At 61.9% G+C, this 111,172-nt stretch carries 121 protein-coding genes and 4 tRNA genes (2 of these 125 only partly in view); 74 read left to right on the top strand and 51 right to left on the bottom strand.

Features of this window, described 5'->3' with window-relative positions; genetic code table 11:
• Positions 1-353, top strand: the end of a protein-coding gene (locus K3174_RS00245; protein ID WP_221554842.1) for a molybdopterin molybdotransferase MoeA. Its footprint begins 826 nt before the window's first position; 353 of the gene's 1,179 nt are visible here — the last part of the coding sequence; its start codon lies beyond the left edge, outside the window; its stop codon occupies positions 351-353.
• 2 nt (positions 354-355) lie between these two features.
• Here the strand turns inward: K3174_RS00245 and K3174_RS00250 are convergent, their stop codons facing one another.
• The 3 genes from K3174_RS00250 to yghU form a co-directional block, all read right to left on the bottom strand.
• A complete protein-coding gene (locus tag K3174_RS00250; RefSeq protein ID WP_221554843.1) occupies positions 356-1,861 on the bottom strand; it encodes an acetyl-CoA acetyltransferase in 1,506 nt (501 codons plus the stop codon).
• A gap of 66 nt (positions 1,862-1,927) precedes the next feature.
• A tRNA-Gln gene (locus tag K3174_RS00255) sits at positions 1,928-2,002 on the bottom strand.
• Between the two features lie 211 nt (positions 2,003-2,213).
• Complete coding sequence (gene yghU / locus K3174_RS00260) at positions 2,214-3,065, bottom strand: glutathione-dependent disulfide-bond oxidoreductase (protein ID WP_221554844.1); 852 nt, start codon at positions 3,063-3,065, stop codon at positions 2,214-2,216.
• 93 nt (positions 3,066-3,158) lie between these two features.
• Between yghU and K3174_RS00265 the strand changes: the two genes are divergently transcribed.
• The 4 genes from K3174_RS00265 to K3174_RS00280 all read left to right on the top strand — a co-directional run bounded on the left by K3174_RS00265 (position 3,159) and on the right by K3174_RS00280 (position 8,552).
• Positions 3,159-4,160 (top strand): DNA topoisomerase IB, encoded by a 1,002-nt coding sequence (locus K3174_RS00265; RefSeq protein WP_221554845.1) that lies wholly within the window; start codon positions 3,159-3,161, stop codon positions 4,158-4,160.
• A gap of 138 nt (positions 4,161-4,298) precedes the next feature.
• The gene (locus K3174_RS00270) at positions 4,299-5,315 is read left to right on the top strand and encodes a sensor histidine kinase (protein WP_221554846.1); all 1,017 of its coding nucleotides are present in this window, start codon (positions 4,299-4,301) and stop codon (positions 5,313-5,315) included.
• Positions 5,316-5,592: 277 nt separating this feature from the next.
• Positions 5,593-7,662 carry an NAD(+) synthase gene (locus K3174_RS00275; protein ID WP_221555374.1) on the top strand — a complete coding sequence of 690 codons (2,070 nt, stop codon included), beginning with the start codon at positions 5,593-5,595 and terminating at the stop codon, positions 7,660-7,662.
• Positions 7,663-7,688: 26 nt separating this feature from the next.
• Positions 7,689-8,552 carry a DMT family transporter gene (locus K3174_RS00280; protein WP_247711786.1) on the top strand — a complete coding sequence of 288 codons (864 nt, stop codon included), beginning with the start codon at positions 7,689-7,691 and terminating at the stop codon, positions 8,550-8,552.
• On the opposite strand, the gene K3174_RS00285 is transcribed toward K3174_RS00280, so the two are convergent.
• On the bottom strand, positions 8,553-9,635 hold the full coding sequence (locus tag K3174_RS00285) for a branched-chain amino acid aminotransferase (RefSeq protein ID WP_221554848.1): 1,083 nt from the start codon (positions 9,633-9,635) through the stop codon (positions 8,553-8,555).
• 442 nt (positions 9,636-10,077) lie between these two features.
• The gene (locus tag K3174_RS16760) at positions 10,078-10,413 is read right to left on the bottom strand and encodes a hypothetical protein (protein ID WP_247711787.1); all 336 of its coding nucleotides are present in this window, start codon (positions 10,411-10,413) and stop codon (positions 10,078-10,080) included.
• 259 nt (positions 10,414-10,672) lie between these two features.
• On the opposite strand from K3174_RS16760, the gene K3174_RS00295 reads away from it, so the two are divergent.
• From K3174_RS00295 to K3174_RS00350, 12 genes are all read left to right on the top strand, one after another.
• The gene (locus K3174_RS00295) at positions 10,673-11,410 is read left to right on the top strand and encodes a TlyA family RNA methyltransferase (protein WP_221554850.1); all 738 of its coding nucleotides are present in this window, start codon (positions 10,673-10,675) and stop codon (positions 11,408-11,410) included.
• Between the two features lie 55 nt (positions 11,411-11,465).
• A complete protein-coding gene (locus tag K3174_RS00300) occupies positions 11,466-12,998 on the top strand; it encodes an acyl-CoA carboxylase subunit beta (protein ID WP_221554851.1) in 1,533 nt (510 codons plus the stop codon).
• A gap of 10 nt (positions 12,999-13,008) precedes the next feature.
• Complete coding sequence (locus tag K3174_RS00305) at positions 13,009-13,377, top strand: Rap1a/Tai family immunity protein (RefSeq protein ID WP_221554852.1); 369 nt, start codon at positions 13,009-13,011, stop codon at positions 13,375-13,377.
• Positions 13,378-13,554: 177 nt separating this feature from the next.
• Positions 13,555-13,851 (top strand): hypothetical protein, encoded by a 297-nt coding sequence (locus tag K3174_RS00310; protein WP_221554853.1) that lies wholly within the window; start codon positions 13,555-13,557, stop codon positions 13,849-13,851.
• A complete protein-coding gene (locus K3174_RS00315; protein WP_221554854.1) occupies positions 13,848-14,069 on the top strand; it encodes a hypothetical protein in 222 nt (73 codons plus the stop codon). The genes K3174_RS00310 and K3174_RS00315 overlap by 4 nt, the downstream gene beginning before the upstream one ends.
• A complete protein-coding gene (mce, locus tag K3174_RS00320) occupies positions 14,066-14,515 on the top strand; it encodes a methylmalonyl-CoA epimerase (RefSeq protein ID WP_221554855.1) in 450 nt (149 codons plus the stop codon). Before K3174_RS00315 ends, mce begins: the two co-directional genes overlap by 4 nt.
• 91 nt (positions 14,516-14,606) lie before the next feature.
• The gene (locus K3174_RS00325) at positions 14,607-15,392 is read left to right on the top strand and encodes an enoyl-CoA hydratase-related protein (protein ID WP_221554856.1); all 786 of its coding nucleotides are present in this window, start codon (positions 14,607-14,609) and stop codon (positions 15,390-15,392) included.
• An 82-nt stretch (positions 15,393-15,474) separates the two neighbouring features.
• Positions 15,475-17,631 (top strand): methylmalonyl-CoA mutase, encoded by a 2,157-nt coding sequence (scpA, locus tag K3174_RS00330; RefSeq protein WP_221554857.1) that lies wholly within the window; start codon positions 15,475-15,477, stop codon positions 17,629-17,631.
• Between the two features lie 357 nt (positions 17,632-17,988).
• The gene (gene bioB / locus K3174_RS00335) at positions 17,989-18,999 is read left to right on the top strand and encodes a biotin synthase BioB (RefSeq protein ID WP_221554858.1); all 1,011 of its coding nucleotides are present in this window, start codon (positions 17,989-17,991) and stop codon (positions 18,997-18,999) included.
• Entirely contained in the window at positions 18,996-19,466 is a 471-nt protein-coding gene (locus K3174_RS00340) for a DUF6998 domain-containing protein (RefSeq protein WP_221554859.1), read from the top strand. The genes bioB and K3174_RS00340 overlap by 4 nt, the downstream gene beginning before the upstream one ends.
• Positions 19,466-21,532, top strand: a complete 2,067-nt coding sequence (locus K3174_RS00345) for an acetyl-CoA carboxylase biotin carboxylase subunit (RefSeq protein WP_221554860.1) — start codon at positions 19,466-19,468, stop codon at positions 21,530-21,532. Before K3174_RS00340 ends, K3174_RS00345 begins: the two co-directional genes overlap by 1 nt.
• A gap of 180 nt (positions 21,533-21,712) precedes the next feature.
• Positions 21,713-21,970, top strand: a complete 258-nt coding sequence (locus K3174_RS00350) for a hypothetical protein (RefSeq protein ID WP_221554861.1) — start codon at positions 21,713-21,715, stop codon at positions 21,968-21,970.
• Here the strand turns inward: K3174_RS00350 and K3174_RS00355 are convergent.
• The 5 genes from K3174_RS00355 to K3174_RS00375 form a co-directional block, all read right to left on the bottom strand.
• The gene (locus K3174_RS00355) at positions 21,967-22,437 is read right to left on the bottom strand and encodes a GNAT family N-acetyltransferase (RefSeq protein WP_247711788.1); all 471 of its coding nucleotides are present in this window, start codon (positions 22,435-22,437) and stop codon (positions 21,967-21,969) included. The genes K3174_RS00350 and K3174_RS00355 overlap by 4 nt on opposite strands.
• Entirely contained in the window at positions 22,434-23,204 is a 771-nt protein-coding gene (locus K3174_RS00360) for a cyclase family protein (protein ID WP_221554862.1), read from the bottom strand. The genes K3174_RS00355 and K3174_RS00360 overlap by 4 nt, the downstream gene beginning before the upstream one ends.
• Positions 23,201-24,601, bottom strand: a complete 1,401-nt coding sequence (locus K3174_RS00365; RefSeq protein WP_221554863.1) for a peptide MFS transporter — start codon at positions 24,599-24,601, stop codon at positions 23,201-23,203. Before K3174_RS00365 ends, K3174_RS00360 begins: the two co-directional genes overlap by 4 nt.
• Before the next feature lie 117 nt (positions 24,602-24,718).
• A complete protein-coding gene (gene aroB / locus K3174_RS00370) occupies positions 24,719-25,828 on the bottom strand; it encodes a 3-dehydroquinate synthase (RefSeq protein ID WP_221554864.1) in 1,110 nt (369 codons plus the stop codon).
• A complete protein-coding gene (locus K3174_RS00375) occupies positions 25,819-26,385 on the bottom strand; it encodes a shikimate kinase (RefSeq protein ID WP_221554865.1) in 567 nt (188 codons plus the stop codon). The genes aroB and K3174_RS00375 overlap by 10 nt, the downstream gene beginning before the upstream one ends.
• A gap of 75 nt (positions 26,386-26,460) precedes the next feature.
• On the opposite strand from K3174_RS00375, the gene K3174_RS16935 reads away from it, so the two are divergent.
• From K3174_RS16935 to K3174_RS00395, 5 genes are all read left to right on the top strand, one after another.
• On the top strand, positions 26,461-26,595 hold the full coding sequence (locus tag K3174_RS16935) for a hypothetical protein (protein ID WP_282099649.1): 135 nt from the start codon (positions 26,461-26,463) through the stop codon (positions 26,593-26,595).
• On the top strand, positions 26,592-28,433 hold the full coding sequence (locus tag K3174_RS00380; RefSeq protein ID WP_221554866.1) for a hypothetical protein: 1,842 nt from the start codon (positions 26,592-26,594) through the stop codon (positions 28,431-28,433). Before K3174_RS16935 ends, K3174_RS00380 begins: the two co-directional genes overlap by 4 nt.
• Before the next feature lies 1 nt (position 28,434).
• The gene (locus K3174_RS00385; RefSeq protein WP_221554867.1) at positions 28,435-29,313 is read left to right on the top strand and encodes a tyrosine recombinase; all 879 of its coding nucleotides are present in this window, start codon (positions 28,435-28,437) and stop codon (positions 29,311-29,313) included.
• Between the two features lie 9 nt (positions 29,314-29,322).
• A complete protein-coding gene (locus K3174_RS00390; RefSeq protein ID WP_221554868.1) occupies positions 29,323-30,267 on the top strand; it encodes an acetyl-CoA carboxylase carboxyltransferase subunit alpha in 945 nt (314 codons plus the stop codon).
• Positions 30,268-30,393: 126 nt separating this feature from the next.
• Positions 30,394-31,872 (top strand): M48 family metalloprotease, encoded by a 1,479-nt coding sequence (locus tag K3174_RS00395; RefSeq protein ID WP_221554869.1) that lies wholly within the window; start codon positions 30,394-30,396, stop codon positions 31,870-31,872.
• An 80-nt stretch (positions 31,873-31,952) separates the two neighbouring features.
• On the opposite strand, the gene K3174_RS00400 is transcribed toward K3174_RS00395, so the two are convergent.
• Both K3174_RS00400 and K3174_RS00405 read right to left on the bottom strand, forming a co-directional pair.
• The gene (locus tag K3174_RS00400) at positions 31,953-32,123 is read right to left on the bottom strand and encodes a Flp family type IVb pilin (RefSeq protein WP_221554870.1); all 171 of its coding nucleotides are present in this window, start codon (positions 32,121-32,123) and stop codon (positions 31,953-31,955) included.
• A 122-nt stretch (positions 32,124-32,245) separates the two neighbouring features.
• Complete coding sequence (locus K3174_RS00405) at positions 32,246-32,425, bottom strand: Flp family type IVb pilin (RefSeq protein ID WP_221554871.1); 180 nt, start codon at positions 32,423-32,425, stop codon at positions 32,246-32,248.
• 89 nt (positions 32,426-32,514) lie between these two features.
• Here K3174_RS00405 and K3174_RS00410 point away from each other — a divergent pair, with 89 nt between their 5' ends.
• Positions 32,515-32,931: a (deoxy)nucleoside triphosphate pyrophosphohydrolase gene (locus K3174_RS00410; RefSeq protein WP_221554872.1), complete on the top strand. Its 417-nt coding sequence runs from the start codon at positions 32,515-32,517 to the stop codon at positions 32,929-32,931.
• A 50-nt stretch (positions 32,932-32,981) separates the two neighbouring features.
• A tRNA-Arg gene (locus K3174_RS00415) sits at positions 32,982-33,058 on the top strand.
• 268 nt (positions 33,059-33,326) lie between these two features.
• On the opposite strand, the gene K3174_RS00420 is transcribed toward K3174_RS00415, so the two are convergent.
• Together K3174_RS00420 and cpdR are read right to left on the bottom strand one after the other, a co-directional pair.
• Positions 33,327-33,401: transfer RNA gene (locus K3174_RS00420), tRNA-Val, on the bottom strand.
• Positions 33,402-33,483: 82 nt separating this feature from the next.
• Positions 33,484-33,873 (bottom strand): cell cycle two-component system response regulator CpdR, encoded by a 390-nt coding sequence (gene cpdR, locus K3174_RS00425; RefSeq protein WP_221554873.1) that lies wholly within the window; start codon positions 33,871-33,873, stop codon positions 33,484-33,486.
• A 143-nt stretch (positions 33,874-34,016) separates the two neighbouring features.
• Between cpdR and K3174_RS00430 the strand changes: the two genes are divergently transcribed.
• Positions 34,017-34,967, top strand: a complete 951-nt coding sequence (locus tag K3174_RS00430) for an N-formylglutamate amidohydrolase (RefSeq protein WP_221554874.1) — start codon at positions 34,017-34,019, stop codon at positions 34,965-34,967.
• Positions 34,968-35,180: 213 nt separating this feature from the next.
• Here K3174_RS00430 and K3174_RS00435 read toward each other — a convergent pair whose 3' ends face one another.
• From K3174_RS00435 to K3174_RS00455, 5 genes are all read right to left on the bottom strand, one after another.
• Entirely contained in the window at positions 35,181-35,993 is an 813-nt protein-coding gene (locus K3174_RS00435; RefSeq protein WP_221554875.1) for a class I mannose-6-phosphate isomerase, read from the bottom strand.
• Positions 35,990-37,027, bottom strand: a complete 1,038-nt coding sequence (locus K3174_RS00440) for a mannose-1-phosphate guanylyltransferase (protein WP_221554876.1) — start codon at positions 37,025-37,027, stop codon at positions 35,990-35,992. Before K3174_RS00440 ends, K3174_RS00435 begins: the two co-directional genes overlap by 4 nt.
• 23 nt (positions 37,028-37,050) lie before the next feature.
• A complete protein-coding gene (locus tag K3174_RS00445) occupies positions 37,051-38,061 on the bottom strand; it encodes a M48 family metalloprotease (protein WP_221554877.1) in 1,011 nt (336 codons plus the stop codon).
• A gap of 103 nt (positions 38,062-38,164) precedes the next feature.
• Positions 38,165-38,953, bottom strand: a complete 789-nt coding sequence (locus K3174_RS00450; protein ID WP_221554878.1) for a SapC family protein — start codon at positions 38,951-38,953, stop codon at positions 38,165-38,167.
• Positions 38,954-39,016: 63 nt separating this feature from the next.
• Complete coding sequence (locus K3174_RS00455) at positions 39,017-40,465, bottom strand: FAD-binding oxidoreductase (RefSeq protein WP_221554879.1); 1,449 nt, start codon at positions 40,463-40,465, stop codon at positions 39,017-39,019.
• A gap of 155 nt (positions 40,466-40,620) precedes the next feature.
• Here K3174_RS00455 and K3174_RS00460 point away from each other — a divergent pair, with 155 nt between their 5' ends.
• The 3 genes from K3174_RS00460 to K3174_RS00470 all read left to right on the top strand — a co-directional run bounded on the left by K3174_RS00460 (position 40,621) and on the right by K3174_RS00470 (position 43,514).
• Positions 40,621-41,190, top strand: a complete 570-nt coding sequence (locus K3174_RS00460; RefSeq protein WP_221554880.1) for a hypothetical protein — start codon at positions 40,621-40,623, stop codon at positions 41,188-41,190.
• A gap of 118 nt (positions 41,191-41,308) precedes the next feature.
• On the top strand, positions 41,309-42,646 hold the full coding sequence (locus K3174_RS00465) for a DEAD/DEAH box helicase (protein WP_221554881.1): 1,338 nt from the start codon (positions 41,309-41,311) through the stop codon (positions 42,644-42,646).
• Positions 42,647-42,689: 43 nt separating this feature from the next.
• On the top strand, positions 42,690-43,514 hold the full coding sequence (locus tag K3174_RS00470) for a sterol desaturase family protein (RefSeq protein WP_221554882.1): 825 nt from the start codon (positions 42,690-42,692) through the stop codon (positions 43,512-43,514).
• On the opposite strand, the gene K3174_RS00475 is transcribed toward K3174_RS00470, so the two are convergent.
• The gene (locus tag K3174_RS00475; protein ID WP_221554883.1) at positions 43,511-45,823 is read right to left on the bottom strand and encodes an ATP-dependent helicase; all 2,313 of its coding nucleotides are present in this window, start codon (positions 45,821-45,823) and stop codon (positions 43,511-43,513) included. The two genes, K3174_RS00470 and K3174_RS00475, sit on opposite strands and share 4 nt — an antisense overlap.
• A 122-nt stretch (positions 45,824-45,945) precedes the next feature.
• Between K3174_RS00475 and K3174_RS00480 the strand changes: the two genes are divergently transcribed.
• Entirely contained in the window at positions 45,946-46,569 is a 624-nt protein-coding gene (locus K3174_RS00480) for a hypothetical protein (protein WP_221554884.1), read from the top strand.
• A gap of 301 nt (positions 46,570-46,870) precedes the next feature.
• Positions 46,871-47,329: a hypothetical protein gene (locus K3174_RS00485; RefSeq protein ID WP_221554885.1), complete on the top strand. Its 459-nt coding sequence runs from the start codon at positions 46,871-46,873 to the stop codon at positions 47,327-47,329.
• An 11-nt stretch (positions 47,330-47,340) separates the two neighbouring features.
• On the opposite strand, the gene rsmD is transcribed toward K3174_RS00485, so the two are convergent.
• From rsmD to K3174_RS00500, 3 genes are all read right to left on the bottom strand, one after another.
• On the bottom strand, positions 47,341-47,886 hold the full coding sequence (gene rsmD / locus K3174_RS00490; RefSeq protein WP_221554886.1) for a 16S rRNA (guanine(966)-N(2))-methyltransferase RsmD: 546 nt from the start codon (positions 47,884-47,886) through the stop codon (positions 47,341-47,343).
• Positions 47,883-48,647 (bottom strand): pseudouridine synthase, encoded by a 765-nt coding sequence (locus K3174_RS00495; protein ID WP_221554887.1) that lies wholly within the window; start codon positions 48,645-48,647, stop codon positions 47,883-47,885. Before K3174_RS00495 ends, rsmD begins: the two co-directional genes overlap by 4 nt.
• A gap of 76 nt (positions 48,648-48,723) precedes the next feature.
• On the bottom strand, positions 48,724-49,887 hold the full coding sequence (locus tag K3174_RS00500; protein ID WP_221554888.1) for an aromatic ring-hydroxylating oxygenase subunit alpha: 1,164 nt from the start codon (positions 49,885-49,887) through the stop codon (positions 48,724-48,726).
• Between the two features lie 71 nt (positions 49,888-49,958).
• Between K3174_RS00500 and K3174_RS00505 the strand changes: the two genes are divergently transcribed.
• A complete protein-coding gene (locus K3174_RS00505) occupies positions 49,959-51,683 on the top strand; it encodes an AmpG family muropeptide MFS transporter (RefSeq protein ID WP_221554889.1) in 1,725 nt (574 codons plus the stop codon).
• Here K3174_RS00505 and K3174_RS00510 read toward each other — a convergent pair whose 3' ends face one another.
• From K3174_RS00510 to radC, 12 genes are all read right to left on the bottom strand, one after another.
• Positions 51,684-52,982, bottom strand: a complete 1,299-nt coding sequence (locus K3174_RS00510; protein WP_221554890.1) for a bifunctional folylpolyglutamate synthase/dihydrofolate synthase — start codon at positions 52,980-52,982, stop codon at positions 51,684-51,686. It lies immediately after the preceding gene.
• Between the two features lie 8 nt (positions 52,983-52,990).
• Complete coding sequence (accD, locus tag K3174_RS00515; RefSeq protein ID WP_221554891.1) at positions 52,991-53,839, bottom strand: acetyl-CoA carboxylase, carboxyltransferase subunit beta; 849 nt, start codon at positions 53,837-53,839, stop codon at positions 52,991-52,993.
• A 61-nt stretch (positions 53,840-53,900) separates the two neighbouring features.
• Complete coding sequence (trpA, locus tag K3174_RS00520) at positions 53,901-54,689, bottom strand: tryptophan synthase subunit alpha (protein ID WP_221554892.1); 789 nt, start codon at positions 54,687-54,689, stop codon at positions 53,901-53,903.
• A gap of 201 nt (positions 54,690-54,890) precedes the next feature.
• A complete protein-coding gene (locus K3174_RS00525; RefSeq protein WP_221554893.1) occupies positions 54,891-55,247 on the bottom strand; it encodes a hypothetical protein in 357 nt (118 codons plus the stop codon).
• A 182-nt stretch (positions 55,248-55,429) separates the two neighbouring features.
• Entirely contained in the window at positions 55,430-55,675 is a 246-nt protein-coding gene (locus K3174_RS00530; protein ID WP_221554894.1) for a hypothetical protein, read from the bottom strand.
• Positions 55,672-56,889 (bottom strand): tryptophan synthase subunit beta, encoded by a 1,218-nt coding sequence (trpB, locus tag K3174_RS00535; RefSeq protein WP_221554895.1) that lies wholly within the window; start codon positions 56,887-56,889, stop codon positions 55,672-55,674. Before trpB ends, K3174_RS00530 begins: the two co-directional genes overlap by 4 nt.
• Positions 56,890-56,964: 75 nt before the next feature.
• Positions 56,965-57,609, bottom strand: a complete 645-nt coding sequence (locus K3174_RS00540; RefSeq protein WP_221554896.1) for a phosphoribosylanthranilate isomerase — start codon at positions 57,607-57,609, stop codon at positions 56,965-56,967.
• An 11-nt stretch (positions 57,610-57,620) separates the two neighbouring features.
• A complete protein-coding gene (locus K3174_RS00545) occupies positions 57,621-58,130 on the bottom strand; it encodes a GNAT family N-acetyltransferase (protein ID WP_247711790.1) in 510 nt (169 codons plus the stop codon).
• Positions 58,127-58,801 (bottom strand): orotidine-5'-phosphate decarboxylase, encoded by a 675-nt coding sequence (gene pyrF / locus K3174_RS00550; protein WP_221554897.1) that lies wholly within the window; start codon positions 58,799-58,801, stop codon positions 58,127-58,129. Before pyrF ends, K3174_RS00545 begins: the two co-directional genes overlap by 4 nt.
• A complete protein-coding gene (locus tag K3174_RS00555) occupies positions 58,801-59,151 on the bottom strand; it encodes a DUF1049 domain-containing protein (protein ID WP_221554898.1) in 351 nt (116 codons plus the stop codon). The genes pyrF and K3174_RS00555 overlap by 1 nt, the downstream gene beginning before the upstream one ends.
• A gap of 56 nt (positions 59,152-59,207) precedes the next feature.
• Positions 59,208-60,518: an adenylosuccinate lyase gene (purB, locus tag K3174_RS00560; protein WP_221555377.1), complete on the bottom strand. Its 1,311-nt coding sequence runs from the start codon at positions 60,516-60,518 to the stop codon at positions 59,208-59,210.
• Between the two features lie 125 nt (positions 60,519-60,643).
• Positions 60,644-61,324 (bottom strand): RadC family protein, encoded by a 681-nt coding sequence (gene radC, locus K3174_RS00565; protein ID WP_345719548.1) that lies wholly within the window; start codon positions 61,322-61,324, stop codon positions 60,644-60,646.
• Between the two features lie 89 nt (positions 61,325-61,413).
• Between radC and K3174_RS00570 the strand changes: the two genes are divergently transcribed.
• The 8 genes from K3174_RS00570 (at position 61,414) to K3174_RS00605 (ending at position 67,998) form a co-directional block, all read left to right on the top strand.
• Complete coding sequence (locus tag K3174_RS00570; protein WP_247711791.1) at positions 61,414-64,641, top strand: intermembrane phospholipid transport protein YdbH family protein; 3,228 nt, start codon at positions 61,414-61,416, stop codon at positions 64,639-64,641.
• 5 nt (positions 64,642-64,646) lie between these two features.
• The gene (locus tag K3174_RS00575; RefSeq protein WP_247711792.1) at positions 64,647-64,841 is read left to right on the top strand and encodes a YnbE family lipoprotein; all 195 of its coding nucleotides are present in this window, start codon (positions 64,647-64,649) and stop codon (positions 64,839-64,841) included.
• A gap of 8 nt (positions 64,842-64,849) precedes the next feature.
• Positions 64,850-65,242, top strand: a complete 393-nt coding sequence (locus tag K3174_RS00580; RefSeq protein ID WP_221554900.1) for a YdbL family probable chaperone protein — start codon at positions 64,850-64,852, stop codon at positions 65,240-65,242.
• 188 nt (positions 65,243-65,430) lie between these two features.
• The gene (locus K3174_RS00585; protein WP_221554901.1) at positions 65,431-65,751 is read left to right on the top strand and encodes an AtpZ/AtpI family protein; all 321 of its coding nucleotides are present in this window, start codon (positions 65,431-65,433) and stop codon (positions 65,749-65,751) included.
• A gap of 54 nt (positions 65,752-65,805) precedes the next feature.
• Positions 65,806-66,594 (top strand): F0F1 ATP synthase subunit A, encoded by a 789-nt coding sequence (locus K3174_RS00590; protein WP_345719549.1) that lies wholly within the window; start codon positions 65,806-65,808, stop codon positions 66,592-66,594.
• Positions 66,595-66,631: 37 nt separating this feature from the next.
• Complete coding sequence (locus K3174_RS00595; protein WP_006832363.1) at positions 66,632-66,859, top strand: F0F1 ATP synthase subunit C; 228 nt, start codon at positions 66,632-66,634, stop codon at positions 66,857-66,859.
• Positions 66,860-66,938: 79 nt separating this feature from the next.
• On the top strand, positions 66,939-67,433 hold the full coding sequence (locus K3174_RS00600; protein ID WP_221554902.1) for a F0F1 ATP synthase subunit B family protein: 495 nt from the start codon (positions 66,939-66,941) through the stop codon (positions 67,431-67,433).
• On the top strand, positions 67,426-67,998 hold the full coding sequence (locus K3174_RS00605) for a F0F1 ATP synthase subunit B family protein (protein ID WP_221554903.1): 573 nt from the start codon (positions 67,426-67,428) through the stop codon (positions 67,996-67,998). The genes K3174_RS00600 and K3174_RS00605 overlap by 8 nt, the downstream gene beginning before the upstream one ends.
• A 56-nt stretch (positions 67,999-68,054) precedes the next feature.
• On the opposite strand, the gene K3174_RS00610 is transcribed toward K3174_RS00605, so the two are convergent.
• From K3174_RS00610 to aroA, 9 genes are all read right to left on the bottom strand, one after another.
• A complete protein-coding gene (locus tag K3174_RS00610) occupies positions 68,055-69,020 on the bottom strand; it encodes an NADPH:quinone oxidoreductase family protein (RefSeq protein ID WP_221554904.1) in 966 nt (321 codons plus the stop codon).
• Between the two features lies 1 nt (position 69,021).
• A complete protein-coding gene (locus tag K3174_RS00615; protein ID WP_345719550.1) occupies positions 69,022-69,348 on the bottom strand; it encodes a DOPA 4,5-dioxygenase family protein in 327 nt (108 codons plus the stop codon).
• Between the two features lie 2 nt (positions 69,349-69,350).
• Positions 69,351-70,106, bottom strand: a complete 756-nt coding sequence (gene gloB, locus K3174_RS00620; protein ID WP_221554905.1) for a hydroxyacylglutathione hydrolase — start codon at positions 70,104-70,106, stop codon at positions 69,351-69,353.
• A gap of 199 nt (positions 70,107-70,305) precedes the next feature.
• Positions 70,306-72,009, bottom strand: a complete 1,704-nt coding sequence (gene rpsA / locus K3174_RS00625; protein ID WP_221554906.1) for a 30S ribosomal protein S1 — start codon at positions 72,007-72,009, stop codon at positions 70,306-70,308.
• A gap of 389 nt (positions 72,010-72,398) precedes the next feature.
• On the bottom strand, positions 72,399-72,794 hold the full coding sequence (locus tag K3174_RS16765; protein ID WP_247711793.1) for a GNAT family N-acetyltransferase: 396 nt from the start codon (positions 72,792-72,794) through the stop codon (positions 72,399-72,401).
• Positions 72,795-73,358, bottom strand: coding sequence for a MarR family winged helix-turn-helix transcriptional regulator (locus K3174_RS16770; RefSeq protein WP_247711794.1), 564 nt, complete (start codon positions 73,356-73,358; stop codon positions 72,795-72,797). It abuts the gene before it with no gap.
• A gap of 60 nt (positions 73,359-73,418) precedes the next feature.
• Positions 73,419-74,039, bottom strand: a complete 621-nt coding sequence (locus K3174_RS00635) for a (d)CMP kinase (protein WP_221554907.1) — start codon at positions 74,037-74,039, stop codon at positions 73,419-73,421.
• Positions 74,036-74,293, bottom strand: a complete 258-nt coding sequence (locus K3174_RS00640) for a CBU_0592 family membrane protein (protein WP_345719551.1) — start codon at positions 74,291-74,293, stop codon at positions 74,036-74,038. Before K3174_RS00640 ends, K3174_RS00635 begins: the two co-directional genes overlap by 4 nt.
• Positions 74,290-75,645: a 3-phosphoshikimate 1-carboxyvinyltransferase gene (gene aroA, locus K3174_RS00645; protein ID WP_221554908.1), complete on the bottom strand. Its 1,356-nt coding sequence runs from the start codon at positions 75,643-75,645 to the stop codon at positions 74,290-74,292. Before aroA ends, K3174_RS00640 begins: the two co-directional genes overlap by 4 nt.
• 117 nt (positions 75,646-75,762) lie before the next feature.
• Between aroA and K3174_RS00650 the strand changes: the two genes are divergently transcribed.
• The 28 genes from K3174_RS00650 to K3174_RS00785 all read left to right on the top strand — a co-directional run bounded on the left by K3174_RS00650 (position 75,763) and on the right by K3174_RS00785 (position 98,218).
• Complete coding sequence (locus K3174_RS00650) at positions 75,763-76,107, top strand: TIGR02300 family protein (protein WP_221554909.1); 345 nt, start codon at positions 75,763-75,765, stop codon at positions 76,105-76,107.
• 90 nt (positions 76,108-76,197) lie between these two features.
• A tRNA-Ala gene (locus tag K3174_RS00655) sits at positions 76,198-76,273 on the top strand.
• A 222-nt stretch (positions 76,274-76,495) separates the two neighbouring features.
• On the top strand, positions 76,496-77,980 hold the full coding sequence (ffh, locus tag K3174_RS00660; RefSeq protein ID WP_221554910.1) for a signal recognition particle protein: 1,485 nt from the start codon (positions 76,496-76,498) through the stop codon (positions 77,978-77,980).
• A gap of 34 nt (positions 77,981-78,014) precedes the next feature.
• Positions 78,015-78,506 (top strand): 30S ribosomal protein S16, encoded by a 492-nt coding sequence (gene rpsP, locus K3174_RS00665; protein ID WP_221554911.1) that lies wholly within the window; start codon positions 78,015-78,017, stop codon positions 78,504-78,506.
• 9 nt (positions 78,507-78,515) lie between these two features.
• Positions 78,516-79,004: a ribosome maturation factor RimM gene (gene rimM, locus K3174_RS00670; protein WP_221554912.1), complete on the top strand. Its 489-nt coding sequence runs from the start codon at positions 78,516-78,518 to the stop codon at positions 79,002-79,004.
• Positions 79,005-79,010: 6 nt separating this feature from the next.
• A complete protein-coding gene (locus K3174_RS00675) occupies positions 79,011-79,565 on the top strand; it encodes a glycine-rich domain-containing protein (RefSeq protein ID WP_221554913.1) in 555 nt (184 codons plus the stop codon).
• Positions 79,565-80,395, top strand: coding sequence for a TIGR04222 domain-containing membrane protein (locus tag K3174_RS00680; protein WP_221554914.1), 831 nt, complete (start codon positions 79,565-79,567; stop codon positions 80,393-80,395). Before K3174_RS00675 ends, K3174_RS00680 begins: the two co-directional genes overlap by 1 nt.
• Before the next feature lie 22 nt (positions 80,396-80,417).
• Positions 80,418-81,371, top strand: coding sequence for a carbon-nitrogen hydrolase family protein (locus tag K3174_RS00685; RefSeq protein ID WP_221554915.1), 954 nt, complete (start codon positions 80,418-80,420; stop codon positions 81,369-81,371).
• A 114-nt stretch (positions 81,372-81,485) separates the two neighbouring features.
• A complete protein-coding gene (locus K3174_RS00690) occupies positions 81,486-81,686 on the top strand; it encodes a hypothetical protein (protein WP_221554916.1) in 201 nt (66 codons plus the stop codon).
• Entirely contained in the window at positions 81,683-82,537 is an 855-nt protein-coding gene (gene trmD, locus K3174_RS00695; protein ID WP_221554917.1) for a tRNA (guanosine(37)-N1)-methyltransferase TrmD, read from the top strand. The genes K3174_RS00690 and trmD overlap by 4 nt, the downstream gene beginning before the upstream one ends.
• A gap of 13 nt (positions 82,538-82,550) precedes the next feature.
• The gene (gene rplS / locus K3174_RS00700; RefSeq protein ID WP_247711795.1) at positions 82,551-82,919 is read left to right on the top strand and encodes a 50S ribosomal protein L19; all 369 of its coding nucleotides are present in this window, start codon (positions 82,551-82,553) and stop codon (positions 82,917-82,919) included.
• Positions 82,920-83,237: 318 nt separating this feature from the next.
• Positions 83,238-85,466: a S9 family peptidase gene (locus tag K3174_RS00705; protein WP_221554918.1), complete on the top strand. Its 2,229-nt coding sequence runs from the start codon at positions 83,238-83,240 to the stop codon at positions 85,464-85,466.
• Positions 85,463-86,650: an APC family permease gene (locus tag K3174_RS00710; protein ID WP_221554919.1), complete on the top strand. Its 1,188-nt coding sequence runs from the start codon at positions 85,463-85,465 to the stop codon at positions 86,648-86,650. Before K3174_RS00705 ends, K3174_RS00710 begins: the two co-directional genes overlap by 4 nt.
• 85 nt (positions 86,651-86,735) lie before the next feature.
• Positions 86,736-87,761, top strand: a complete 1,026-nt coding sequence (locus K3174_RS00715; protein WP_221554920.1) for an aspartate-semialdehyde dehydrogenase — start codon at positions 86,736-86,738, stop codon at positions 87,759-87,761.
• Positions 87,758-88,312 carry a hypothetical protein gene (locus K3174_RS00720; RefSeq protein WP_221554921.1) on the top strand — a complete coding sequence of 185 codons (555 nt, stop codon included), beginning with the start codon at positions 87,758-87,760 and terminating at the stop codon, positions 88,310-88,312. Before K3174_RS00715 ends, K3174_RS00720 begins: the two co-directional genes overlap by 4 nt.
• Before the next feature lie 25 nt (positions 88,313-88,337).
• The gene (locus tag K3174_RS00725) at positions 88,338-88,985 is read left to right on the top strand and encodes a 2-hydroxychromene-2-carboxylate isomerase (protein WP_221554922.1); all 648 of its coding nucleotides are present in this window, start codon (positions 88,338-88,340) and stop codon (positions 88,983-88,985) included.
• Entirely contained in the window at positions 88,982-89,437 is a 456-nt protein-coding gene (locus K3174_RS00730) for a GFA family protein (RefSeq protein ID WP_221554923.1), read from the top strand. Before K3174_RS00725 ends, K3174_RS00730 begins: the two co-directional genes overlap by 4 nt.
• A complete protein-coding gene (locus K3174_RS00735) occupies positions 89,434-89,877 on the top strand; it encodes a GFA family protein (protein ID WP_221554924.1) in 444 nt (147 codons plus the stop codon). Before K3174_RS00730 ends, K3174_RS00735 begins: the two co-directional genes overlap by 4 nt.
• Positions 89,874-90,629: an alpha/beta fold hydrolase gene (locus K3174_RS00740; protein ID WP_221554925.1), complete on the top strand. Its 756-nt coding sequence runs from the start codon at positions 89,874-89,876 to the stop codon at positions 90,627-90,629. Before K3174_RS00735 ends, K3174_RS00740 begins: the two co-directional genes overlap by 4 nt.
• Before the next feature lie 72 nt (positions 90,630-90,701).
• Positions 90,702-92,546 carry a M2 family metallopeptidase gene (locus K3174_RS00745; RefSeq protein ID WP_221554926.1) on the top strand — a complete coding sequence of 615 codons (1,845 nt, stop codon included), beginning with the start codon at positions 90,702-90,704 and terminating at the stop codon, positions 92,544-92,546.
• Positions 92,540-93,556, top strand: coding sequence for a beta-propeller fold lactonase family protein (locus K3174_RS00750; RefSeq protein ID WP_345719552.1), 1,017 nt, complete (start codon positions 92,540-92,542; stop codon positions 93,554-93,556). The genes K3174_RS00745 and K3174_RS00750 overlap by 7 nt, the downstream gene beginning before the upstream one ends.
• Positions 93,553-94,017, top strand: coding sequence for an ATP-dependent zinc protease family protein (locus K3174_RS00755; RefSeq protein WP_221554928.1), 465 nt, complete (start codon positions 93,553-93,555; stop codon positions 94,015-94,017). Before K3174_RS00750 ends, K3174_RS00755 begins: the two co-directional genes overlap by 4 nt.
• Positions 94,014-94,919, top strand: coding sequence for a 30S ribosomal protein S6--L-glutamate ligase (gene rimK / locus K3174_RS00760; RefSeq protein WP_221554929.1), 906 nt, complete (start codon positions 94,014-94,016; stop codon positions 94,917-94,919). Before K3174_RS00755 ends, rimK begins: the two co-directional genes overlap by 4 nt.
• A 67-nt stretch (positions 94,920-94,986) precedes the next feature.
• Positions 94,987-95,754, top strand: a complete 768-nt coding sequence (locus tag K3174_RS00765) for an SIMPL domain-containing protein (protein WP_221554930.1) — start codon at positions 94,987-94,989, stop codon at positions 95,752-95,754.
• A 155-nt stretch (positions 95,755-95,909) separates the two neighbouring features.
• Positions 95,910-96,308 carry a thioredoxin family protein gene (locus tag K3174_RS00770; protein WP_221554931.1) on the top strand — a complete coding sequence of 133 codons (399 nt, stop codon included), beginning with the start codon at positions 95,910-95,912 and terminating at the stop codon, positions 96,306-96,308.
• Between the two features lie 10 nt (positions 96,309-96,318).
• The gene (locus tag K3174_RS00775; protein ID WP_221554932.1) at positions 96,319-97,041 is read left to right on the top strand and encodes a cytochrome c biogenesis CcdA family protein; all 723 of its coding nucleotides are present in this window, start codon (positions 96,319-96,321) and stop codon (positions 97,039-97,041) included.
• Complete coding sequence (locus K3174_RS00780; RefSeq protein ID WP_221554933.1) at positions 97,042-97,566, top strand: sigma-70 family RNA polymerase sigma factor; 525 nt, start codon at positions 97,042-97,044, stop codon at positions 97,564-97,566. It abuts the gene before it with no gap.
• Positions 97,567-97,570: 4 nt separating this feature from the next.
• The gene (locus tag K3174_RS00785) at positions 97,571-98,218 is read left to right on the top strand and encodes an NrsF family protein (protein ID WP_221554934.1); all 648 of its coding nucleotides are present in this window, start codon (positions 97,571-97,573) and stop codon (positions 98,216-98,218) included.
• A 16-nt stretch (positions 98,219-98,234) separates the two neighbouring features.
• On the opposite strand, the gene K3174_RS00790 is transcribed toward K3174_RS00785, so the two are convergent.
• The 5 genes from K3174_RS00790 to rpsF all read right to left on the bottom strand — a co-directional run bounded on the left by K3174_RS00790 (position 98,235) and on the right by rpsF (position 101,835).
• Positions 98,235-99,008, bottom strand: coding sequence for an SDR family NAD(P)-dependent oxidoreductase (locus K3174_RS00790; RefSeq protein WP_221554935.1), 774 nt, complete (start codon positions 99,006-99,008; stop codon positions 98,235-98,237).
• Positions 99,009-99,034: 26 nt separating this feature from the next.
• Positions 99,035-100,519 (bottom strand): AMP nucleosidase, encoded by a 1,485-nt coding sequence (locus K3174_RS00795; protein ID WP_345719553.1) that lies wholly within the window; start codon positions 100,517-100,519, stop codon positions 99,035-99,037.
• Positions 100,520-100,607: 88 nt separating this feature from the next.
• Entirely contained in the window at positions 100,608-101,234 is a 627-nt protein-coding gene (rplI, locus tag K3174_RS00800) for a 50S ribosomal protein L9 (RefSeq protein WP_221554937.1), read from the bottom strand.
• Between the two features lie 11 nt (positions 101,235-101,245).
• Complete coding sequence (rpsR, locus tag K3174_RS00805) at positions 101,246-101,470, bottom strand: 30S ribosomal protein S18 (RefSeq protein ID WP_086436027.1); 225 nt, start codon at positions 101,468-101,470, stop codon at positions 101,246-101,248.
• Entirely contained in the window at positions 101,470-101,835 is a 366-nt protein-coding gene (gene rpsF, locus K3174_RS00810; RefSeq protein ID WP_221554938.1) for a 30S ribosomal protein S6, read from the bottom strand. The genes rpsR and rpsF overlap by 1 nt, the downstream gene beginning before the upstream one ends.
• 451 nt (positions 101,836-102,286) lie before the next feature.
• Between rpsF and K3174_RS00815 the strand changes: the two genes are divergently transcribed.
• Positions 102,287-103,225 carry a DUF808 domain-containing protein gene (locus K3174_RS00815; RefSeq protein ID WP_221554939.1) on the top strand — a complete coding sequence of 313 codons (939 nt, stop codon included), beginning with the start codon at positions 102,287-102,289 and terminating at the stop codon, positions 103,223-103,225.
• A gap of 97 nt (positions 103,226-103,322) precedes the next feature.
• On the opposite strand, the gene K3174_RS00820 is transcribed toward K3174_RS00815, so the two are convergent.
• Complete coding sequence (locus K3174_RS00820; protein WP_221554940.1) at positions 103,323-104,750, bottom strand: glutamate ligase domain-containing protein; 1,428 nt, start codon at positions 104,748-104,750, stop codon at positions 103,323-103,325.
• Positions 104,751-104,804: 54 nt separating this feature from the next.
• Between K3174_RS00820 and K3174_RS00825 the strand changes: the two genes are divergently transcribed.
• The 6 genes from K3174_RS00825 to K3174_RS00850 all read left to right on the top strand — a co-directional run bounded on the left by K3174_RS00825 (position 104,805) and on the right by K3174_RS00850 (position 110,212).
• On the top strand, positions 104,805-105,629 hold the full coding sequence (locus K3174_RS00825; RefSeq protein WP_221554941.1) for an LD-carboxypeptidase: 825 nt from the start codon (positions 104,805-104,807) through the stop codon (positions 105,627-105,629).
• Positions 105,630-105,651: 22 nt separating this feature from the next.
• Positions 105,652-106,587, top strand: a complete 936-nt coding sequence (gene fabD / locus K3174_RS00830; protein ID WP_221554942.1) for an ACP S-malonyltransferase — start codon at positions 105,652-105,654, stop codon at positions 106,585-106,587.
• A gap of 149 nt (positions 106,588-106,736) precedes the next feature.
• Positions 106,737-107,009, top strand: a complete 273-nt coding sequence (locus tag K3174_RS00835) for a GxxExxY protein (protein WP_425594411.1) — start codon at positions 106,737-106,739, stop codon at positions 107,007-107,009.
• Between the two features lie 53 nt (positions 107,010-107,062).
• The gene (gene fabG / locus K3174_RS00840) at positions 107,063-107,815 is read left to right on the top strand and encodes a 3-oxoacyl-[acyl-carrier-protein] reductase (RefSeq protein WP_221554943.1); all 753 of its coding nucleotides are present in this window, start codon (positions 107,063-107,065) and stop codon (positions 107,813-107,815) included.
• 146 nt (positions 107,816-107,961) lie between these two features.
• The gene (gene dnaN / locus K3174_RS00845; RefSeq protein WP_221554944.1) at positions 107,962-109,086 is read left to right on the top strand and encodes a DNA polymerase III subunit beta; all 1,125 of its coding nucleotides are present in this window, start codon (positions 107,962-107,964) and stop codon (positions 109,084-109,086) included.
• Positions 109,087-109,141: 55 nt separating this feature from the next.
• Positions 109,142-110,212, top strand: a complete 1,071-nt coding sequence (locus tag K3174_RS00850) for a DUF2855 family protein (protein WP_221554945.1) — start codon at positions 109,142-109,144, stop codon at positions 110,210-110,212.
• Here K3174_RS00850 and K3174_RS00855 read toward each other — a convergent pair.
• On the bottom strand, positions 110,209-111,172 hold the 3' portion of the coding sequence (locus K3174_RS00855) for a zinc-dependent alcohol dehydrogenase family protein (RefSeq protein ID WP_221554946.1). The gene runs 47 nt beyond the window's last position; the window shows 964 of its 1,011 coding nt (coding positions 48-1,011); its start codon lies beyond the right edge, outside the window; the stop codon is at positions 110,209-110,211. The genes K3174_RS00850 and K3174_RS00855 overlap by 4 nt on opposite strands.

The raw sequence follows: 111,172 nt of genomic DNA on the forward strand, positions 1-111,172 counted from the left end.
GTAAGCCGGTCTGGCTTGGCAGGGCCGCGGAAAAGCTGGTGCTGGGACTTCCGGGAAATCCGACGTCCGCCATGGTGACGGCCCGATTGTTCCTCCGTCCAATTCTGGCGATGATGCAGGGCGGAGAGGGTAGCCACTCCTGGCGCAGAATGGCGCTGACCGGAGATATCCCTGCAACCGGCGAACGGGAGACATTCGCCAGAGCCGCATGGGAAGAAGATGGGTTGCGCCCGCTGAGCAATCAGGACAGCGGCGTGCAGGGCGGTCTCGCACGTGCAGAATGGCTGATCAGATGTCCGCCGGGTCGGAACGCTCTCTCAGCCGGCTCGCTCGTGCCGGCAATCCAGTTCTGATCTCAGCTGCGGTGCCAGATCGCGAGCCCTTCGCCCTCCCGCCCGATTGTGCCGCTCGTGCCGACGGGTTCTTCCTGTCCGTCGCTCAGAAATGCGATCGTCGCGATGTCGTCGGCGGGGACGTTAGCCAAAGTCCGTGAGCCATCGGATGTTCGCGCCACGATCACGCCCGACTTGGGCGAACCGTCGCGGTCATAGTGAACGGTGTAGCTTTCGATGCTTGCCGGCCCGAGATAGCCCTCATCGAGTGCAGGCACATCGCCGCGCCGCCCGTCGGCTTCGGCCTGATAGTCGAAGTCCTGCGGGAACGTTGCCCCGGTAGGTGTTCCGGACAACAGGATGGTGTGATTGTGGGTGGCATAGCCGCCATTGGCGAAGAGCAGTCCCTTGTCCCCCGTCCCCCGCAGCTTCTCGACCATCGCGACGACGGCGTGGCTCATATAGTTGCCGATCGGACCGCCCCCGAATGTCAGTCCGCCGAACACGGTCACCGGCCTGTCGAGTGGCCAGCCGAGCACCCGGCGGGCCATCTTGGGTACGCAAGGAAAACAGCTGTAAAGTTCGACATGTGCAAGATCGTCCGCGACGACTGAGTTCAGCGCCATCGTGCGCTCGATCGAAGTGGCGAGGCTTGGCGACGCATCGTAACGGTCGCGGGCGAGGAAGTTGCCGCTTTCATGCGCAGCGGCGCCGTATCCCAGGTAAACCAGCCGATCATCGGCGATGCCGCGTCGGTGGGCCTCGGCCAGCGAGGTCAGGATGAAGCCCGCACCCTGATTGACCGAGGAATTCGCGACCTGGAGCTTGGTATAGGGGAAGGCGATCGGCCGATTGCTGTCGGTGGGCGTGATGACGTCCGCAGCGCTCACCTGTTGCCGGATCCACGCACCTTCGCTACCTGCCGCAACCTCGCTCATTCCGGCCCAGATTGTGCCACTCTCGTCCTGCCCCTCGGCGAGCGACTGGCCATAGGCCGCGCGTCCGGCGTTCTCGTAGAGCGGGTAGACGTCGGTGGGGACGACCAGGCCGTAGCTCTGGGCGTAACCTGTGCGGGCACGATGGCTCGCATCGCGCAAGGCGTTCGGCGTCTCGCCGTCATTGCGGTTCTTCAGCGCTGCGAGCTGACCCGCCGTGCGCAGGGCCTCGCCGCCGGTCACGGCGCAGATCCTTGCCTCTCCGCTCGCGATACGGTTTGCCGCTTCGTGCAGGAGCAGGATCGGGCTGTCGCCATTGGGCAGGGCGGTTTGCATGCGATAGTCCGGATCGATGCTCAAGGCTTCGGCGACTTTGCCGTCGACGGGGTTGAGTTGGGGCCACGCCAGCTGCGCCACCATGGCAAGCGAATCGCAATCGGCGATCAAGCCCCCGCCCGCGTCGGAATCCGCCCGACGCAGCGCGTCTGCCATCAGGGCTACCGGATCGAGGCCGTCGGCGGGGCTTTCCGGCCGATCGTTGATTTGTCCGACACCGACGATGACGGGAATGTATTCGGGATCCTGGTCGCGCACGCTTGCTCTCCTCCTGCCGTCATGACTAGCAAGCAGGTTTCAAGCTGCAACCGGAAGGTGAGGGGATGGCTGGGGTGGCAGGGATCGAACCTGCGAATGTCGGTACCAAAAACCGATGCCTTACCACTTGGCTACACCCCAGCAGGTGCGCGCCCCTATAGCGCTTCGCGCGCGGAAGGGAAGGGGGTGGCGGCAGTTTGCATGCGTCCATCCGCAAGTTCGCCCGCGCCATCCTCGATCTTCACGGATTACCGGACGACTGGGTCGAAGTTCGTGAAGCAACCGCTCTGCCGCCACGCCGGCAACGGGAAAGCGGCTCGTCCTTCGGGCAATCGGTTTGCGGCTGTGCGGATCAGAACGTCTTGCCTTCGAAATCGCTCGCAGAATGACGTTCCAGCAACTGTTCGTCTTCCTCGCCCCAGGCCTTGTTGACGATCCGTCCGCGGCGGACCGCCGGGCGTTCGCCGATCTGCTTGGCCCAGCGTTCGACGTGGGTATATTCATGGATCGACAGGAAGGTGCGGGCTTCGCCATATATGCCCCCCACCACGAAGGGCGAAAGCCAAGGCCAGGTCGCGATATCGGCGATCGTATAATCCTTACCGCCGAGGTATTCGCTTTGTGCCAACCGCTGGTCGGCGACGTCGAACAGCCGTTTGGTTTCCATCGCATAGCGGTTGATGGGATATTCGTACTTCTCGGGCGCATAGGCGTAGAAGTGACCGAAGCCGCCACCTATGAAGGGGGCGCTGCCGACCTGCCAGAACAGCCAGCTCAACACTTCCGCACGTGTGTGATCGGTCGGCAGGAACGCGCCGAACATTTCGGCAAGGTGCATGAGGATCGCGCCGCTTTCGAAAACCCGGACCGGCTCCTGTCCGCTGCGGTCGAGCAGGGTGGGGATCTTGGAATTGGGGTTCAGGTCGACGAAGCCAGAACCGAACTGACCGCCTTCTGAAATGTCGACCGTCCACGCATCGTATTCCGCGCCGGCATGTCCGGCTTCGAGCAGTTCTTCGAACATGACCGACGCTTTTACTCCATTGGGAGTTGCGAGCGAGTAGAGCTGGAAATCGTGCTCGCCGACGGGGAGCTCCTTAGTCTCGCGAGCTCCTGCCGTGGGGCGGTTGATACTGGCGAAGCGTCCGCCGTTCTCGGCATCGAAGGCCCAGACTTCGGGCGGGGTGTAGATAGGGTCGGACAAGTGCGTTCTCCTCTGACGGGACGACTAAGGCAGCCTTCCATTCGCCGCAAGGTGGGGAACCGGCCCGCCGGTCCCACTGTTCTTCCCTTCGTTATGACGAAGCTCATCTATGTCGACGACGACCTGCCCGGGATCACGCGCAAGGGCTCCGGTAAGGGATGGGCCTATTACGATCCCAAAGGCAAACTGATCACCGACCCGGAAGAGAGAAACCGGCTGAACGCCATAGCGTTGCCGCCAGCCTACAGCGACGCCTGGTTCTGCCCCGCACCCAATGGCCATATTCTGGCAACCGGGATCGATGCGAAAGGGCGTAAGCAATATCGATACCATCCCGGCTTCCGCATGGAACGCGAAGGTGAGAAATTCGATAATTGCGTCACTTTCGGCAGTCTCCTTCCCTTGGTGCGCAAACGTGTCGAACAGAATCTGCGCGGTCGCAATCTCACTCGCGAACGCGCCGTGGCAAGCGTTGTTCGCCTGCTGGATCTGGGGGCGGTGCGCGTCGGAAACGAAGGTTATGCGAAGGCGAGCAAGAGTTTCGGCGCGACCACGCTCCGCAAACGTCATGCACAGCTAACGGGCAAGACCCTGAGGCTGAGCTACCGAGGCAAGGGCGGGAAGCTGCGCGAGGTTACGCTGTCCGACGGCAGTCTGGCCCGGATGGTCCGCAAGATGCAGGACCTGCCGGGCCAGCATCTGTTCAAGTATATCGACGATCGCGATGAACTGCATGCCGTGGGATCGAGCGATGTGAACGAATACCTGCGCGAGACTATGGGGCAGGATTTCACAGCCAAGAATTTTCGGACCTGGCATGCCAGCGTAAAGGCGCTGTCCTGCCTGCGGGAAGGCGAAGGGAAGCTGCCGATGAAGGTGGTGCTCCAATGCGTTGCCGATCACCTCGGCAACACCCCCGCGGTGACTCGAAAAAGCTACATTCATCCGGCCGTTTTCGGTCTGCTGGAAGATCAAATGCGCTGGCGAGAGGAACTGCGCCTGCCGCGTGCAACGCGCTGGCTGACACGTGAGGAGCGGGGGCTGATCGATCTCCTGCAGGACAGTCCCAGCGCCAGCAGTCTTCTCGCCGCCTGAGCGGACTATTCCGGAATCGTTTCATGATTTCGGTCGTTTGCGCTAAGGGGGCAAAAGCGATGGTGCGGAGCCATCGATGGTTCGCTTTTGCATTGGGGTCGTTTGCGGGCATTCATACTCCGCCGGAGGGTTGAGGTTATGTACCGCCTCGCCAGTTTCGATGTCAGCCGGCAGTTCGTTACCCGGCGGGGGAAGCTGATTGCCCAGATAACTTTCGGTGCGCTCTGCAGTGTATCGATGATCGGGTTGCGTACCCTGTTCGACATTTGGGCTCCGCTTTCCGGGCCTTTCGCGCTGATCTACCCCACCATTCTTCTGGCGACTCTATATGGCCACTGGATAGCAGGCCTCGCGGCGTTCGGCGTGACCTTTGCGTGGGCATGGTTTTTCGTACTGCCGATGCCCTCTTCGTTCTTTTTCTCCGATCCCACCGATCCGCCACGCGTGGTTCTCAATGCGATTTGCGCGTTGATCGTTCTGATTTTCGCCGAGGCTTTCCGCCGCGCAGCGCATACGACGATGAATGAGATTAGCGAGCGGGCCGATCGCCGGCTTACCTTGCTTGCGGATCTGGAACACCGGACCAAGAACAATTTCGCGCTGGTTGCGAGCATGCTGGAACTGCAAAAGCGGCGCATCCCGCAGCGGGAACTGCACGCACCGCTGGATGATGCCGTCGGCCGGGTGAGAACCTTTGCCGATGCCTACACGGCACTGGCGCTGGAACAGTCCGACGACCCCAGCGTCGAAATGAAGCCCTATCTGGATTACCTGCTCAATCGCGTCGAAGCGTCCAGTCTTCCGCCTTCGGTCAGGCTCTTCCGCGAGATCGACATCGCGACGCTCAGTCGCAAAGAAGCCGTCGCCATCGGCCTCTATCTCAACGAAGCGGTTTCCAACGCCTGCAAATATGCATTCCCCAACGATCGCAGCGGAACGATCGCCGTGTTCTTCCATGTTCGTGAAGGCGCATGGCGGTTCACCATCGAGGATGACGGCATCGGTGATGACGCTGTGTCTAGTCCGGGCGGCGGGCTGGGTAGTCAGCTTCTCATGGCCTTTGCCGCTCAGGCCGAAGCTACGCACCACGCGGGGCCCGTTCTGAACGGCTATCGTACGGAAATGCGCAAGGCGCATTTCGCGGAGCTTGCCTAAAGTAGCCTAAAAGGATACCGCGCCGGTTATGCATCTGGCCGGTGTCAAGATTCGGCAATGGCGCGAAGCCCAGAATCCGCCGCTCAGCGCCGACGAGTTCGGTGCACGCTACGGCATGCCCGGTCCTTGGCCCAGCAGGACCGTCTACGGCTGGGAATCGAAGGGAAAGATCGCCCGTGCCTCGGTCCAGAAGCGCCTTGCGGAACTGGGCATTTGCGAACCCGCGGACTGGCTCGAACCCGCTCCGGCAGCATCCGACAAGAAAGGTTCCGCCACTATGAGCGGCAGCGATACCCATGCCTTCTACGATCTGCACACCCATGGCTTTGTACGGGTCGCCACGAGTACGCCGAAGGTGCGTACAGCCGATATCGCCTATAATGCAGAGGGCATTATCGAGCAGGCGCGCATGGCCGATGCGCAACATGTGGATTTGCTCGTTTATCCCGAGCTGTCCTTGTCTTCCTACGCGCTCGACGATCTGCATTTGCAATCGGCCCTGCTCGATGGAGTGGAGGCGCAGGTCGATGTGATCGTCGAGGCGTCGTGCGAACTGTCGCCGGTACTCGTTTTCGGAGCGCCGCTGCGGCGCAATGGACGTATCTACAATTGTGCGCTGGTCGTAACCCGGGGCGAGTTGCTCGGCGTGATACCCAAGAGCTACCTGCCGAATTACCGCGAATATTACGAGAAGCGCTGGTTCGCCCATGGCCGCGAATGCGTCGGGCTGACTATCCGCTGCGGCGAGCGCGAGGTGCCTTTCGGCACCGACCTGATTTTCTCGGCCGGCAACTTGCCGGGTTTCATTTTCGGGATCGAAATCTGCGAGGACTTCTGGTCGCCCAATCCTCCGGGCACCATGGCGGCGCTGGCGGGGGCGACGATTCTCCTCAACCTCTCTGCCTCGAACATCACCATCGGCAAGTCGGACGAGCGCCATTTGCTCAGCCGGGCGAGTTCGAGCCGTTCGATCTGTGCTTATGCCTATTCCGCCAGCGGCCATGGCGAAAGCACCACCGATCTTGCCTGGGACGGGCAGGGGATGATCTACGAGCTTGGCGACCTGCTGGTGGAGAGCGTGCGATTCGATCTCGACCCGGAGCTGTGCGTGGCCGATGTGGATACCCGGCGCATTCTGTCCGAACGCATGCGCATGCAAACCTTCAACGATGCGGCCGAGGCCGCGGATCGTCCCGAAGACAGGTATCGCCGGGTGACGTTCGAGCATGCGGTAACGCGCGCCGATATCGGCCTCAGGCGCCCCGTGCGTCGCTTCCCCTTCGTGCCGAATCGCGCGCACAAGCTGGACGAGGATTGCTACGAGGCGTTCAACATTCAGGTCGATGCGCTGATGCGGAGAATCCGGGCGACCGGTCCCGCATGCCTTGTGATCGGGATCTCGGGCGGGCTCGATAGCACGCATGCGCTGATAGTCGCGGCCAAGGCGATGGACCGGCTCGGCCGCCCGCGTACCGATATTCGCGGATATACCATGCCGGGCTTCGCAACCTCGGACGGCACCAGGTCCAATGCATGGCGGTTGATGGAAGCTTTCGGTATTACCGCCGGGGAAATCGACATCAGGCCCACCGCAACCATGATGCTCCAGAATATCGGTCATCCCTTTGGCGAGGGGCAGCCGGTCTACGACACGACGTTCGAGAACGTCCAGGCGGGTCTGCGTACCGATTACCTCTTCCGCCTGGCCGGTCGACATGGCGGGTGGGTTATTGGGACAGGCGATCTCAGCGAATTGGCGCTTGGCTGGTGCACCTATGGCGTGGGGGATCACATGAGCCATTATGGCGTCAATGCCGGCGTGCCCAAGACGCTGATCCAGTATCTCATCGGCTGGACCACGCAGACGAGCCAGTTCGACGAGGGCGTCGATGCTGTGCTCGCCGATATTCTCGATACGGAGATCAGCCCCGAACTGGTTCCCGCGGGCGAAGACGGGCAGATCCAGAGCACGCAGTCGATCATCGGACCGTACGAGCTGAACGACTTTTTCCTCCACCATATCATCCGCTGGGGACAAAAGCCGAGCCATGTGGCGTTCCTTGCATGGCACTCATGGAAGGACGCAAAATCAGGACTTTGGCCGATTGACTTCCCGGAAGATGCGAAAAACGAATACGATCTCGCCACCATCGCCCGGTGGCTGGAGAACTTCCTCAAGCGTTTCTTCGGCTTCAGCCAGTTCAAACGCAGCGCCTTGCCGAACGGGCCGAAAGTTTCTGCCGGCGGCGCGCTGAGCCCGCGCGGCGACTGGCGCGCGCCGAGCGATGCGGTGGCCGATACGTGGCTCGCCGAACTGGCCCATGCTCTCCCGCCGCTGGACGATTAGCAATGTCCGCACGCGCGATTTTAGTGATGATGCTGTGCAACATCGTCTGGGCTCTGAATGTCGTCGTCAGCAAACTCGCCATTGCCGATTTCGGTGCGCCGCCGCTGTTCTACGCCCTTCTGCGCTCGGTGATTGTCGCGGTGGTGCTGATTTCGCTGTTGCGCCCGCTACCGGCAAAACTTTGGCAGGTGCTTCTTGTCGGCCTCGCCATCAGCGGCGGGAGCTTTGCGCTGCTCTTCATGGGTCTTGAGACGGCAAGCCCATCGGCGGCGGGAGTAGTGAGTCTGACCGGCGCTCCGATGACTGTGCTGTTTGCAATCTTCTTCCTGGGCGAGCGCGTACGATGGCGGCGCGGGCTCGGCATCGGGCTGGCTTTCGGCGGAGTGCTGTTCGCCATGGCCGGCGACAGCCAGATGGAAACGAGCACCGGTCTGTTGCTCATATTTGTGTCGGCGGTGGTCGGTGCGCTGGGATCGGTGTTCGTCAAGCGGCTCGAAATATCTTCTATCAGATTGCAGGCTTGGGCGGCCGTTTCATCGGTGGCGGTGCTGTGGCCGCTGACCGCCGCGATGGAGGTGGGCCAGGTTTCGGCGCTTGAATCGGCGCCGTGGGAGATTGCAGCTTGCCTGTTCTTCGCATCGATCGTCGTATCGGTCGGCGCACATACCGCCTACTACCGCCTGCTACAGGAGCACGACGCCAATCTGCTGGTACCTCTCACGCTATTCACGCCGATCTTTACCATCCTGTTCGGAGCATGGTTGACCGGTGATGCGATTGGGGGGCGCTTGGTGGTGGGCGGCGGGATCGCACTGGCAGGCGTGGCGATCATCGTTCTGCGGCCGAGCGAGACTTTTACGCGTCGCTTTCTCGTCCGGCCACGCTTCTGATCAGTCGAGCGTCATCGTCCAACCGCGAGTGTCCGCAATCGTACCTTTCTGAATGCCGACCAGCTTCTCACGGATCTTGTGCGTCATCTGACCCGTACCGCCACTGCCTATCGTGAATTCGCCATCGGGACCCAGAACCGTACCGACCGGGGTGACGACCGCCGCAGTTCCGCAGGCCATCGTCTCGAGCAAGCGCCCTTGGACTGCATCGGCGCGCCACTGGTCGATGCTGTAAGGTTCCTCGCGCACTTGGAGCCCTTCCTCGCGCAAGAGCTGGATCAGGCTGTCTCGGGTGATGCCGGGCAGAATCGTGCCGGTCAGCGGTGGCGTAACGACGCTTCCGTCTTCGAAAACGAAGAACAGGTTCATGCCGCCCAGTTCCTCGACCCACTTCTTCTCGACTGCATCGAGAAAGACCACCTGATCGCAGCCATTCTCGATACCTTCGGCTTGCGGCACGAGGGAAGCGGCGTAGTTGCCGCCGGTCTTCGCGGCCCCTGTGCCTCCCGGGGCTGCGCGGGTGTAATTGCGGCTAACCCAGATCTTCACCGGCTTGGCGCCGCCTTTAAAATACGGACCTACGGGCGATGCGATAAGGACGTACTTGTATTGTCTCGCTGGGCGCACGCCCAGGAACGCCTCGGACGCGAACATGAAAGGGCGCAGATACAGTGACCCGTCGGGATCGCCAGGCACCCAGTCGCGGTCCTTGGCAACCAATTGACGGATCGATTCGAGGAACATTTCCTCCGGAAGCTCTGGCATCGCCATGCGCCTGGCGCTGTCATTGAAGCGGCGGGCATTCTGTTCGGGCCGAAAAAGGGCCAGTGAGCCATCTTCCAGTTTGTAAGCCTTCATGCCTTCGAAGATTTCCTGCGCATAGTGCAGTACTGCCGCAGCGGGATCGAGGCTTATCGGCTGGCGCGGACCCAGGGTTGCCTTGTGCCAGCCACCCATATCGGCATCGTAATCGATAACGACCATGTGATCGGTGAAGAGCTTGCCGAATCCGGGATCCAGAAGAGCCTGCTGGCGGGTTTCGCCGGGAACCGGCGCGGAGTGGGGAAGATGCTCGAATTCCATGCAGCGCGGGTAGTGTGGACGCGCCGATTTCGCAAGCAGGTCAAAACGGATCGGCTCCTAATGAGAAGGGCAGCTCCACGCCCGTAGGTGGAACTGCCCTTCGCATGGTCAGCGGCGGGAAGTGCCGCTCACGAAGCCTCTAAGGGTATCTGCTTTACCGATAGTGCTCCGCGCGGAAACTTGCCGACCTCTCTGCTGAACCATGAGACATCGGATCACCTCCTTTCGCGCTGTTAGAGCCAAAGTACCCCGTTTCCGGGGAACAAGACCGCGTTTCGCCGCTGATCTTGTGGATATATTTGAGTCTTCCAGAGCCCTAAAACAACCCTTGAAAAAAAGTTTTCCCACGTCAGAATTGGTGTTTGTGGCTCGGAAGATTTTCAGGGCCTTTTTTGATACCTGTTCCCCGACTTGTTCCGAGAGGCAAGTGTCGGGAATCGGGTCAGCGGCAGTCCTCGATCACGCGGGTCACTTCGCCCCAGGCGGGCAAATAGAGTGTGGATAAGCCGGGGGCTTCCACAGCGAATCGGCCACGTGTCAGTGCAATTGCATCCAGGAATCGATCATTTGCCGGGATATCCAACGACAGGATCGGCCCCACGCTGCCCTGCGCCGGATGTGTGCTGAACTGGCGTGTCGCCGTCTCGGTTCGAATAACTATCGGAACTTCGCGACTGGCGTCGGCCTTCCGTCCGATAGAGATGATCCGGCGCTGCCGATCGCATCGCAATCCCAATATCGGATCCCGGGCATCAATACCAAAAGAAGCTACCGTCATGCCGTCGCTTTGGGTGCGATAATTCCAGTCGCCTGCCGTCTGCGGGCGGTCGATCCAGTCTTCGGCCGGGGGTGGCGAGGGCGGGGGCGGCGGTGGAGCGGGCGCCGCTGGCCTTGGCGTAGGGGTGGGCGCCGGTGCCGGGGTCGAATCCGGGGCAGGTACGCAGGCTGCGATTGCAAAGCTGAGCGCCAAAGCGCCGCCGAAATGGGCATAGATCGGTTTCATGCATCAACAATGCTCGCTAAGCGCCATGTTTCCAATGCCAAAAAAGAAGCGCCTCGATCAGATGCTGGTGGACCGTGGGCTCGTGGAGAGCCGCACTCGCGCTCAGGCGCTGGTGATGGCGGGCCTGGTATTCTCGGGTGAGCAGAAGCTGGCGAAACCGGGGCAACAGCTGTCCGAAGATGCGCAGCTCGAGGTCCGGGGTCGCGATCATCCATGGGTTTCGCGGGGGGGCATCAAGCTGGCTCATGCGATAGAGCATTTCGGCCTCGATCCTGCGGGCGTCACTGCTATGGATATCGGCAGTTCGACAGGCGGCTTTACCGATGTGCTATTGCACGGCGGTGCGAGGCACATCTTTGCTGTCGATAGCGGCACCAATCAGCTTGCCTGGAAATTGCGGCAGGACGACCGCGTCACTGTCCTTGAACAGACCAGCGCGCGCATACTGACCCGCGAACTGATCGATCGCCCCGTCACATGGGTGGTGTGTGATGCAAGCTTTATCGGGCTGGCGAAAGTACTCGAACGCCCGCTCGAACTGGCTGAGCGCAATTGTCGCCTGGTCGCACTGATCAAGCCGCAATTCGAAGTCGGGCGCGAGGAAGTCGGCAAGAAAGGGGTGGTCAGCGACCCGGTGCTTCACCGCCGGGTTTGCGACGAGGTGCGCCAGTGGGTCGAGGGCCTGGGCTTCGAGGTGCAGGGCATAGTCGAAAGCCCGATCACCGGGCCGGAAGGCAATGTCGAGTTCCTCATAAGCGCGCAGCGCGATTGACCTTACGGCACGCTTCGCCCTAGGCGCTCGTGCAATCGTATTTCACGGAGAGAGCATGTCCGCCAATATCGCCGAAATGGAACGCCGCCGCGATGCTGCCAAGCTGGGCGGTGGTGAAAAACGCATTGCCGCGCAGCACGCCAAGGGCAAGCTGACCGCGCGCGAGCGGCTAGACGTGCTGCTCGACGAAGGCAGCTTCGAGGAACTCGACACCTATGTTGAGCATGACTGCGTCGATTTCGGCATGCAGGACCAGAAAATTCCGGGCGACGGGGTAGTCACCGGATCGGGCACGATCAACGGCCGCCTGGTCTATGTTTTCTCTCAGGATTTCACGGTCTTCGGCGGCTCTCTTTCCAAACGGCATGCAGAGAAGATCTGCAAGGTGATGGACACTGCGATGAAGGTCGGCGCGCCGGTTATCGGCCTCAACGACAGCGGCGGCGCGCGCATCCAGGAAGGCGTGGCATCGCTGGGCGGTTATGCCGAAGTGTTCCAGCGCAATGTGCTCGCTTCGGGCGTGGTGCCGCAGATCAGCCTGATCATGGGGCCGTGTGCAGGCGGCGCGGTTTACAGCCCGGCGATGACCGACTTCATCTTCATGGTGGAGGATTCGAGCTACATGTTCGTCACCGGCCCCGACGTGGTCAAAACGGTGACCAACGAGGTGGTGACGCAGGAAGAACTCGGCGGGGCGAAGACGCACACGACCAAGACAAGCGTCGCCGACAACAGCTTCGAAAACGATATCGAGACCCTGCTCGCGACGCGCAATTTCTTTGACTACCTGCCCCTCAACAATCGCGAGGAAGTGCCAGAGCGCCCCACCAGCGATGCGTGGGACCGTGAGGAACTCAGCCTCGACACGCTGATTCCCGATAACGCCAACCAGCCATACGATATGCACGAAGTCATCCGTAAAACGCTGGACGAAGGCGATTTCTTCGAGATCCAGCCGAACCACGCGGCCAACATTATCTGCGGCTTTGGCCGGGTCGAGGGGCGCACTGTGGGTGTGGTGGCGAACCAGCCGATGGTGCTCGCCGGCGTGCTCGACATCAATTCCTCCAAGAAGGCCGCGCGCTTCGTGCGTTTCTGCGATGCCTTCGAGATCCCGATCCTGACCTTCGTCGACGTGCCCGGCTTCCTGCCCGGTACGGCGCAGGAACATAACGGCATCATCAAGCACGGTGCCAAGCTGCTGTTCGCCTATGCCGAGGCGACCGTGCCCAAGATCACCGTCATCACCCGCAAGGCCTATGGCGGCGCCTACGACGTCATGGCGTCCAAGCACCTGCGCGGCGATTTGAACTACGCCTGGCCCACCGCCGAGATCGCTGTGATGGGCGCCAAGGGCGCGGTGGAGATCATCTTCCGCCAAGACCGCGACGATCCCGACAAGATCGCCGAGAAAACGAAGGAATACGAAGACCGTTTCGCCAACCCCTTCGTGGCGGCAAGCCGCGGCTATATCGACGAGGTGATCTATCCGCATTCGACGCGCAAGCGCATCGCGCTGGGGCTACGCAAGCTGCGCACGAAGCAGCTGGAGAACCCGTGGAAGAAGCATGATAATATTCCGCTTTAGGGAGCACGGAATGAAACTTTTAATTGCGCTATCAGCCATTGTGTTCGCAGTTACCCCCGCAACCGTGAGAGCAGACACGACGTTCGTGAATGGCAATATTCTTCTGGAGCGTTGCCGCCCCGGTGTGGATGACCCTTCAACGCAGATCCTAGTCGGCAATTGCTACGGCTATGTCGCCGGTGCGGTGGATACGTTTGAAATTCTGCAATCTGCGAAAATCATTGACCGGTATTACTGCATGCCAAACGGCGTTTCGGTTGAACAACTGGCTGCCATCACAGTCAAATATCTGAATGACAATCCGTCGGAACGGCATAACATTGGTTCGAGTTTAATCCTCAAGGCACTCATTCAATCATTCCCATGTGATCGGGATTGATTGAAAATTCTGTAAAACTCGACCCGATCTAGTCACAATCGACGCAACGGGGTCTTCGTTCACGAACTGTGTTACGCATGGCCACGAGACGATAGGTGCAGCACAGATCATTAGGCAGACCGGCGCTTGATACAGCGTCGCTCGCACATTATAAGGACATGATAAGGAATGTCCGAAATGCAGACCGAACGCGTCACCTATCTAACCAATGCCGAGCAGAAGGCGGCGCTGGAGGCGTTCGCCAAGGCGCGGGGCGAATCCGTCGGCAGCGTGCTGCGCGAGGCGGCGGCGCGCTATATGGCGGAGCCGGACGATATGTCCGAAGCGGAAGAGGCCGCGCTGAACATGCTGTCCAGGGAACTCGAGGAAGCCGTGCCGCGCTGGAATGCGAAGATGGATTCGATAGAAGCCAGCATTGCCCAGGCGCGCAAGGCAGTGCGCGAGGCGCTGGAGCGGGTCGAGGCGACCAAGTGAGCGCCTTCGACCGGGCCTACAATGCCGTGAAAACGGTCATGCTCTCGAACGAAAAGTTCGATCGGCTCGAAGAAGAACTGAGAGCTTTGGGGCAGGATGTGTCGTCTCTGGCGTATAGTCACGCCGAACTGGCCCAGCGCGTTGCCCGGATCGAGGGATTCGTCGAGGGAGCCGCCGCCGCTGGAGCGGCGCGGCAGCCAAGGATCGAGAGCCAATGAAACTAGGACGTCTCAACCATATCGGCGTGGCAACGCCTTCGATCGAGGAATCGATCCACTATTATCGTGATGTCATGGGCGCGATAAACATTCGTGAGCCCTTTGACATGGAAGAGCAGGGCGTGAAGGTCTGCTTCGTCGATACGCCGGGATATGACGGGACCAGCGGCACGCAGATCGAGCTGATCGAACCGCTCGGAGCCGACAGTCCGATCCACGGTTTTCTTGCGAAGAATCCTGCCGGCGGGCAGCACCATTTGTGCTACGAGGTCGAGGATATCGACGATGCGCGCAAATGGTTCGAGGAACTGGGCAAGCGCATCCTCGGCCCCACACGCATCGGCGCTCACGGAACGCCGATCTTCTTCCTCCATCCCAAGGACATGATGGGCCAGCTGACAGAGATCATGCAAACTCCCGAGGGTGATGGGTACTGGTCGAACTGAGGCCGGGCGACGCAGCGCGCCGTAACGGACTTGCACAGAGTCACGTTCGCCGCCAATCTCGGTTGCGAAACGCAACGTTTGGGAGAAGCGCGTGAGCTACGAAACCATCATCGTCGAGAAAGACGGTCCGCTTACCACCATCACGCTCAACCGGCCGGACCGGCTGAACGCGATGCCGCCGCAAATGGCGGACGAGATCGGCGCGGCCTTTTACGACCTTGGCGACAGCCGCGCCGTGCTGATCACCGGTGCGGGCAAGGGCTTCTGTTCGGGCGCGGATCTGGCGGCCCGGGGCGAGGGTAGCGCCCTGCAGAGCAAGGGCGGCAGCCATCGTGCACTGCAGAACCATTACAATCCGGCGATCAACCAGGTGCTGCGCGCCGATGTGCCGGTGATCTGCGCGGTCAACGGCCCAGCGGCGGGCGTCGGCTGCAGTCTCGCGCTGGCAGGCGATTTCGTACTGGCGGGCAAGAGCGCCTATTTCCTCCAGGCCTTCGTCAATATCGGCCTTGTCCCCGATGGCGGTTCGACCTGGCTGCTGAGCCGCGCGATCGGCCGTGCACGCGCCACGCGGATGATGATGCTGGGTGAGAAGATCGGTGCGGAACAGGCTGAAAACTGGGGGCTGATCTACAAGGCGTGCGACGATGACGCGCTGCTGGACGAGGCGAGGGCTCTGGCCGAGAAGCTCGCCAACGGCCCGACCCTCGCCTATGCCACGATGAAGCGCAATATTGCCACAGCACTCGACGGCAATCTGACCGAAGTGCTGCGTGCCGAAGCCGAAGGGCAGCGCACCGCTGGAGCGAGCAAGGATGCGATGGAGGGCGGAATGGCCTTCCTCCAGAAGCGCAAGCCGGAGTTCAAGGGCGAGTAACCCCGCGGATGAGGGGGATGTGGGCGGCCGAACGACCGGCCGCCTCTTCCCCTGTGCATACGATTGTGGTTTAGGGCGTCGCATGAGTGACAAGCCTACCTATGACGATTGGAAGCCCCTCGCCGACAAGGAGGTGAAGGGCCGCGATCTCACCTGGCACACGCCGGAGGGGATCGATGTGAAGCCACTCTATACCAGCGCGGATACCGACGGGATCGATCCCGGCGTTCCGGGCATCGCGCCGTTCACGCGCGGCCCTTATGCCAGCATGTACACTGGCCGCCCGTGGACGATCCGCCAGTATGCGGGCTTTTCCACCGCAGAGGAATCGAACGCCTTCTACCGCCGCAACCTCGCGGCGGGCCAGAAGGGCCTCTCGGTCGCTTTCGACCTTGCAACCCACCGCGGCTATGACAGCGATCACCCGCGTGTGGTGGGCGATGTCGGCATGGCTGGCGTCGCGATCGACACTGTGCGCGACATGGAAATCCTGTTCGACCAGATCCCGCTCGACACGATGAGCGTTTCCATGACGATGAACGGCGCGGTGATCCCCGTGCTGGCCTTCTACATCGTCGCGGCGGAGCGGCAGGGCGTTTCGCAGGACAAGCTCAGCGGCACCATCCAGAACGACATCCTCAAGGAGTTCATGGTCCGCAACACCTATATCTATCCGCCCGAGCCGAGCATGCGGATCATCTCGGACATCATCGCATATACTTCGGCCAACATGCTGAAATTCAACAGCATTTCGATCTCGGGCTATCATATGCACGAGGCCGGGGCGACGGCGGTGCAGGAACTCGCCTTCACCATTGCCGACGGCAAGGAATACGCCAAGCGCGCGATGGAAGCGGGGCTCGATATCGATGCCTTCGCGCCGCGCCTGTCCTTCTTCTGGGGCATCGGCATGAACTTCTTCATGGAGATCGCCAAGATGCGTGCCGCGCGGGCGCTCTGGTACGAGGTTATGACGGACCTCGGTGCGCGAATCGAGCGCTCGAAAACGCTCCGAACACACTGCCAAACATCGGGTGTATCGTTGCAGGAGCAGGACCCGTACAACAATGTCATCCGCACCACGATTGAGGCGATGGCGGCGGTGCTGGGCGGCACACAATCGCTCCACACAAATGCTCTGGACGAGGCCATCGCACTGCCGACCGATTTCAGCGCCCGCATCGCGCGCAACACGCAGCTGGTAATCCAGGAGGAAAGCGGCATTTGCAATGTCGCCGACCCGATGGGCGGCAGCTATTACGTCGAAAGCCTGACGCAGGCCCTGATCGACGAAGCGCGCAAGCTGCTGGACGAGGTCGAGACCGCCGGCGGAATGACGCAGTATGTCGCCAGCGGTAAGCCCAAGGCGCAGATCGAGGAAGCGGCCGCGGTGAAGCAGGCAAGCGTCGACAAGGGCGAGACGGTGATCGTCGGCGTGAACAAATACCGCAAGGCCGAAGAGGACCCGATCGAAACGCTCGATGTCGACAATCACGCCGTGCGCCGCAGCCAGATCGCCCGGATCGAGAAGGTGCGCGCCCAGCGTGACGAATTTGCCTGCAAGGCTGCGCTCGATGCACTCGCGCGCGGGGCGGCACAGCGGGAAGGGAACCTTCTCGGCCTCGCGGTTGAGGCTGCGCGCCACGATGCAACGCTGGGCGAAATCTCAGCCGCGATGGAGGACGCCTATGGCCGCTACGACACCATGCCGAAGCCGGTCCGCGGGATTTATTCGGCTGCCTATGCCGACGACGACCGTTATGCGCAGGTGGTCGAAGGTGTGAAGGCGGTCGAACGCCGTCTGGGCCGTGCGCCGAAGCTCATGGTCGCCAAGATGGGCCAGGACGGGCACGATCGCGGGGCCAATGTCATCGCCAGTGCCTTTGCCGATATGGGGTTCGAGGTCGTCTCCGGCCCGCTGTTCCAGACCCCTGCGGAAACACGCGACATGGCGCTGGACAATGGTGTCGATGCCATCGGCGCGAGCAGCCTCGCGGCGGGGCACAAGACGCTGATCCCCGAGCTGATCGGCCTGCTGAAAGACGCCGGCCGCCCCGATATCAAGGTGATCGCCGGCGGCGTGATCCCACAGAAGGACTACGACTTCCTGCGCGATGCCGGGGTGCAGGGCATATACGGCCCGGGCAGCAATGTGGTCGAATGCGCGGCCGACATGCTGCGCCTGCTGGGCCATAACATGCCGCCTGCCGGTGGGGATCTGGACGAGGCGGCGGAGTGAGGTCCTCTCACTCGGTCATTGCGACCCCGGCCTCGAGCCGGGGGAAGCAATCCATGGTACAGTGCCATGGATTGCCGCGTCGCCTGCGGCTCCTCGCAATGACATGAGAGGCGGTGGAGTGAGTTTTTCCGATCAACCGACTTACGGTAACTGGAGGCACATAGGCTGCTTCGTATTCGGCTGTGTGATTATGATCGGTAACGCGCTGTTCCTGCTATCTTGGTACTTCACCTATTACGACCTGAGCACGCAGGAATATCGGCAGTTGGGGTTGCAAGACCTCGTCGTTCCCGCCGTACTTGCTGCCTCCGCTGGGATGCTCTGGTTGCTCTATCGACTTCTTTTAAGAGACACAAATTGACCCAGATCCGCACCAACTGGACCCGCGACGAAATCGCGGACCTCTTCGACCTTCCCTTCACCGAACTGCTCTTCCGCGCGGCCACTGTGCACCGCCAGTATCATCCGCCCGAGCAGGTGCAGCTCTGCACATTGCTGAGCATCAAGACCGGCGGGTGTCCGGAGGATTGCGGCTATTGCTCGCAGTCGGTGAAGGCCGATTCCGGCGTCGAGGCGACCAAGCTGATGGAGGTGCAATCGGTCCTCCAGCGCGCGGCGCAGGCCAAGGATGCGGGCAGCCAGCGCTTCTGCATGGGCGCGGCCTGGCGCAACCCCAAGGACCGCGACATGCCCGCGATCGTCGAGATCGTGAAGGGCGTTCGCGAAATGGGGCTGGAGACCTGCATGACGCTGGGCATGCTGACGCCGAAACAGGCGGACATGCTCAAGGAAGCGGGGCTCGATTACTACAATCACAATGTCGACACCGGCCCGGAATATTACGAGCGCGTGATCTCGACCCGCAATTACCAGGACCGGCTCGATACGCTGCAGAATGTGCGCGATGCGGGGATCAACGTGTGCAGCGGCGGGATCGTGGGCATGGGCGAAACGCGCGCGGACCGGGTGGGCTTCGTCCACACGCTCGCCACGCTGGAGCGGCATCCCGAAAGCGTTCCGGTCAACGCGCTGGTGCCGGTCAAGGGCACGGTGCTGGGCGACATGCTGGCCGATACCCCGCTCGCCAAGATCGACGATATCGAATTCGTCCGCACGGTGGCGGTGGCACGGATCACCATGCCGATGAGCATGGTGCGCCTGTCCGCAGGCCGCGAGTCGATGTCCGAAGCCACGCAGGCGTTGTGCTTCTTGGCGGGCGCGAATTCGATCTTCACCGGCGACAAGCTCCTCACCGCGCCCAATGCGGGCGACGATAGCGACGCGGCACTTTTCGCGAAGCTGGGGCTAAAGGCGTTGCAGCAGGAAGAACCGATGCGGGCCTGCAAGTTCGCGGAGCCGGCGGAGTGAAATTCGATCTTCCCCCATCCATCCAAAACCTGATTGCCGCCCGCAATGAGCTCAAGGCGCACTACAGCGCGGTTGACCTCCACTTTACCCTCGATGGAAATCTCGTCGGCGATCTTGGCGAAGCTGTTGCCGCCGAATTGTTCGGGTTAACTCTCACCGGACGCAGTAACGAGGGTGTCGACGGCTATGCGCCTGATGGTCGGTCTGTTCAGGTCAAAGCTAGCGGAACCAAGCGCGGAGCTGCCTTTCGGCCTGTCGAGACGAAGGCGGACCATCTCCTGGTTTTCCATTTCGATTACGACGGCTGCTATGGCGAGGTCATTTACAACGGGCCTGAAGAACCGGTTCGTGAGGTTCTACCAGAAACTTGGGTGGGTCAGCGTAGCGTGAGCGCCCCGGCCTTTCGTCGGCTCAACAAGTTAGTTTCCGAAAGCGATCGACTGCAAATTATAGCGAAAGCAACCTGATGTTCAAAAAAATCCTGATCGCCAACCGTGGTGAAATCGCCTGCCGCGTCATCAAGACGGCGCGCCGAATGGGCATCGCGACCGTCGCCGTCTATTCGGACGCCGATGCGCGCGCGCCCTTCGTGCGAATGGCGGACGAGGCGGTGCATATCGGCCCGGCACCGGCAGCGGAAAGCTATCTGATCGCAGACAAGATCATCGCGGCGTGCAAGCAGACCGGCGCCGAGGCGGTCCACCCGGGCTATGGCTTCCTGTCCGAACGCGCGAGCTTCGTCGAGGCGCTGGCGAAGGAGAATATCGCCTTCATCGGCCCGCCCGCCAAGGCGATCGCCGCGATGGGCGACAAGATCGAGAGCAAGAAGATCGCGCGCGAGGCGGGGGTGAATGTCGTCCCAGGCTTCGTCGGCGAGATCCGCGATACCGACCATGCGGTCGAGATTTCCAACGACATCACCTACCCGGTAATGATGAAGGCGAGCGCCGGTGGCGGCGGCAAGGGCATGCGCCTTGCCTATTCCGAAAAGGACGTGCGCGAAGGCTTCGAAAGCGTGAAGCGCGAAGGACTGAACAGCTTCGGCGACGACCGCGTCTTCATCGAGAAATTCATCGAGGATCCGCGCCATATCGAGATCCAGATCCTCGGCGACCAGCACGGCAATGTGGTCTATCTCAACGAGCGCGAATGCTCGATCCAGCGCCGCCACCAGAAGGTGGTCGAAGAGGCCCCGTCTCCCTTCGTGACCCCGCAGATGCGCAAGGCGATGGGCGAACAATGCGTCGCGCTGTCGAAGGCGGTCGGCTATTACAGCGCGGGCACGGTCGAGCTGATCGTTTCCGGCGCGGACAAGACCGGCGAGAGCTTCTACTTCCTCGAAATGAACACCCGCCTGCAGGTGGAGCACCCTGTCACGGAGGCGATAACCGGAGTCGATCTGGTCGAGCAGATGATCCGCGTCGCCGCAGGCGAAAAGCTCGAGATCACGCAGGACGACGTGAAGATCGACGGCTGGGCGATCGAAAACCGCGTCTATGCCGAAGATCCCTATCGCGGCTTCCTGCCTTCCACGGGCCGCCTGGTACGCTATCAGCCACCGGTCGAACCATGGGCCGATGACGGCTCCGAAAACGGCCGCCGCGGAATCGACGGCATCCGCGTCGACGACGGCGTATTCGAAGGCGGCGAGGTGTCGATGTTCTACGACCCGATGATCGCCAAGCTGGTGACCTGGGGCGAAACTCGCGACGAGGCTGCAGATTTGCAGATTGCCGCACTCGACGCATTCCGCATCGAAGGGCTGGGGCACAATGTCGATTTCCTTAGCGCAATCATGCAGCATCCGCGCTTCCGTTCGAGCGAACTGACCACCGGCTTCATCGCCGAGGAATATCCCGATGGATTCGAAGGCGCCCCAGCATCGCCGCAACTGATCAGCGTTCTCGCAGCGGTCGGCGGCGTGATCGCCACCGCCGATGCCGATCGCGCGCGGCGGATCGAGGGTCAGTTGTCGGACGATCTCTATGCGCCGGGCGACTGGACCATCCGTATCGGCGAACGCGCGGAGGGATCGACCTCGCATGAAGTGCGGCTGGAAGAAAACGCGCTCACTGTCGATGGCGAACAGGTCACCATCGAAATGCAGTACACGCCCGGCGAGCCGATGGTGGATGTCGCGCTTTACGACAATGATGCCGACGAGGATGCCGAGCCGGTCGAGGCATACACCTTCCAGCTTGCGCCAACGCGCACGGGCTACGCGGTGACCACGCGCGGCGCGACGCATCACCTGCGCATTCTCCAGACCCGGATCGCCCATCTCGCATCGCATATGATCGAGAAGGAACCGCCAGACCTTTCGAAGATGCTCATCTGCCCGATGCCGGGCCTGCTGGTGAAGCTGCATGTGGGCGAGGGCGAAGAGGTGCAGCCCGGCCAGCCGCTGGCGACGGTGGAGGCGATGAAGATGGAAAACATCCTGCGCGCGGAAAAGCAGGCTGTTGTGGGCAAGATCAATGCATCCGAGGGCGATAGCCTGGCGGTCGACGAGGTGATTCTCGAGCTCGAATAGCAATGACGATCCGCAATTTTGAGAAATGCTGGCGCGCGGAATGATTTCCTGCGGCACAGCTTTCTTCCGATTTTGGGACTATCCTCGACTTTTACCCTTAACGGGCTTTTGCGAACCGATTTTGTCGAGGATACTACAGGCCTTCGAGTCGCTTCTGACGTTCAGATACAGGAGCATGGTATGGCACAGCGGGGCACAGGGTTTTTCGACAGCAGAGGGCAGTATTTCAAGACGCCCGAAGAAGCGACGATCAGCGATCTAGCGGGAATATTGGGGAAGATCGGCGATGGCGAAAGCCTCGCGCCGGGTATCGCTCACATGATCCTGCAACGGCGCGGCGAGATCGAGCGGTTGCTGGCCGAACACGACATGATGGTGGCGGATTTCCAGCCGCACGGAGCGGGCAAGGTGACGCGTCTCGACGCACACGTGCGCTAAGCTGCGGCAAGCTCCAGATGATAGCACTGGTTATGCGGGCCGTTCACGTAGTCGGAGAATGGCTCGCCAACGGCAAAACCGCGCTTCAGATATAGCCTGATGGCAGGGACGAATTCTGCACTTGTTCCGGTCTCCAGGCTCAGGCGCGCGATGCCTCCACGGCGCGCTTCTGCGATCAATTCTTCGAGAATCGCGCTGGCAACTCCCTTTCCGAGATGATCCGGATGGGTGCGCATGGATTTCAGCTCTGCCGATAAGGGCGACAGACGTTTCATCGCGCCGATCCCGACGACCTGATCTTCCGCCCATGCGGCGATCAGCGTGACATCGGAGCCGGACAGGCCTGAAACATCGAGTGCGAAGCTGGTGCCGGGCGGCGAAACCGCCAGCATGTCGCGTTGATGATATTCGATCATGGCGCGAACTGCGGGGTCGGCAAGATCCGCACGCGCAATCCGCATCGTCATTGCTCTATCATGGCGACGGCGCGAATCCAGCCGGCGCTGGCCCGTTCGATCTTCACCGGAAAGCAGCTGAAGGTGAAGCCGTGGCTGGGCAGGTTTTCCAGATTGGTGAGCTTTTCGATCTGGTAATAGGGGCGGATACGGCCGGCCTTGTGGCCTTCCCAGATGATGCTCGGATCCCGCGTTTCCGCCCAGCGCTTTGCCGTATGACTGAACGGTGCATCCCAACTCCACGCATCGGTGCCGACCACCTCCACGCCGCGCTCGGTCAGCCACAGGGTAGCCTCGGCGCCAAGGCCGACCCCCTGATCGGTGAAATTCTCGGTCCCGTAGACCGCGCCCGATTGCACGAGCACTATGTCGAGCAGTTGGAGATCGTAGCCTATCTTTTCGAACGCCTCCTCGACCTCCGCGGCGCCGACGACATGGCCATGCGGCAGATGGCTGAAATCCAGTTTGACACCCGGGCGGAAGAAGCGATCGAGCGGGGCTTCGTCGATGCTCGGGGCAGGGCTGGTACCTTTGTCGGTGGTCGAATGATAGTGCCAGGGCGCATCCATATGGGTGCCGTTGTGGGTGGAGAGTTCGAGCATCTCGACCGCCCAGCCTTCGCCATCGGGCAGGTCGCTTTTCTCCAGACCGGGAAAGAACATGGCGATCTGTTGCCAGGTGCTTTGGTGGGTCATGTAGGTGACCTTTGGCCGCATCACCTCCGGGTCCGAGATCACATCGTTGGTGATCGGGATGGAAAGGTCGATGAAACGGGTCATTGCAGGGCTACGTCGTCCGGATCGGCATTATGCATCAGCCGCGGCGCGAGGAGAAGTTTGAACAGCATGAAGGCGACGCCCGCCGCCGCGGCAAACCCCATATGCATCAGCCAGAACTGCGTGACCGGCATGGTTTCGAACCACCCACCGACATAGCCGACCATCGAGTTTCCAGCGAAGAAGGCGAGATAATAGAGTCCGATCACCGTCGCATTGATCTGTTTCGGTGCGAGGCGCGCGAACAGTGCCAGGCTGACAGGCAGCATGTGCGCAAAGCCGATCGCGTTGACGATGTGGAACATGACGGGCCAGAACAGGCCGATCTTTTCGCCCGGAGGTGTTGTGGCCGCGGCGAGATAAAGGCAGGCCATGCCGCCGATCGAGAACAGCGAACCGATGATGATCTTGGTCAGTTCGTCGGGTTCGGTCCATTTCGTTTTCCACCAGCGGTAGAAACCGGCGACTATCGCGAGAAAGCTGACCGAGACGACGGCATCGAGCGTGACGAGCCATGTCGTAGGCAGCTTTTCATCGTCCCAGTAGAGCGCGAAGCTCTGATCGCCCCAGACCAGGTAGGCGTTGAATATCTGGTTGTTCGGAACGATCGCTATCGCGAGAACCGGGATCAGCAGGAGGAGAGCGATGGTCGCCAACCAGTCGTTGCGCGACATCGGCAGTTTCGCCTCGGACTTCTTATCGGCCACATCGAAATGTTCGGAGGGCAGGTATCTTTGACCCGCGACATAGATTGCGAGGCCGATCAGCATGCCGACGCCAGCAGCGCCGAAACCCCAGTGCCAGCCCATGGTCTCGCCCAGCGTTCCCACGATCAGCGGGCTGGCGATTACCCCGGCGTTGATGGCGAGGTAGAAGAGCTGGAACGCGTCGGCGCGTCGCAAATCCTCCGCTCGGTAAAGGCTTCCGACCTGGCTGGCGATGTTGCCCTTGAACATGCCCGATCCGAGAATGAGGCATAGGAGTGCGAACAGAAAGGTCACGTTGAAAGCCATCAAAAAATGGCCCATCGCCATCGTGATAGCGCCGAGCAACACGGTACGTCGCTTGCCCAGCAGGCGATCGGCGATCCAGCCCCCCAAGATCGGGGTTAGATAGACGCTCGCCGCGTAAGTCCCGAAGATTGCGCTGGCGAAGGGCTGACCATCGATGCCTCCGTACAGGGCTCTGAGCTGCTCGATCCCGGCCACCTGTTCGACCTGCCCAGGCAATAGCAGCGACTTGGTCATATAAAGGACCAGCAGCACCTGCATGCCGTAGAACGAGAACCGCTCCCAGGCTTCCGTAAACGCGAGGTAGCCGAGCCCCCTGGGATGTCCGAGGAAACTGCGGTCGTCGGGATCGTAGAGCTGAATTTCCGAGGGTGCTGCGGCAGCTGTCATGGGCGGTCGTTCTCCTATCGATGAGGAGGGATAGCTATGCGTCGCACCACTGTCGCGAAACTTTGAATGTCGTTCGTGGAAAAATGCTGCCGACTATTGTCGTAGCTGGAACCAAAATCAGTGCGCTTGCAATTGCTCGTCGAGAAAAGCCGCAACGTCGGCCAGATTCACCTCGCCGTCGAGATAGGCGGCCCCGATTCCACGAAGCAGGACAAAGGGCAGAGAGCCTGCGTCCATCTTCTTGTCGTGCAGCATATGCGCCGTCAACGCGGCACCGGTGCAGCAAAGGTCGAGGGCGGAAATTTCCGCGGGCAGTCCGGCAGCATCGACCGCGCGTGTCACCCGTTCCGCATCTTCGCCGCCCATCAACCCCTGGCGTGCGGAATAGCGTGCGGCGAGCACCATTCCCAGCGCGACTGCCTCACCGTGGAGCAGCTTGTCTGAAAAGCCGGTTTCCGCCTCCAGAGCATGGCCGAACGTATGTCCCAGATTGAGCAATGCCCTCGCGCCGCTCGTCTCGCGCTCGTCCTCCGCCACGATGCGCGCCTTTGCCCTGACGCTTCGCGCTACCGCCTCTTCGAGCGACTGGCGCTGCAGCGCGAGTACCGAATAGGCACGATCCTCCAGCCATTCGAAGAAATCGTTATCGCCCAGCACGCCATATTTCAGCACTTCGGCATAGCCGGCGCGAACTTCGCGCGAGGGAAGGGTAGAGAGCGTGTCGAGATCGGCCAGTACCAGCGAGGGCTGGTGGAATGCCCCGACCAGATTCTTGCCCGCCGAAGTGTTGATCGCCGTTTTGCCGCCCACCGAGCTGTCGACCTGTGCCAGCAGCGTCGTGGGCAATTGTACGAAGCCGCAACCACGCTTGAGGATCGCGCAGGCGAAGCCGGTAAGGTCCCCGACCACCCCGCCGCCGAGCGCAAAAACGTGATCCCCCCGCTCGACATTCTGTTTCAGCAGCCAATCGGTCAGCCCGGCAAGAGACTCCCAGCTTTTCGACGCCTCACCCGGCGCCACATCGTACCATCGGGGCGCGATGCCCGCGGCCTCGAGCGAACGACCGACCGTTTCTCCCCAGCTTCTACGAGCGTTGGCATCGGCCACGATGCAGGCGTAGCGTTTGCGCAGGAACGGTTTGGCTTCGACTGCGAGATCGTAGAGCAGGCCGGTGCCCACGCGCACCTCGTAACTGCGTCCGGCCAGTTGCACCGGAATTAGAGCCATGCGTCGATTGCCTCCAATATGCGTTGCGCAGTTTCGGTGTGCGGCGCGTTATCGGTAATTACATGGATCTGTGCGCCGGCATAAGCGGCGCGGCGCCTGTCCTTGAGTCCGCTGAGTATCTCCCGCGGATCACCTGTGCGCAAAAGCGGCCGGTTGTCGCGCCGCGAAGTACGCTCCACCAGCGTGTCGATATCGCAATCGAGCCAGATGGCGATGGCCTGCCCAAGGATCAGCGCACGAGTTTCGGAATCGACGAAAGCTCCGCCACCAGTTGCGATGATTCCATGCGCTTCATCCATCAGGCGGGCGATGACTCGGCGTTCGCCATCACGAAAATATGCTTCGCCATGTGTCTCGAATATCTCGCTGATGGTCCGGTCGGCGGCGCGTTCGATCTCGTCGTCGACGTCCACGAAATCGGTTTGAAGCATGTTGGCCAGCCGCCGCCCGACGGTCGATTTGCCTACGCCCATCAGACCCACCAGCACCACCGGCCGATCTATCCGCCGGGCGATGCCGTCGATCTGCGCGGGAGTGAGGATCGTCGCATGGGTCATTGCCGCCGTGCCTAGAACTGGGCTAGGGCGCGGGCAAGGTATCAGCACTTGGAGCGGGACGCGAAAAACTTGGCGATGAGCGGCAGGAAAGTTGGCGGCATACTGATCGTGCTGTTCGTGGTGCTGTTGATTGCGGCACTTGTTGATGGCGGCGAACAGCCCCTGCGCCCCACCGAACAGGCGATCGAGCTGCCGGAGGCTGCGCGATGAAATCTGTATGGCTTGCGGGTGGCGCAGCGCTGGCGCTGAGTTCTGCGGTGGTGTGGGCGCAGGAATCGCCGATCGATCTGTTGCCGCCGGGTTTCGACGATCCTGCGCCGACGCCCACTCCTTCTCCGCAGGCAACCCGAGCGCCCGCTCCGACACAGACCGACGGCGCGCAGCCAACCGAAACTCAATCGGGCGAGATCGTGCAGCCACTGCCGAGCGAAATCGCACTGCCGAATGCGGACCTCGACCTATCGAACCTGCCGACGCTCGAAGAGCTGGATGCCATGTCCACCGACGAGCTGGACGAGTTCCTTGGCCTCAAGCCCACGGCCGACATCCCGCCTGCCGCTCGACGCTCGATGCAGCGCGTCGGGGTTTTGGGAGTGGATGAAGGCGGATTGCCTTCGGCCTCACTGGAGAAACAGCCTGCGGCTCTCGTCCGCGCGGTGCTTGCCGGAACCACCCAACCGATGGTTTCGCGCTGGGGGCATATCCTTTTACGCCGTGCTCTCGCCAGTCGACTTGCTACGCCAGCAGGCATGAACCCGGTCGAGTTCGCCACCTTGCGCGCGCAAGTGCTCAATGCGATGGGCGAGCACGTCGTCGCCCGCGCGCTGGTGCAGGACATCGACACGGCAAATTACTCGCCTGCTCTGACGAATGCGGCTGTTCAGGCTTACCTGGGGAGCGCCGATATCGTCGGTGCGTGTCCAGCAGTACGCTTGGTCGACACGCCACGTGACGATACGGAATGGCAGATGCTTGCCGGTATTTGCAACGCTTATGCCGGCGAAGCGACGAGGGCGCAGAACGATCTGCGACGCCTCCTCAATCGTGCCCAGGAAAACCGCATCGATGTATTGTTCGCACAGCGGTTCGCCGGGGCCGCGGGACGCGGCCGACGCGCCGTCACGATCGAATGGGACGGCACTAATTCGCTCACTCTATGGCGCTTTGCCATGGCGAACACTCTCGGCGAGCCGATTCCCCAGAATCTGCTCAACGATGCCGAACCCGACCTTTTGCGCATCGCCGCCGTGACACCCGCGCTGTCTCCCTCGCAACGCAGCACGGGAGCGGATGTTGCTGGCGCGAGCGGGATATTGTCTTCTGCAGCCATGGTGGACCTTTACAGCCAGCTTTTCGCCGAGGACGGTGCGGAAGGCGACGCGGCGCTTACTGCGTCGCGCCTGCGCGAAGCCTATGTCGGATCGAATCCCTCGCAACGCCTGGCCGCAATTCGCGAAATCTGGGCAGGTGGCGGCGACTATTCCTATGGACGCATGGTTCTCACCGCCTATGCCGCCGCGCGCATTCCGGCGAGCGCAGATTTCGAAGAGGATGCAGCAATGCTCATTGCTTCGATGCTGGCTGCCGGTCTCGACGGAGACGCGATGCGTTGGGCAGGTGCGGTCGATGCTGGCAGTGAAGCCTGGGCTTTGCTTGCACTTGCTGCCCCGAACCCTTCCGATGCGGTCACCGGCGGCGAACTGGATCGCTTTGCCGACGATGATGGTTCGTCGGGCCAGCGAAAGTCGCGCATGCTCGTTGCGGGACTTGCCGGATTGGGCAGGGTCGGAGATGGGGAGATCGCGGAATATAGCGGACGCCTTGGAATGAATCTGTCGGCCCAGACGCATTGGACGCGGATGATAGACCGGGCTGCACAGGTCGAAAACCGCGCACTCGTTGCCATGCTCGCCGGCCTGGGAATGCAGGGTGCGGACTGGGATCGGATGACGTCCCGGCATCTCTATCACATAGTATCGGCCCTCCGCCGCGTAGGTTTCGAGGCGGAGGCCCGAATGATCGCGGTAGAGGCAGTCGCGCGCGCCTGATGTGAGCGCGATCGCAGATTTCCTTGCCATGCTTGCCGCCGAGCGCGGAGCCGCACGGAACACCATTATGGCCTATGGCCGCGATCTCGATCAGGCAGAAGAGCTGATCGGGAGGAAACTCGATGGGGCAAGCCCGGCTGAACTGGCCGCGCTGGGCAAAGGCTGGTCGGCGCTTGCGCCGTCGACGCTGGCGCGAAAGATTTCGGCCCTCCGGCAGTTTTTCGGTTTTCTCGTAGACGAAGGCCTACGCCAGGACGATCCGAGCCATGCTCTGCCACGCCCGGCGACGCGGCGGCCATTGCCGAAAATTCTTTCGCACGCTCAGGTCGAAGCGCTGTTCGCCACTGCGGAGGACGAAGCGAGCAACGGTACGCCCGGCGCGGTTCGCCTGCTGACCATGATCGAATTGCTTTACGGATCGGGATTGCGAGCCACCGAACTCGTGTCGCTACCCTTGTCCGCCGTTCCGCGGGATGCTCCATTTCTGACGGTAATCGGAAAGGGCGGGCAGGCGCGGATGGTGCCGGTCAGTCGGAGAGCCGGCAAGGCATTGAAACGGTGGCTTGCGGTTCGCGATGCCGATTCACCTTGGCTATTTCCATCGCGTACCGGTCACCTGTCTCGCGTGCGGCTGTTTCAGATGCTGAAGGAACTGGCGGTACGCGCGGACCTGCCCCCAGAAAAGATCAGTCCGCACGTGCTACGGCACGCCTTTGCGACCCATCTGCTGGAGGGCGGGGCGGATCTTCGTGCGTTGCAGACACTGCTTGGCCATGCGGATATTTCGACCACCCAGATCTATACGCATGTCGACTCGACGCGGCTCGTGAGACTGGTCAACGAGAGGCACCCGCTTGCACGCAGGCGCGCTTCGGACTAGCGCATCGCCATGATTTCCTACCTCGAATTCGAGAAGCCCGTCGCCGAACTGGAACAGCGTATCGCGGAACTGCGCGGCGCTGCGGAAGGCGATGACGTCGATATTTCCAGCGAACTCAAGCGGCTCGAGACCAAGAGCGCCGATTTGCTGGCCAGCACTTACGGAACGCTCACGCCCTGGCAGAAGACGCAGGTTGCCCGGCATCCCTCGCGCCCGCATTTCCGCGACTATGTCGAACATGCGTTCGAGGAATTCGTCCCGCTCGGCGGTGATCGTTGCTATGGCGACGATGAAGCCATTCTCGGCGGTTTTGCCAAGCTGGATGGTCGCAAGATCGTCCTGATCGGCCATGAAAAAGGCAACGACACCGCAAGCCGCATCCGCCACAATTTCGGCATGGGCAAGCCGGAAGGGTATCGCAAGGCGATCCGTCTGATGGAGCTTGCCGGACGGTTCGGCCTGCCGGTGGTCACTCTGGTCGACACGTCTGGCGCTTTTCCCGGTGTCGAAGCGGAAGAACGCGGGCAGGCGGAAGCTATCGCCCGGTCGACCGAAGCTTGCCTGGCATTGCCGGTTCCGATGGTTGCGGCCATCGTTGGCGAGGGTGGTTCCGGCGGCGCTGTCGCATTGGCCAGTGCCGAACGCGTCCTCATGATGGAGCACGCGGTCTATTCCGTGATCTCGCCCGAAGGCTGTGCCTCAATCCTCTGGCGCACGGCCGAAAAGGCGCCCGATGCTGCCGAAGCCATGAAAGTGACGGCGCAGGATCTCGCAAGCCTTGGCGTTATCGATCGTATCATAGCGGAACCGGTGGGCGGGGCGCATCGCGATCCTGTGCTGGCTGCAACCGCGCTCGGGACGGCTATTGCGGAAGAACTGGACAGGCTCGCTCGCTATGCCCCGCATGAGCTAAAGCGTTTGCGCGAAGAGCGTTTTTTGTCGCTGGCAAGCTGATACGAACCCTTCCGGCGGCGGGAACAAAGTCTCGCCCGCTCAGGTTCTCCCTTTGCATAAATGAACACAGTCAGCGGGTCGGACGATGCTGGCCCGCCTGTGTTTATTGATTGGGGAGAGTCTTTCATGTCGCGCACCAAGCTTACCGCTGTATCGTCAGTCATTGCGCTTTCGCTCGCTTTGTCGGGCTGTATGGCCGGCGGAGAAATTCCGAGCGCGTCTGCACCCATAACGCAAAGCGAAGCCCAAATGGGGGCCGAGGCGCATCCCCAATTGCTGGCCGAGTTCGGGGGGGCGATGAGCGGAAGCCAGGCGCTGTATGTGGAACAAGTGGGCAAGAACATTGCCGTGCAGTCCGGCTTGGGCAATGCCCGCGACTCATTCACGGTGTCGCTGCTCAACAGTCCGGTGAACAACGCTTTCGCGATTCCCGGCGGCTATATCTATACGACCCGCCAGCTCGTTGCGCTGATGAACAACGAGGCCGAACTCGCCGGCGTTCTGGGCCATGAGGTAGGGCACGTTGCCGCGCGGCATTCGCAACGTCGCCAAGCCGCGGCCCAGCGCAATACCTTGCTCGGCGCGGCAGGTGCGATCCTTTCCGGCATTCTGTTGGGGAATAGCGGCCTTGGGGAGCAGATCGGTCAGGCGGCGATGCAGGGCTCGCAACTCCTAACACTGAAATTTTCACGTACTCAGGAGCTGGAAGCCGACGAGCTGGGCATCCGCTATCTCAATCAGGCTGGCTATGATCCGCGCGCCATGGCGAGCGTTCTGCAAAGCCTCGCACTTCAGAACGCGCTGGACGCACGGGTACAGGGGCGGGGCAATGCCAATATTCCCGAATGGGCATCGACCCACCCCGATCCGGCAAGTCGCGTTCAGAGTGCGCTATCGACGGCTCAGGCTTCGGGTGCCACAGGCGGTGTGACCAACCGCGACACATTTCTGACGCGAATCGACGGCCTTACTTATGGTGACGATCCAGCGCAGGGCGTGGTCGAAGGGCGGCAGTTCATTCATCCGGAACTGCGGTTGGCCTTCACGGCGCCACAGGGCTTCTACATGGTGAACGGTACACGCGCCGTGACGATCAACGGTCAGAGCGGGCAGGCGCAGTTTGCCACGGCACCCTACAGCAACAATCTCGACAGCTACGTTACCAGCGTCTTCTCAGGGTTGAGTCAGCAACAGCAGATTCGCCCGCAGTCGATCCAGAAGACGACCGTGAACGGTCTGCCTGCGGCTTACGGGACCGCTCGGGTGAATTCGAACAATGGGCAAGTCGATGTCACGGTGTTCGCCTATGATTTTGCGAACAATCGCGCATATCATTTCCTGGCGATCACTCAGGCAGGCGGGGTCTCCGTCTTCAACGATATGTTTGGTTCGGTGCGCCGCATCGATTCGCAGGCCGCTGCCAACGTCATTCCGAGGGTCATCGATGTTGTTACGGTTCGCAGTGGCGATACTGTCAGCTCGCTGGCGAGCCGGATGGCCTATAGCGACAATCAGATGGAGCGTTTCAGGGTGCTGAATGGCCTTGCGTCGAACGAAGGGTTGGGCGCCGGACAGAAAGTCAAGATCGTGGTCCGCGGGCGCTGAACAAAAGATCCCTTCCAAACAAAAAGAAAAGGGCAGCGGGAACATACCCGCCGCCCTTACTGTTCGAATAAGCCTTAAGCTTAGACAGTACCGGTCATCGAGGTCGAAACCTTGTTGAAGGTCGTGCTCACTGCGGTGCCGAGGCTGCCCATGGCAGTGATCGCGGCAACGGCGATAAGAGCGGCGATAAGGCCATATTCAATAGCGGTAGCGCCTTCTTCGTTGCGGCGCAGCTTGCGGAAAAACTTCATGTGTCGTCTCCTGGTTCAGTCTTCGTACCCGGCTCGTTCCCAATTCGCGGTGCGAGCAGCTTCTCTCTTGCACAGCAGAGGTTGAGAAAACCCTAACTCTGCAGCCATCATTTTTGCTCTCATCAAACTGCGATCGAAGTTAACACGGTAGTTTCGATATGGGTCCACATGCCGGCGGCTTTGGTCCCGAAACTCTGTGCCGCCCCAAGCATTGCGAGGAAGACGAGAGCGAGGATCAGTCCGTATTCGACTGCAGTGGCCCCACGAGTGTCGCGTCCCAAATCGTGTAGGAATTTGAACATTGCTCGATGCCCCATCTGTCGCTTGTGCAGACTGATATGCTGGGCCTACGGTCGATCTCGTTAAAAAAGGATTGAGGGCAGCACGAGTTTTGGCAAAAAATCCGACATGGACCTGCGTAGTCGCGCTTGCTCTGAACGATCATGGTGGGAAATGGTTGATGCACCGCCGTCCGGCTGACAAGCATCACGGAGGACTCTGGGAATTCCCCGGCGGCAAGGTCGAGAATGGCGAAACTCCGCGCGTTGCGTTGGTGCGTGAAATTCGCGAGGAACTCGGAATAGCGCTCGGGTGGGAGACAATATCCCCCGTGACTTTTGCCGAGGAAGTGCCAGTCGCAGGGCGCAACGGGATTGTCATCCTGCTTTACAAGGCGGCTTGGGACGGCACCGCAGTCCAGGCGCTTGAAGGCGGCGAAGTCGCGTGGTTTACACCGCAGGAGATTGCCGGGCTGGCCAAACTCCCGCTAGACATCGAACTCGCGCAGCACTTGTTCGAAAAACCGTGATTTAGGGATTGCCAAGCCGCAGGCACCTGCCTATGTGGCGCCCTCCAAGCGCGCCCGTAGCTCAGCTGGATAGAGCACCAGACTACGAATCTGGGGGTCAGAGGTTCGAATCCTTTCGGGCGCGCCATTCTCCCTATATCGACGGTTGAACTCTTAAGGTCTCCCGATTGCTCGCCACGGCGTGGACGGTCGAGATTTGCCAGGCTGGCTTGGCGCAAGCCGCTGCGCCGGGATAAACTGAACCGGGCTTCTGACCCCGCAATTCGAGTTGGTGGCAGCAAAGCCATTTTGAAGGGCTCGGCTGAAAGAAGATTTGAAGTCGCGGCAAATGAACGGCGACAAGGCATGAAAAAGCCCGCCATATAGCGGGCTTTTTCATGCCTGTGCGGCTCCGATGGTGGGCGTACCAAGGTTCGAACTTGGGACCCCTACGATGTCAACATAGTGCTCTACCACTGAGCTATACGCCCGCACCATCGAGCACCCTTTACGGGTGCAGGCGGGCCCTTTAGCGGGGCTGGCCTAGCCGCGCAAGGCCCTATTCTTCCGCCATCACAATCGAGCGGTGATCCGGTCTTCCAGTACTCGTTCGACTTCCAACACCAGGTCGCGCAAATGGAAGGGCTTGGACAGCACCTTGGCATGCGGCTGTTCGCGACTGGCCTTTAGAGTGACGGCGGCAAATCCGGTGATGAACATCACCTTTGTCTGAGGACTCACCTCATTGCACCTTTGGGCTAGCTCGATGCCGTCCATTTCCGGCATAACGATGTCCGACAATAGCAGATCATAATCGCCGTCTTCCAACAGCGGTACGGCAGCGGTACCACGATCAACCGCGTCGACCCGGTAGCCGGCGCTGACGAGCGCACGTTCAAGGTAAACGCGCATAGCGTCGTCATCCTCGGCCAATAGGATCCGTTGAGTCGCTGTGTGGTTCATTTGCGTAATGTAGCGTTCCCGTTTTAAAAAAGCATGTATCCGAAACAAGCAATGTTAATATGGGACAGTTTTTTTGGCCCGGTTCGACCTGCGCTGCAAAATCTGGACTTGATTAATCCGCGCTAGCAGCAGACGTTCCCGTCATGCGCGAGTGGAAGGCAGAACCAGCGAGAGGTGTAGAGCATCTGACCGGCGGTGAAATACCAGGGCACCACGCGCCGGCTTATCATCTATGGCGCTCGGACGAAGACAGTCTTCCGGTCCTCATTGCATCGCCGCATTGCGGCCGGGCTTACCCCGAGCCGCTAAGCGCATTGCTTCGCGATCCCGAGCAGGCCAGCCTTCGACTCGAGGACCGGCATGTCGACAAGATCGCACGACCGGTAGCAACGGCAACCCGAGCCAGTCTTCTGCTCGCCGATGCGCCGCGCGCAATGATCGATCTCAATCGTTCCGTCGAAGACATCGACTGGAGCATGGTGCGCGGCGCGAAGCCGCGTCAGGCACGTCACTCGCTCGCCAACCGTCGATCGCGCAGTGGATTGGGCCTGGTGCCCAGGCGTGTCCCTGGCATGGGAGAAATCTGGCGCCGACCGTTGGAAAAAGCGGAACTCGATGCGTGGATTGAGGGCATCTACGTGCCCTATCATGCGGCTCTCGCATCAGAACTTGAGCGCCTGCGCGATCGCTGGGGGGTGGCTTTGCTGATCGATCTTCATTCCATGCCTCCTTTGAGACGAACTCACCCGCAGGATCTCCCCGCAGAGTTCGTGATCGGCGACCGGTTCGGCGCATCCTGCGATCCGGGCTTGGTCGATCTGGCTATCCGGTATCTTGCCGCTCACGGGCGGCGAGTCGCACATAATCGTCCGTATTCCGGGGGGTACGTGCTGGATCGCTACGGGCAGACTGCGCGCGGAATCCATGCGTTGCAGATCGAAGTTTGCCGCAGCGCCTATCTCGACGCGCGGCTCGATCAGCCCACTATTCGCGCTGCGGCGATTGCAAAGCTGCTATCCGGGCTGGTCCACACGCTAGCGGCGGAGGTGGAAACAATGGGTCGCGCGGTGCAAATGCCCCACGCAGCGGAGTAGATGCGCCCATAAAAAACCACCCCGTGCATGTCGCACGGGGTGGCCAAGGTTCAGGGAGGAAATGCACTCACGTGCATTTGCCAGAGATGCCATGAGGGGAAGCATCATCCGGCTGGCCTTATTTTGGGGTTGAAGAACACTGATTTCAAGTCCGCAAAATTACGATTCAGCGCACGATTGGGCGCAAAATGGGAGCAATTTGGCGGGCTTCGCTCAGCTAGAGGAAGAATGTTGCGCAAGAAGCAACAGACAATCGCCGCTTAGCGCTTTCATATCTAGCGAACTTGCATATGCACATTCTCCCTCGCCGAGCGCTACACCCTCTGCAAATAGCTCACCGGAGAACGGGATCAGCAGCAATGGGCCTCGATCAAAGCTGGGCAAGGGGGCCTCGCTCCCACAGCGCCAGTAGGCTAGGCGGAAATGCGGTCCATCGACCAACAGTCCACTATCGCCGTCCATTTTTCCGCGATGCTCGGCAGGGTACGGACTTCCGCTTGAAACCTCGATCCCTCGATCCAGATGGAGCTCTCGTGGTCGACCATAGTCGAAAAGGCGGAAGGTGATATCGCTGTTTTGCTGAACTTCGATCAGGCTGACGCCACCGCCGATTGCATGAACCGTACCGGCAGGAATGTAGAAAGCGTCGCCTGAAAAAACCTCGTGCCAGACAAGCTTATCGACGATAGTTCCGTCGATGGCACTTGCGCGCAACTCTTCGGCGCTCGTTTCCTCGCGAAAGCCTACCGCTATGGTCGCGCCAGGTTCGGCATCGAGAATCACCCAGCATTCGCTTTTGCCGGAGTCTCCAAGTTCCATCGCTCTTGCCTGATGATCGTCAGGATGGGCCTGTACAGACAATCGCTCGCTGGCGAATATATACTTGACCAGAAGCTGGTCCAACTCTGGCGGCGGTTCGAACCAGACTTCTCCGATCGATTGTTCGGATGGGTGGGGGAAGGGGGAGGGCAGGCGTTCGACACCCCATACCTTTTCGACGAAGCGTACAGGCAGTTTCTGGATCATTGGGACTTGCATCGCTCTGCTTCGGCCACGCGCTGGACCGCGTCGCGTGTGGTTACGAGGATGTCATCTCCATCGACCACCACGACCACATTATCAGCCCCGATGAGAGTGACGTGGGCCCTGTCGCTGTCGATCATCGCGCCTTTAGCGCCGATGATCTCTCCTTGCCCAACAACTACGTTGTCTTCGTCAGGGCGCTTTCTTTCCTCGAACAGAGCATCCCAATTGCCGATATCGGACCAACCCATCGACACGTCGACTACAGCCGCGCGATCGGTATTTTCCATCACCGCGTAATCTACGGATTCTCCGTTCACTTTGGCAAAAGATGCTGCATCGGGTTTTATGGTTGTTTCGGTGTGTTCTGCACCTTGGAACGCCAGCCTGGTCGCCTGTTGCAAGTCCGGTCGATATTTGTCGAGTTCTGCAAGGAAATGGCCGGCTCTGAATGCGAATATGCCACCGTTCCATGCATAGGAGCCTTCGTCAAGGAGCGCCTTTGCGGTTGCCAGATCGGGCTTTTCGACGAACCGCTGAACTTCGTGACCGCCATCGAGCTTTGCACCGCGCCGGATGTAGCCGTACCCGGTTTCCGGCGCTGTCGCTTCGATGCCGAAGGAAACCAGCCAGTCTTCCTTGGCCAGATTTGCGGCTTTTACCGCCGCGTTTTCAAAGCCTTTTGTGTCACGTATTCGATGATCGCTCGGACAAACGAGCATAATGTCGTCAGGCTCCAAGGCCATTGCTGCCAAAGCGATTGCCGGTGCCGTGTTTCGTCCCATGGGTTCGACGACGAACAGGGCATCCGGCGCGACTTCTGCGGCCTGAGGCAGGGCCAATTCAAGGTGCTTCTCGCCGACGACGATTATGGGCCGAGCAAAAATCTCACGGTCAGAGCATCGGCTCAGCGTCGACTGATACAGGGTTTTGTCGCCGACAAACTGGATGAAGGGCTTGGGACGTTCCTTGCGACTGCGCGGCCAAAGGCGGGTTCCACTTCCACCGCACAGAACGACAGGCACGATCTTCGGCACAGAAACCTCCGTTGGCTCTTCGACTAATTCATATCGTTATCGATCTTTGAGCCGGACCGATATTCGAGTTTTCTCGTAGCGCATTGACGATCAATGATGTCAATCCGACACAAATGTTCGTCTAGTTCGCTGACAAAATGGGTTCTCCAGTCAGCTACACCGTCCGATCCAAGGACGCGCTCCATGCGGGCGATTTCGGCTTCGATGAACTCGACCCGCTCGTCCCAGCCGTCATGCGTGCGCTTCCGGAACATCTGCCCTCCATACTTGGGCCCCCACAAACTCATGAACCGAACTGCTGCGCGCGGATCGTATCCGGCATTCTGCAAAAGCCAAGGCATCAATCGATCGGCGTCGCGTTCGGAAAGCCTGATTAGTTTCGTTTTCCAACCAGTCTCGCCAAACGTCTGAGGGTGGCTGAAGATGTTGTGCGCCATTTCATGCGCGATCGCGGAAGCGAATACCGCTTCGTCGTAAGCGAGACCGGGAAAGTTCTCCCCAACCAATACCCGTGTGCCATCGGCCGCGGCGTTCTTTTTCGAGCCGACCAGTTCAAATCGAGTGGGACATGCAGGAACACCTTCGATCGTCGCTGTTTGCGGCGTCCGGCCGGGCGTTTGATAGGTAATGTCGACCGAGCCTCGCGAGAGAGAAAAGTCAACGGCGTCTCGGATGGCAAATACCCGTTTCCAGCTCGGATCGGTTCGCGGCCAGTCTTGCCTGAAACTCTTGCGATCTATTGCTAGAACCGTGTCGTTCTGGGCGATTCCTGCCAGTCCTGCGGGTGATCCGGGTGCAACCGCTTGCACCCCGATGTCGCCACTGAGCTGCAGCAAGGAACGCACTGCTTCGGGATTTCCGTAGCTGTCAGCGTCGTGGATCAGAAATCCCGAAGTTAAGGATGCACTCTCGCAAAAGGATGCATTGGCAGTAGCCAGTCTATAGCCGACCCTGAACAAGCGATCTTCGCTTTTTTGAAAGACTTCGAGTGGGTCTGGCTCGCGACGGGGCGAAACCGTTTCGTCGATGGCCATGGCCGGCCCACAAGTCCCAAGCGCGATCGCGACAACCGACGCCCGCAAATGCAATGACTGGGGAGCGGAGTGTGCTTGCCGCTGCGCTCCCCAGTCAAACGTCTTAGGCAGTCGGGACGCTAGCCGTCGCCGCATCGGGAAGGGGCACCTTGCCTTGTTGAAGCTGCCGACCGAAGACTGTGCGCATCATGTCCATCGAGAAAATCTGCGCCCAGATCAGCGGCAACAGCCCGTTTTCTGTCCATTTGCGCAATTGGTCGCCGCGTAGCGCGCGCAGCTTTTCCTGATCGATCATCTGAAAACCACGATAGACGAACGGCTTGTCGTTGCCCTGTTCGGTGATGGCGATTTCACCTTCCATCAGCAGATCGTGTTCCTTGAGTTCTTTCATGAAGTTCTGCGTGCGTTGTCCGGCGTGTTCGAACTGTTCGCAGAAATTGAGGATCTCTTTCGTACCTTCGCTGGGCTGGCCGTCTTCAAATAGCGCCTGGCCGTCGTCGAACTCGCCGATATTCTCAGCAGTAGGATCGAAGCACAGCGAGAGATCTTCGCTATCGGACTTCAGGCGCGCCAGCATGAAAGGATAACGACGGACGTAGGCCGGAATGTAAACCTGTTCCGTCACGGTGCCTTGGTCGTCGCAGAACGTGTTGACGCCATCGTTGAGGCCCATGAGCGCCAGCGGCACGGCATCCGGACCGGTGGAGAAGACGATCGGCATATCGCGCTGCGCCTGAACGAATTCGTCGACGGTCAGCGGAATGGCATGCTGCTTGGCAAGCCACGGTGCCTTGGTCGTCGGACGCGAGCGGTAGTTCGCATGATCCTTGCTGTTGAGTGGCATGAGGTCGTTGAAGAATAGGGGCAGATTGGGCTGCGGCGCGCTGGCCATAATTCTCTCCGAATTCGATTGGATTGGGCGGCAAGCCTGACAGGCAAACGCTCGAACCGCGCCTTACGGTCTAGAGCCTCCGGGTGCAAGCGGCACTAGCTTACCCGGGTTGAGTATCCCCCGGGGATCGAGCGCCTGCTTGACGCTGCGCATCAATCCGAGCGCCACGGGATCGCCCAGCCTGCCCAACTCGTCTCTCTTCATCTGGCCGATGCCGTGTTCGGCGCTGATCGATCCGCCGAAGTCGGTAACCAGGTCGTGGACATACGCGCTGATAACCTTACCATCGCTACGCTCCCATTCGCCGCGCACTGCGCCGGGAGGGGCTAGGACATGGAAATGGATGTTGCCGTCGCCCAAATGGCCGAAACCGATTGCGCGAGTGCCCGGAAACCGTTCCTCGATTCGCGACGAGGCTGTTTCCACGAATTCGGGCATCCGCGCTACCGGGACCGAGATGTCATGCTGCATCGCCGGGCCGATAGCGCGTTCCGCCGGAGAAATGCTGTCGCGCAATTGCCAGAAAGCTTCGGCCTGCGCTTCGCTGGTCGAAATGACTGCATCCTCGATCAAGTCGCGTTCAAGCGCGCTTTGCAACATGTCTTCCGCGAGTTGGTCGAGCCGATCTGTCTCGCCGCTTCCGGCAACCAGTTCTACCAGAGCGTGCCAGGCGTTGGCGCCAGCGAGCGGGCTACGAGCCTCTGGCAGATACGCCAATACCGAATCGAGACAGTGAGCGGGTATGATCTCGAAGGCTTCCAGCGCATCGCCCACCATTTTTTCGCAATGTAGCAGCAGTTCGCGTGCCTTCGATATGCTCGACAACCCGATCCAGGCTACACGACGTTCGGCGATTTCCGGCAACAGGCGCAGCGTGGCTGCCGTGACGATACCCAAAGTGCCCTCCGATCCGATCAGCAGTTGCTTGAGATCGAATCCGCGATTGTCCTTTTTTAGAGGCACAAGGCAGGAGAAAATCGTGCCATCCGCAAGCACGGCTTCTATGCCCAGGACTTGAGCACGCATCGTGCCATGGCGCAGAACCTGGGTACCGCCCGCATTGGTCGATATGAGCCCGCCGATTGTGGCAGAGCCTTTCCCTCCCAGAGTCAGGGGGAAGCGCAGTCCTTCCATTTCGACTGTATCGTGGAGGGTTTGCAACACAACTCCGGCATCGCAGGTAATCTGGCGCGCGGCAGCGTTCACTTCGCGAAACGAATTCATCCTGCGCAAGGAAAGGACCACGCTAGCCCCGCTTTCGTCGGGCGTGGCACCACCGGACATTCCGCTGTTTCCGCCTTGTGGCACTATAGGGACGTCATGCGCGGCGCACAGCGTGACGAAGCGAGCGACTTCCTCAGTCGATGCCGGTGATGCGAGCCCCACCGCCTTTCCCGTGTATCGGCCGCGCCAATCGGTCAACCAAGGCTCGACCAACTCGGGGTCGAATGTGAATCCGCGGGTACCGAGCAGATCGGCAGCTTCGCGCCTGAACATATCGATATTGGCCATTTGCGACATCCTTGCCACATATACTCACGCGAATGCCACCACTTGCCAAGCCATCCGGAACAATTAAGCCGGTATTCAACAGTGGGGGTGCATCAACGTTTACAGTTTTTCGCACGTGAATCGACCTACGCCCCGGGAGCGTTAGTACTCAACTCATGTTTCTGCTTTCTCCCTTCGCTGCCATGCTGATCGCATTGGTCACGCCGCAGGGTGCTGGCAGCGACATGGACGCGCATCAGGCGCATGGTCCGGAAAGCACCGGTGTCGACTTGGATTCACTCTCCACTCGCAGTTCCGCGTGGACCGGATTTACCGATAGTCGCAGCGTTCCGATCGCTCATCAGGTTACGATCGAGCGACGCGTTATTCTGCGTATCAGTCCTCAGTCCAGTGCGATGCGGCGCAGCATGTTGGGCGAACTGCCTCAACAGGCGCTACCTCGCCGTTTTGTCGAGCGTCCGCATGGTAAGTGCCTTGATGCAGGCGATATCGTCGGCGTGTCCGATCATGGGAGTAGGTTGGTCATGTACATGCGTGACCGTCAGATCGTTTCGGCCAAGTTGGAAAAGGCCTGTAGCCCGCGCGATTTCTACTTGGGCTTTTACGTGGAGCGTAACGACGATGGAAAGTTGTGCGTCGACCGCGATCGGCTCATGTCTCGGGCCGGGGCGAGATGCCGAATTTCCAAGCTCAACCGGCTCGTGGCGTTCGAGGGCGAGCCCTGAGGCGAACTCGGCGCCGATTTCTTGACTTTTTGACTATTTCCGGCAAAGGGCGCGCCAGCCGGTGCTGCGGACGCGCAATTTCACGTCGGCCGATATTCCAGGGAAAATTTCCAACCGCATGACTTTCGCCGACCTCGGCCTTTCCGACGACTTGCTCAGAGCAGTAAGCGAAGCCGGCTATACCGAGCCGACCGACATTCAGCGCGAGGCGATCCCGCCCGTTCTGATGATGAAGGACATTATCGGCATCGCGCAGACGGGTACCGGCAAGACGGCCAGCTTCGTGCTGCCCATGATCGATATCATGGCCAGCGGACGCCGCCGGGCGCTCATGCCGCGCTCGCTGATCTTGGCCCCCACTCGGGAGCTTGCGGCTCAGGTTGCCGAGAACTTCGAAAAATACGGCAAGAACCACGACCTGAAGCTCGCTTTGCTGATCGGCGGTGTGCAGATGGGCGACCAGGTCAAGGCCCTCAATGAAGGGGTCGACGTGCTGATCGCGACACCGGGACGTCTGATGGACCTGTTCGAGCGCGGCAAAATTCTGCTCAACGGTTGCGAGCTGCTCGTTATCGACGAAGCGGACCGCATGCTCGACATGGGCTTCATCCCGGATATCGAGTTTATCTGCTCGAAGCTGCCGGAAACGCGCCAGACCATGCTTTTTTCGGCTACCATGCCGCCACCGATCGAAAAGCTGGCGAAGAAGTTCCTCAACAATCCCAAGCGGATCGAAGTCAGTCGCGCGGCGACCACCAACAAGGACATCACTGCGTTCAAGGTGCCGGTGAAGAGCCGACAGAAGCGCGAGACGCTGCGCTGGTTGCTCAACCACGATCAGGTCGAGACCGCGATCGTCTTTGCCAACCGCAAGACTACCGTGCGGGAGCTCAACAAGAGTTTGCAGCGCCATGGTTTTCGCAGTGGTGAAATTCACGGCGATATGGATCAGTCGAACCGTCTGAAGGAACTCGACCGGTTCAAGCAAGGAGAGATCAACATCCTGGTGGCGTCGGACGTCGCTGCGCGCGGCCTCGATATCAAGGGCGTGAGCCACGTGTTCAACTTCGACACACCGTGGCATCCCGACGACTATGTCCACCGTATCGGACGCACGGGCCGGGCAGGCGCCAAAGGGCGCGCTTTTACCTTCGTTGCCGAAGAAGATGCCGAAGCGATTGCGAATGTCGAAAAGTTGACCGGCGCGGAAGTGCCGGTTTTCGGCAAGAAGGACGTGCGCGTCGAACTGGTGGAAGCAGTCCCCGAGAGGGAAGAGCAGCCGCAGCGCAGCCGCAAGAAGCGCGACGACGAGGACAGAAAACCGCGCGAGAGGCCGGCGCGAAGGACCGCCACCAAGAACGAGCCGCGTAAACAGCGCGAAGAGGACGACGCACCCGTCGCCGCCGGTGAATGGAACGGTCCGCGACCGGACTTTCTCGACGTTTCGGCGACCTGATTTAACCGCTTCCTAACGACGTCTGCGCCATGAGGGGCGGACGATGGACATATTCGCTCACCACGCGCAGGCGGCGCTGATGATGCTGGTTATGACCGGCACGGTGTTCGGTGTGCTCGCTCTGTTGGTCAAACGACAGGCGATCGGTGCAGCACTTAAACGCGTGCGCGGCGAGTTCACGACCAATCTTGGCCTGTTGTTGTTCAACTTGGTACTGATTGCTCCGCTGTTTGCCTTGCCGGAAGGTCTTATTCGCGACCGCATCGTCGCGATTCCCGCTCTGGGCTCCTTTTGGGACACGGTAAGCGAGCCGGCCGTTCTGGTGATAGCTATCCTGGTCTACGATTTCGTCGTCTACTGGCGTCACCGCGCCGAACATCACCCGCTGCTCTGGCCGATCCATGCCACGCACCACGCGGATACGGCGTTGCATTGGCTTTCCGTCCAGCGCAAACACCCGCTCAGCAAACTACTCGGCGCGCTCGTCGATGTCTGGTTGCTGTTGCTGCTGGGCTTTCCCGAATGGGCGATTGCCGGAGCAAACTTTCTGCGAAGCTGGTGGGCATTCTTCATTCATGCGGATGTGCCGTGGACGCTGGGAATCTTTGGCAAAGTGTTGATTTCGCCTGCCGCCCATCGGCTCCACCATATTCGCGATGAAGCGCTGATGGGCAGCAATTACGGCAACACGGTGACTTTGTGGGACAAGCTCTTCGGGACCTATGTCGATCCCGCGCCGTACCTGAACTGCGAGACCGGAATCGCCGAAGGAACACGCGGCTTTCTGGGCGAGCTCGGGCGACCGTTCGAAAAGCGATACTGGAAGCGCGAGGCCGATCCCGCGATAGAAACCGAAGCGACGACCTAGCCTGCTGCCAGCTTGACGAAACTGTCGAGCACGCGTTTTTCACCTGCTTGCTCGAACTCGATCGTCAGCTTGTTGCCTTCTTGATCGGTGACGCAGCCATAGCCGAACTTGTCGTGAAATACGCGCCCGCCGATGGCGATATCGCTGCGCGGCTGGGCAGCGAAGCTGGCGGCGCTGCGGCCAGGTTCGGCGAGACGTTTCGGCGTCGTGTCATATCCGGTCGAAAGCGCCCGCTGCCATCCCGGCCCCCGCGCGCCGGAGCGATCCGGCCGGTTCGAAGACACATGCGCGAAGGGATCTTCGGTTTCGGTCCAATTCGCGCGCCACAGCGACGCGCCGCCGGTCAGGGTGGTTTCGATCTTGATATGCTCGTCCGGCAATTCCTCGATGAACCGGCTGGGTATCGAACTGGTCCATTGGCCGTAGATGCGCCGGTTGGCGGCATGCAGGATCGTGCAGCGGCGCTTCGCCCGCGTAATGGCGACATAGGCGAGCCTGCGTTCTTCTTCGAGGCTGGCAAGGCCGCCTTCGTCGATTGCGCGCTGGCTGGGAAACACGCCTTCCTCCCACCCGGGAAGGAACACATGATCGAACTCCAGCCCCTTGGCGGCGTGCATGGTCATGATCGTGACCTTTTCGCCATCGCCTGCACGATCGTTGTCCATCACCAGGCTGACATGTTCCAGGAAATCGCCCAGCGTATCGTATTCCTCCATCGCACGCGCGAGTTCGGTGAGGTTTTCGAGCCGACCGGCGCTTTCGGCGCTGCGGTCCTTCTGCAACATGTCCTCGTAACCGCTTTCCGCGATCACTGTGCGCAGCAGTTCGGACGGCGTGATCTTTTCGACCATCTCGCGCCAGTGGACGAACTGGCCGAGCAAACCCACCAGTGTGTTGCGGGCGCGCGCTGGCAATTCGTCGCTATCGCACAGATCGAGGCTGGCTGCCGCCAAAGGAGTCTGAGTTTGACGCGCATGACGACGCATCGCTTCCAGCGTCTTGGCACCAAGGCCGCGCTTGGGTTGATTGTAGATGCGTTCGAAGGCGAGATCGTCGGCCGGCTGGGCGATGGTGCGCAGATAGGCGAGGGCATCGCGAATTTCGGCACGTTCGTAGAAGCGGAAGCCGCCGACAATGCGGTAACTCAGGCCGATCTGGATGAAGCGATCTTCGAATTCGCGCGTCTGATATTGCGCCCGCACGAGAATGGCTACCTCGTCGAGCGGTGCGCCCTCCGCCTCCAGTCGCTCGATGTCTTCGCCGACGCGGCGGGCTTCCTCGGGCGCATCCCATACACCGATGACCCGGACCTTTTCCCCTGCCGGCAATTCGGTCCAAAGGGTCTTGCCAAGGCGTTCGCTATTGGCGTCGATCAGGCCCGATGCCGCGGCGAGGATCTGCGGAGTGGAGCGATAATTCTGCTCCAGCTTGATGACCGCCGCACCGGGAAAATCCTTCTCGAACCGCAGGATATTGGCGACTTCCGCGCCGCGCCACGAATAGATCGACTGGTCGTCGTCCCCCACGACGCAGATATTCTTGCGCGTCTGGGCGAGCAGGCGCAGCCACAGATACTGAACCTGATTGGTATCCTGATATTCGTCGACGAGGATGTATTTGAAGCGCTGCTGATATTGTTCGAGCACATCGCGATGCTCGCGAAAGATATTTAGCATGTGCAGCAGCAGGTCGCCGAAATCGCAGGCGTTGAGAGCCTTCAGACGGTCCTGATACAGCCGATAGAACTGCGCGCCGCGGCCGTTGGCGTAGGCTTCGTTTTCGACCGCATCGACATCGCCCGGGTTGAAACCGCGGTTCTTCCAGCGATCGATCAGTCCGGCCAGCTGCCGGGCGGGCCAGCGCTTTTCGTCCAGATCGTTTTCCTGGATCAGCTGTTTTAGCAGGCGCAACTGGTCGTCGGTGTCGATGATCGTGTAATTGCTCTGGAGCCCGACCAGTTCGGCATGACGGCGGAGCATACGCGCGCCGATCGAATGGAAGGTGCCCAGCCACGGCATTCCTTCCACGGCATCGCCGATATGGCGTCCCACGCGCTCGCGCATCTCGCGCGCGGCCTTGTTGGTGAAAGTCACGCACAAGATTTCACTCGGCCATGCCCGGCGAGTTGCGATGAGGTGTGCAAGTCTTGCGGTAAGCGCCGCGGTCTTGCCGGTCCCCGCTCCGGCCAGCATCAACACCGGCCCTTCCGTGGTCAGTACGGCTTCGCGCTGGGGCGCGTTAAGGCGCGCTGCATAGGCGGGAAGCTGCGCATTCCGGGGCGCGTCGGCGGGGGCGGGAAGGTCGGCCATGCGTACGGAACAGCTAGGGAACGCGACGTCGCAACGCAAGCCCCGGACTAAAGGGCCCATCGGAACCGATGGCCCGTTTCCTGCGTAAGACGGACAATGCAATCATGATGGAGAGGATTTTCATGCGTAACCTTATTCTCGCAGGCGCCGCTGCGATTGCCTTTACCGCCGCTCCCGCGATGGCACAGGATGTTGCTGTAGACGCCGAAGGCAATGCGTATGTCCTGACCGACGAGCAGCAGGTGATGTATGATGGCTGGCCGGCGGATCGTCAGACCGCGTATGACGGATGGCCCTACGAAGTTCAGGAATACTACTGGACCCTGACCCCGGCGCAGGTCGAAGGTTGGTGGGTGCTGACCGATGATCAGCGAGTCAGCATCTACGAAATGACGCCGGAAGCGCGTACGCAGGCCTGGGCCCAGGTCGCGGCGCAGATGAACTCCGCGCCTGCCGCAACCGCTTCAACGACTACCGCAACGACCACACCGGCACCTGCCAGCGGCACACCGGCTCCACGTTTCGTCAGCAAGGAGGTCACGCAGACCACGCCAGCGGGCTATGCCGCCGCTTCCGGTGAAGAAGTTCCCGTTTGCAAGGGGGAGCAGCAGGACGGCTGCATCAATAGTTGGGACAAGAACAAGACCGGCAATCGCCCGCTCGAATATTGGCCCGGAAAGCCGGCCAGCGAAATCGACGAGCCGCTTCCCGCTACGAAACCGGCCGCTACGAAACCGGGTACTTGAACCAGGCTTTCGGCTCGCGCGCCCCATGTCGGGCGGCGCGACGCTTGGAGGGGGCGGGACTGCCATGGTGGTCCCGCCCTTTTCCCTGGAAACGCCGTGCATTCGTCGTGCGATGATCGTCACAAGGACAGAACGAACAATCCTCAGTTTGCCGCATTTTGGGCACAATTGGCGATTGAACGTTTGAAACGCGGGTTGAGTTCGGGGCCGTTCATCGACCTAAGCCGTTGAAGGACAGGATACCCAAAACTTTCAAATCGTATTCAAGGGGATCGACAACGCCCAGTTGAAAGGACTGAATATGCGTAAGACATTCTACTATATTTCGGGCGCAGCGCTCGCGACCATTTCAATTCCGGCCATGGCTCAGGATGTCCCTGCTCAAGAGCCGGCAACGACGGAAGCTCCTGCAGCGCCAACCGCGGCACTTGCACCAGAGCAGCAAGCTCAGTTCGACGCATGGCCGGAAGAGGTGAAAGCGTATTATTCGACGCTTACGCCCGATCGCCAAGAGCTGTTCTGGCGCATCTCGGATGAAAACAAGGTGACGATTGCCGCGCTTTCGCCCGAGCAACAAACTCAGGCATGGACGCAGATCGAGGCTCAGGCCGCCGGGCAGGCCTCGACTCCGGCACCCGCCGCAAACCCTGCGCCCGCGACAACGCCGACACCGACTGCGGAGCCTGCCCCGGCAACTGAACCGACGACAGACGAAACCATGTCGGAAGAACCGGACGCAAGCGCTGCAGACCCGATGTAAGTCGGACAAATTTAACGGGCAGGGCGGAGAAGCAATATCTTCGCCTTGCCCGTTTTTCTTTCCGCAACCAGTTCGAAGTCTCGCAAATCGCGCGTCTCTTTTGCGGCGGTTTCCAAGGCTATCCAGGACGCGGGGCCAAACCAGCCAAGACGGGCAAGCCGGTCCAGTGCTACATGTCCAGCCCCCGTATCGTAGGGCGGGTCGAGCAACAGCAGATCGTGGGGAGCCTTGGCTGGACCAAGGCTCATGACGGAAACCTGTTGGACACTGGCGCGCGCACCTGCGCTCAGCATGTCAATGTTTTGCCGGATTGTTTTCACCGCATGCGCATCCTGTTCGACGAAAAGGCAGGAACTTGCTCCGCGCGACAATGCCTCAAGACCGAGAGCGCCGGAACCGGCAAACAAATCGACGACGTTCAGGCCTTCAAACGTGCCGACGCGGCTTGCGAGCATATTGAACAGCGTTTCGCGTGTCCGGTCGGCAGTCGGACGGGTTACATCGCCCGGAGGAGCCACCAGTTTACGGCCCCGCCATTCGCCCGCGACGATCCTCACTTGCTGTTCCGCTTCAGCTGCTTTCGAAAACGCTCGACATCCACCTGCCGAATCTCGACTGCCTGCCCGCGCGGCAATTCGTCCAGTTCGAACGGCCCGTAGCCGACGCGCAGGAGGCGATTGACCTGCAGGCCCAGATGCTCGAGCACCCGCCTGACCTCGCGGTTCTTACCCTCGGTCAGCGTCATCTGGACCCAGCGGTTCTTGCCCGATCCGCGTTCCAGGTCCGCTTCGATCCTGCCATAGCGAATGCCGTCGATCTCGATGCCTTCGATCAGATCGTCCAGTTGGGCTTGGGTCACATCGCCGAAGGCGCGGGCGCGATAGGTACGCGGAATGCCCGAGGACGGCAATTCCATGGCGCGCTTCAGCTCCCCGTCATTGGTCAGCAGCAGCAGGCCCTCGGTATTGAAGTCGAGCCTGCCCACCGGCATCACCCGGCCGGCGCCCTTCGGCAATGCGTTGCGCAGGGCAGTATAAATCGTCGGGCGACCCTTGGGATCGCGTTCGGCAGTGATGAGCCCGGCAGGTTTGTGGAAAGCGAACAGACGTGCCGCTTCGGTCTGGCCGACAGATCGGCCGTCGACCGTGACGCCTTTCAGGCCGGACAATTTGACGGCGGGCGTATCGAGAATCTTGCCATCGATCGCCACCCGCCCATCGGCGATCATGCGTTCGACTTCACGTCGGCTCGCGACACCTGCGCGAGCGAGTAGTTTGGCGATCCTGTCGCCGTCTTCTGGTAATCGCTTGTCCACCATGTCCGCGCCAATACACACAACGTCAGCAGAGCGGAAGCGCAAGCTGACCGACGGTCACGGCATAAACGGCACGTGACTAATTGGCTGCTCGCAGCGCCTCTTCGACCGTCTCGTGATAGCGCCGTATGCCGCCCTCCATCGTACCGAGCGTCAGATACGGGACAGCGCCCGTCGCAAGCCCTTGCTGGCCGAGTTCTGCGGCGCGAAAGTCTTCGCCCGCAAAGACACCGCCGTCGAGCAGTGCCCAGCTCCGCTCCCAATGATCGCGGGCCTTGTCCGTCGCGGGATGCTCGGGAATGAGCATGAAGTCTTCGACCAGGGTCCGGTCATGCGCCTGCGGCATCATGACCATGACATTGATGTAATCCGGGCTGGGGATGATCAGCGCACCGGGCATCAACTGATAGGCATAGGTTACTACGCGGCGCAGGGCGGCCATGTCCTCAAGGTCGATACCGTCCATTTCTTCCAGCCGCCCCACGGCGCTGCGCGCATGCGGCCCGATCATGTCGCCACTGGTCACGCCGTCCTTGAAGAACGGGCCGATGGTCTGGGCGTGCAATCGGGTGACATGATAGCTTTCGAGGAAAGCATCCATGATGAGCTTCCAGTTCCCCGCGACTTCATGCGTTTTGCGACGGAACAGCACCTGTTCGCCCATGCCGAGGGCATCGAAATCCAGACCGATCTCCTGCGCCAGCGCAAAGTCGGCCGTTTTCTCCTGCGGGCAGAACCAGATCAGGCCGCCGGTTTCCCTGCTGGGCAATTCGACAAGCCCGTTTTCGCCCTTCTCGAGCCCGGGAAAGGTGTCGGGGCGAGGGAGGGCAAGAAGCCGACCGTCCACTGCGTAGGTCCATGCGTGATAGGGGCAAACGAGCTTTTTGGTGCATTTCACCTCCGTGCCCTCAAGCAACCGCGTTCCGCGGTGGCGACAGACGTTGAGGAAGACGTGCGCCATCCCTTCGGCATCGCGTGTGATCAGCAGCGGTCGGCCCGTTGCATCGTGGGGTACGGCCATTCCGGGATCGGGCAAGAGCGCAGAAGGGCAGAGAATCTGTGGCAGCCTGTCATAGATCGCGGCTTTTTCGCGCAGCCAGTAATCGGGATCGATATAGACACTCGCCGGCACGGTGGATGCTTCGGCGGTATCGCGCTTCCTGCCATCGGCTATGTCCCTGGCCAGTGCCAGCATGCCATCGGTCGGACGACGTGCGGAATGTTTGGTGTCGACATCGCTCATGACGCCTGTTCCTCGCTCTCTCTCCCCGCTAGTGTCGCAAAAAATACGCCGAATAGGAAGGACGCTAGGGAATGGCCGAGGTCGCCGAACAGAAGAAGATTTCCGCCTGGCGCGTGCTCGGCATGGCGCTCGGCAATCGCAAGACCGGGTTCATGCTGCTGTTCGGCTTCGCCAGCGGGCTGCCCTTCGCCCTGTTTCTGGGCACGTTGTTCGCCTGGCTGACCGAAGCCGAGGTCGACCTGGAAACCATGGGCATCTTCTCGCTCATCGGACTGGCCTATGCCTTCCAATTCCTGTGGTCGCCGCTGATCGACAAGATCGACCTGCCGCTGCTGCGCCAGCTCGGCAAGCGCAAGCAATGGATCATTCCCATGCAACTGCTGCTCGGCGGCATTCTCGTGACTATGAGCCTGCTCGAGCCACGCAGCCAGCTCGGCATGTTCTCGTTGCTTGCGGGCATAGGCGCCTTCGCCAGCGCGACGCAGGACATTGCCATCAACGCCTGGCGCATCGACGTGGCCGATGAGGTGGCGACGATCGATATCCTGTCTACCGTCTACCAGATGGGATATCGGCTGTCCTCGTTGGTGGGCGGAGCGCTCGGCCTGATCATCGCCGCGCGGATCGGCTGGCCGGAGACCTATATGATGATGGGCGGCATATTGCTGTTCGTCGGCGCGGTCGGATTGCTCGCTCCAAATGCCGAGGGAGCAGCGGAAATGACAGAAGGCGATGAACAGGTTCGCGCCTTGCGCAAGGCTGGTGAACTGGTCCCGTCGATCCGCAATCGCGCCCTGATAGCCGTTGGACTGCTGTGGGCCGTGGCCATCGGGGCAGTGCTGGCCTTCATGATCATGTCCATGACCTATGCCCCAGAGGATCGACCCAATCCCACCGAATTCACGCTTACCTGGGGCCCGTGGATCATCGTGGCGACGATCATCCTGCCAGCGCTTATCGCGGGCTGGCTGTCGAGCCAGCAGAAGCAGGGCAAGAACCTGCTTTCCGAGGATGCACCGGCTGCGACGGGTGGATCCTACGCCCTCGATCACCTGTATCGCGCGCTAGTGCTGCCGCTGGTCGAATTCGTCGGCCGGATGGGATGGTCGCTCGTGCTCATCCTTGCGGTGGTTCTGACCTATCGCATCTGCGATGCCATCTGGGGGACTTTCGCCTATCCGTTCTATCTTGGCGAACTCGAATACACCAATGACGACGTCGCCTTTGCGTCCAAGTTCTTCGGGGTGGGGGCCATTATTGCGGGTCTTGCGCTGGGCGGGCTGATGCTGACCACCATCGGGCGGATGGCGACCTTGCTGATCGGCGGTCTGCTCGCCGCGCTGACCAATCTGCTCTATGCCGATATGGCCATCGGCGGAGCGAACATGCAGGCGTTCAGCGACGCAGTCGGCTTCACCTATCTGATCGAGCAGGTGCCGGGGATCGGCGATGCCGATCTTGCCAAGCTGACGATCACCATCGGTTTCGAAAACCTCGCCATCGGCATTGCGGGTGCGGCCTATATCGCCTGGCTGTCCTCGATCGTTTCTAAGAAGTTCAGCGCTGTCCAGTACGCGCTGCTGTCCTCACTTACGCTTCTTGTGGGCACGCTTGGGCGCGGTGCGCTGGGCGAGATGATCGAGAAGCAGGGCTATTACGATGTCTTCATCCTGACGACCTGGATCGGTCTGGCCGCGGCGGTGCTGGTGTGTATCGAATGGTATCGCGAGAGCCGTTCGCGCGCCAATTCGGGCGTGATCGCTCCCGAAGCCGGACAGGCTATGCCCGCCGAATAGTCAAACGGGGAGTTCGCCGTTCAAGCGCAGTACTTCGCCTGCCAGGTAGAGCGAGCCGGAGATCAACACTGGAAGGCCATCCTCGGGTAGTCCCGCCAATGCCGACGATACATCGGCAGCGGCGTTCGCGCTTTTCCCGAATGCGGCGGAACCGTGATGATCGTGGCCGGGCACCGGCACCACCGTGAGGCTGGCTATGCCGTTTCCGAGCGGTACGGTCAGAGCGGCAGGGTTCTTGGCCTCCAGCATGCCGACCACCAGGTGCAGCCTGCGACCGGCGAAGTGTTCGCCGATACGCTCTCCTGCGCTGGGGTTGTGACCGCCGTCCAGCCAGACCTCGCGCTCGCCCGTCAGCGGCCCGGGCGACATGCGCTGGAGTCTCGCGGGCCACGTCGCCTTTGCGGCACCTTCCTTCAGCGCTGCCAGCGGCAGGTCGATCCGGTCCTGGTGGCGGATCATGGCGACGGCGAGGGCGCAATTGGCATATTGGAACACGCCCGGCAGGCCCGGTTGCGGCAGCAGAATCGCACCCTTGGCGTCGCGATAGCCGATCCGGTTACCTGCGGCATGGCCCCAGTGCCACCAGCGCCCTTCGTCGCGCAGCACCGTCCCGGCGCGCTCGACCTGCTCCGCGATGGCAAGGTGTTGCGCCTCGCCGTAGGCCATCGTCACCAGCGGGACGCCCTGCTTGGCGATGCCTGCCTTTTCGAAGGCGATGCGCGACAGCGGCTCGGGAGGCGCACCTTCCTCGGGCGCGAGCAGGAAGCGTTCGTGATCGATACCCAGCGCCGCTATGCCGCATGCCGCCAGTACCTCCGGCCCCAGCACATTGGTCGCGTCGAAGCGGCCGCCGAGGCCGACTTCCACCACGCAGGCATCGGCGGGGACGCGGGCGAATTCGGAGAAGGCGGCCGCGATGGTGATTTCGAAGAAGCTGGGGTTGAGATCCTCGCCGACGTCGAGAACCTCTTCGAGCAGAGCCGCAAGCCGCGCATCGCCGATCAGCTCGCCCGCCACGCGGATGCGCTCGTTATAGCGCACGAGGTGGGGGCTGGTGGTGACATGGACCGCGTATCCCTGCGCCTCCAGCATCGCCCGCAGGAAAGCGCAGGTCGATCCCTTGCCATTCGTCCCGGCGACATGGAACACCGGAGGCAACCGGCGATGCGGATCGCCGAGACGGCCGAGCAGCGCGCGGATCGTGTCGAGCCCGAGCCTGCCATCTGGCACCGAAAGGCGGGCCAGCCGGTCGAGCTGGTCCTGGACCGCCGGACTGTCGGAGCGGGCGAAATCCCGCATGGTGCGGCTCAGGCCGCCTTGGCGGGCGCCAGGTAGTCCAGCAGCGTCGCCAGCGTGTCTTTCAGATCGTGACGGTGGACCACCATGTCGACCATGCCGTGCTGATGCAGATACTCGGCGCGCTGGAAGCCATCGGGCAGCTGTTCGCGGATCGTGTCCTGTATCACGCGTTGTCCGGCAAAGCCGATAAGCGCGCCGGGTTCGGCAATATGGATGTCGCCCAGCATGGCATAGCTCGCCGTGACGCCGCCCGTGGTGGGATCGGTCAGAACGACGATATAGGGCAGCTTCGCCTCTTTCAGGCGGCGCGTCATCACGGTCGCCTTGGGCATCTGCATCAGGCTGAGAATGCCTTCCTGCATGCGCGCGCCGCCCGCCGCCGTGACGACTATATAGGGGCAGTGCCGGGTCAGCGCGCGTTCGGCGCCCTGGCAGAAGGCGGTGCCCACGGCCATGCCCATCGATCCGCCCATGAAGCCGAAATCCTGCACCCCGACGACGACCGGCTTACCCTCGATCGCACCCGACCCGACGAGGAAGGCATCCTTGTGCGGGCTGTTGGCACGCGCCTTCTTCAGGCGATCGGTATATTTCGCCGTGTCGCGGAACTTGAGCGGATCTTCCTTCACATCGGGGATGGGGAGAACCTCATAACCCTTGTCGAGCAATTGCCGCAGGCGTTCGTCCGCACCGATGCGCCCGTGATTGCCGCAGCGCGGACAGACATAGGCGTTCTCTTCGTATTCCTGCGCGAACACCATCTGCTGACAGTTGGGGCACTTGACCCACAGATCCTTGTCGGTGCTGCGCTTCGACAGCGAGGTGATCGAATTGCGGACGCGGGTGAACCAGTTCATGGGGTTGGCCTATAGTCCTGTTGTCACAAACCTCAAATAGACAGTCATTGCGAGGAGCCGATCAGCGAGCGGTGTGCACTGCCCCGGACAGTGCAGCGGTCAGTTCGCGCAGCCGGGCCGGAGCATCCGGTCCATGTTCCGCCACCAGTTCGACCAGCGCCGAGCCGACCACCACGCCATCCGCGACGCGGGCGATCTCGCCCGCCTGTTCGGGCGTGCGCACACCGAAGCCGACCGCGACGGGGATGTCGGTCGCCGCCTTGATGCGCCCGACATTGGCCTCGATCGATTCGATGGCCGCCTGCTGCATGCCGGTAATCCCTGCGACCGCGACGTAGTAGAGGAAGCCTTGCGAACCCTCGACCACGGCGGGCAGTCGCCTGTCGTCGGTCGTCGGCGTGGCGAGACGGATGGGGGCGATCCCGGCAGCGCGCAGCGCGGGGCCGAGCGCGTCGTCTTCCTCGGGCGGGATATCGACGCAGATCACGCCGTCGACGCCCGCGTCTTTCGCGGCGGAAGCGAACCATTCCGGACCGCGCCGGACCATCGGATTGGCATAGCCCATCAGAACCAGCGGCACATCTGCTTGGCGCTGGCGGAACTCCGTGGCGATGCGCAGCACGTCGGCAGTCGTGGTTCCCGCGCCGAGCGAGCGCAGATTGGCCGCCTGGATCGCGGGGCCATCGGCCATGGGGTCGGTAAAGGGCATGCCCAGTTCGATCACATCCGCCCCGCCTTCGACCAGTGCGTCGAGATTGGCCGCCGTGTCGCCGTCGCCTGCGGTCAGGAAGCAGACAAGCGCGGGGTGGGGCTTGGCGAAGGCAGAGGCGAGGCGATTCGGGGTGTTCATGGGGTCAGGTTCGTTCATCTAACTCGGCAGAAGTCTGAGACATGGACCGGGTGTTACACTGTCCAAGTGGGAAAAAGCTGGCGGGGGATGCGATACCGTGAACGGGCTGGTGCATCGGGCGGAAAGGCTGCTGCATGGTGTGGCTTGTGCAATATTATGCCCGTGTAGGACAGGGCTCCACTTTCTTGATGGCCGAGTGCGTCAGCGGGGCGTATCCCCAAGGTAAATCCAGCGCGCGGCGAGGCCCAGTATCGAGGCCATGCCAATAGCGACTGCGACGATCATCAGCCTCGAATCCAGCAAGATGCCGAGCAGGATTGTGCTGGCGAAAGCACATTGCGTGACGATCACGGTTCGCCCGATCCGGCTTTGCCAGCCGGCATGCGCGATCCCGAGGAAACGGACCGCGCTGTCCGAGAGAAGGTAACTGATCACTCCCGCGGTGATGAACACGATCAGCATCAGCAATCCAATGACTCCGATAGCCGAAGTATCGTCGGCACCGATCTTCGCAACGCCGCTGACCCTAGACAGGAGCAATACCAAGGCAATGCTCACATTGAACGCAAAGATGAACCGTATCGCTCTTCTCAAATCTCCACCTCCTGCTTTCCGTTTCCGATCTCGTTACCCCCGGCCTCCAAGCCGGGGTCGTGCTGCACTATGCGCTGCGCCAGAAAAAGCTGGACCCCGGATCAAGTCCGGGGTGACGAGGGATGGGAGTGGCTTGGAGAGGGGAGTCATTTTCTGAACACGGGCCGTATCTTAAAGATCATCGAGCAAATACCGAAGGCGATTGAGAACATAAGGCTAAACCAGAATGCTCTCTCGTACCTGATCTCGCTGCGCAGCAACCAGTCCATGGCAACAGAGCCTGTCATCGCGATTCCGAAGATCATGAAGCTACGCTGCGATGCTTCCCAAGCGTCCATTCGGCGCCAGCCAACGATGTGATCTTGAAGATATTCGCGCTCGCCTTCGTTCACATCTCCACTCCCAGCTTCTCCGCTACGGTGAAGATGTCCTTGTCGCCGCGTCCGCACAGGTTGGCGAGGATCACCGCATCGCGGTCCATGTCTTTCGCCCGTTTCGCTACCGCCGCGATGGCGTGGCTCGGCTCCAGCGCGGGAATGATACCCTCGGTCCGACACAGCAGCTGGAACGCCTCCAGCGCCTCGTCATCGGTCACGGCGGTGTATTCGACGCGGTCCATGTCTTTCAGCCAGGCGTGTTCGGGGCCGATGCCGGGATAGTCCAGCCCGGCGCTGATCGAGTGGCCTTCGGTGATCTGGCCATCCTCGTCCTGCAGCAGATAGGTCTTGTTGCCGTGGAGGACGCCGGGGAAGCCGCCGAGCAGGCTGGCCGCGTGCTGGTCCCCATCGAGGCCGTAGCCCGCTGCCTCGACCCCGAGCATTTTGACGTCGGGATCGTCGAGGAAGGGGTGGAACAGGCCAAGCGCGTTGGAGCCGCCGCCGATCGCCGCCACCAGCAGGTCGGGCAGGCGGCCGATGCGGTCCTGCATCTGCTGGCGGGCTTCCCGGCCGATCACGCTCTGGAAGTCGCGCACCAGCTCCGGATAGGGGTGCGGTCCCGCAGCGGTGCCGATGATGTAGAAGGTGTCGTGGACATTGGCGACCCAGTCGCGCAATCCTTCGTTCATGGCGTCCTTGAGCGTGGCCGCGCCGCTGGTGACGGGCACCACTTCGGCGCCGAGCAGCTTCATGCGGAACACGTTGGGCTGCTGCCGCGCCACGTCGGTCGCGCCCATATAGATGACGCAGGGCAGGCCGAAGCGCGCGCAGACCGTAGCGGTGGCGACGCCGTGCTGGCCCGCGCCGGTTTCCGCGATGATGCGCGTCTTGCCCATGCGCATGGCGAGCAGGATCTGCCCGATGCAATTGTTGATCTTGTGCGCGCCGGTGTGGTTGAGCTCGTCACGCTTTAACCATACCTGCGCCCCGCCGAGCGCTTCGGTCAGCCGTTCCGCGAAATAGAGCGGGCTGGGGCGGCCGACATAATGTTCGAGCAGGTCGTCGAACTGTTTCTTGAAGCTCAAGTCAGCTTGAGCTTTGCGATATTCGCGTTCGAGGTCGAGGATCAGTGGCATCAGCGTTTCGGCGACATAGCGACCGCCGTAATCGCCGAAATGGCCGCGTTCGTCCGGCATGTTGCGGAAGGAGTTGGGATTGGAATCGGTCATCGCGGCTCTCCCATGCCGATGCGCCCCGACGAAGTCGAGACACCTTAGATAAGCTCTCCCGAACCGGCTCTTTCCTCAGGCGGCGCGCACCGCGTTGCAGAAGGCCGCTATTCTATCCGCGTCCTTGACGCCCGGCGCGCTTTCCACACCGCTCGAAGTGTCGACCAGACCGGCACCGGTCGAGGCGATCGCCTGTGCGACATTTTCCGCCGAAAGACCTCCGGCAAGGCCCCAGGGCAGGGCCAGGCGCAGGCCCGACAATAGCGACCAGTCGAAGCGCAAGCCCATTCCGCCGGGCAGGGTTGCGTCCCTCGGTGTCTTGGCGTCGAACAGAATGAAATCGGCGGCTTCGCGATAGAGCGCGGCGCGGGCGACATCGCCCGCATTGCTGACCGGGACGACTTTCCAGACCGGCAAGGCGAAACGCGCGCGGATGGCGGCGCTTCTCTCGGGTGTTTCCTCGCCATGGAGCTGGATTGCGTCGAGCCTGCCGGCCGATATTGCGGCGCCGAGCAGCGCATCGTCGGGATCGACGAACACGCCGACCTTGGCAATCTCCGTTCCGGCTCGACTGGCGAGGCTGGCCGCCATGTCCGGACCGATATGGCGCGGACTGAGCGGAAAGAAGTTGAAGCCCACATATTCCGCCCGCGCGGCGAGAACCGCATCGAGCGTCTCGGGAGTCGTGATCCCGCAGATCTTGATCCGGGTGGTGGGCATGATCCGGTTTCCTAGGGCGCGGTCAGCGGCTTTTCCAGCACTGCGAATTGCAGCGGAGGGTCACGCAGCACCGGGAACGGGCGCGTTTCGCCCGTCCGGCGATATCCGCGCCGTTCATACCAGGCGATAAGCACCTCGCGCTGGGTGATCACTGTCATCTCAATCGCGCCGAGGCCCGAGGAACGCGCATGATCTTCCGCCGCATCGAGCAGTTTGCGCCCCAGCCCAGCCGACTGCAACTGCGGATCGACGCAGAAGGTGCCGAGATAGCCGAGCGTGTCGTCCTTCCGTGTCACCGCCACGCACCCGAGCAGCCGGCTCCAGTCACCGCGCGCGACCAGCAGACCAGTGGTGGGATCGGTCAGCATCGCCTCGATTTCTTTCAGCGATATGCGCTCGTCGTCGAGAATATCGGCTTCATGATTCCAGCCCTGCCGGGCCGTGTCACCGCGATAGGCGCTTTCGACCAGCCGCTTGAGAGCCTTGGCATCGGCGGGCTTCGCCGCCTCGATTGTCGTCAAAGCGTTGCCTCGATATCGCGAGCAGCGCGTGCGGGATCCTCGGCGCGGCTGATCGGGCGGCCGATGACCAGCACGCTGGCGCCGTCGTCGCGCGCCTGACGCGGGGTGACGACGCGCTTCTGATCGCCGATGGCGCTGCCCGCCGGGCGCAGGCCGGGGACGACCAGAAAGCCGTCCTTCCACTGACTGTGGACCGATTTCACTTCCTGTCCCGAACAGACGATCCCGTCGAGCCCCGCATCCTGCGAGAGTTCGGCCAGACGCATCACGTGATCGTGCGCAGTGCCGGCGATGCCCGTGCGTTCGAGATCGCGGCCATCCATGCTGGTCAGCATGGTGACGCCGACCACCTTCGTATTCTCCCCGGCGGCGGCTTTGGCGTCTTCCAGCATCGCCCGCCCGCCGCTGGCATGCACGGTTACGATGCTCGGTTCGAGGACGTGGATCGCCTGCATCGCGCTGGCGACGGTATTGGGAATATCGTGAAGCTTCAGATCGAGAAAGATCGGCAGGCCCAGCTGCCCGATCATGTGCACGCCATGCGCGCCGTGGGCACAGAAGAATTCGAGCCCCAGCTTGATCCCGCCGACATGCTCGCTGACCTTCTTCGCAAGGTCCAGCCCGTCGCGCAGTTGCGGGACGTCTAGGGCGAGATAGATGGGATTGCTCATCAGGAAGGCTTGGGCTCGGGCGTGACGGGGTTATCCGGTTCGGGCGGGAGATCCCGCTGCGGCGGCGAGGTGGGTGCCTCCGGCGAGGGCGTCGGCGTGGGCGCGCTCATCTTCTGGGTCGCGGCTTCCAGCGCGTTGATGCGCCGCGTGGCACGCCATTTGCTCGCGCGGTGCAACAGCCACATGGGCAGCAGGCCGAGCAGGAAGGATATGATGACCAGCGCCGGGAGCTTGGTTTCCAGCACGAGGTTGGACCAGATCTGCACTTCCACCGGCTTCCAGTTGAAGAAGCTGAAGGCCAGTAGCGAAAACAGTAGCAGGACCCAGACGATGGTGCGCACGATCTGCATTGGCGGCTCCCCTTTATGCCTTGTGACGCCTTGCTAGGCCGCGATGCCGCGCACGTCTAGCCGAACACGCGCTCGAAGATCGTGTCGACATGCTTGAAGTGGTATTCGAGATCGAACTTTTCCTTGAGCTGCTCGGCGCCGAGCGCGGCGGTGACTTCCTCGTCCTGCTTGAGCAGGTCGAGCAGCGTGAGCTGGCCGTCCGATTCCCACACTTTCATCGCGTTGCGCTGGACGAGACGATAGGCATCCTCGCGGCTGACGCCATTCTGGGTGAGTGCGAGCAGAACGCGTTGCGAGTGGATGAGCCCGCCCATGCGGTCCATGTTCGCCTGCATTCTTTTGGGATAGACGAGCAGTTTGTCGATCACGCCGGTCAGCCGCGCCAGAGCGAAGTCGAGCGTGATGCAGGCATCGGGGCCGATGAAGCGCTCGACCGAGGAGTGCGAAATATCGCGCTCGTGCCACAGCGCCACATTCTCCAGCGCGGGCAGGGCATAGGCGCGGATCATGCGGGCCTGGCCGGTAAGGTTTTCGGTCAGGATCGGGTTGCGCTTGTGCGGCATGGCGCTCGAGCCCTTCTGGCCGGGCGAGAAATACTCCTCCGCCTCGAGTACCTCGGTGCGCTGGAGGTGGCGAATTTCGACCGCCAGCCGCTCGATCGACCCGGCGATGACCGCGAGCGTCGAAAAGAACATTGCATGCCGATCGCGCGGGATGACCTGCGTCGACACGGGTTCGACCGACAGGCCGAGTTTTTCGGCGACATGCTCCTCGACCTGCGGATCGATATTGGCGAATGTGCCGACCGCCCCCGAGATCGCGCAGGTGGCGATTTCCTCGCGCGCGGCGAGCAGGCGCCGGCGGCAGCGGTCGAATTCTGCATAGGCCTGCGCGAGCTTGAGGCCGAATGTGACCGGTTCGGCGTGAATGCCATGGCTACGCCCGATGGTCGGTGTGTATTTGTGTTCCTCGGCACGCCGCTGGATCGCAGCGAGCAATGCGTCGAGATCGGCCAGCAGGATATCGGCCGAGCGCGCGAGTTGCACCGCCAAAGTGGTATCGAGCACATCGCTCGATGTCATGCCCTGATGCATGAAGCGCGCCTCGTCGCCGACATTTTCCGCGACCCAGGTCAGGAAGGCGATGACGTCGTGCTTGGTCACCGCTTCGATCGCGTCGATGGCCTCGACATCGATCTTCGGATCGGTCGCCCACCAATCCCAGAGTGCCTTGGCAGCACTTCGCGGGACGACGCCGAGCTGGCCCAGCTTTTCGGTCGCATGCGCCTCGATCTCGAACCAGATGCGATACTTCTCCTCCGGCTCCCACAGGGCGGTCATATCGGGGCGGGAATAGCGGGGGACCATGGTGAACTCCGGAATCGGCGGGTAGGTGCGCAGCGCGCTAGGCAAGGCAGCCGCCGGTGGCAAGGCGCTGGCATCTCCTTACCAAGCTGTTCCACTACCGAAACGCATCGATATGCAGCGTATTTCTAGATCAGCCCCTTCGCCCTGAGCGAGACATGGCCTTCGCGGCCGACGATCACGTGATCGTGAACGGTCACGCCAAGCAGCCGCCCGGCCTCCGCAATTCGCGAGGTGATCGCGATATCGGCACGGCTCGGTTCGGGATTGCCGCTCGGGTGGTTGTGCACGAGGATAAGCGCGGTGGCGCCAATGTCGAAGGCCTTGCGGATGACTTCGCGCGGGTGGATCGCCGCCTCGTCGACCGATCCTTCCGCGAAGTGGTGATCCAGGATCAAGCGGTTCTGCGCGTTGAGATACAGTACCCGCACCCGCTCATGCGTCAGATGCGCCATGTCGACGGCAAGATAATCCAGCAGCGCCTGCCAGCTGCCCAGCACGGGTTTGTCCTGCACGGCGCCGCGCGCCATCCGCCGGGTGGCGAGACTGACCGCATAGAGCGCTGCGGCACTCGCCCGACCCATGCCCCTGACCTGCTTCAACGCCTGCGGATCCGCCGCCAGAACGGCCGCGAACGATCCGAAATGGGCAATCAGATTCTTGGCGAGGGGCTTGGTATCCCCCTGCCTGATAGTGGCGAAGAGGAGGAATTCGAGCAGCTCGTAATCGGCCAATGCGTCCGCCCCGCCGGACAGCAGTCGCTCGCGCAATCGCTCGCGATGACCGGCGCCCGCATGGCCCGCTGCCATATTCGATTCCCCCGGCAACCATTCCCCCATACAAGGCGTTACAACCACTTGCATTGCCTTTCCGGGGCTGGTGGCGCAAGTGGGGTTCGATGGAGCGGGATGCTGACGACAATGCCATGGCGGTAAGCGCCGATTCCATCCGGCGTGCCCGCTGGCGCCAGAAGCGCTGGGCGATACCCAGCGTATTGCTCGCGCTTCTGATCGCTGCCGGGATCGCGGTATGGTTCTCGCGCGAGAGCATCGTCGACGATGTCATTCGCGACCAGCTGGAAGCCAACGACATTCCCGCAACCTATACGATAGAACGCGTGGGCGGACTTACGCAGGTCCTGTCCGACGTCGTGATAGGAGACCCGGACGCGCCCGATTTCACCGCCGAGCGAATCGTGTTGCGGCTACGCTATCGGTTCGGCGTGCCGGAAATCGGCGGGGTCACACTGATCGAGCCGCGCATCTACGGCAGTTATCGCGAAGACAAACTCAGTTTCGGTTCGCTCGACAGTCTCATTTTCGCGCCGAGCGAAGAGCCCAGCGGCCTGCCCAATCTCAATATCGCCATTCGCGACGGACGCGGATTGATGGAAACCGATTACGGCCCGGTCGGTCTCAAGATCGTGGGTTCCGGCCTGGTCAGTCACGGCTGGGAAGGGACCCTTGCCGCCATTGCGCCGGGCCTGCGATTCCCGGGCTGCGAAGCGGGTCGAACGACTGCCTATGGCCAGATCACCACTACGTCCGGCGAACCGAGATTTTCCGGCCCGGTTCGCGTGTCGTCGCTGGATTGCGAAGAGCGAGACCTGAACCTTTCCGATTACGCGATGGACCTTACCGTGGCGGCCGACGCGAGGCTCGCGAATCCCTCGCTCGAAGCGCGGCTCGAAGGGGGCAGAACCCGCTACGCCGAGAACTCGGTCGTGGCCCTTCTCGGAACCGTTCGCGCCCAGGTCCGCGACCAGTTGACTACGGCGAGATTTTCACTGGCTGCGCGAGGCGTGGAAACGCCGGCATCGCTCGCCGCGGTCCTGACTGCGGAAGGGCAGGCGCGAGCAAGCGGCGGGTTCGACCGTCTCCAGATCGAGAGCAATCTCGAGGGCAATGGCCTGCGGCTCGGAGAGGATCTGGTCGCGGCGGTCGAAACGCTCGCGCAAACGGGCGAGGGCACGCTGATCGCGCCGCTCACGCGCAAGATGGCGAACGCATTGCAGGCCGAAACGCGAGGTAGTGCGCTTTCCGCGGATTTGCGGTTGAGAATCGATCCTGACGGCTATTCCCTGCTCGCGCCCACGGCGGAACTGCGTGGCGGCAGTGGGGCACGACTGGTGTCGCTCTCCCGCGTCGAAATTGCCGCGCAGGGCGACGGTATGCCGCGTATTGCGGGCAATATAGCTACCGGCGGCACCGGCCTGCCGCGCGTTTCCGGCCGTATGGAACACGGTGAGTCCGGCGGTTCGATATTCCGATTGGCGATGGAGCGGTACGAGGCCGGAGACTCGTCGCTGACAGTGCCGCAGATGATTGTCGCCCAAGGTCGAACCGGTGCGCTCAGCTTCTCGGGCAAGGTGCTGGCCAGCGGACCGCTTCCCGGTGGTTCGGCGACCAATCTGCTGCTGCCGGTCGATGGCGGTTACGACAAGGGCGAGCTCGCCATGTGGCGGTCTTGTGCCGATGTGCGTTTCGATCGCCTCGAAATCGCCAACCTGATGTTCGAGAAGCGGGGGCTTACGCTCTGTCCACCCCGAGGACGTCCGATTCTCAATAGCGGAAATGGCGGACTGCGTATTGCCGCGGGTGCACCTTCTCTCGATCTGCAGGGATATCTGGGTGAGACGCCCATCAGGCTCGCATCCGGACCGATCGGCTTCGCCTATCCCGGTGTCATGACGGCCCGTTCGATCGACGTGTCGCTCGGCCCTCCGGCCACGGCAAGCCGTTTCAGCGTGTCGGGAATCGAAGCGCGGTTGGGTGACGATATCGCCGGGACCTTCACCGGAGCCGACGTAGCCTTGTCTGCGGTTCCGATGAACCTTAACCGGGCCAACGGAAAATGGCGGTTCGCCAATGGTGAGCTGACCATCGACGACGCGGATTTCACACTGGTCGACCGCGAGGACCCGCCAAGATTCGAACCGCTGATGGCGCGCGGTGCCACACTTACGCTTGTCGACAATGTCGTCGATGCCCGCGCCGAGATGCGGCACCCGGCCAGCGATCGGCTCGTGACGATCGTCGATATCCGGCACGACCTCGGAAACGGTTCGGGTCATGCCGAGCTCGATATTCCAGGACTGCAGCTGGACGGCAATTTGCAGCCCGACCGGCTCTCCCGCCTGGCGCTGGGCGTGATTGCCAATGCCGATGGCGTCGTAACCGGGAACGGCCGGATAGACTGGGCCGCTGACGGCACGATAACGAGCAGGGGCGCGTTCTCGAGCGAGGATCTCGATTTCGCGGCGGCCTTCGGACCCGTTACCGGGGCCAGCGGAACTATCGAATTTGTCGATCTGCTCAACCTGACGACGGCATCCGGCCAGAAAATCCGCGTGGCATCGATCAACCCCGGTGTGGAAGTGCTCGATGGCGAGGTAGAGTTCGAATTGCGCAATGGCGAAGTGCTGGCAGTGTCCGGGGGCAGCTGGCCCTTCATGGGCGGGCAACTGATCCTGCGCGACGTCGATCTGAATATCGGCATCAGCGAGGAGCGGCGCTACATCTTCGAGATCGTCGGCCTCGATGCCGCATCGTTCATTGCCCAGATGGAACTCGAGAACATCTCCGCCACCGGCCTGTTCGACGGGACCGTGCCGATCGTGTTCGATGCGCAAGGCAATGGGAGGATCGATACCGGAGTGCTGATTTCGCGACCCCCTGGGGGCAATGTCTCTTATGTCGGGGACCTTACCTACGAAGACCTGTCGCCCATCGCCAACTTCGCCTTCGATGCGCTCAAGAGTCTCGACTATACGCAGATGCGGGTGATCATGGAAGGGCCGCTGACCGGAGAAATCGTTACGCGCGTGCGATTCGATGGAGTGAGCCAGGGCGAGGGGGCCGAATCGAACTTCCTCACCCGGCGCCTCGCGGCATTGCCGCTGCAGTTCCGGATCAATATCAAGGCGCAGTTCTATCAGTTGATGACCAGCCTGAAATCGCTCTACGATCCGGCGGCCGTGCGGGATCCGCGCGAACTGGGCCTGCTGTCGGACGATGGAACGCGTTTCCTGCGCCGATCGATCACCGGCGAGGAAGCCGAACCCGATATCGATCCGGAAGACGTCATTCCGGATGAACCCACCATTCAGGAGCAGGAAAGCGAGTGAGGGCTATGAACCATGTCAAATTGACCGGGAGGATGGCTGCCGCCATGCTTGCCACAGTCGCGCTTGGGGGGTGCATCACAGTCAATGCGCCCGAAGAGCCGATCGTGATCGAGCTTAACGTCAACATCCGCCAGGAAGTGATCTACCGGCTCGCGGAGGATGCGGGCAATACGATCGAGGACAATGCGGATATCTTCTGAGGGGTGACATGATGAACAAGGTAAGGAAATCGGTGCTGGCGGCTGTGGCCCTTGCGACCGCCCTGGGCGGTTTCGCCGCCCCGGCATTCGCGCAGCGCGATCCGGCCTATGCCGCGGCCCGCTCGGCGGGTGAGATCGGTGAAAAGATGGATGGCTATATCGGTATCGTCGGCGCGGAAACGCCGGCGCTGCGCAAGATAGTGAACGACATCAACATCAAGCGTCGCGCGGTCTATTCGGAGCGTGCCAAGGCCAACAACGCCACGCTCGAGGAATATGCGTTGACCGCCGGTTGCCAAGCGATTTCGGCGACCAAGGCAGGCGAGAAGTATCAGGCGCCCGATGGTAGCTGGCAGACGCGTGGCGGGGGTGCACCGCAGCGCGATTCCCGCTGTCCGTAATATCGCCTTCCCGCTCTTGTTCGAAGCCTCTCGGCCCATATCCGGGCTTGAGAGGCTTTTTTGCGACATGGTGGCGGTTTCCGGTCCTTCCTCTTGTTGACTCGCCAGACCCCCCCTTCTAAGGGGGCGGCGCCCTTGGCGGGCAAGTCCCTGCGCGTGCCGCGCAACCCCCTTTACAGGAGCATGGCATGAGCGATGACGAACCCGCACGGGAACCTATCGAGGAGGATGCGCGGATCGACGCGCTGGAAAAGCGGCTCGCAGCCGCCCAGCAGCGCGAAGAACAGCGTAACCGCCCCAAGGCCTCCGGTTCCGATGCGAACTATCGCAGCGGCAACCGGGTTCTTGCGGATCTTCTTGGCGGGATTCTCGGCGGTGCGGTCATCGGTTATGCCATTGGCTATTTCACCGGGACCAACCCCTGGGGTCTGTTGGTCGGCCTGTTCCTCGGAATTGTGGTCGCCTTCAGGAACATTATCCGTGCGGCAAACCAACGCCCCGACGAATGATCCCTTTGCGGGGCTTCCGGGGCGTTAGTTACAGGATCTAGGGACTAGACAGACGTGGCAGCCGAGCAGGCCAAAGTCGATCCGATGCATCAGTTTACCATCGAACCGCTGGCCGGTTCGGGGGGCTGGGAACTCGCAGGCTACAACATCGCCTTCACCAATTCCGCGCTGTGGATGCTGATCACCACGGTGGTCCTCTTCCTCTTCGTGCTGGGCGGCATGAAGCGCGAACTGGTGCCCGGGCGCTGGCAGATGACGGTCGAAACCTTCACCGGCTTCATCGACAACATGCTCGAAGCCAATATCGGTCAGGCGGGCCACAAGTACGTGCCCTACGTCTTCAGCCTGTTCATGTTCATTCTGTTTGCCAATATCCTGGGCTTGCTGCCGCTGGGCGTGATCGGGCTGCACCCGTTCACCTTTACCAGCCACTTCACCGTCACCGGCGTGCTCGCGATCATAAGCTTCGCGATCGTTCTGCTGGTGGGCTTCTGGAAGCATGGCCTGCACTTCTTCAGCCTGTTCGTGCCGCATGGCACGCCGCTGCCGATGATCCCGATCATCGCGCCGATCGAGTTCATCTCGTTCATGGTGCGCCCGTTCAGCCTCGGCCTGCGTCTCTTCGTCGCCATGATGGCCGGCCACGTCCTGCTCGAAGTGTTGTCGAGCTTCGTGATCGACGGCACCAATGCCGGATTGCTGTGGGGCGGCGTCGTCGGCCTGCCCAGCTTCATCCTGATGATCGGCATCTGCGCGCTGGAACTGCTGGTTGCCGGCATCCAGGCCTATGTCTTCGCTCTTCTGACGTCGCTGTACATCAACGACGCCGAAAACCTTCACTAAGTCTTCAATCTTACACGTTTTTCCAAAGGAGTTTGTCATGGAAATGGAAGCTGCAAAGCTCATCGGTGCTGGCCTCGCTGCAATCGGTGCCGGTATGGCCGCGATCGGCGTGGGTAACGTCTTCGGTTCGTTCCTCGAAAGCGCGCTGCGCAATCCGGGTGCTGCCGACGGCCAGCAGGGCCGCCTGTTCATCGGCTTCGCCGCTGCCGAACTTCTCGGCCTGCTGGCGTTCGTCGTTGCCATGATCCTGATCTTCGTCGCCTGATCGACGCAATCGGATTTGAGCCGGCCGGGATAAGCCCGGTCGGCCCACGAATTTTCGTACTCGCCTTTCGAGAGCTGCAATGCCCCAGATAGCACAGCTTGCCGAAACATGGTCCAGCCAGGTCTTCTGGCTGCTGGTCTTCTTCGGCACCACCTTCTTCGTCATCGGTCGTGGCATGGTGCCCAGGGTGATGGCAACCGTCGCCCAGCGTGACGGCCAGATCGCCGCCGACCTCGCCGCTGCCAAGGCCGCGCGCGACGCTGCCGACGAGCAGGAAGAAGCCTGGCGAGTGCGCGAGAACGAAAACCGCGCCTCGGCACAGGCGATCGTTGCCAAGGCCAAGGACGAAGCTGCCGCCAAGTCCGAAAGCAAGCTTAAAGCCGCGCAGACACGGCTCGACAAGAAGCTGGCCGACGCCGAAACCCGCATCGCCGAAGCACGCCGTGCCGCGCTCGCCGAAGTGGAATCGGTCGCTGTCGAGGCCGCTCAGGATATCGTTTCCCGCCTCGCCGGGGCCAAGGTGACGAAGCCCGCCGCGACCAAGGCGGTGAAGGAGGCGATGAGCCATGGCTAATGCTACCCCCGAAGTCTTCGCCACCGAAGCTGCCGAAGTCTTCGTCGAGGAAGGCCATGGCGGTGCGCCGACACACGCCGAACCCGAATTGTTCGGCCTTGCACCGTTCCAGATCGTTTCGGTCGCAATGTTCGTCCTGCTGCTGATCGCCTTCTTCGGTGCCAAGGTTCACAAGACCATCGCCGGCGGCCTCGACAGCAAGATCGCCGCGATCAAGGAACAACTCGACGAGGCCAAGCAGTTGCGGGCCGAAGCCGAAGCGCTGCGCAAGGAATATGCCGACAAGATCGCCGGGGCCGAGAAGGACGCCGAAGCGATGCTTGCCAATGCCCAGCACGAAGCCGATGCGATCCTTGAGAAGGCGGAAGCCGACAGCAAGGCGATGGTCGAGCGCCGCAAGCGCATGGCCGAAGACAAGATTTCCGCTGCCGAACGCGAAGCGGTCGAGGATGTCCGCAACCGCGCCGTCAACGCTGCGACTACGGCCAGTCGCAAGCTGATTGCCGAGACGCACGATGCCGAAGCCGACAAGGCGCTGGCAGACAAGGTGATCGCGGGGATCTGATCCGCGGCCATCGAGAAGCATTCGAGAAGGCGGTCCTGTGGGCCGCCTTTTTCGATTCAGGGTTCGAGCACGATCTTGCCGACGATCTCGCCGCGCTGCATCGTCTCGAATGCCTCGCGCCAGGAGGCGAGGGGAAGGGTGCGGTCGACATGCGGCACGATCCGTCCTTCGTAGGCCAGCCGATCGATCGCATCGGCAATCCGGTCGCCCCGTTCGGGGAAGCGCCGCGCATATTCTCCGGCCCTCACGCCGACGACCGAAAATCCTTTGATCAGCGGTATGTTCACCGCGATTTCCGGGATACGGCCCGAGACGAAGCCTACCACCAGCAGTTTCCCGCCGAAAGTGACGCAGCGCGTGCTTTCGTCGAACACGTCTCCGCCAATTGGGTCGTAGACGAGATCGCAGAGCCGACCATCCGTCAGTTCGGCAACCTCTTCCCGGAAACGCCCGGTGTTGAGTATCACCGCATCGGGTTTGGCGATCCGGCGCAGGGGTTCGATCTTGTCTTCGCGGTGCGTCGCCGCGATGACCCGTGCCCCCGATGCGCGCGCAAGGTCGCAGGCGGCAAGACCCACCCCGCCGCTCGCGCCGTGGACGAGGATAGTCTGGCCCGCTTCCAGCCCGCCGATCTCGACCAGCGTGACATAGGCCGTGTGGTACGCCGCTCCCATTGCAGCCGCCGTTGCGAAGCCCATCCCTTCCGGCATCTTCCGCAGCGAGGCGGCGGGTAGGGCGACATATTCGGCAAAGGCACCGGTCTTGGCGCCGCCGCGCACCCGGTCGCCAGGAACAAGGCCACTATTTCCGGTAGCCTCGACCACCTCGCCTGCCATTTCGAGGCCGGATACGAAGGGCGCTTCCGGTTTGAACTGATACTTGCCCTGCGTCATCAGCAGGTCCGGGAAATTCAGAGATGCCGCGCGTACGCGGACCAGCACTTCGCCCGCAGGCTGGTCGATGTCGGCCAGTTCGACACCGGAGAGATCGGGCGATAGCCGATGGACCAGGACGGCTTTCATCTCAGTTGAATATCGTCAGATCGAGCGGTTCTGACTGGCCGAACCAGATGACGTATCGGGTGTGATCGGCGAGATCGTCGCCGCTCAGGCCATGCGCGAATATCGTCAGGCCACCGCGCGCCTTGGGCGCCCAGGAGGCGAACTTTTCGAACTGCTCCGGTCTGAGCGTTAATTGGCACGATCCGCGGGGATGAGGGCCAACCGGGGTTGTATGAAAATGGCCGACGGGTACGCCGAATTCGTTTTTCGCGGCATCAGCGAAGGCGCGTGCCGTGTCCAGTTCGTCCGGGTCGAAATAGATGTGGGCGTGATAGCCGCGGATAGCCACGATCAGAAATTTTCTTTGGCTGCACGCAGGGCGGCGAAGGTTTCCGATGGGCTGTTGCCGCCCCAGCGATCGCGCATATAGGCCTTGTCGGCGCGCAGGAACGGGTTCGTTTCGAGCTCGCGCGAGAGGATCGTCGGCACGGTAGGCTCACCCCTGGCGCGCTTTTCGTCGATGCGGGCGGCATAGAGCTTCAGTTCGGCATTGTCGGGATCGGCATGCAGCGCGAACTTCGCATTGGCCTGCGTGTATTCGTGCGCGCAATAGAGCATCGTGTTGTCGGGCAAGCGGCGAATGCGATCGAGGCTGTTCCAGAACTGTTCGGGCTCGCCTTCGAACATCCGCCCGCAGCCCAGCGCGAACACGCTGTCACCGACAAAGGCCATGTCCGCATCGGCGAGATGATAGGCGATATGGCCATTGGTATGGCCCGACACATCGATCACCCGGGCCTTCCACTCGCCCAGCGAAACGCTGTCGCCATTGCCGACAACGCGATTGATCGGGCTGAGCTTCTCCACCTCCTGCGGCGCGACAATCGTCGCACCGGTCGCTTCGACAATGGCTGTGTTTCCGCCGGCGTGGTCGGGATGCCAGTGCGTGTTCCAGATCTGGGTGATCGTCCAGCCCCTGGCCTCGGCCTGTTTCAGATATTCCGCACCGTCCGGTGTATCGATCGCGGCGGTTTCACCGCTGGCCGGATCGTGAAGGAGGTATCCGTAATTGTCGGACAGGCACGGGAACTGATGGACTTCGAGCATGCGAGGCAATGTAGGTTGCCTTGCGCGTATAGGAAAGGCCCGCCTGCTCGGGTGAGCAAGCGGGCCTTTCGCTATTCGTCGTCCCAGCAAAAGCCGGGATCGCTGTCGGCAGCTTCGAGCCTGTCGGCCCGCGATCCCGGATCAAGTCCGGGATGACGCTGCGGCAGGCGCCCGCTTCGCAGGCGCCAACCTGTTACCGTCAGTCTTCCTTCTTCTTCAGCGCTTCGCCGAGGATGTCGCCGAGCGAGGCACCCGAATCCGACGAACCGAACTGAGCCACCGCTTCCTTCTCTTCGGCGATCTGACGCGCCTTGATCGAGAAGTTCGGCTTCTTCGAACGATCGAAGCCGATGACCAGTGCATCGACCTTGCCGCCGACCTGGAAGCGGTCGGGGCGCTGTTCGTCGCGGTCGCGACCGAGGTCGCTGCGCTTGATGAAGCCGGTCGCACCATCTTCGCCGACCTGCACTTCGAGACCGCCATCGCGGACTTCGAGAACGGTGACGGTGACGGTTTCGCCCTTGCGGAGGGATCCGGAAGCACCCGCTTCGGTCGGGGCGCCCTTTTCGAGCTGCTTCATGCCGAGGCTGATGCGTTCCTTGTCGGTGTCGACATCGAGCACGACGGCGTCCACCTGCTCGCCCTTGCGGTGCAGGGCGAGGGCGTCTTCACCCGAGATACCCCAGGCGATGTCCGACATGTGGACCATGCCGTCCACGTCGCCGTCGAGGCCGATGAACAGGCCGAATTCGGTCGCGTTCTTGACTTCGCCGGTGACCTTCGAGCCAACCGGATGCTTCTCGGCGAACTCTTCCCACGGATTGCGCTGGGCCTGCTTGAGGCCGAGCGAGATGCGGCGCTTCTCGCTGTCGACTTCGAGGACCATGACTTCGACTTCCTGCGAGGTCGAGACGATCTTGCCTGGGTGAACGTTCTTCTTGGTCCAGCTCATTTCCGAAACGTGGACCAGGCCTTCGATGCCCGGTTCGATTTCGACGAAGGCGCCGTATTCGGTGATGTTGGTGACGGTGCCCGTCATCTTCATGCCGATCGGGTACTTGGCGGCCACGCCGTCCCACGGATCGCTTTCGAGCTGCTTCATGCCGAGGCTGATGCGCTGCGTATCTTCGTTGATGCGGATGATCTGGACGGTCACGGTCTGGCCGATTTCGATCATCTCGCTCGGGTGGTTGACGCGCTTGTAGCTCATGTCGGTGACATGGAGCAGGCCGTCGATGCCGCCGAGGTCGACGAAAGCACCGTAGTCGGTGATGTTCTTGACGACACCGTCGATCACTTCGCCTTCGGCCAGCTTGTCGATCAGTTCGCTGCGCTGTTCTGCGCGGGTTTCTTCGAGAACCGCACGGCGCGAGACGACGATGTTACCGCGACGACGGTCCATCTTGAGGATCTGGAAGGGCTGGGCCATGTCCATCAGCGGGCCAACGTCGCGCACCGGGCGGATATCGACCTGCGAGCCGGGGAGGAAGGCCACGGCACCGTCGAGATCGACGGTAAAGCCGCCCTTGACGCGGCCGAAGATGCGGCCTTCGACGCGCTTGCCTTCGCCGAATTCGCTTTCGAGCTTGTCCCAGGCGGCTTCGCGGCGGGCGCGGTCGCGGCTGAGCATGGCTTCGCCTTCGGCGTTCTCGACGCGATCGACGAAGACTTCGACTTCGTCACCGACCGCGGGTGCGGTTTCGGTTTCGGAGCGCTGGAATTCCTTGAGATCGACGCGGCCTTCGCTTTTCAGGCCGACATCGATGTGTGCCATACCGTTTTCGATGGCGGTGACGGTGCCCTTGACGACGCGGCCTTCGAAGCCGCCATCATCTGCACCGCCCAGTTGCTCGTCGAGCATTTTCGCGAAATCGTCGCGAGTGGGGTTGGCTGCAGTTGCCATGTGTGTGTAGTCCTAACGTTCGTTTTGCTACCGGCCACCGGTTTTCCCGGGGTCTTTACCCGTCTCTGCGCACCATTACGCAGGCCAACGGGGCAAGAGGGCCGACGCCGCGCGGGGCCGGATGCCGTCGCACGGGTCCTATCAATCGACAGATTGGGAGAACGGGCGCGCACATAGGCGAAGGGCATGCGAAAAGCAAGCGATTTGCAAGCGCCGCGCCGGAGACATGGACCGCCTGTTACACTGTCCAGAGCGGAAAAAACCGCCTTGGCGTTCGGCGCGAAGAAACAGCGGAATCAAGCGTGTTTTGTCGGGTGAGGAAGTGCGCATCGCATTGCCGTGCCACACCGGCATCACTGTAGGAAAGGCCACGCGGTGCAACCCGCCCCTTAGCCCTTATGCAGCATCGCCACGTCGCAGCGTTCGTATCGCACGCCATATTGTTCCATGATCCCGCGATCGTGTTCGAAGCCGAGCTTCTCGTAGAGGTGGATGGCAGAGGCACATATGCTGTTGGTGAGGAGATAGAGCTTCTCGGCACCGAGACCGTGGGCGCGTTCGATCATTTTGGAGAGCAGGAATTCGCCCGCTTTCAGCCCGCGGGCGCTTTCGCGCACGCCCATCTTGGTCAGTTCGAAAGCGCCGGGGCCGGTTTTCTGGAGGGCGCAGGTGCCCACGATGCCGAGACCCGCCGCCTCGACGAAGAGGATATCGCCGCCGGGGTCGATGATGCGCTGCTGCGGATTCTCGAGCACGTCGCGGTCGGTTTCCTCGAGCGTGAACATCTAGTCGATCCATTCGCGGTTGATGTCGTGGAATTCGCGGGCAAGGGCAGACGAATACTCGCGCAGGGTGAGGGGGCGGGGATGCGATCGGGCGGCGCGATCGGCGATGGATGCTTCGGCGAGCGCCTGTTCGATAATGGCGAGCTGATGGAGGAAATCGCCATCGACCCGGGCGAGGATCTCCTCTGCCGCCGATCCGACCCTGGGCCATACGTCCGTCGCGATCCTGTGCGCCATGCGCTCGCCCTGTACGGTCAGCGCGATCAGGCGGCTGCGCTGATCGTCGCATGCCTCGTCGGTGGCGAGGCCGAGTTTCTTCAACTGGCCCACGGTGCGCGTCATTCCGGGCTGGCTGGTGCCGCTCGCCTCGGCCAGTTGACCGACTGTCTTGGGACCGGTCCGCAATGCAGCCATGGCAGCCATATGGCCCGGTTGCAGCGGTATGCCGGCATCGGTCAATACGCTGGCAGCGCCCGCCTGCATGCGTTCGCCCAGCCGCTTCAAGCGAGTGGCAAGAAACGCCGGTCCCATCTGAGCCACCACATCGACCATCCGAATCTCCATAACGTGATATATAACACGATATGGAACTCCTGAAAGTTTGGCAAGAGCTGGATGCGGGATCTAGGAAAGGGCGTGAGTGACAGCCTCGATCGCGGCGGCGATGGCTTCATCCCTGCCAAGCGCGCTCGTGTCTATAACCATCGCATCGGCTGCCGGGACCAGCGGCGCGACTGCGCGGTTGCGGTCGCGCTCGTCCCGCCGGCGCAGATCGTCCTCGATCTCGGCAAGAGTGACCGGCACGCCGCGATCGCGCATTTCGAGGAAGCGGCGGTGCGCGCGCGCCTGGACGCTCGCCGTGATGAACAACTTGGCTTCGGCCTCGGGGGCGATGACGGTCCCGATATCGCGCCCGTCGAGCACCGCGCCGCCCGGCTGCGTGGCGAAACTGCGCTGGCGTTCGTAAAGTGCCTGTCGCACTGTGGGATGGACCGAGACGCGGCTGGCGAGGCCGCCGGTCTCCTCGTCGCGCAAATGCGGATCGCCCAGCAGGCTGTCGGGAAAGCCGGTCGCCGCGAGTGCATCGCCGCCATCGTCGGCGTTGCCGCCATCCAGGAAGACCTGGCGCCCCACGGCGCGATAGAGCAGGCCGGTATCGAGATGCGGCAGGCCGAAATGTTCGGCAAGCGCCGTGGCAATGGTACCCTTGCCCGATGCGGTGGGCCCGTCGACGGCGATGATCATGATTTCGCTTTCCGGGCTCGGATCGCCTTTGCCAGGCCCCAGATGGCGATAGCGGCCCAGAAGCCCTCCAGTACGAGGCTTGGCCAGTTGGTGTGGACCAGTAGCGACACGGTCAGCAGGGCAGCTCCCGTGAGGTTGGTGCCGTGAAGAATGAAGGGATTAGGTTCGTCTTTCCACGTGAGATAGCCATAGGCGCCGATAATGCAGGCCATGCCGACGAAGCCGACCAACGTGTAGATATCGAGATCGATCACGAGGACGCCGCTTCCAGCAACGCGGCGAAGTTCGGGAAACTCGTGGCGATCGGTTCGATATCGTCGATCTCGACGCCGCCTTGGCTGGCGAGGCCAGCAATAGCCATGCTCATGGCGATGCGGTGGTCGAGATGGGTCTTCACCGGGGCGTTTGCGGTGCCGCGGAGCGGATCGCCGCCGCTGCCTTCGATCACGAGACCGTCTTCGCGTTCTTCCAGCGTAACTCCCGAAGCAGAAAGCGCGGCCGCCATTGCCGACAGGCGATCGCTTTCCTTGACGCGTAATTCGTCGAGACCGCTCGTCACGGTTGTGCCGGATGCCATGGCTGCGGCTACAAACAGAACGGGGAATTCGTCGATCATGCTGGGAGCGATTTCAGGATCGACCTCGATCCCTTGCAGAGCGGCATGGCGCACGCGCAGATCTGCGACCGGCTCGCCGCCGACTTCGCGTTCGTCCAGTTTGTCGATGTTCGCGCCCATCTGCGCCAGAACGCGGAAAATCCCGTCGCGCGTCGGGTTGAGGCCGACATTCTCGATCACCAGATCGCTGCCTGGCACGATGCTGGCAGCCACCGCAAAGAAGGCGGCGGAGGACGGATCGCCCGGAACCTCGATATCGCAAGGATGAAGATCGGCAGGGCCGTGGATGCGGATGGTGCGCTCGCCGTCCTTCTCCTCGACCGTCAATTCGGCGCCGAATCCACGCAACATGCGCTCGGTGTGGTCGCGCGTCGGGATCGGCTCGATCACCGTGGTGAAGCCCGGCGTGTTGAGCCCGGCCAGCAGCACGGCGCTCTTCACCTGGGCGCTGGCAACGGGCAGGCGATACTCGATCGGCACGGCCGGCTGCATGCCTTCCATCATCAGCGGCAATGTGCCGCCGGGGGAAGGGGTGAAGCTTGCACCCATGGTGGACAGCGGATCGATAACCCGGCCCATCGGACGTTTCGACAGGCTGGCGTCGCCGGTGAAAGCCGCGGTGATGCCGTGGCTGGCGACGAGGCCCATCAGCAGGCGGGTCGAGGTGCCGGAATTGCCCATGTCGAGTGCCGTTTCGGGCTGGAGCAACCCGCCGACACCGACCCCGTCGACGACCCAGTCTTCGCCGTCGCGCTCGATCCGCGCGCCCATTGCGCGCAGGGCCGCCGCCGTGGCAAGCACGTCTTCGCCCTCGAGCAGGCCCGAAATACGGCTGCGGCCCACGGCCAGCGCGCCGAACATCAGCGAACGGTGGCTGATCGACTTGTCGCCCGGTACGCGGATGTGTCCGGTCAGCGGGCCTGTGGGCATGAAGCGGTGGGAAGTCACGAATGCGTATCCATATGAAGGCGGCGCTTTGACAGCGCACATACGTTCTGGCAAGGCGCGCGCGCTGTTGATTCCTGCCCAGCAGGTACCCATCAATACAATTACGAATTCACGGCCCCGCGGCACTGCTGTCCGGGGCGACAAGTCCAAGGATTACACATGGTCAAACCGGAATGGGGCACCAAGCGGACCTGCCCGAACTGCGGCACCCGCTTCTACGATCTGAACAAGGAAGATCCCGTCACCTGCATCGAATGCGGTGAAGAGTGGACGCCGGAACCGGTGCTCAAGTCGAAGCAACCGATTCTGGCCGAGGAAGAAGTCAAGAAGAAGAAAGACGCCGAAGCGGATAGCGATCTGGGTGGCGACGACGATGACGATCTGGATATCGATATCGACGAGGATGGCGATTCCCCGGACAACGAAGTCGACCTCGGCGGCGACGACGATCTCGGCGTCGAGACGAAGTCCAAGGGCGACGACGACGACGTCGACGAGAGCTGATTTTTCGCTTGCTTTGCGCGGGGTGGCCTCATAAAGGGCTGCCTCCGCAAGGCTGGCGTGCCTCCCAGGGTGCGCCGTTTGAAATGGCTCGGGGCCTTAGCTCAGCTGGGAGAGCGCTACAATGGCATTGTAGAGGTCAGCGGTTCGATCCCGCTAGGCTCCACCATTTCAGGATTTACCGTTTGACGGCCTTAGCCGACATCCGGCAATAAGACGCGAAGGGTTTGATGGTAGCAGGCCGTTGCGACGGCCGCGGCTTGCTTCCACCACACCCGGGCAAATGTTTGGGTTTCATCGGGGAATTCCCCACGCTGGCCGACGAGTTCTCGTCCGCCGGCGTTTTTCGCGTTTATTCGGGCTCGATAGAGTTCGAAAGGAGTAAGCAGGCATGTTCGACAATCTGTCCGACCGCCTAGGTAACGTCTTCGATCGCCTGAAGGGGCGCGGCGCGCTGTCGGAAAACGACGTGCGCGAGGCGATGCGCGAAATTCGCATCGCGCTGCTCGAAGCCGATGTCGCACTGCCCGTCGTGCGCCGTTTCATCGATGCAGTCACCGAAAAGGCGATCGGTTCGGAAGTCCTGAAGTCGGTCACGCCCGGCCAGCAGGTCGTCAAGATCGTCGACGACGAACTGACCGCCATGCTGGGCGGCGGCGAGGATGCCGATCCCAAGGATCGCGAACTGAACTTCGCCGCCAAGCCGCCGGTCGTTATCATGATGGTCGGTCTCCAGGGCTCGGGCAAGACGACCACCACCGCCAAGCTCGGCAAGCTGATCAAGGCGAAGCACGGCAAGAAGGCCTTGATGGCCTCGCTCGACGTCAATCGTCCGGCCGCGCAGGAACAGCTCAAGGTCCTTGGCGAGCAGGTCGAAGTCGCGACGCTGCCGATCGTCGAAGGCCAGCAGCCGGTCGATATCGCTCGCCGCGCCATGGAAAGCGCCAAGCTGCAATCGGCCGATGTGCTCCTGCTCGACACGGCGGGCCGTCTGCATGTCGACGAAGCGCTGATGGCCGAAATGAAGGCCATTGCCAGCGTTTCGGCACCGACCGAAGTGCTGCTGGTGGTCGACAGCCTGACCGGGCAGGATGCGGTCAACGTCGCGCAGAGCTTTACCGGCGAAGTGCCGCTGACCGGCGTTGTGCTGACCCGCATGGACGGCGATGCACGCGGAGGTGCGGCGCTGTCGATGCGTTATGTCACCGGCAAGCCGATCAAGTTTGCCGGCACCGGCGAGAAGCTGGATGCGATCGAGGCGTTCGATCCGAAGCGCGTAGCGGGCCGTATCCTCGGCATGGGCGATGTCGTGTCGCTGGTCGAGCGGGCTGCGGAAACCATCAAGCAGGACGAGGCCGAAGCGCTCGCGAAGAAGATGGCGCAGGGCAAGTTCGATCTCGAAGATCTGCGCATGCAGCTACGCCAGATGCAGAATATGGGCGGGCTGGGCATGCTCGCCGGCATGCTTCCGGGCATGAAGAAGGCCAAGGCCGCCATGGCGGCATCGAACATGGATGACCGCGTGCTGTTGCATATGGATGCGATCATCGGTTCGATGACGCCGAAGGAGCGCAAGCGCCCCGAACTGATGAATGCCAAGCGCAAGAAGCGTGTCGCGGCAGGCTCGGGCACCGACGTGCAAACCGTCAACAAGGTGCTCAAGATGCATCAGGAGATGGGCCGCGCAATGAAACAGATCAAGAAAATGGGCGGTCTCAAGGGCCTCGGCGCGCTGTTCGGCGGCGGGGGCATGGGCGCTGCCATGCCGGGCCTTGGCGGTCCGGCCGGTATGCCCGGTCTGGGTGGCGGAAAGGGTCCTGGTGTGGACCCGAACAAGCTCCCGCCGGACCTCCAGGAACTCCTCAAGAAGAAATAGAATTCAGACGCTTATATTCGAAAGGTAATATCAAATGGCAGTTGCAATCCGTCTCTCGCGTGGTGGTGCCAAGAAGCGCCCCTACTACCGTATCGTCGTTGCTGATTCGCGTTCCGCGCGTGACGGCAAGTATCTCGAGCAGATCGGCACCTACAACCCGATGCTGGCCAAGGATTCGGGCGAGCGCGTGAAGCTCAACGAAGATCGCGCCCGCCACTGGCTGTCGGTCGGCGCCAAGCCGTCGGACCGCGTCCATCGCTTCCTCGATGCCGCCGGCATCCTCGAGCGCGCGCCGCGCAACAACCCGAAGAAGGGCGAACCGGGCGAAGCCGCCAAGGAACGCGCCGAGGAAAAGGCCGCCAAGATCGCCGAGGCCGAAGAAGCCGCCAAGGCTGCCGAGGAAGAAGCCCAGGCCGAAACCGAAGCTCCGGCTGAAGAAGCTGCTGCGGCGGAAGAAGCCCCGGCAGAGGAAACTCCCGCAGAAGAGGCCCCGGCTGAAGAAGCTGCCGAAGAAAAGGCCGAGTAAGCCTTCTCGATGCAAGACAAGTCCGTCACGCTCGCTGCCGTCACCGGCGCGCACGGCGTGACGGGCGAAGTCCGTCTGAAGCTGTTCGGCGAGGGGCTGGAAGGCCTCAAGCTCAAGATGCGCTTCAATGAGGGCGCGCTGACCCTCTCGAAAATACGCAGCGACAACAAGGGCGGTGCCATCGCGCGCTTTGCCGAGGTGTCGGATCGCACCGCGGCGGAGCAGCTGCGTGGCACTGCCCTGTCCGTTTCCCGCAACGCCTTGCCCGCGCTGGGGGAAGGGGAGTTCTACTTCTCCGACCTGCTCAATCTGGCCGTGGTCACCGATGCCGGCGAGCCTGTCGGCCGTGTTTGCGCGGTCGAGAATTTCGGCGCCACCGACATTGTCGAGATAGAGAAACCCGACGGCAAAAAATTCATGGTCCCATTGACCGAACAAGCCGTGCCGTCCTGGGATGATGAGCGGTTAGTGATTTCGGAGGCATTCCGGGATATATAGACGGCGATGTCCGCCGTCGCCTCAAACCTGTGGCAGCGCCTAGCTGCCCATGAGATCGGCCCTTCCGATGCATCGCTGACTTTTGCCCAACGGCTCGCGCGCGAGAACCGCTGGAGCCACGCTTTCACCGCCCGCGTGCTGCGCGAATACAAGCGCTTCTGTTATCTCGCCGTGGCGACCGGGCACGAGGTCACTCCATCCGACGCGGTCGATCAGGCCTGGCACCTTCACCTCACCTACAGCCGCGACTATTGGGAGCATTTCTGCCCCGAAGTCCTGGGCGCCCCGCTGCACCACGGGCCGACCGCCGGCGGGCAGGCCGAACGCACGCGCTATTACGATCAGTATGCCGCTACGCTGAAAAGCTACGAGCAGATGTTCGGCGAACCGCCACCGGCCGATATCTGGCCCACTGCGCGGCGGCGGTTCCTCGTCGACCCCAAGGGCGTGCGGGTCAATCCGCAGGATGTCATGATCGTGTCACGCATATGGGTGATCCTCATACTCATGGCAGGGGCCTTGCTCTTTGTCGGCGCCCTGCTCCTTGCAGGGAGTGGCTGATGGTCACGAGTTTTTCGAGCTATTCGGGCAGCGAGTTCCTGGTGTTCTACGCCGCGCTGATCGCCGCGGCGGCGGTGGCGGGCATCTGGATGCCGCATTTCCTCCGCGCCGAAGGGCGTGACCAGCGGGTCACCGATACGTCCGAAATTGCCGTGCTGGCCGCTGGAGGCGGCCGTTTCGCGGAGATGGTTCTGGCCAGGCTGCTGGGGTCGGGTGTGCTGACAGAGGGCAGCAAAAACAAGCTGCGCGTCGCGCGTGCGGGAGCTGGCGAGACTGCGGCCGAGCGCGCGATTAGTGGGCAGGTGGGCGAATTCGGGATCACCGAGGCTTTCAAGACCCTCAAACCTCATGCCGAGCATATTGAACGCGGTCTGATCGATCGCGAACTGCTGATCGACAGGGGTGACCGCTGGATGCTTCGTCTGGCGGGGACCTTGCCTTACCTCGCGGTGCTGGCGGTCGGCTGGTATCGGCGTGCGGCGGGCGAAGCTTTGGGCGAGCCCACCGGTTTGCTGACCATGCTGATGGTGCTGACCGGGATCCTCGCCCTGTGGCGCTTCTTTAAACTCGATCCGCGCACGCGTGCCGGGCAAAACGTGCTCGACGCTGCGCGTGAGCAGTCGGTCCGGTTGAAATCGGCGCCGACAAATTCCGAACTCGGACTGGGCGTGGCGCTGTTCGGTACTGCGATCCTCGCCGGGACACCCTATTCGCAGCTCCATGCCATGCGCCAGTCTGCGACCGGTGACGGGGGTGGCGGCTATTCCTCGGATGGCGGCGGCGACAGTGGTGGCGACGGCGGCGGAGGCTGTGGAGGTTGCGGCGGGTAGCGCGCGCGCCTAAGCGGCCGAAATGAACTCGCTATCAGTCGCTATCGTTCAGGCTGCGCCGATTCCGCTCGCCATCGGCGATGGGATCGATAAGGCGGTGCGGCTGGCGCGCGAAGCGATCGAAAGTGGGGCGAAGCTCGTCGCGTTCGGCGAGACTTTCCTCGGGGGCTACCCCTTGTGGCTCGACGAGGCGCCTGGCGCTGCCTTGTGGGACTATCCGGGTACCAAGGCGCTGCACCGCATCTTGTTGGAACAGGCGGTGGTCGCCAATGACGAGCGGCTGCTGCCGTTGCAGGAGCTGTGCGACGAAAGCGGCGCGGTGATCGGCATCGGCGCGCATGAACGGGTGCGCCGCAGCCTCTACAACAACCAGATGACCTTCCGGCCCGGCCAGCCCGTACTCGATCACCGCAAGCTCGTCCCCACCCATGGCGAGAGGCTGGTGTGGATGCGCGGCGACGGTTCGACGCTTGGCGTCCATCAGGCCGAGTGGGGCAGCGTCGGCTCGCTGATTTGCTGGGAGCACTGGATGCCGCTTGCCCGCGCGGCGATGCACAATCTTGGCGAGAGCGTGCATGTGGCCGCCTGGCCGACCGTGCGCGAGGAATATGCGCTGGCCAGCCGCCACTATGCGATGGAGGGGCGGTGCTTCGTGCTGGCGGCGGGACTGGTGCAGACGAAGGCGCAGGTGCTCGATGGGCTGGGGCGGGCTGGCGGGTCTGATGAAGGGCGCGAGTTGATCGAGGCCATCGAGAGCGATGTGCTTAATCGCGGAGGCTCGCTGATCGCCGCGCCCGACGCGCGGGTGATCGCGCAAGCAGGCGAGGGCGAGGAGATCCTGTTTGCCGAACTGGACCTTGCCGAAATTGAGGAAGGCCTCGCCAGCCTCGACACCGATGGCCACTACTCGCGGCCCGATGTGTTCGAATTGCGGGTCGATACGCGGGCTAAGGATGGGATTGAGTGGAATGGATAGCTCAGTTGCGATCCTTTGTTAGTTCCTCTGACCTGCGGTCTGTTGGCAGCATTCTTGGGCGCCGACCTACTTTCGCGGCATTTGCTGGGTGCGCCAAAGAGGTTTCGCTTCCTTATGGCATTCGCCCTTTCCGTGATCGCAGTGCTTTTGGCACTCTATGGCCTCGATTTGGCTGGTCTGGCACCCAGACTTGCGGCCGGAAATCGTCTTGATGGTAGCGGGGCGATGATCGCGTTTGCCTTCGGGCTGCCTGCCTACCTCATCATTTTCGTTATCTGTTGGGTTGTGGTTGCCAAACGGTTCGCGAAGTCATGACCTTCGCCGCCACCATCCTGACTCTCTATCCCGAGATGTTTCCCGGGCCGCTGGGCGTTTCTCTCGCCGGGCGGGCACTCGAGCGGGGGGACTGGTCGTGCGAGACGGTCCAGATCCGCGATTTCGCGACGGACAGGCACCGCACAGTCGACGATACGCCTGCGGGCGGCGGGGCGGGCATGGTGCTCAAACCCAACGTGCTGGCTGCTGCGCTCGATAGTATCCTCCCCGCGACGGGGAGGGGGACCGTCGAAGACGGTGGAGGGGCACACTCGGCCGTTCCGGACCTCGATGGACCGAAGCGTTCGCGCGTGCCCCTCCACCAGACTTCGTCTGGTTCCCCTCCCCATGCTGGGGAGGCTGTTCCCATCCTCGCCATGACGCCGCGCGGCAAACCCATCACGCAGGCCCGCATCCGCGAGATCTCAGCAGGCCCTGGCGTCACCATCATCTGCGGCCGGTTCGAAGGCTTCGACGAGCGGCTGTTCGAGCGCTATCCGCGGATCGAGCAGATCAGCCTGGCCGATATCGTCCTCTCGGGCGGAGAGCCCGCCGCGCTCGCGATTCTCGACGCTTGCATTCGGCTGCTTCCCGGAGTAATGGGCGCGCCTTCAAGCGGGCATGAGGAGTCGTTCGAGGACGGCCTTCTCGAATACCCGCAATATACCCGACCTCAGGAATGGGAAGGGCGCACGATCCCTGAAGTGCTGCGATCGGGGGATCATGCGAAAATCGCTGCCTGGCGCAAGGCGAGGAGCGAGGAAGACACACGGTTACGCAGGCCGGACCTTTGGGGGCGTTACAGTGACGCTCGGGACCGACCTGCCTCTGGCGCGCGGCGAGAAGATTGAAGGATACGGTTCCATGAACCTGATTCAGCAGCTCGAGGCGGAAGCCGTCGAGAACCTCGGGAAGGACATCCCGGAATTCCGCGCCGGCGACACCGTTCGTGTTGGCGTGAAGGTCATCGAAGGCACGCGTGAGCGTGTGCAGATGTTCGAAGGCGTCGTGATCGCTCGTTCGAACCGTTCGATCAACAGCAATTTCACCGTGCGCAAGATGAGCTTTGGCGAAGGCGTGGAACGCGTCTTCCCGCTCTACTCGCCGATCGTCGACAGCATCACCGTGGTCCGCCGCGGCGTCGTGCGTCGCGCAAAGCTGTACTATCTGCGTGGCCGTACCGGCAAGCGCGCCCGCATCGCCGAACGCCGGGACAACGCACCCAAGGCATAAGCTTTCGCAAGACGGGATAATGAGGGCGCGGCGGGCAACTGCCGCGCCCTTTTTTCGTGCGCCGGAAAGCTGGCTGGGACGGCTCTGGATTTTCTCACACGAAGACGCGAAGCCACAAAGATGGACTGCCTGCGGAGAAGCCGCTTTCAATTTCAAACCATCAGCCAGAGCGCGAGCAGTGTGGATAAAGCGGCTTCGCCGCAATCTTTTCTTCTTCGCGCCTTCGTGTCTTCGTGTGACCCAAACTTCCCACCTTGCAGCCAGGCGCAAGGCGTATAGGGTCCGCGCAACATCTGCCGACAGGACCAATCGCTTGCCATGCTTCGACTTTTCCCTGCCCTCACGCTCCTCCTCGCGGTACCCGCGCTTGCGGACGACCATGCGATGAGCGAAACTGCCGATCTCACCTTCGAGCGCGTTTTCGCGTCGCCCGGTCTGGATGGGCCGACGCCGCGCGCGGTGAAGTTGTCGCCCGACGGTCGATACCTGACCCTGCTGCGCAACCGCGAGGACGACCGTGAGCGTTACGATCTGTGGGCCTATGACCGCGAAACGGGCGAGTGGGCGATGCTGGTGGACAGCGAAGCGCTGGGCACGGGCCGTGAACTGTCCGAAGACGAGAAGATGCAGCGCGAGCGTGCGCGAGTGGGCAATCTAAGGGGCATTATCGACTATCAATGGACCGAGGATGGTACGGGCGTGCTGGTCCCGCTCGACGGTGACCTCTATCTTGCGCGACTGGGCGGCGATGTGGTGCGGCTGACCGATACCGAGGAAAGCGAACTCAATCCGGCGCTCAGCAGCAAGGGGCGTCATGTTTCCTTCGTGCGCGACCGCCAGCTCTGGGTCGGCGAGGTTGGCGCCGATGCGCAACCGATCACCCCGAAGGAGGGCGAGGCGATCCGCTGGGGCGAGGCGGAGTTCGTCGCTCAGGAAGAAATGAGCCGCCACACCGGATATTGGTGGAGCCCCGACGACAACCGTATCGCGGTCGAGCGTTTCGACGAGAGTATGGTCGGGATCGTCACGCGTGCGGCTATCGGTGCGACCGGCACTAAGGTCTTCGACCAGCGCTATCCGGTTGCCGGCAGTGCCAATGCGGTGGTCGAACTCTTCGTGCTGGACCCGGATGGCAAGAGCCGGGTGAAAGTGGATCTTGGCGAAGAGACGGATATCTATCTTGCGCGTGTCGACTGGGCACCGGACGGACGCACGCTTTATGTCCAGCGCCAGAACCGCGAGCAGACTGTTCTCGATATGCTCGCGGTCGATCCCGCAACAGGAAAGAGCGAAGTGCTGTTTACCGAACGCGCGGCGATGGAAGAATACTGGATCAACCTGTCCGACAACTACAAATGGCTCGACGACGGGAGCCTGATCTGGTGGTCCGAGCGAGACGGTTTTGGACATCTTTATCGCTGGACCGATGGTGAGTGGGATCAACTGACCGAAGGCAAATGGGTCGTCACCAAACTGCTCGGCGTCGACCAGGAGCGGGGCCTTGCCTATTTTTCCGGCACATTCGAAGATGATCTCGCGCAACAGATTTACACGGTCGATCTGAACCACGGGGGCGATCCTGTACGTGTCACCGATGGTGGGTGGCAGACCAGCGGCACCATGGATCGCTCGGGCAAATCCCTATTGGTGACCCGCTCGAAGGATGATCATCCGCCTCAGACCTATCTCGCAGATCTCGAAGGCGGAGCGATCCAGCTATGGGTCGAGGAGAACGCCCTGGATGCCGACCATCCATACACGCCTTTCCTCGCCAGCCATCGCCCGACGCAGTATGGCACGATCGAAGCAGAAGACGGCACTCCGCTTCACTGGGAAATGGTCACACCCGAACTAGAGCCGGGCAAGCGCTATCCGGTCTATTTCTACCATTATGGCGGGCCGGGACCGCAGGTCGTGAACAAGGGCTGGGACGGCGCCTTGCGGCAGGCGATCGTCGACAAGGGCTATATCTGGTTCGCGCTCGACAATCGCGGCAGCGCCAATCGCGGCGTCGCGTTCGAACAGCCGATCTACCGCGCCATGGGCGGCGTCGAGGTGCGCGACCAGAAGACCGGTGCGGAATATCTCAAGACGCTCGATTTCGTCGATCCGGACAAGATCGCCATCGATGGCTGGTCTTATGGCGGCTACATGACGCTGAAGCAGCTCCAGGCCGATCCCGGCCTCTTTGCCGCAGGCATCAGTGGCGCGCCGGTTACGCGTTGGGAATTGTACGACACCCACTATACCGAGCGTTACATGGGCACCCCGCAAGCCGACGGCGCGGCCTATGAAGCGGCCAGTGCTATTCCCGATGCGGCCAAGATTGCCGATCCGCTGTTGATCATCCACGGCATGGCCGACGACAATGTCGTGTTCGAGAACGCGACCGAGGTCATCTCTGCCATGCAGGAAGCGAACGTGCCGTTCGAGATGATGCTCTATCCCGGCTATACCCACCGCGTTTCGGGTGAGCGGATTTCGCCACATCGCTACAACACCGTATTCCGCTTTCTCGAAAGCCATGGGGTAACGCCCCCCGAATGACCGGCCGGGGCGACAGCACGGGAACGCTCGGCTTGCCCGCTGCCTGGGCTATCGCCGTCGGAGGGATGGTCGGCGGCGGAATTTTCTCCACGCTCGGCGTGGTCATCTCGAGCGCTGGTCACTGGGCCGCATTGAGCTTCATCCTTGGCGGCCTTGTCGCCTATGCCACCGGGCACAGCCTTGCTGCGCTCACGATCGATCGCGACGAGCCCGGTGGCATTTACAGCTTCCTGCGCGACCTGCACTACAAAACGCTTGCCGAATGGTCGGCCTGGGTGCTGCTGGCCGGCTATGTCCTGACATGCGCGGTCTATGCCTATACCTTCGGTGCCTATGTCGGACGCGCAGTCGATGGACCGGCGTGGCTGCCGCAGGGGATGGCCGCATTCGCCATCCTGTCGATGACTGCGATCAATTTGCGCGGCGCAGGGCAGGCGGCGGGGATTGAGATCGCCATCGTCGCGATCAAGCTGGCTATCCTTGCAGGCCTTGCCACTTTCGGTCTGTCGCAGTTCGACGCCGGCAAGCTCGAGATACCCTCTCAGCCGGGGATTCTCGGTGTGGTCGTCGGCGCGGCTAGCGTATTCATGGCTTACGAGGGCTTCGAGCTCGTCGCCTACGACTATGACGAGATGAAGGATCGCAAGCGTGTGATGGGACGGATCATGCCGCTGGCTGTCGGTAGCGCCGCCATCATTTATGTGCTCGTTGCGCTGGCCGTGCCGATGTTGACCGGGACGCAGGCCGTGATCGATGATGGCGAGATAGCTCTGTCTCAGGCAGGGCAGGCCGCTTTGGGAAAACCCGGCCTGGTCCTCGTGACGATCGCGGCGGCGTTGTCGACGGCAAGCGCGATCAATGCGACCCTGTTCTCCTCCGCCCGGCTCGCGCGCGAGGTCGCCGAGGACGGCGCGCTGCCCGAACGTCTTGGTCGCCGCAACAGCCATGGCTCGCCGCAATGGGCGGTCCTGGCGCTCGCTGTGCTGGCTTTGACTCTCGCCGTGCTCGGCGGGCTGGATGGGCTGGTAAGCGGCGCGAGTGTCGTGTTCCTGCTGGTGTTCGGTACGCTCAATGCGCTTGCTCTGAAAGAAAATGTCGGAAGGCGTTGGATTACCTTGCTCGGCACAATCGGCGCGTTCGGAGCGCTGTTGGTCCTGCTGGCGCATTTCGCCGGGCTGGTCTGAGCTTTACCGCTCCCAATCGAATGTGCGCTTGCGGGGGCGCAGGTAATCGCTATTTCGGCGGCGCACTCGAAGTGGAGACGTTGAATTGGGTTATCGTGTTGCCGTGGTCGGCGCGACCGGGAATGTCGGTCGTGAAATGATGATGGTTCTCGCCGAGCGCGAGTTCCCCTGCGACGAGGTGGCCGCGGTCGCCAGCAGCCGCTCGCATGGCACCGAAGTCGAGTTCGGCGACACTGGCAAAATGCTCAAATGCCAGAATATCGAGCATTTCGACTGGGCGGGCTGGGACATCGCCCTGTTTGCCGCTGGCAGCGGCCCGGCAAAGGAATACGCGCCCAAGGCGGCGGCCGCCGGCTGCATCGTGATCGACAATAGTTCGCTCTATCGCATGGATCCGGACGTGCCGTTGATCGTGCCCGAGGTGAACCCGGATGCGATCCACGAGTACAAGAAGCGCAACATCATCGCCAATCCGAACTGTTCGACTGCCCAGCTCGTCGTGGCGCTCAAGCCGTTGCACGATGCGGCAACGATCAAGCGGGTGGTGGTTTCGACCTATCAGTCGGTTTCCGGCGCGGGCAAAGCCGGCATGGACGAGCTTTTCCAGCAGAGCCGGGCGATCTTCGTCGGCGATCCGATCGAACCGGTGAAATTCACCAAGCAGATCGCCTTCAACGTCATTCCGCATATCGACGTGTTCATGGATGACGGTTCGACCAAGGAAGAGTGGAAGATGATGGTCGAGACCAAGAAGATACTTGACCCCAAGATCAAACTCAACGCCACCTGCGTGCGCGTTCCGGTCTTCGTCGGCCATTCTGAAGCGGTGAATATCGAGTTCGAGAACGAACTTTCCGCAGAACAGGCGCAGGAAATATTGCGGGAGGCGCCCGGCATCATGCTGATCGACAAGCGCGAGGACGAAGGATACGTCACGCCCGTCGAAAGCGCTGGCGACAGCGCCACCTATGTCAGCCGCGTGCGCGACGATCCGACGGTCGACAACGGCATCACGCTGTGGTGCGTGTCGGACAATCTGCGCAAAGGCGCGGCGCTGAACGCGGTGCAGATCGCGGAACTCCTCGGGCGCGAATGTCTTAAGAAGGGATGATCCGGAAAAGCATTCTCATCGTCCTGCCGCTGGTGCTTGCCGCTTGCGGCCAGTCCGAAACCGCGCCTGAGCCCGTCGAGACTGCGGCTCCGGCCAAAGTCGAGCCCGGTGACGTAAAGGTTGTGGTCGATGCCAACGGCCTCGGCGCGAAGGGCACTGATCTATTCCGCTTTGGGGCTCCCCGGCGAGAGGTCGATGCGACCGTCGAGAAGGCTTTCGGATCGATGCCCGAGAAATCCAGCAATGAAGAGTGCGGCGCCGGGCCCATGGATTTCAGCCAGTTCGGGCCGCTCCAGATCGCCTATATGGATGGCGAATTCCGCGGCTGGTTCCTCCGGGAGGGCGCAGGCGTGGCGACGACGGATGGTGTGCGGCCAGGGGTGACCACGCTGGAAAGTCTCAAGCTCGAACGGCCGGTGCGCCAACTCGATACGGCGCTGGATGGCGAGTTCGAATACACTACCGCGGATTATGGGACGATTACCGGCTTTGCCGAGGACGGAACAGCAGTGACGGCGCTGCAGGCAGGGTTGAGCTGCTTCTTCCGCTAGGGCGCCCGGTGCGTATAAGGGCAGCGTGACCCTGACTGCCGAACTCTATTTCAGCTTCCGTTCGCCCTACAGCTATCTGGCGGTCGGGCGATACCGCGCGCTGGCCGAGGAGTACGATCTCGAGATTGCCCTGAGGCCGGTCTATCCGCTGGCCATCCGGCAACCCGATTTCTTCGAACGCAACCACCCCAACTGGATGGCCTACACGGTCCGCGACATGATGCGTGTGGCGCAGTTCCACGGCATTCCCTTCGGTCCTCCGCGTCCCGATCCGATCGTCCAGAACCCGGCGACGCACGAGATTGCGGCCGAGCAGCCCTATATCCGCCGTATCACTCGCATGGGGCAGGCGGCGGCACGGCGCGGTGGAGGCCTCGTCTTCGCGCATGAGGCGGGACAGCTTATCTGGGGCGGACAGGAAAACTGGCACGAGGGCGAACATCTGGCCGGGGCCATGGCGCGGGCGGGGCTGGTCACGGAAGAGATCGAAGCGGAAATCGACGCACAGGGCGAGGAGCTCGATGCCGAAATCGCAGCGAATCAGAACGCGCTCGAAGTAGCTGGTCACTGGGGCGTGCCGACGCTGGTAATCGATGGCGAGCCGTTCTTCGGGCAGGATCGCATCGAGATGGTGCGCTGGCGGTTGGAACAGAAGGGACTTTCCAGACGATGAAGGGCGAACTTTCCGGCGGGTGCCTGTGCGGCGCAGTGCGCTACACCTTGCGCGAGGGTTTTCGGCTGAATCCTTATGCGTGCCATTGTACCGACTGCCAGAGCCGCACGGGGACGGCTTTCAGCGAACATATGCTGTTTGCGCTGGCCGATCTCGATCTCACTGGCGAGATGGATGTGGGCGAATACGACCAGCCCAGCGGCGCACATTCGCGCATCTTCGGTTGCGCCCAATGCAAATCGCGCATCTACGCGGTCAACGATAGGCGGGAAGGTATGGCGAGCCTGCGCTGCGGAACGCTCGACGAAAGCGCGTCCATCGTCCCCGCCGCGCATCTCTGGGTGACGAGCAAGCAGCCCTGGATCGGTCTGCCGGCCAATGCAAAGGCGATGGACGAACAACCGCAAACGAACGAGGAGTGGATCTCTCTTGTAGGGATAGCATCACGATGAAGCAGGAGATGACCGGCGGCTGCCAATGCGGCGCCGTGCGCTATACGGCGCAGATCGACCCGGAGCAGGCCTATCTGTGCCATTGCCGCATGTGCCAACGCGCGACCGGCGGCGTTTCGATCGCCTTCGTCGGCCTCCCCAAGTCGGACATGGAATGGCAGAGCGAGCCGGACTGGTATGCAAGCTCGCCGATCGCGCGCCGGCCGTTCTGCCGCAAATGCGGCACCCCGCTCGGTTTCGCATTCAACGAGGGTGAGAATATGGACATCACGGTTGGCAGTCTCGACGAGCCTTACGGGATTGAACCGCACTGGCATTTCGCTGCCGAGAAAATCCATGAGGTCTGGATCGACACGTCCGAACTGAAGCGGATATCGCTGAGCGAACACGCAGCTCTCAGCCAGCGATGGATCGACGCGACGGGCGAGGTTCCCGAATGAATACCGAATTCTTCGACAGCTTCGATGGGACACGGCTGGCCTTGCATCGCCATGGCGCGGGCAGGCCTTTCGTGCTGCTGCATGGGCTCTTTTCCAGCGCGCAGATGAACTGGATCAAGTGGGGCCACCACGAGGCGATCGCCGAGCAGGGCGTCGAAGTGCTGATGCTCGATTTCCGCGTCCACGGCGAGAGCGAGGCCCCGCACGATCCGGAGAAATACCCGACGAACGTGCTCGTCCGCGACGTGGCGGCGTTGATCGACCATCTTGGCCTTGAGGATTACGACCTGGGCGGGTTCTCGCTCGGTGCGCGCACTTCGCTTCACGCCACGGCGCATGGCGTGCTCGCGCCTCGGCATCTTGTCGTCGGCGGGATGGGCACGGCAGGCCTCGGCGAATGGCATCGCCGGGCAGCCAAGTTCCGCCGCGTGATCGACAAGTTCGACGAAATTCCGCGCGGCGATCCGGACTATTTCTCGATGCAGTTCCTCAAGTCGCAGGGTGTCGACCGTGTCGCTGCGCGCCTGCTGCTCGACACCATGCCCGATCTCGATCTCGCGCTGCTCGGCAACATCGCCATGCCGACGCTGGTGGTGTGTGGCGACGAGGATCGGGACAATGGTTCGGCGGAGGAATTGGCCGCGCTCCTCCCCGATGCCGATTTCGTCGAAGTGCCGGGCACGCATATGGGTAGCGTGACCAAGCCCGATCTCGGGCAGGCCATCGCGAAATGGCTGGGGAAGACAGCTTGATTAACCGTGACTGCAGGTGCAATCCGGTACCACGTGAAACCAGATAGCAGATTAATTCCCGAGAGGACTTGTATGAAATTCGCTTCCGTCGCGCTTTCTGCCCTTGCCATGTCGCTCGCCAGCCCTGCGCTTGCCGAACTTTATGAAGCCCCGCCCGAAACCGCCGCCGCGCATCCGCTGACGGCCCAAGGAGCGGCCGACTGGGTTGCCATGGTCGAGAAGGAAATGGCAGATTTCGGCGTGGAGTATGCGCGAGTTTCTTGGATCAACTCCACCTATATCATCGACGATACCGACGCGCTGGCCGCCAAATACGGCGCCGAAGCGACCGAAATGTCGGTCCGCTACGCCAACGAAGCGGCCAAATATGCACAGGTCCAGGGGCTCGACCCCGAAGTCGCGCGCAAGCTCGATATCCTGCGCAACGGCATCGTCATGCCCGCCCCGGTGCGCGTTGGCGCCGCGACCGAACTCAACGAGATCGCGACCAGTCTCAACAGCCAGTACGGCAAGGGCAAAGGGACGCTGAACGGCAAAGAAATCAGCGGCAGCGATATCGAGGCCGAGATGGGCAATCTCGAACGCACTCCGGCCGAGCTTGCGGAAATGTGGGCGAGCTGGCACGACAGTGTCGGTGCGCCGATGCGGGACGATTATCTACGCATGACCGGGATCGCCAATGAGGGCGCCAAAGAGCTGGGCTTCGCCGATCTCGGCGCAATGTGGCGCTCGAACTACGATATGGACCCGGACCAGTTCGCCGCAGAAACGGAGCGGATGTGGCAGGAAGTGAAGCCGCTCTACATGGCGCTGCACACCTATGTCCGCAGCAAGCTCAACGAGAAGTATGGCGACGAAGTGCAGCCAGCGACAGGCCCGATCCGCGCCGACCTGCTGGGCAATATGTGGGCGCAGGAATGGGGCAATATCTACCCGCTCGTCGCTCCCGCGGGGGCCGGTGATATCGGCTATGACCTGACCGAGCTGATTACGCAGAAGGGCCTCGACGAAATCCAGATGGTCAGGACCGGCGAGCAGTTTTTCTCCTCGCTCGGCTTTGCGCCGCTGCCCGGCACCTTCTGGGATCGTAGCCAGTTCGTGAAGCCGCAGGACCGCGAAGTGGTCTGCCACGCCAGCGCGTGGGATGTCGATAATGTCGACGATCTGCGCATCAAGATGTGCATCAAGAAGAATGCCGACGACTTCGTGACCATACATCACGAACTCGGCCACAACTACTACCAGCGCGCCTACAACAAGCAAGATTTTCTGTATCTCAACGGCGCCAATGACGGCTTCCACGAGGCGATCGGCGACATGGTCGCTCTCTCGATCACACCTGAATATCTCGTGCAGATCGACATGCTCGACGAAAGTCAGGTGCCAGGGGCCGACAAGGATATCGGCCTGCTGCTGCGTCAGGCGATGGACAAGGTCGCTTTCCTGCCGTTCGGCCTGATGGTCGATCGCTATCGCTGGGGACTGTTCGACGGATCCATACCGGCCGAGCAGCTGAACAAGGGCTGGAACGATCTCCGGCTCGAATATCAAGGTATCACGCCGCCGGTCGAACGCGACGAGACGAAGTTCGATGCCGGTGCGAAATACCACGTCCCGGGCAATGTGCCCTACACCCGTTATTTCCTCGCGCGGATTCTGCAATTCCAGTTCTTCAAGGCGGCTTGTGATCAGGCTGGCTGGGAAGGGCCGCTGCATCGCTGTTCGTTCTATGGCAATGAGGAGGTGGGCAAGAACCTCAACGCCATGCTCGAAATGGGTGCCAGCAGGCCCTGGCCCGACGCCCTGGAGGCTTTCACCGGCGAGCGGCAGATGAGCGGCAAGGCAATGGTCGAGTACTTCGCCCCGCTCAAGGCATGGCTCGACGAACAGAACGCGGGAAAGACCGAAGGGTGGTAAGCCGCTTCGCCTCGCTTCTCGCTCTCCCGCTTGCGGTCGCCTGCGCGCCTGTGACGGGGGAGGGAGACGCCGCAGCGCCGCCCGTTGCCAGCAACGTATCCGGTGCGCTGTTCGTCGCCGGCAAGTTCGGCAATTTGCTATCGAAGGTCGATCTCGCCAGCGGCGAGGCCGTCGTGACGGTTGAGAGTTGCGCCAATCCGCACGAGCTAGCGACCTCGCCGGATGACACGCATGTCGCGCTTGCCTGCTATGGTGGGCAGACAGTCGATATCTTCCGGACTTCGGACCTCGCCAAGATTACGAGTATTGATCTCGGCGAGAATGCACGTCCGCACGGGATCGTATGGCACACCAATGGCGATCTCTACGCGACCGCCGAGGGCCGCCAGTCGATCTTCTGGATACGTGACCCGCTGGGTACAGCAGAGACGTTCGAATACGGTTCCGGCCAGCAGGGCACGCATATGCTGGCAGTAGCTCCCAGCGGCAATCACGCCTGGACGACCAATCTCGGATCGAGGACCGTCAGCCTGATCGACTTGAAGACCAGACGCGCCCCGCAATCTGTCGAAATTGGCGAGGAGCCCGAGGGCATCTGGCTTTCGGACGATGGCGAGACCCTGTGGGTATCGGCGCGCGGATCGGATGCCGCTTTCATGCTCGACCCGCAAACGCTCGAAGTGCGCCAGCGGATCGAAACCGGCAACTTCCCGCTTCGCATTACACTACGGCCGCAGGGCGATTATGCCGTGACCTCCGATCTTGCGGATGGCGGGCTCAGTGTGATCGACACCGTCACCGGCGAGGTCGTGCGCAGCATTGCTGTTTCCAGCCCGGCCGACGCCGAGGCGAAGACGCAGGTGACGATCCTGTTCTCGCCCGATGGCGAGCGCATCTATGTTGCGGAAACCACCGCCAATACGATAGCCGAAGTCGACTTCGCCAGCGGACGCGTGCTGCGCCGCCTGCCGGGTGAAGGCGGGGGCGATGGAATAGCCATCATCGAATGAGCAAGAAGCCGAAGGACCTTCCTGCTGTGGGCTGGCGCGAGCTGGTCCACCTGCCGGAACTCGGTCTGCATGCAGTTCCCGCCAAGATCGACACGGGCGCGCGCACGTCCTCGCTACACGGAACGGTGCTCGAGGAATTCGAGCGTGACGGCGAAAAGTTCGTGCGATTTGCCGTAGATTTCGAGCGGCAGCATGTGCGTCAGGTGTGCGAGGCGGTGCATGTCGATATCCGCGGCATTACCAGTTCGAACGGCGAAACGCAGCGACGCTATGTGATCAAGACGCCGCTCCGGATCGGCGAGGTCGAATTTCGCGCCGAGATAAGCCTTGCGGACCGCCGCGACATGCGATTTCCTATGCTGATCGGCCGTTCATCGCTCCGTCGTCGCTTTGTCGTGGACAGCGGCTATTCCTGGCTGCAGACGCCGGAAATGAAGGTCAAGAAAGGCCACAAACCATGAAAATCGCTATGCTGGCGCGCAACCCCAACCTCTATTCGCACCAGCGACTAAAGGAGGCGGCGGAGGAACGCGGGCACGAATTTGATATCCTCAACACCACGCGCTGCACCGTCCATATCGCCAGCCACAGGCCCGAGGTTTACTATAACGGCGAACCATGCGTGGGCTACGACGCGGTAATCCCGCGCATCGGTGCGTCGATCACCAATTACGGCCTGTCGATCCTGCGGCAGTTCGAGATGCGCGGCTGCTGGCCGCTGAACGAGAGCGTCGCGATCGGGCGCAGTCGCGACAAGCTGCGTTCGATGCAGATCCTTGCCAAGCACGGGCTCGGGCTGCCGCTGACCGCCTATGCCAACGATCCGAAGCAGGCCGAAGAGATCATCAAGGCGGTCAAGGGGCCGCCGGTGGTGATCAAGCTGCTGGAGGGTACGCAGGGCATCGGCGTCGTCCTCGCCGAGACGATGAGCAGCGCCAAGTCGGTGATCGAAGCATTTCGCGGCGCCAATGTTAACATCCTGGTGCAGGAATTCATCAAGGAAGCAGGCGGCACCGACATTCGCGCGCTGGTAGTGGGCGGCAAGGTAGTCGCTGCGATGAAGCGTACCGGCGCGCCCGACGATTTCCGCAGCAATCTGCATCGCGGCGGCAGTGCCCAGCTGATCAAGATCACGCCGGAGGAACGCAGTACCGCCGTCCGCGCGGCCAAGCGTATGGGGCTGAATGTGTGCGGCGTGGACATGCTGCGATCCAATCACGGACCGGTGATCATGGAGGTGAACAGTTCGCCCGGACTGGAGGGGATCGAGAACGCCACCGGGAAGGACATCGCCGGGATGATTATCGATTTCGTCGCAAAGAGCGCCAGGGACGGCAGGACCAAGACCAAGGGAAAGGGATAATCCAGTGGGAACCCGGGGCGAAAATGGCGCGTTGGGCGATTATCCAGCAACATCAGGGATTTCCTGCATGCGCACCGCTCTGCTTCTCGCCAGCACATTCCTCTGTTCCACTGCAGCTACGGCACAGACGCCGACAGCGAGCACGGCGCTGGAGATCCTTGCGCCTAACCAGACCCTGCTGGAAGTCCAGTCGATCGGGCAAAGCTATGTCGCACCCGATCAGGCCAGTCTGACCGGCGGAGTGGTAACTTTCGCGACCACATCGCGCGAGGCGGCGGACAGCAATGCCCGGGCGATGAGCGAGGTTGTCGCCGCGTTGAAGAAAGCGGGCGTCCCGGCGCGCGATATCCAGACCCAGAGCGTCAGCCTCGATCCACAGTTCAATTACGATCGGCAGGGTGGAGAACCGCCTGCAATAACAGGCTATCAGGCGCGCAATTCGGTCACCGTTCGTGTGCGCGATGTCGAGAAGGCATCCGATTTGTTGACCGTACTGTTCGAATCCGGCGCGAACAATGTGAGCGGGCCGTACTTCTCGCTCGAAGACGATACCGATGCGGTAGCGGAAGCGCGCAATGACGCCGTGGTGGAGGCCAAGGCGGAAGCGGAAGCTTATGCAGCCGCGTTCGACATGCGCGTGGTAAGGGTGTTGCGCGTCAGCGAGCGGCAACGTTCGGCCAATTACGAACCGATCATCGTTACCGGTTCACGCATTGGTGGAGCCGGAGCACCTCCTCCACCCCCGCCGCCGCCAATGGCGGTGACTGCGGTCGAGGTTGGCGAAATGCAGCAGCAGGTCACGATCTGGGTCGATTTCGCGCTGGAACCGCGCTGATCGGGCCTGGTATTCGCTCCCGATTGCATTGCAAATAGCGCGCGGCACAGCCGGTTCGGATCAAGCGCGGGGCTGACTGTAACCTTGGCCTGAGTACCGGCGAATTGGAAAACGACCGCCATTTCGGAGTGGTCGCGATCCAAGAGGAATACCACATGCGCACAACCAGCTATCTCGGTTTGGCAATAGCCGGTCTGGCGACCGTTGCTATCGTCCAGCCAGCCTATGCCGCCGACTTCAAGCCCTATTCGGATGCCGCCTTTGCCGCCGCGCAGAAGGAAGGGCGCCCGATCCTGATCGATGTGTATGCCTCATGGTGCCCAGTCTGCGCACGCCAGCAGCCGCTCATCGAACAGGCCGCGGGCGATCCTGCGAACAAGGATCTCGTCGTCTTCAAGCTCGATTTCGACAAGCAGAAGGCAGCGCAGCGCCAGTTCCGCGTGACCAAGCAAAGCACCTTGATCGCCTTCAATGGCGAGCGAGAGACCGGTCGCCTGCTCGGTTCGACCGACGCCAAGTCGATCGCCACCCTCATCGCTTCGACACACGGCTAAGGACTTGGCTGTGGACCTGCTCGCTCTCGCCGCGGCACTGCTCGCCGGGATTCTGACCTTTTTGAATCCCTGCGTGCTGCCGATCTTGCCGCTGGTGTTCGGCGCTTCGGCGGGCGAGCATCGCTACGGCCCCGCGGCGCTGGCGGGTGGGCTTGCACTGTCGTTCACGCTCGTCGGGCTTTTCGTAGCGACCATCGGCTTTTCGCTGGGGCTCGATCCGAATCTGTTCCGAACCGTTTCGGCGGGGCTCCTGATTGTGTTCGGAATACTTCTCGTCGTGCCGCGCGCGCAGTATGCTGTACAGACAGCAATGGGACCGATTGCCGACTGGGGCGCTCGCCGGAGCGATGCACATGATTCGAGCGGGCTGGGCGGCCAGTTCGGCCTCGGGCTCCTGCTCGGCGCAGTCTGGAGCCCGTGCGTCGGACCCACGCTCGGCGCGGCTACGCTGCTGGCGAGCCAAGGCGAGCAACTCGGCGCGGTGGCACTTACCATGCTGGTCTTCGGCATCGGTGCTGCTGTTCCCCTGTTGCTGCTTGGCACCGTGCTACGCCCGCAGATGGCAAGGCTGCGAGAAGGTCTTGGCACGGCAGGCCGTACCGGCAAGCTGCTCCTCGGTGGCGGCATGATCGTGGCCGGTGCAATCGTTCTCACCGGACTCGACAAGCTGCTCGAAGCCGCACTGGTTCAGGCAAGTCCTGCCTGGTTGATCGAACTGACCACGAGGTTCTGAATGCGACCCGACGATACGACAATGTCGGCGTTGATGGGAAAGGCGCAGAGCGGCGATGCCGAAGCCTATCGCGCAGTGCTCGATTATAGCCGGACGTGGTTGGCGGGCTTTTATCGCGGTCGCATCGATCCGGCGGGAGCAGACGATCTTGTACAGGAGACGCTGATGTCGGTTCACGCCAAGCGTGCCACCTATGATCCGTCGCGCCCGTTTCTTCCCTGGTTGGCGGCAATTGCGCGCTACCGGTGGGTCGATCGGTTGCGGCGCAACTATCGCCGCGCGGAAAGCGAGCTCGACGAAACTCTTTCGGAAGGGGACCACGAAGCCGAAGTGATCGCGCGGATCAGCATCGACCGGATGCTGGCGCGACTGTCCGAGGGGCAGGCGGAAGCGATCCGCCTCGTCAAGATCGAAGGGTTGACGATCGCCGAGGCCAGCGGGCGCACCGGGCAATCGGAATCGCTGGTGAAGGTCAATATCCATCGCGGGCTCAAGAAGCTCGCTGCAAATGTCGAAAGCGAATAGAGTAATGATTAGTACCGCAACGAGCAGTCAGATCGATAGCCTGGTTGCCGACCTTGCTCCGGTACGCCGGGCCAAGGCCCGGACCGGGCTGCTGGTCGTCGCTGCGGCGACACTGCTGGCGTTTGCCGTTACCGCGCCAATCTTCGGCTTGCGGCCCGACGTGGCTGCGCTGCATCCTTCCGAAATCGTGCTGCTACGCTCGGGCGCGTTGCTGCTGATGGGAGTGGCGGCGGCCTGGGCTGTGATTGCCAGTTCCTCGCCGGGCGTCGGCTCGCGCCGCGATGGTTGGCGCTGGACGGTCGCAGCGGCCCTGCTGTTCCCCGTTACCAGCCTTGCTCTCGTTCTCGGAGGAACGCCTTTCCCGACGTGGATATTTAGTGCGTCGAGCGCCGCCTGGTGCCTCGGCATCAGCCTGACGAGTGCTTTGGCGATCGGCAGCGCGCTTACTGCATGGCTACGCCGCGGTGCCGTTACCGAACCGGATCGCGCAGGCTGGTTGACGGGGCTGGCGGCGGGCGCCTTGGGCACCTTTGTCTACAACCTCGGCTGCTCGAGCAGTTCGGTTCACTATGCCGCGTTGTGGTACGGCCTGGCAGTGGTCATATCCGCCGTGGTCGGCCGCCTTGTGGTGCCGCGCAATCTGCGGTGGTGATCAATCATCCGGTGAACTACGCATTGCGGGCCATCAATCCCCCGTCGACGGGAATCACCGCACCGGTGATATAGCTCGCTGCGGGCAGGACCAGAGACAGCGTCATATGGGCCACTTCCTCCGGCTCCCCATATCGTTTTAGTGCGGTCCGGCGCTTGGCGAAGATGACCTTGTGTTCGTCCGGCACCGCTTGCGTCATTGCGGTGCTGATCGGGCCCGGGCAGATGCAATTAACTGTGATCCCTTCCGGGCCGAGATCGACGGCGAGACCGCGGGTGAGCCCGGTAACTCCTGTCTTCGCCGCGACGTAGGGCGTATCTCCGGGTGTCGCGCCCAAACCTTCGGTGCTGGCGATGTTGACGACCCGCGCCGCATCGCTTTGACGCAGGTGGGGCAGGGCGGCGCGCACCATGCGTTGGTGAGCTGTCAGCATGACCGCGATCGCCCGGTGCCAGATTTCTTCATAGGCGTCGCCATCGTCGAGCGGACAGAAACTCGAGACGCCGGCATTGTTCACGAGGATGTCGATCCGGCCGAAATCCTCGGCGATCCGGGCCACGGTGCGGGCGACCGCTCCCCTGTCGCCGACATCGAGCGCAAATGCCCGCGCATCGGTGCCGCATTCGCGAGCGACCTCCTCGCAGGCCGCAAGGTCGAGATCGGTCACCGCCACCTTGGCTCCCTCGGCTGCGAAGAGCCTCGCCGTAGCGCGGCCCATGCCGCTTGCAGCGCCCGTCACGATCGCCACACGGCCCGCGATGGAACGCGAGCGGTCGGGTGTATCTGTCATCCATCTCTCCCTGTTCGGGAGAAAACTTAGCGGAACGGCGGTTCGTTGAAAGCGCGCAGTTTGCGACTGTGGAGCCGGGGCCCCTCTTCGCGCAGGAACTTGCACGCCGTCACGCCGATCTGAAGGTGCGCCGCAATGGCTTCCTCGTAGAAGGCATTGGCCTGGCCGGGCAGCTTGATCTCGCCGTGCAGCGGCTTGTCCGAGACGCAGAGAAGCGTGCCATAGGGGACCCGGAAGCGATACCCCTGACCGGCGATCGTGGCGCTTTCCATATCGACGCCGACCGCGCGGCTGAGGCTCATGCGGTGCGCCGAGCTGGTGTAGCGCAGTTCCCAGTTGCGATCGTCGGTCGTGACCACCGTACCGGTGCGCATGCGCTTCTTGAGATCCGCGCCATGTTCGCCCGATACACGCTCTGCCGCGCCGGCAAGAGCCTGCTGGACCTCGGCGATGGCGGGCAGGGGTATTTCCGGCGGCAGTACCGGATCGAGCACGTGATCGTCGCGCAGATAGGCGTGGGCGAGCACGTAGTCGCCGATCTTCTGGCTCGGCCGCAGACCGCCGCAGTGGCCGATCATCAGCCACGCCTCGGGACGCAGCACGGCGAGGTGATCGCAGATCGTCTTTGCATTGGATGGACCGACACCGATATTGACCAGCGTAATGCCTTCGCGGTTCGGGCCGACGAGGTGGTAGGCAGGCATCTGGTGCCGCCGCCATGCGGTGTCGGACAATTGTGCTCTGGCATTGTCCGTTTTCTCGGTCAGCATCAGACCGCCAGCGCCCGCCAGCGCGGTGTATCCGTTAGAGCCTAACTGCGAACCCGCCCAGTCAACGAATTCATCGACATAGCGATGATAGTTCGTGAACAGAATGAAGCGCTGGAAATGCTCCGTATTGGTGCCGGTGTAGTGGGCGAGGCGTGCCAGGCTGAAGTCGGTGCGCAGCCCGTCGAACAGCGATAGCGGGATCGGATCCTCGACATTTTCGAGCACAATTCCGTCGGCCAGCTCGTCGCCGATATCGGCCAGTTCGGTCGAGGGAAAATGCCGCGCAATCAAATTGGGGTCGACGCCAACCAGCTCCGCACCGGCCTCGCCATCGAGGACGTAGGGGAAGGGGATTTCTTGCTTGGAGGAGCCGACTTCCAGCTCGACCTCGTAATTCTCGTGGATCAGCTCGAGCTGTTCGCGCAGATAGTCGCGAAACAAAGCCGGGCGCGTCACCGTGGTCGTATAGAGGCCCGGCGCGTTCAGGCGGCCGAAGGCACGGTTGCGGTCCTCGGGCTGGTCGCCGCCGCGAAAGCGCAGGCGCAGTTCGGGATAGGCATAGCTGCCATCGCTGCGCCTTTCCGGCGCCGGCAATACGCGTTCGCGTCCGAAGGCGATGACGTCTTCGCGCAGTCTTTCGACCGCTGCGTTGTAGATTTTCTCGAGCCGGTCGAGAGTTTGTTCGATGGATTCCATGGGCGTTGCTCCTGCCTCTTGTTGTTTTACGTTTCGCGTCGCCACCCCACATAGGGGGCGCGGGCGGTTCTTACAAAAAGGGCGCGGTAGCCGAAGCCGCCGCGCCCTTGTCGTGTTCGTTTCGTGACGAAGATCAGCCCTCGGCTTCCTCTTCGTTCGCGTCGGCCGCGTCTTCGAGCATATCGGCGGGAATTTCGCCGGGCTCTAGCGTCGGGTCGATGCGATTGGCTTCGGCCTGTTCTTCGATCTCGCGCTGTTCGTCTTCGAACATCTGTGCCATCACGTCGACGCCCTGGCTCTGCAGTTCGGCTTCGTCGTCCGAGCGGGCGACATTGGCCTTGATCGTGACCGAGACTTCGGGGTGCAGGTCGATACGCACTTCGTGCATGCCGATCGACTTGATCGGATCACCCATGATGACCTGCTTCTTGTCGACGTCGTGGCCCTTTTCGGCCAGCGACATGGCGATATCGCGAACATTGACCGAGCCATAGAGCTGGCCGGTGTTCGACGAAGCACGGATCAGGACGATCTCGACACCGTCGACCTTTTCGCCGGCCTTTTCGGCTTCGGTGCGGCGTTCCGCGTTTTCCTTTTCCAGGCGATCGCGGTTCGCTTCGAAGACCTTCTTGTTGGCTTCGTTGGCGCGCAGGGCCTTCTTCTGCGGGAGCAGGAAGTTGCGGGCATAGCCGTCCTTCACGGTGACGACGTCGCCGATCGAGCCGAGCTTTTCGATCCTCTGAAGGAGAATGATATCCATCGAAGTTCTCCTTACTTCACGATGTACGGCAGCAGGCCGATGTGGCGCGCGCGCTTGATGGCCTTGGCCAGTTCACGCTGCTTCTTGGCGCTGACGGCGGTGATGCGGCTGGGGACGATCTTGCCACGTTCGGACATGAAGCCCTGCAGCAGGCGCGTGTCCTTGTAGTCGATCTTCGGTGCGTTCTTGCCCGAGAAGGGGCAGGACTTGCGGCGGCGGAAAAACGGGCGGGCCATCAGTCGCGCTCCTCACGTTCGCGGCGCTTCTTCGAATCGCGCTCGTTCTTGCGCATCATCACGCTGGGACCTTCTTCATGCTCGTCGACGGCGATCGTCATGTAACGGATGACGTCTTCGTTGATGCGGGTCTGACGCTCGAGCTCGGCAACGACGGAGCCGGGGCCCTCGATGTTGAGCATGACGAAATGCGCCTTGCGGTTGCGGTCGATCTTGTATGCGAGGCTCTTCAGGCCCCAGGTCTCCGTCTTGGTGACCTTGCCTTCGTTGTTCTCGACAATCTCGGTAGCGGTGGCGGCGAGCTGGTCCACCTGAGCCTGGCTCAGGTCCTGTCGCGCCAGGAAAACATGCTCGTAAAGAGCCATGCCCTTGTCCTTTCACTTCATGGCCGATCGCTGGCTGATCCGCGGGATTGCGGGGCCCCTCCGGCTTTCTTCGAATCCCTGCTGGACGCGAGGGATGCGCGCACATAGCCGGATTGGCCGAGAATGCAAGGGATAAGCACGGTGAGAGGTTGACGCAGACCGGCGGGGGAGAAAAAACTCGTAAGAGCCGCGTTTATCAATCAATACAGGTATTTATATAAAATCCGATGTTTGAAAGTGTCACCTTTCGAAATTGCGATCTCATGCTGGCTCGTGACCTCCGGGATATGAGATTTGGCCGCCTCGAACTGGCTGACCAATACTGTGTGGCGTGTTCGATACTACTCCTGCATGCCATTGCCCGCCCGTGTAGGACAGCGCCGAATGCCGGTTGCGTCGCGCACGATAGGCGGGCAAGCACCACCCGGCCTCAACGAAACAAGGACGCGCAATGCCCGGTGGTTTGGTAGCCCTTCTGGACGACGTATCGATCATCGCGCGCACTGCGGCGGCTTCGGTCGACGATATTGCCGCGGCTGCGGGCCGGGCCGGGTCGAAGACCGCCGGCGTGGTGATAGACGATGCTGCGGTCACTCCGTCCTATGTCACCGGTCTTTCCCCGGCACGCGAACTGCCGATCATCTGGCGCATCACGCTGGGCAGCCTCAAGAACAAGCTGCTTATCCTGTTGCCGGGTGCCCTGCTGCTTAGCGAGTTCCTGCCTGCCGCCATCGTCTTTGTCCTGATGCTGGGCGGTGCCTACCTGTCCTACGAAGGGGCGGAGAAGGTGCTGGAAAAGCTGGGTGGCGACAAACACGGCCAGACCGTCGACGACGTGGTCGACGACCCGGTCGCCTTCGAAAAGCAGCGTATCTCGGGCGCGATACGCACCGACCTGATCCTGTCGGCCGAGATCATGGCAATCACGCTCAACGAGGTTGCAGCCGAAGATCTGCTGACGCGGGCAGGGGTGCTGGCGCTGGTCGGGGTCGCGGTAACGGTCTGTGTCTATGGCGTTGTCGGGCTGATCGTGAAGATGGACGATATCGGTCTTCATCTGGCGAAGAAGCGATCCGAGCTGGTCCAGCGTTTCGGGCGCGGGCTGGTTGCTTTCATGCCGATGCTGCTGACGGCGTTGAGCTTCATCGGCACCATCGCCATGCTGTGGGTCGGGGGTGGGATCATCCTCCACGGTCTTGCCGAAATCGGCATTGCCGGCCCGGAGCATTGGATCGAGGGCATTCAGCATGGCGTGTCGGACATTGCCGGCGCGGCGGGAGGCTTGCTGGGCTGGGTGACCTTCGCAGGGCTTTCCGCGCTGACCGGCCTGGCGCTGGGCGCGATCATCGTGTTCGTGCTGCACAAGGTGCTGAAGATCGGTGTGCACTAGCAGCCAGAGAATGAAGGCCCGATATCGGAATGTCGTATCGCTCGGACCGGCTATCATGTTCGGGACAATCTGACAATTCGGTGCGTGAGCCGCGCGGCTACGACAGCCGCAGGAACACCTCTCGCGCGAACCCGCTCAGCGTGTCGTCGCGCGCGCCCATCACCACAATCCGGTCGCCGGGTTTGGCGATGCTCACGATGCGGTCGCCGACGCATTTACGCTGCGAGATATATTCCGCCGCCCCGCCCGCCTGCTCGATCAGCCGAACGATCCGCTCGCTGCCTTCGCTGCGATCGACGGTGCCGCCGAAATAGACCGGATCGCAGAATATGGTCAGGTCATAGGGGCCCAGTTCCGTGGCGAAAGTTTCGGCCAGTTCGTCGCCCATCTGGCGCAGCGGTCCGTAGCCATGTGGCTGGAAGAACGCGATCACCCGCCCCGGATGCGCCTTGAGCGTGCGCAGAGTGGCGGCGCATTTCTCAGGATTATGGCCGAAATCGTCGATCACGGTGATGGCCGAGACGGTGGTGCCGACGATGTCGAACCGCCGCGCAAGTCCTTCGAACCCGGCCAGCGCTTCGACCGCCTTGGTGATCGGTATACCCGCTGCCGCGGCACCCGCTATCGCCGCGAGCGCATTGGACAAGTTATGCCTGCCCGGCAGGTTGAGCGTGAGAGCATGTTCGCTGCCGTCGTGGCGATCGAGTACCAGGGCCGCCTGCCGCATCGGGCCTTCGGCGATGCTGCCGGGCACGACGCCGATCTGGGCAGCCTCCTGCTCGATGCCGAAGGTGATGACCTCCTTTGCATGCGGCAGGAGGGCGAGTGCCTCCGCATTGTCGGCATTGATCACCGAAATGCGGCTCCGCGAAAGGTAGTCGCCGAACAACTGGCGTAGTTCGTCCATGCTCTTGTGATCGAGACTGACATTGAGCAGCACGCCGACGGCCGGGCGATAGAGCGCAATCGACCCGTCGCTTTCGTCGACCTCGCTGACATAGAGGCTCTGCCCGCCGACCACGGCGCTGGCGTAAGGACGCTCGGGTGAGACGAAGTTCTTCATCACCGCGCCGTTCATGATCGTCGGTTCGCGTCCGCAGGCTTGGAGGATCCAGCCGAGCATGCCGGTGACGGTCGATTTTCCGCTGGTGCCTGCGACCGCAAGACCAGCCCCGCTCGTGTTGAAAAGGATCGAGTTCAGCTCCGCCCGCGTGAGGCGCAGGCAGCCGAGCTCCTTGGCTAGCTGCACTTCGGGCACGGTATCTTCCACCGCGGCGCTGGCGACCAAGATCTGCTCAGACGAGACGATTCCGCTGCCGTCCTGCAGGTGGAGCGTGAAACCCTGCCGGACCAGCGCGCCGAATTTCTCCGGCGTATGGCCCTGGTCGTTGCTACGGTCAGACCCTTCGACGGTGCAGCCACGGCCCTTGAGTATCTGCGCCAGCGGCAGCATTCCCGAGCCGCCGATCCCGCAGAAGAAGAAGGGGCGGGCGAACAATTCGTCTGGAGTGGGCATATCGCTCATGCCGGTGCAGCTATTGAGTTGTGCCGCCCGACACAAGCGCGCTAGCACGCGCAGATGGTCAAAATTGCGATCTGCGCCCCCGGGAAACGGTTGAAGCGCGAACGGGCCGACGCGGTCGAGGCGCTGGTTGCCGGGCGCACGGACGTGGAGTTGCATTTCCACGAGCAGTGCTTCCTTGAGTACGGGCATTTCGCGGGGAGCGACAATGTCCGGCTCGCCGCCTTGCTCGAATGCGCCAACGATCCGGGCTTCGACGCGGTGTGGTTCGCAATGGGCGGATACGGCGCGAATCGCATTGCCGCGCGTGCGGTGGCGCAGATGAACGGGGCGGCGCGGGCAAAGTCGTATCTCGGCTATTCGGACACGGGTTTCCTGCTCGGCGCGTTCTACAAGCATGGGATCGGACGGGTCGCGCATGGGCCGCTGGCGGGGGATATCCGGCGCGAGGGCGGCGAGGGTACCGTCGAGCGGGCGCTGGATTGGCTGAAGGGCGAGACGGGCGGGCTGGAACCGCATCTCGACGAGCGCCCGGCCGTCGCGTTCAACCTGACGACGCTGGCCATGCTGGTGGGTACCGAACTCGCACCCGATCTCGCCGGACATGTCGTGATGGTCGAGGAGGTGGCCGAGCATCTCTATGCCGTCGACCGCCTGTTCTTCCACGTCACGCAGCATCTGAAAGGGATCGCCGGATTGCGCCTCGGCCGGATCGGGGACGTGCCGGAGAACGACCGCCCCTTCGGCAGCGACGAGGTTGCCATCGCGCAGGATTGGTGCGGACGCAGCGGCATTCCGTATCTCGGGCGGGCGGATATCGGGCACGATGCTGCCAACACAATTGTCCCCTTCGGACTTGAGGCGCGCGGCTCACGCGCCTAGGCGCTCCCTCGAGGAGATTACCATGACTGCATTCATTTTCCCCGGCCAGGGCAGCCAGAAGGTCGGCATGGGCGCCGATCTTGCCGAAGCCAGCGTGCATGCCCGCGAGGTTTTCGAGGAGGTGGACGAGGCGCTCAAGCAGAAGCTGTCGGCCCTAATGAAAGACGGCCCGGAAAGCGAGCTTACCATGACCGCCAACGCACAGCCGGCGATCATGGCCAATTCGGTCGCTACCGCGCGGGTGCTGGAAAAGGAATTCGGCGTGGCGCTGGCGGACAAGGCCGATTGCGTTGCGGGCCATTCGCTCGGCGAATACAGCGCGCTATGTGCCGCGGGCGCGTTCTCGCTGACCGATACGGCCAAGCTGCTGCGCCTGCGCGGTATCGCCATGCAGGATGCGGTGCCGATCGGCGTGGGCGCCATGGCCGCGCTGCTCGGCGCGGATATCGAGAAGGCGACCGCGCTGGCAGACGTCGCCGCGCAGGGGCAGGTATGCGAAGTCGCCAACGATAACGATCCCACGCAGGTGGTCATTTCGGGCCATGCCGAAGCGATCGACCGCGCCATCGAAATGACCAAGGATCACGGTATCAAGCGCGGAATCAAGCTGCCCGTATCGGCGCCGTTCCACTGTTCGCTAATGAGCCCGGCCGCTCTGCAGATGAAGCGGGCGCTGGACGATACGCCGCCGCAGGCTTTCACTGTTCCGCTGTTCGCCAACGTGACCGCCGCGCGCGTGACCGATCCGGCGGAAGAGCAGGCGTTGCTGGTCGACCAGATCACCGGCCGCGTCCGCTGGCGCGAAAGCGTGATCGCCATGCGCGAGGCCGGCGTCGAGCTGTTCGTCGAACTGGGCGGCAAGGTACTCGGCCCCATGGTCGGTCGCATCGACAAGGAGGCGAACACGGTGAGCCTCGTCACGATGGAAGATCTGGAAAATTTCGCGAAGGGCATTTGAGGCGCTCGCAAAGGCGCAAAGGCGCAAAGATCATGTGTATCGACGTTGAACAGGCTGCCCGTATCGTCGTGGATGAATGCATCCACATTCATCGTGAACTGGGCCCGGGACTTCTGGAAACCGTCTAAGAAACCGTTTTGGCGGGGCAGTTGAACGATCGTGGATTGAAGGTCGACCGGCAGCAGCCGGTCGATATCATGTTCGGTGGCAATCGCTATCCGGCAGCTTTCCGCATAGATATCCTTGTCGAGAATACGTTGATTCTGGAAATCAAATCCGTCGAGCGCCTGGTGAACTTGCATGCCAAGCAATTGCTGACGTATTTGCGCCTGACCGACAGGTCACTGGGCCTGCTACTCAATTTTTCCGGCGAAACCATGAAGGAGGGTATTCGCCGCGTCGTGAACAATCATAACCGCTAACATCTTTGCGCCTTCGCGCCTTTGCGAGCGCCTGTAAAACTCCGGAGTCGAATATGTTCTCACTCGAAGGAAAGACTGCCCTCGTTACCGGCGCAAGCGGCGGGATCGGGTCTTCGATCGCCTATGCGCTGGCCAAGCAGGGCGCGCGGCTGGCGCTGTCGGGCTCGAATGCGGCCAAGCTTCGCGCCTTCCGCGAACAGCTCAATGACGAATTCGGTCATGACCATGTCGAGATTACCTGCGATCTCTCGAACACGACGCAGGTCGAGGAATTGGTTCCGGCCACGGTCGATACGCTCGGCAGCATGAATATCCTCGTCAACAATGCCGGCATCACGCGCGACAATCTCGCCATGCGGATGAAGGACGAGGAGTGGGATGACGTAATCCGCGTCAATCTGGAGGCCAGCTTCCGCCTGATGCGCGCAAGCGCCCGGCCGATGATGAAGGCGAAGGGTGGGCGGATCGTCTCGATCACCAGCGTGGTCGGTCACACGGGCAATCCCGGCCAGATGAACTACACCGCGGCGAAAGGCGGTCTGACGGCGATGTCGAAGAGCCTGGCGCAGGAACTCGCCAGCCGGAACATCACGGTCAACTGCGTTGCGCCGGGCTTCATCCGTACGGCGATGACAGATGCCCTGACCGACGACCAGAAGGGCGCGATCAATGCACGCATCCCGATGGGGCGGATGGGCGAGGGCGACGAAATCGGCGCTGCCGTGGCCTATCTCGCCAGCGACGAGGCTGCCTATGTCACCGGCCAGACGCTGCACGTGAATGGTGGCATGGCGATGATGGGCTGATTCCACCCACTTTTCCCCAAGGAAATCGGGAGCGGGCCGGTTGCGGCTTGCTCCCCCCGACTGCCCCGCTAGGGTGACCGTCCATATTCCGGCGCTGGTGGGCGATTCCGGCCTGCCGTGCACCCAAAAGGGACGAAAGTAGCACCATGAAGGCCACCATCGAACGCGCGACCCTGCTGCGTTGTCTAAGCCACGTGCAGTCGGTCGTAGAACGCCGCAACACGATCCCCATTCTCTCGAACGTGCTGATCGAGGCCGATGGCGACAATTCGCTCAAGGTCATGGCGACCGACCTCGATCTGCAGGTGGTCGAACATATGAGCGCCAGCGTCGACAGCCCCGGCGCGATCACCGTTTCGGCCCACTTGCTGTTCGACATTGCGCGCAAGCTGCCCGAAGGGTCGCAGGTCAGCCTGGAAGCTGCCGAAAACCGCATGGCGATCAAGGCCGGGCGCAGCCGCTTCTCGCTGCCGACACTGCCGCGCGACGATTTCCCGGTGATCGTCGAGGGCGATCTGCCGACCAGTTTCGAACTGCCCGCGAAAACGCTGGCCGAACTGATCGACCGCACGCGCTTCGCCATCTCGACCGAAGAGACGCGGTACTATCTCAACGGCATCTTCTTCCACGTCTCGGACGACAGCGAGCCGGTTCTCAAGGCCGCTGCGACCGACGGCCACCGTCTTGCGCGCTTCACCCTGCCGCGCCCCGACGGCGCAGAGGGGATGCCCGATGTGATCGTGCCGCGCAAAGCCGTGGCCGAACTGCGCAAGCTGCTCGAGGAGAAGATGGACGGGAACGTCCAGATCGACCTTTCGGCCAGCAAGGTCCGCTTCACCTTGGGCGGCGAAGGCGGTGTAGTCCTGACCAGCAAGCTGATCGATGGAACCTTCCCCGATTATTCGCGCGTTATTCCAACGGGTAACGACAAACTCCTGAAACTCGATCCCAAGAGCTTTCACGAGGGTGTCGACCGCGTGGCAACCATCGCCACCGAGAAGACCCGCGCGGTAAAAATGGGCCTGGAAAAGGACAAGGTGACGCTGACCGTAACCTCGCCGGACAATGGCACCGCGACCGAAGAACTTCCGGCAGAGTATGGTTCCGAAGGGTTCGAGATCGGCTTCAATGCAATGTATCTAAAGGATATTCTCGGGCAGATCGATGCCGATGCCGTGGAGATCCACCTCGCCGACGCCGGCGCGCCCACTTTGATCCGCAAGGACGAGAACTCGCCCGCGCTTTACGTCCTTATGCCGATGCGGGTCTAAGCGCTCGCATTGATGCGAACCTGCCGCTAGCGTCTCGCGCAAAGGAGAGAGACGAATGCAGCAGGTTCACGTCCGCAAGGATGCCATCGGTCAAACGGAAATCGTGGACGGCGAGCTGGAAGCACTCGCCGATGGTGCGGTGCGGCTTGCCATCGAGAGCTTCTCGGTCACCGCCAACAACGTGACCTATGCGGTGGTCGGCGACGCCTTCGGTTACTGGAACTTCTTTCCCGCGCCCGACGGTATGGGCATCGTCCCGATGTGGGGCCATGCCCGCGTGATCGAGAGCAAGGATCCCGACATTGCGGTGGACGAACGGGTTTACGGCTATCTCCCGATGGCTACGCATCTCGATGTACTGCCGGGTAAGGTTACAACGGGTGGCTTCACCGACATGGCCGACCATCGCCAGCCGATGAGCCCGGTTTACAATAGCTATACACGCCTTGCGGCAGACCCGGAGCATGACCCGGCCCGCGAGGGCGAGCGAATGATCTTCGGGCCCCTGTTCAAGACCGGTTTTCTGATCGAATACTTCATGCGCTCGGAAGACTGGTTCGGCGCAACCCGGGTGATCTTGACGAGTGCGTCGTCGAAAACGGCGATGGGTCTGGCGAGCGTGGCCAAGCACCGCTCTCCCTCGGTAAAACGCATCGGCCTGACCTCGGCAGGCAATATCGGCTTCGTCAAGGAGAGCGGGCTGTATGACGAGGTTCTGGCCTACGGAGACGTTGCCGACCTGCCCGCAGAGGCGAGCGTTTCGGTCGATTTCGCTGGCAATGCCGGTCTGTTGAAATCGCTCCACGAACATCTGGGCGATGCGTTGAAATATTCCTGCCTCGTCGGCGCGACGCATATCGAGGAACGGGGCGGGGGTGCCGGCGACATGCCCGGACCTACGCCAACACTGTTCTTTGCCCCCGATCACGCAGTCGCGCTGTTCAAGTCGCTAGGCCCCGAAGCGGCGGGCCGACAGATTGCGGAAAGCTGGCACGCATTCCTGGCCGATGCAGGTGACAGCGTGACGATAGAGCGGCGCGCCGGCCTGGCTGCCGCTCGCGACGTGTTTGCCGAGATGGTTGGTGGCAGCGTCGATCCGGCCAGGGGGATCGTGATCGAGCCCTAGATCTCCACCGCGATCTTGCCGAAGTGGCTCCCGCTTTCCTGATGCCGGAACGCGTCGGCAAGCCGTTCGAGCGGGAATCTGTCGGAGATTTCCGGCTTGATGCCGTTGGCCTCGATCCCGGCAATCATGTCGAGCTGCTGCTGGCGGCTGCCTACGGTCAGGCCCTGGACGCGCAGGTTCTTGGCCATCAGCAGTCCCGTCTGGACGGGTCCGGCGAACCCTGCCAGCACGCCGATCAATGCGACGTGCCCGCCAACGCGCGTCGCCAGCATCGACTGGTCGAGCGTACCGGCGCCGCCGATCTCGACGACGCAATCCACCCCGCGCCCGCCGGTCAGTTCGAGCGCCTTCGGCCCCCAGGCCTCGACCTCGCGATAATTGATCAGATGATCCGCACCGAGACTTTGCAGCCGCTCGAGCTTTGCGCCGCTCGAACTGGTAGCGATGACCGTGGCGCCCGCAGCCTTGGCGAATTGCAGTGCGAAGATCGACACGCCGCCGCTGCCCTGAACCAGCACAGTGTCGCCGGGCTTGATCGCGTTGTCGACGAACAGGGCCCGCCAGGCAGTCAGCCCGGCGCAGGTAAGCGTGGCCGCCTCCGCGTGACCATATCCCTTCGGCACGCGGGTAAACCAGGTGGACGGCGCAGTTACCGCTTCGCAGGCATAACCGTCGATCCCGTCGCCGGGAACGCGGGTGAACGCGGTCGTGGGCGGACCACCGTCGAGCCATTCCGGAAAGAAGGTACTTACTACCGGATCGCCGACGGAGAATTCGGTCACGTCGGTGCCTATCGCGACAACCACGCCCGCGCCATCCGACATCGGGATGCGTCCCTGCTTGCACGGGATCATGCCCTTGACCACCGCATAATCGTGATAGTTGAGCGAACTGGCCTTCAGCTCGACCGTGATCTCGCCGGGCCCCGGCTCACGCGGGTCGGCGACATCGCCATATTCC

It is taken from the genome of Qipengyuania qiaonensis (assembly GCF_019711515.1).
Lineage (GTDB): Bacteria > Pseudomonadota > Alphaproteobacteria > Sphingomonadales > Sphingomonadaceae > Qipengyuania > Qipengyuania qiaonensis.

Excerpts from the sequence above, each read along its gene's own strand:
- K3174_RS00470 (WP_221554882.1), top strand. The coding sequence starts at position 42,690 with ATGGACATATTCGCTCACCACGCGCAGGCGGCGCTGATGATGCTGGTT.
- K3174_RS16935 (WP_282099649.1), top strand. The coding sequence starts at position 26,461 with ATGAGCGGCAGGAAAGTTGGCGGCATACTGATCGTGCTGTTCGTGGTG.
- K3174_RS00500 (WP_221554888.1), bottom strand. The coding sequence starts at position 49,887 with ATGAGCGATGTCGACACCAAACATTCCGCACGTCGTCCGACCGATGGC.
- trmD (WP_221554917.1), top strand. The coding sequence starts at position 81,683 with ATGACCTTCGCCGCCACCATCCTGACTCTCTATCCCGAGATGTTTCCC.
- K3174_RS00400 (WP_221554870.1), bottom strand. The coding sequence starts at position 32,123 with ATGAAGTTTTTCCGCAAGCTGCGCCGCAACGAAGAAGGCGCTACCGCT.
- K3174_RS00770 (WP_221554931.1), top strand. The coding sequence starts at position 95,910 with ATGCGCACAACCAGCTATCTCGGTTTGGCAATAGCCGGTCTGGCGACC.
- K3174_RS00745 (WP_221554926.1), top strand. The coding sequence starts at position 90,702 with ATGAAATTCGCTTCCGTCGCGCTTTCTGCCCTTGCCATGTCGCTCGCC.
- K3174_RS00295 (WP_221554850.1), top strand. The coding sequence starts at position 10,673 with ATGCCAAAAAAGAAGCGCCTCGATCAGATGCTGGTGGACCGTGGGCTC.
- K3174_RS00360 (WP_221554862.1), bottom strand. The coding sequence starts at position 23,204 with ATGACCCGTTTCATCGACCTTTCCATCCCGATCACCAACGATGTGATC.
- K3174_RS00310 (WP_221554853.1), top strand. The coding sequence starts at position 13,555 with ATGCAGACCGAACGCGTCACCTATCTAACCAATGCCGAGCAGAAGGCG.
- K3174_RS00720 (WP_221554921.1), top strand. The coding sequence starts at position 87,758 with ATGATCCGGAAAAGCATTCTCATCGTCCTGCCGCTGGTGCTTGCCGCT.
- aroA (WP_221554908.1), bottom strand. The coding sequence starts at position 75,645 with ATGTGCGCTGTCAAAGCGCCGCCTTCATATGGATACGCATTCGTGACT.
- rimM (WP_221554912.1), top strand. The coding sequence starts at position 78,516 with ATGCAAGACAAGTCCGTCACGCTCGCTGCCGTCACCGGCGCGCACGGC.
- K3174_RS00455 (WP_221554879.1), bottom strand. The coding sequence starts at position 40,465 with ATGGCCAATATCGATATGTTCAGGCGCGAAGCTGCCGATCTGCTCGGT.
- K3174_RS00780 (WP_221554933.1), top strand. The coding sequence starts at position 97,042 with ATGCGACCCGACGATACGACAATGTCGGCGTTGATGGGAAAGGCGCAG.
- K3174_RS00390 (WP_221554868.1), top strand. The coding sequence starts at position 29,323 with ATGATTTCCTACCTCGAATTCGAGAAGCCCGTCGCCGAACTGGAACAG.
- cpdR (WP_221554873.1), bottom strand. The coding sequence starts at position 33,873 with ATGAACCACACAGCGACTCAACGGATCCTATTGGCCGAGGATGACGAC.
- K3174_RS00765 (WP_221554930.1), top strand. The coding sequence starts at position 94,987 with ATGCGCACCGCTCTGCTTCTCGCCAGCACATTCCTCTGTTCCACTGCA.
- K3174_RS00265 (WP_221554845.1), top strand. The coding sequence starts at position 3,159 with ATGACGAAGCTCATCTATGTCGACGACGACCTGCCCGGGATCACGCGC.
- K3174_RS00690 (WP_221554916.1), top strand. The coding sequence starts at position 81,486 with ATGGCATTCGCCCTTTCCGTGATCGCAGTGCTTTTGGCACTCTATGGC.
- fabD (WP_221554942.1), top strand. The coding sequence starts at position 105,652 with ATGACTGCATTCATTTTCCCCGGCCAGGGCAGCCAGAAGGTCGGCATG.
- rimK (WP_221554929.1), top strand. The coding sequence starts at position 94,014 with ATGAAAATCGCTATGCTGGCGCGCAACCCCAACCTCTATTCGCACCAG.
- accD (WP_221554891.1), bottom strand. The coding sequence starts at position 53,839 with ATGAACTGGTTCACCCGCGTCCGCAATTCGATCACCTCGCTGTCGAAG.
- K3174_RS00815 (WP_221554939.1), top strand. The coding sequence starts at position 102,287 with ATGCCCGGTGGTTTGGTAGCCCTTCTGGACGACGTATCGATCATCGCG.
- K3174_RS00710 (WP_221554919.1), top strand. The coding sequence starts at position 85,463 with ATGACCGGCCGGGGCGACAGCACGGGAACGCTCGGCTTGCCCGCTGCC.
- K3174_RS00730 (WP_221554923.1), top strand. The coding sequence starts at position 88,982 with ATGAAGGGCGAACTTTCCGGCGGGTGCCTGTGCGGCGCAGTGCGCTAC.
- K3174_RS00605 (WP_221554903.1), top strand. The coding sequence starts at position 67,426 with ATGGCTAATGCTACCCCCGAAGTCTTCGCCACCGAAGCTGCCGAAGTC.
- K3174_RS00300 (WP_221554851.1), top strand. The coding sequence starts at position 11,466 with ATGTCCGCCAATATCGCCGAAATGGAACGCCGCCGCGATGCTGCCAAG.
- K3174_RS00585 (WP_221554901.1), top strand. The coding sequence starts at position 65,431 with ATGAGCGATGACGAACCCGCACGGGAACCTATCGAGGAGGATGCGCGG.
- K3174_RS00435 (WP_221554875.1), bottom strand. The coding sequence starts at position 35,993 with ATGATCCAGAAACTGCCTGTACGCTTCGTCGAAAAGGTATGGGGTGTC.
- K3174_RS16770 (WP_247711794.1), bottom strand. The coding sequence starts at position 73,358 with ATGGAGATTCGGATGGTCGATGTGGTGGCTCAGATGGGACCGGCGTTT.
- K3174_RS00740 (WP_221554925.1), top strand. The coding sequence starts at position 89,874 with ATGAATACCGAATTCTTCGACAGCTTCGATGGGACACGGCTGGCCTTG.
- rplS (WP_247711795.1), top strand. The coding sequence starts at position 82,551 with ATGAACCTGATTCAGCAGCTCGAGGCGGAAGCCGTCGAGAACCTCGGG.
- K3174_RS00600 (WP_221554902.1), top strand. The coding sequence starts at position 66,939 with ATGCCCCAGATAGCACAGCTTGCCGAAACATGGTCCAGCCAGGTCTTC.
- rpsF (WP_221554938.1), bottom strand. The coding sequence starts at position 101,835 with ATGGCTCTTTACGAGCATGTTTTCCTGGCGCGACAGGACCTGAGCCAG.
- K3174_RS00355 (WP_247711788.1), bottom strand. The coding sequence starts at position 22,437 with ATGACGATGCGGATTGCGCGTGCGGATCTTGCCGACCCCGCAGTTCGC.
- K3174_RS00430 (WP_221554874.1), top strand. The coding sequence starts at position 34,017 with ATGCGCGAGTGGAAGGCAGAACCAGCGAGAGGTGTAGAGCATCTGACC.
- K3174_RS00785 (WP_221554934.1), top strand. The coding sequence starts at position 97,571 with ATGATTAGTACCGCAACGAGCAGTCAGATCGATAGCCTGGTTGCCGAC.
- K3174_RS00495 (WP_221554887.1), bottom strand. The coding sequence starts at position 48,647 with ATGGTGGACAAGCGATTACCAGAAGACGGCGACAGGATCGCCAAACTA.
- aroB (WP_221554864.1), bottom strand. The coding sequence starts at position 25,828 with ATGGCTCTAATTCCGGTGCAACTGGCCGGACGCAGTTACGAGGTGCGC.
- K3174_RS00705 (WP_221554918.1), top strand. The coding sequence starts at position 83,238 with ATGCTTCGACTTTTCCCTGCCCTCACGCTCCTCCTCGCGGTACCCGCG.
- K3174_RS00365 (WP_221554863.1), bottom strand. The coding sequence starts at position 24,601 with ATGACAGCTGCCGCAGCACCCTCGGAAATTCAGCTCTACGATCCCGAC.
- gloB (WP_221554905.1), bottom strand. The coding sequence starts at position 70,106 with ATGCTCGAAGTCCATCAGTTCCCGTGCCTGTCCGACAATTACGGATAC.
- K3174_RS00580 (WP_221554900.1), top strand. The coding sequence starts at position 64,850 with ATGATGAACAAGGTAAGGAAATCGGTGCTGGCGGCTGTGGCCCTTGCG.
- K3174_RS00570 (WP_247711791.1), top strand. The coding sequence starts at position 61,414 with ATGGAGCGGGATGCTGACGACAATGCCATGGCGGTAAGCGCCGATTCC.
- K3174_RS00825 (WP_221554941.1), top strand. The coding sequence starts at position 104,805 with ATGGTCAAAATTGCGATCTGCGCCCCCGGGAAACGGTTGAAGCGCGAA.
- ffh (WP_221554910.1), top strand. The coding sequence starts at position 76,496 with ATGTTCGACAATCTGTCCGACCGCCTAGGTAACGTCTTCGATCGCCTG.
- rplI (WP_221554937.1), bottom strand. The coding sequence starts at position 101,234 with ATGGATATCATTCTCCTTCAGAGGATCGAAAAGCTCGGCTCGATCGGC.
- K3174_RS00350 (WP_221554861.1), top strand. The coding sequence starts at position 21,713 with ATGGCACAGCGGGGCACAGGGTTTTTCGACAGCAGAGGGCAGTATTTC.
- rpsP (WP_221554911.1), top strand. The coding sequence starts at position 78,015 with ATGGCAGTTGCAATCCGTCTCTCGCGTGGTGGTGCCAAGAAGCGCCCC.
- K3174_RS00555 (WP_221554898.1), bottom strand. The coding sequence starts at position 59,151 with ATGCAGATCGTGCGCACCATCGTCTGGGTCCTGCTACTGTTTTCGCTA.
- radC (WP_345719548.1), bottom strand. The coding sequence starts at position 61,324 with ATGGCAGCGGGCCATGCGGGCGCCGGTCATCGCGAGCGATTGCGCGAG.
- dnaN (WP_221554944.1), top strand. The coding sequence starts at position 107,962 with ATGAAGGCCACCATCGAACGCGCGACCCTGCTGCGTTGTCTAAGCCAC.
- K3174_RS00460 (WP_221554880.1), top strand. The coding sequence starts at position 40,621 with ATGTTTCTGCTTTCTCCCTTCGCTGCCATGCTGATCGCATTGGTCACG.
- K3174_RS00735 (WP_221554924.1), top strand. The coding sequence starts at position 89,434 with ATGAAGCAGGAGATGACCGGCGGCTGCCAATGCGGCGCCGTGCGCTAT.
- fabG (WP_221554943.1), top strand. The coding sequence starts at position 107,063 with ATGTTCTCACTCGAAGGAAAGACTGCCCTCGTTACCGGCGCAAGCGGC.
- K3174_RS00650 (WP_221554909.1), top strand. The coding sequence starts at position 75,763 with ATGGTCAAACCGGAATGGGGCACCAAGCGGACCTGCCCGAACTGCGGC.
- K3174_RS00305 (WP_221554852.1), top strand. The coding sequence starts at position 13,009 with ATGAAACTTTTAATTGCGCTATCAGCCATTGTGTTCGCAGTTACCCCC.
- K3174_RS00635 (WP_221554907.1), bottom strand. The coding sequence starts at position 74,039 with ATGATCATCGCCGTCGACGGGCCCACCGCATCGGGCAAGGGTACCATT.
- K3174_RS00405 (WP_221554871.1), bottom strand. The coding sequence starts at position 32,425 with ATGTTCAAATTCCTACACGATTTGGGACGCGACACTCGTGGGGCCACT.
- K3174_RS00345 (WP_221554860.1), top strand. The coding sequence starts at position 19,466 with ATGTTCAAAAAAATCCTGATCGCCAACCGTGGTGAAATCGCCTGCCGC.
- trpA (WP_221554892.1), bottom strand. The coding sequence starts at position 54,689 with ATGAACACCCCGAATCGCCTCGCCTCTGCCTTCGCCAAGCCCCACCCC.
- K3174_RS00540 (WP_221554896.1), bottom strand. The coding sequence starts at position 57,609 with ATGCCCACCACCCGGATCAAGATCTGCGGGATCACGACTCCCGAGACG.
- mce (WP_221554855.1), top strand. The coding sequence starts at position 14,066 with ATGAAACTAGGACGTCTCAACCATATCGGCGTGGCAACGCCTTCGATC.
- scpA (WP_221554857.1), top strand. The coding sequence starts at position 15,475 with ATGAGTGACAAGCCTACCTATGACGATTGGAAGCCCCTCGCCGACAAG.
- rpsA (WP_221554906.1), bottom strand. The coding sequence starts at position 72,009 with ATGGCAACTGCAGCCAACCCCACTCGCGACGATTTCGCGAAAATGCTC.
- K3174_RS16760 (WP_247711787.1), bottom strand. The coding sequence starts at position 10,413 with ATGACGGTAGCTTCTTTTGGTATTGATGCCCGGGATCCGATATTGGGA.
- K3174_RS00680 (WP_221554914.1), top strand. The coding sequence starts at position 79,565 with ATGGTCACGAGTTTTTCGAGCTATTCGGGCAGCGAGTTCCTGGTGTTC.
- K3174_RS00505 (WP_221554889.1), top strand. The coding sequence starts at position 49,959 with ATGGCCGAGGTCGCCGAACAGAAGAAGATTTCCGCCTGGCGCGTGCTC.
- K3174_RS00280 (WP_247711786.1), top strand. The coding sequence starts at position 7,689 with ATGATGCTGTGCAACATCGTCTGGGCTCTGAATGTCGTCGTCAGCAAA.
- K3174_RS00685 (WP_221554915.1), top strand. The coding sequence starts at position 80,418 with ATGAACTCGCTATCAGTCGCTATCGTTCAGGCTGCGCCGATTCCGCTC.
- K3174_RS00380 (WP_221554866.1), top strand. The coding sequence starts at position 26,592 with ATGAAATCTGTATGGCTTGCGGGTGGCGCAGCGCTGGCGCTGAGTTCT.
- K3174_RS00395 (WP_221554869.1), top strand. The coding sequence starts at position 30,394 with ATGTCGCGCACCAAGCTTACCGCTGTATCGTCAGTCATTGCGCTTTCG.
- rpsR (WP_086436027.1), bottom strand. The coding sequence starts at position 101,470 with ATGGCCCGCCCGTTTTTCCGCCGCCGCAAGTCCTGCCCCTTCTCGGGC.
- trpB (WP_221554895.1), bottom strand. The coding sequence starts at position 56,889 with ATGACCGATTCCAATCCCAACTCCTTCCGCAACATGCCGGACGAACGC.
- K3174_RS00675 (WP_221554913.1), top strand. The coding sequence starts at position 79,011 with ATGTCCGCCGTCGCCTCAAACCTGTGGCAGCGCCTAGCTGCCCATGAG.
- K3174_RS00575 (WP_247711792.1), top strand. The coding sequence starts at position 64,647 with ATGAACCATGTCAAATTGACCGGGAGGATGGCTGCCGCCATGCTTGCC.
- K3174_RS00790 (WP_221554935.1), bottom strand. The coding sequence starts at position 99,008 with ATGACAGATACACCCGACCGCTCGCGTTCCATCGCGGGCCGTGTGGCG.
- K3174_RS16765 (WP_247711793.1), bottom strand. The coding sequence starts at position 72,794 with ATGTTCACGCTCGAGGAAACCGACCGCGACGTGCTCGAGAATCCGCAG.
- pyrF (WP_221554897.1), bottom strand. The coding sequence starts at position 58,801 with ATGAGCAATCCCATCTATCTCGCCCTAGACGTCCCGCAACTGCGCGAC.
- K3174_RS00450 (WP_221554878.1), bottom strand. The coding sequence starts at position 38,953 with ATGGCCAGCGCGCCGCAGCCCAATCTGCCCCTATTCTTCAACGACCTC.
- K3174_RS00595 (WP_006832363.1), top strand. The coding sequence starts at position 66,632 with ATGGAAATGGAAGCTGCAAAGCTCATCGGTGCTGGCCTCGCTGCAATC.
- K3174_RS00275 (WP_221555374.1), top strand. The coding sequence starts at position 5,593 with ATGAGCGGCAGCGATACCCATGCCTTCTACGATCTGCACACCCATGGC.
- K3174_RS00285 (WP_221554848.1), bottom strand. The coding sequence starts at position 9,635 with ATGGAATTCGAGCATCTTCCCCACTCCGCGCCGGTTCCCGGCGAAACC.
- K3174_RS00270 (WP_221554846.1), top strand. The coding sequence starts at position 4,299 with ATGTACCGCCTCGCCAGTTTCGATGTCAGCCGGCAGTTCGTTACCCGG.
- K3174_RS00375 (WP_221554865.1), bottom strand. The coding sequence starts at position 26,385 with ATGACCCATGCGACGATCCTCACTCCCGCGCAGATCGACGGCATCGCC.
- K3174_RS00465 (WP_221554881.1), top strand. The coding sequence starts at position 41,309 with ATGACTTTCGCCGACCTCGGCCTTTCCGACGACTTGCTCAGAGCAGTA.
- K3174_RS00485 (WP_221554885.1), top strand. The coding sequence starts at position 46,871 with ATGCGTAAGACATTCTACTATATTTCGGGCGCAGCGCTCGCGACCATT.
- K3174_RS00480 (WP_221554884.1), top strand. The coding sequence starts at position 45,946 with ATGCGTAACCTTATTCTCGCAGGCGCCGCTGCGATTGCCTTTACCGCC.
- K3174_RS00445 (WP_221554877.1), bottom strand. The coding sequence starts at position 38,061 with ATGGCCATCGACGAAACGGTTTCGCCCCGTCGCGAGCCAGACCCACTC.
- K3174_RS00850 (WP_221554945.1), top strand. The coding sequence starts at position 109,142 with ATGCAGCAGGTTCACGTCCGCAAGGATGCCATCGGTCAAACGGAAATC.
- K3174_RS00610 (WP_221554904.1), bottom strand. The coding sequence starts at position 69,020 with ATGAAAGCCGTCCTGGTCCATCGGCTATCGCCCGATCTCTCCGGTGTC.
- K3174_RS00820 (WP_221554940.1), bottom strand. The coding sequence starts at position 104,750 with ATGAGCGATATGCCCACTCCAGACGAATTGTTCGCCCGCCCCTTCTTC.
- K3174_RS00475 (WP_221554883.1), bottom strand. The coding sequence starts at position 45,823 with ATGGCCGACCTTCCCGCCCCCGCCGACGCGCCCCGGAATGCGCAGCTT.
- K3174_RS00755 (WP_221554928.1), top strand. The coding sequence starts at position 93,553 with ATGAGCAAGAAGCCGAAGGACCTTCCTGCTGTGGGCTGGCGCGAGCTG.
- purB (WP_221555377.1), bottom strand. The coding sequence starts at position 60,518 with ATGGTCCCCCGCTATTCCCGCCCCGATATGACCGCCCTGTGGGAGCCG.
- K3174_RS00510 (WP_221554890.1), bottom strand. The coding sequence starts at position 52,982 with ATGCGGGATTTCGCCCGCTCCGACAGTCCGGCGGTCCAGGACCAGCTC.